The organism is Citrobacter gillenii, assembly GCF_013337685.1.
GTDB lineage: Bacteria > Pseudomonadota > Gammaproteobacteria > Enterobacterales > Enterobacteriaceae > Citrobacter > Citrobacter gillenii.
In genome coordinates this window covers 1-115,343 of record NZ_SUQN01000009.1, presented here as the reverse complement: position 1 = coordinate 115,343, position 115,343 = coordinate 1, and the positions used below count along the sequence as shown (strand labels likewise).

At 54.3% G+C, this 115,343-nt stretch carries 102 protein-coding genes and 2 pseudogenes (1 of these 104 running past the window's edge); 47 read left to right on the top strand and 57 right to left on the bottom strand.

What is annotated here, in order from left to right:
* Both FCH32_RS20705 and crfC read right to left on the bottom strand, forming a co-directional pair.
* Positions 1–181: the beginning of a diguanylate cyclase regulator RdcB family protein gene (locus FCH32_RS20705; RefSeq protein WP_135912708.1), read on the bottom strand. Its footprint begins 713 nt before the window's first position; only the first 181 of its 894 coding nucleotides appear in the window; it begins with the start codon at positions 179–181; its stop codon lies beyond the left edge, outside the window.
* Positions 178–2,532 (bottom strand): clamp-binding protein CrfC, encoded by a 2,355-nt coding sequence (gene crfC / locus FCH32_RS20700; protein WP_174361447.1) that lies wholly within the window; start codon positions 2,530–2,532, stop codon positions 178–180. Before crfC ends, FCH32_RS20705 begins: the two co-directional genes overlap by 4 nt.
* 551 nt (positions 2,533–3,083) lie before the next feature.
* On the opposite strand from crfC, the gene FCH32_RS20695 reads away from it, so the two are divergent.
* From FCH32_RS20695 to FCH32_RS20615, 17 genes are all read left to right on the top strand, one after another.
* Positions 3,084–3,419 carry a zinc ribbon domain-containing protein YjdM gene (locus tag FCH32_RS20695; protein WP_117343575.1) on the top strand — a complete coding sequence of 112 codons (336 nt, stop codon included), beginning with the start codon at positions 3,084–3,086 and terminating at the stop codon, positions 3,417–3,419.
* Between the two features lie 117 nt (positions 3,420–3,536).
* Entirely contained in the window at positions 3,537–3,986 is a 450-nt protein-coding gene (gene yjdN / locus FCH32_RS20690; protein ID WP_096758652.1) for a VOC family metalloprotein YjdN, read from the top strand.
* A 132-nt stretch (positions 3,987–4,118) separates the two neighbouring features.
* Positions 4,119–4,907 (top strand): phosphonate ABC transporter ATP-binding protein, encoded by a 789-nt coding sequence (gene phnC, locus FCH32_RS20685; protein ID WP_115259667.1) that lies wholly within the window; start codon positions 4,119–4,121, stop codon positions 4,905–4,907.
* A 23-nt stretch (positions 4,908–4,930) separates the two neighbouring features.
* Positions 4,931–5,947 (top strand): phosphonate ABC transporter substrate-binding protein, encoded by a 1,017-nt coding sequence (phnD, locus tag FCH32_RS20680; RefSeq protein ID WP_096758654.1) that lies wholly within the window; start codon positions 4,931–4,933, stop codon positions 5,945–5,947.
* 111 nt (positions 5,948–6,058) lie between these two features.
* Positions 6,059–6,838, top strand: coding sequence for a phosphonate ABC transporter, permease protein PhnE (gene phnE / locus FCH32_RS20675; protein WP_096758655.1), 780 nt, complete (start codon positions 6,059–6,061; stop codon positions 6,836–6,838).
* A 20-nt stretch (positions 6,839–6,858) separates the two neighbouring features.
* Entirely contained in the window at positions 6,859–7,584 is a 726-nt protein-coding gene (gene phnF / locus FCH32_RS20670) for a phosphonate metabolism transcriptional regulator PhnF (protein WP_115259669.1), read from the top strand.
* Positions 7,585–8,037, top strand: a complete 453-nt coding sequence (gene phnG, locus FCH32_RS20665; RefSeq protein ID WP_117343577.1) for a phosphonate C-P lyase system protein PhnG — start codon at positions 7,585–7,587, stop codon at positions 8,035–8,037.
* Positions 8,034–8,630, top strand: coding sequence for a phosphonate C-P lyase system protein PhnH (gene phnH / locus FCH32_RS20660; protein WP_096758658.1), 597 nt, complete (start codon positions 8,034–8,036; stop codon positions 8,628–8,630). The genes phnG and phnH overlap by 4 nt, the downstream gene beginning before the upstream one ends.
* Positions 8,630–9,697: a carbon-phosphorus lyase complex subunit gene (locus tag FCH32_RS20655; protein ID WP_096758659.1), complete on the top strand. Its 1,068-nt coding sequence runs from the start codon at positions 8,630–8,632 to the stop codon at positions 9,695–9,697. The genes phnH and FCH32_RS20655 overlap by 1 nt, the downstream gene beginning before the upstream one ends.
* A gap of 46 nt (positions 9,698–9,743) precedes the next feature.
* Positions 9,744–10,535: an alpha-D-ribose 1-methylphosphonate 5-phosphate C-P-lyase PhnJ gene (gene phnJ, locus FCH32_RS20650; protein WP_137399228.1), complete on the top strand. Its 792-nt coding sequence runs from the start codon at positions 9,744–9,746 to the stop codon at positions 10,533–10,535.
* Entirely contained in the window at positions 10,532–11,290 is a 759-nt protein-coding gene (gene phnK, locus FCH32_RS20645; RefSeq protein WP_135912712.1) for a phosphonate C-P lyase system protein PhnK, read from the top strand. The genes phnJ and phnK overlap by 4 nt, the downstream gene beginning before the upstream one ends.
* Before the next feature lie 92 nt (positions 11,291–11,382).
* The gene (phnL, locus tag FCH32_RS20640; RefSeq protein WP_174361446.1) at positions 11,383–12,063 is read left to right on the top strand and encodes a phosphonate C-P lyase system protein PhnL; all 681 of its coding nucleotides are present in this window, start codon (positions 11,383–11,385) and stop codon (positions 12,061–12,063) included.
* Positions 12,060–13,196 (top strand): alpha-D-ribose 1-methylphosphonate 5-triphosphate diphosphatase, encoded by a 1,137-nt coding sequence (phnM, locus tag FCH32_RS20635; RefSeq protein ID WP_174361445.1) that lies wholly within the window; start codon positions 12,060–12,062, stop codon positions 13,194–13,196. Before phnL ends, phnM begins: the two co-directional genes overlap by 4 nt.
* A gap of 2 nt (positions 13,197–13,198) precedes the next feature.
* Positions 13,199–13,744 carry a ribose 1,5-bisphosphokinase gene (gene phnN / locus FCH32_RS20630; RefSeq protein ID WP_096758664.1) on the top strand — a complete coding sequence of 182 codons (546 nt, stop codon included), beginning with the start codon at positions 13,199–13,201 and terminating at the stop codon, positions 13,742–13,744.
* Between the two features lie 72 nt (positions 13,745–13,816).
* Entirely contained in the window at positions 13,817–14,575 is a 759-nt protein-coding gene (gene phnP / locus FCH32_RS20625) for a phosphonate metabolism protein PhnP (protein ID WP_174361444.1), read from the top strand.
* A gap of 83 nt (positions 14,576–14,658) precedes the next feature.
* On the top strand, positions 14,659–14,910 hold the full coding sequence (locus FCH32_RS20620; RefSeq protein WP_174361443.1) for a type II toxin-antitoxin system Phd/YefM family antitoxin: 252 nt from the start codon (positions 14,659–14,661) through the stop codon (positions 14,908–14,910).
* Entirely contained in the window at positions 14,907–15,194 is a 288-nt protein-coding gene (locus FCH32_RS20615; RefSeq protein WP_137362310.1) for a type II toxin-antitoxin system RelE family toxin, read from the top strand. Before FCH32_RS20620 ends, FCH32_RS20615 begins: the two co-directional genes overlap by 4 nt.
* Here the strand turns inward: FCH32_RS20615 and yjdP are convergent.
* A complete protein-coding gene (yjdP, locus tag FCH32_RS20610; protein WP_096758667.1) occupies positions 15,191–15,520 on the bottom strand; it encodes a DDRRRQL repeat protein YjdP in 330 nt (109 codons plus the stop codon). The genes FCH32_RS20615 and yjdP overlap by 4 nt on opposite strands.
* Positions 15,521–15,588: 68 nt before the next feature.
* The gene (locus FCH32_RS20605; RefSeq protein ID WP_137362309.1) at positions 15,589–17,853 is read right to left on the bottom strand and encodes a hybrid sensor histidine kinase/response regulator; all 2,265 of its coding nucleotides are present in this window, start codon (positions 17,851–17,853) and stop codon (positions 15,589–15,591) included.
* Positions 17,854–17,967: 114 nt separating this feature from the next.
* Between FCH32_RS20605 and FCH32_RS20600 the strand changes: the two genes are divergently transcribed.
* The 6 genes from FCH32_RS20600 to FCH32_RS20575 all read left to right on the top strand — a co-directional run bounded on the left by FCH32_RS20600 (position 17,968) and on the right by FCH32_RS20575 (position 24,189).
* Positions 17,968–19,491: a sugar ABC transporter ATP-binding protein gene (locus FCH32_RS20600; protein WP_137399201.1), complete on the top strand. Its 1,524-nt coding sequence runs from the start codon at positions 17,968–17,970 to the stop codon at positions 19,489–19,491.
* Complete coding sequence (locus tag FCH32_RS20595) at positions 19,484–20,479, top strand: ABC transporter permease subunit (protein WP_174361442.1); 996 nt, start codon at positions 19,484–19,486, stop codon at positions 20,477–20,479. Before FCH32_RS20600 ends, FCH32_RS20595 begins: the two co-directional genes overlap by 8 nt.
* A gap of 88 nt (positions 20,480–20,567) precedes the next feature.
* Complete coding sequence (locus FCH32_RS20590; RefSeq protein ID WP_096758671.1) at positions 20,568–21,509, top strand: ABC transporter substrate-binding protein; 942 nt, start codon at positions 20,568–20,570, stop codon at positions 21,507–21,509.
* A gap of 120 nt (positions 21,510–21,629) precedes the next feature.
* Complete coding sequence (locus tag FCH32_RS20585; RefSeq protein WP_115259680.1) at positions 21,630–22,313, top strand: D-lyxose/D-mannose isomerase; 684 nt, start codon at positions 21,630–21,632, stop codon at positions 22,311–22,313.
* Positions 22,314–22,327: 14 nt separating this feature from the next.
* Positions 22,328–23,188: a ketose 1,6-bisphosphate aldolase gene (locus FCH32_RS20580; RefSeq protein WP_117343589.1), complete on the top strand. Its 861-nt coding sequence runs from the start codon at positions 22,328–22,330 to the stop codon at positions 23,186–23,188.
* A complete protein-coding gene (locus FCH32_RS20575) occupies positions 23,185–24,189 on the top strand; it encodes a carbohydrate kinase family protein (protein WP_135912718.1) in 1,005 nt (334 codons plus the stop codon). The genes FCH32_RS20580 and FCH32_RS20575 overlap by 4 nt, the downstream gene beginning before the upstream one ends.
* A gap of 87 nt (positions 24,190–24,276) precedes the next feature.
* Here FCH32_RS20575 and FCH32_RS20570 read toward each other — a convergent pair whose 3' ends face one another.
* Positions 24,277–25,008 (bottom strand): response regulator, encoded by a 732-nt coding sequence (locus FCH32_RS20570; RefSeq protein WP_174361441.1) that lies wholly within the window; start codon positions 25,006–25,008, stop codon positions 24,277–24,279.
* 288 nt (positions 25,009–25,296) lie between these two features.
* Between FCH32_RS20570 and fdhF the strand changes: the two genes are divergently transcribed.
* Both fdhF and yjcO read left to right on the top strand, forming a co-directional pair.
* On the top strand, positions 25,297–27,444 hold the full coding sequence (gene fdhF, locus FCH32_RS20565) for a formate dehydrogenase subunit alpha (RefSeq protein ID WP_115259684.1): 2,148 nt from the start codon (positions 25,297–25,299) through the stop codon (positions 27,442–27,444).
* Positions 27,445–27,626: 182 nt separating this feature from the next.
* Entirely contained in the window at positions 27,627–28,310 is a 684-nt protein-coding gene (gene yjcO / locus FCH32_RS20560) for a Sel1 family TPR-like repeat protein YjcO (RefSeq protein ID WP_174361440.1), read from the top strand.
* 81 nt (positions 28,311–28,391) lie between these two features.
* Here the strand turns inward: yjcO and gltP are convergent, their stop codons facing one another.
* The 7 genes and pseudogenes from gltP to nrfA all read right to left on the bottom strand — a co-directional run bounded on the left by gltP (position 28,392) and on the right by nrfA (position 36,572).
* A complete protein-coding gene (gene gltP, locus FCH32_RS20555) occupies positions 28,392–29,702 on the bottom strand; it encodes a glutamate/aspartate:proton symporter GltP (RefSeq protein WP_096758683.1) in 1,311 nt (436 codons plus the stop codon).
* A gap of 344 nt (positions 29,703–30,046) precedes the next feature.
* On the bottom strand, positions 30,047–30,664 hold the full coding sequence (gene nrfG, locus FCH32_RS20550) for a heme lyase NrfEFG subunit NrfG (protein ID WP_096758684.1): 618 nt from the start codon (positions 30,662–30,664) through the stop codon (positions 30,047–30,049).
* Positions 30,661–32,890: pseudogene (gene nrfF, locus FCH32_RS20540) on the bottom strand (heme lyase NrfEFG subunit NrfF). The gene nrfG and the pseudogene nrfF overlap by 4 nt, the downstream one beginning before the upstream one ends.
* Positions 32,891–32,903: 13 nt before the next feature.
* Positions 32,904–33,860, bottom strand: a complete 957-nt coding sequence (gene nrfD, locus FCH32_RS20535) for a cytochrome c nitrite reductase subunit NrfD (protein ID WP_174361439.1) — start codon at positions 33,858–33,860, stop codon at positions 32,904–32,906.
* Positions 33,857–34,528, bottom strand: a complete 672-nt coding sequence (nrfC, locus tag FCH32_RS20530; protein ID WP_115259688.1) for a cytochrome c nitrite reductase Fe-S protein — start codon at positions 34,526–34,528, stop codon at positions 33,857–33,859. Before nrfC ends, nrfD begins: the two co-directional genes overlap by 4 nt.
* The gene (gene nrfB / locus FCH32_RS20525; protein ID WP_096758689.1) at positions 34,525–35,091 is read right to left on the bottom strand and encodes a cytochrome c nitrite reductase pentaheme subunit; all 567 of its coding nucleotides are present in this window, start codon (positions 35,089–35,091) and stop codon (positions 34,525–34,527) included. Before nrfB ends, nrfC begins: the two co-directional genes overlap by 4 nt.
* 44 nt (positions 35,092–35,135) lie before the next feature.
* Entirely contained in the window at positions 35,136–36,572 is a 1,437-nt protein-coding gene (gene nrfA / locus FCH32_RS20520) for an ammonia-forming nitrite reductase cytochrome c552 subunit (RefSeq protein WP_096758690.1), read from the bottom strand.
* A gap of 437 nt (positions 36,573–37,009) precedes the next feature.
* Here nrfA and acs point away from each other — a divergent pair, with 437 nt between their 5' ends.
* From acs to actP, 3 genes are all read left to right on the top strand, one after another.
* Entirely contained in the window at positions 37,010–38,968 is a 1,959-nt protein-coding gene (gene acs / locus FCH32_RS20515; RefSeq protein ID WP_174361438.1) for an acetate--CoA ligase, read from the top strand.
* Positions 38,969–39,206: 238 nt separating this feature from the next.
* Positions 39,207–39,521, top strand: coding sequence for a DUF485 domain-containing protein (locus FCH32_RS20510; RefSeq protein ID WP_096758693.1), 315 nt, complete (start codon positions 39,207–39,209; stop codon positions 39,519–39,521).
* The gene (gene actP / locus FCH32_RS20505; protein WP_146718041.1) at positions 39,518–41,167 is read left to right on the top strand and encodes a cation/acetate symporter ActP; all 1,650 of its coding nucleotides are present in this window, start codon (positions 39,518–39,520) and stop codon (positions 41,165–41,167) included. The genes FCH32_RS20510 and actP overlap by 4 nt, the downstream gene beginning before the upstream one ends.
* A gap of 47 nt (positions 41,168–41,214) precedes the next feature.
* On the opposite strand, the gene FCH32_RS20500 is transcribed toward actP, so the two are convergent.
* The gene (locus FCH32_RS20500; RefSeq protein ID WP_146718040.1) at positions 41,215–42,168 is read right to left on the bottom strand and encodes a DUF4431 domain-containing protein; all 954 of its coding nucleotides are present in this window, start codon (positions 42,166–42,168) and stop codon (positions 41,215–41,217) included.
* A 242-nt stretch (positions 42,169–42,410) separates the two neighbouring features.
* Between FCH32_RS20500 and FCH32_RS20495 the strand changes: the two genes are divergently transcribed.
* On the top strand, positions 42,411–43,700 hold the full coding sequence (locus tag FCH32_RS20495) for a Gfo/Idh/MocA family protein (protein ID WP_115259692.1): 1,290 nt from the start codon (positions 42,411–42,413) through the stop codon (positions 43,698–43,700).
* A 15-nt stretch (positions 43,701–43,715) separates the two neighbouring features.
* Here the strand turns inward: FCH32_RS20495 and FCH32_RS20490 are convergent, their stop codons facing one another.
* Together FCH32_RS20490 and FCH32_RS20485 are read right to left on the bottom strand one after the other, a co-directional pair.
* On the bottom strand, positions 43,716–44,405 hold the full coding sequence (locus tag FCH32_RS20490) for an LrgB family protein (RefSeq protein WP_115259693.1): 690 nt from the start codon (positions 44,403–44,405) through the stop codon (positions 43,716–43,718).
* Entirely contained in the window at positions 44,398–44,808 is a 411-nt protein-coding gene (locus FCH32_RS20485; protein WP_174361437.1) for a CidA/LrgA family protein, read from the bottom strand. The genes FCH32_RS20490 and FCH32_RS20485 overlap by 8 nt, the downstream gene beginning before the upstream one ends.
* Positions 44,809–44,909: 101 nt before the next feature.
* Between FCH32_RS20485 and FCH32_RS20480 the strand changes: the two genes are divergently transcribed.
* The gene (locus FCH32_RS20480; protein ID WP_096758697.1) at positions 44,910–45,800 is read left to right on the top strand and encodes a LysR family transcriptional regulator; all 891 of its coding nucleotides are present in this window, start codon (positions 44,910–44,912) and stop codon (positions 45,798–45,800) included.
* 73 nt (positions 45,801–45,873) lie between these two features.
* Here the strand turns inward: FCH32_RS20480 and FCH32_RS20475 are convergent, their stop codons facing one another.
* The 5 genes and pseudogenes from FCH32_RS20475 to soxR form a co-directional block, all read right to left on the bottom strand.
* Complete coding sequence (locus tag FCH32_RS20475; RefSeq protein WP_146718038.1) at positions 45,874–46,365, bottom strand: REP-associated tyrosine transposase; 492 nt, start codon at positions 46,363–46,365, stop codon at positions 45,874–45,876.
* A 56-nt stretch (positions 46,366–46,421) separates the two neighbouring features.
* A pseudogene (locus FCH32_RS23510) lies at positions 46,422–46,555 on the bottom strand (hypothetical protein); the annotation flags it as partial.
* A gap of 84 nt (positions 46,556–46,639) precedes the next feature.
* A complete protein-coding gene (locus FCH32_RS20470; protein ID WP_096758699.1) occupies positions 46,640–48,286 on the bottom strand; it encodes a Na+/H+ antiporter in 1,647 nt (548 codons plus the stop codon).
* Between the two features lie 158 nt (positions 48,287–48,444).
* Complete coding sequence (gene ghxP, locus FCH32_RS20465) at positions 48,445–49,794, bottom strand: guanine/hypoxanthine transporter GhxP (RefSeq protein ID WP_096758700.1); 1,350 nt, start codon at positions 49,792–49,794, stop codon at positions 48,445–48,447.
* Between the two features lie 599 nt (positions 49,795–50,393).
* A complete protein-coding gene (gene soxR / locus FCH32_RS20460; RefSeq protein ID WP_096758701.1) occupies positions 50,394–50,852 on the bottom strand; it encodes a redox-sensitive transcriptional activator SoxR in 459 nt (152 codons plus the stop codon).
* An 86-nt stretch (positions 50,853–50,938) separates the two neighbouring features.
* Between soxR and soxS the strand changes: the two genes are divergently transcribed.
* Entirely contained in the window at positions 50,939–51,262 is a 324-nt protein-coding gene (gene soxS / locus FCH32_RS20455) for a superoxide response transcriptional regulator SoxS (RefSeq protein WP_096758702.1), read from the top strand.
* A gap of 2 nt (positions 51,263–51,264) precedes the next feature.
* Here soxS and FCH32_RS20450 read toward each other — a convergent pair whose 3' ends face one another.
* Entirely contained in the window at positions 51,265–52,851 is a 1,587-nt protein-coding gene (locus FCH32_RS20450) for an EAL domain-containing protein (RefSeq protein ID WP_115259698.1), read from the bottom strand.
* Between the two features lie 548 nt (positions 52,852–53,399).
* On the opposite strand from FCH32_RS20450, the gene FCH32_RS20445 reads away from it, so the two are divergent.
* Positions 53,400–53,681, top strand: a complete 282-nt coding sequence (locus FCH32_RS20445; protein ID WP_096758704.1) for a YjcB family protein — start codon at positions 53,400–53,402, stop codon at positions 53,679–53,681.
* A gap of 81 nt (positions 53,682–53,762) precedes the next feature.
* Here the strand turns inward: FCH32_RS20445 and FCH32_RS20440 are convergent, their stop codons facing one another.
* A complete protein-coding gene (locus tag FCH32_RS20440; RefSeq protein ID WP_174361436.1) occupies positions 53,763–56,072 on the bottom strand; it encodes an autotransporter outer membrane beta-barrel domain-containing protein in 2,310 nt (769 codons plus the stop codon).
* Between the two features lie 378 nt (positions 56,073–56,450).
* The gene (ssb1, locus tag FCH32_RS20435) at positions 56,451–56,984 is read right to left on the bottom strand and encodes a single-stranded DNA-binding protein SSB1 (protein ID WP_096758705.1); all 534 of its coding nucleotides are present in this window, start codon (positions 56,982–56,984) and stop codon (positions 56,451–56,453) included.
* 251 nt (positions 56,985–57,235) lie between these two features.
* Here ssb1 and uvrA point away from each other — a divergent pair, with 251 nt between their 5' ends.
* Positions 57,236–60,058: an excinuclease ABC subunit UvrA gene (gene uvrA, locus FCH32_RS20430; RefSeq protein ID WP_096758707.1), complete on the top strand. Its 2,823-nt coding sequence runs from the start codon at positions 57,236–57,238 to the stop codon at positions 60,056–60,058.
* Positions 60,059–60,155: 97 nt separating this feature from the next.
* On the opposite strand, the gene FCH32_RS20425 is transcribed toward uvrA, so the two are convergent.
* The 5 genes from FCH32_RS20425 to dnaB all read right to left on the bottom strand — a co-directional run bounded on the left by FCH32_RS20425 (position 60,156) and on the right by dnaB (position 65,466).
* Positions 60,156–60,512 (bottom strand): MmcQ/YjbR family DNA-binding protein, encoded by a 357-nt coding sequence (locus FCH32_RS20425; RefSeq protein ID WP_096758708.1) that lies wholly within the window; start codon positions 60,510–60,512, stop codon positions 60,156–60,158.
* 127 nt (positions 60,513–60,639) lie between these two features.
* Complete coding sequence (gene aphA, locus FCH32_RS20420; RefSeq protein WP_117343604.1) at positions 60,640–61,353, bottom strand: acid phosphatase AphA; 714 nt, start codon at positions 61,351–61,353, stop codon at positions 60,640–60,642.
* Between the two features lie 261 nt (positions 61,354–61,614).
* Positions 61,615–62,808, bottom strand: a complete 1,194-nt coding sequence (gene tyrB / locus FCH32_RS20415) for an aromatic amino acid transaminase (protein WP_117343605.1) — start codon at positions 62,806–62,808, stop codon at positions 61,615–61,617.
* Between the two features lie 131 nt (positions 62,809–62,939).
* The gene (alr, locus tag FCH32_RS20410; RefSeq protein WP_117343606.1) at positions 62,940–64,019 is read right to left on the bottom strand and encodes an alanine racemase; all 1,080 of its coding nucleotides are present in this window, start codon (positions 64,017–64,019) and stop codon (positions 62,940–62,942) included.
* A gap of 31 nt (positions 64,020–64,050) precedes the next feature.
* Entirely contained in the window at positions 64,051–65,466 is a 1,416-nt protein-coding gene (gene dnaB, locus FCH32_RS20405; RefSeq protein WP_096758712.1) for a replicative DNA helicase, read from the bottom strand.
* Between the two features lie 61 nt (positions 65,467–65,527).
* On the opposite strand from dnaB, the gene FCH32_RS20400 reads away from it, so the two are divergent.
* Positions 65,528–66,511: a quinone oxidoreductase gene (locus tag FCH32_RS20400; protein ID WP_174361435.1), complete on the top strand. Its 984-nt coding sequence runs from the start codon at positions 65,528–65,530 to the stop codon at positions 66,509–66,511.
* Positions 66,512–66,739: 228 nt separating this feature from the next.
* On the opposite strand, the gene pspG is transcribed toward FCH32_RS20400, so the two are convergent.
* The 3 genes from pspG to FCH32_RS20385 all read right to left on the bottom strand — a co-directional run bounded on the left by pspG (position 66,740) and on the right by FCH32_RS20385 (position 68,694).
* Positions 66,740–66,982 carry an envelope stress response protein PspG gene (pspG, locus tag FCH32_RS20395; RefSeq protein WP_174361434.1) on the bottom strand — a complete coding sequence of 81 codons (243 nt, stop codon included), beginning with the start codon at positions 66,980–66,982 and terminating at the stop codon, positions 66,740–66,742.
* 133 nt (positions 66,983–67,115) lie between these two features.
* Positions 67,116–68,114 (bottom strand): tRNA dihydrouridine(20/20a) synthase DusA, encoded by a 999-nt coding sequence (gene dusA, locus FCH32_RS20390; protein ID WP_096758715.1) that lies wholly within the window; start codon positions 68,112–68,114, stop codon positions 67,116–67,118.
* 91 nt (positions 68,115–68,205) lie between these two features.
* Complete coding sequence (locus tag FCH32_RS20385; RefSeq protein ID WP_115259704.1) at positions 68,206–68,694, bottom strand: cupin domain-containing protein; 489 nt, start codon at positions 68,692–68,694, stop codon at positions 68,206–68,208.
* A gap of 117 nt (positions 68,695–68,811) precedes the next feature.
* On the opposite strand from FCH32_RS20385, the gene zur reads away from it, so the two are divergent.
* Positions 68,812–69,330, top strand: coding sequence for a zinc uptake transcriptional repressor Zur (zur, locus tag FCH32_RS20380; protein WP_096758717.1), 519 nt, complete (start codon positions 68,812–68,814; stop codon positions 69,328–69,330).
* 44 nt (positions 69,331–69,374) lie between these two features.
* Here zur and FCH32_RS20375 read toward each other — a convergent pair whose 3' ends face one another.
* From FCH32_RS20375 to FCH32_RS20360, 4 genes are all read right to left on the bottom strand, one after another.
* Positions 69,375–69,584, bottom strand: coding sequence for a CsbD family protein (locus tag FCH32_RS20375; protein WP_096758718.1), 210 nt, complete (start codon positions 69,582–69,584; stop codon positions 69,375–69,377).
* 136 nt (positions 69,585–69,720) lie between these two features.
* Positions 69,721–71,040 carry an MATE family efflux transporter DinF gene (gene dinF / locus FCH32_RS20370; RefSeq protein WP_146718034.1) on the bottom strand — a complete coding sequence of 440 codons (1,320 nt, stop codon included), beginning with the start codon at positions 71,038–71,040 and terminating at the stop codon, positions 69,721–69,723.
* A 131-nt stretch (positions 71,041–71,171) separates the two neighbouring features.
* Positions 71,172–71,780 (bottom strand): transcriptional repressor LexA, encoded by a 609-nt coding sequence (gene lexA / locus FCH32_RS20365; protein ID WP_096758720.1) that lies wholly within the window; start codon positions 71,778–71,780, stop codon positions 71,172–71,174.
* Positions 71,781–71,889: 109 nt separating this feature from the next.
* Positions 71,890–72,258, bottom strand: a complete 369-nt coding sequence (locus FCH32_RS20360; RefSeq protein WP_045438520.1) for a diacylglycerol kinase — start codon at positions 72,256–72,258, stop codon at positions 71,890–71,892.
* Between the two features lie 170 nt (positions 72,259–72,428).
* Between FCH32_RS20360 and plsB the strand changes: the two genes are divergently transcribed.
* Positions 72,429–74,849 carry a glycerol-3-phosphate 1-O-acyltransferase PlsB gene (gene plsB / locus FCH32_RS20355; RefSeq protein ID WP_115259706.1) on the top strand — a complete coding sequence of 807 codons (2,421 nt, stop codon included), beginning with the start codon at positions 72,429–72,431 and terminating at the stop codon, positions 74,847–74,849.
* Positions 74,850–74,900: 51 nt separating this feature from the next.
* On the opposite strand, the gene ubiA is transcribed toward plsB, so the two are convergent.
* The 5 genes from ubiA to malK all read right to left on the bottom strand — a co-directional run bounded on the left by ubiA (position 74,901) and on the right by malK (position 80,072).
* The gene (ubiA, locus tag FCH32_RS20350) at positions 74,901–75,773 is read right to left on the bottom strand and encodes a 4-hydroxybenzoate octaprenyltransferase (RefSeq protein WP_096758722.1); all 873 of its coding nucleotides are present in this window, start codon (positions 75,771–75,773) and stop codon (positions 74,901–74,903) included.
* A 13-nt stretch (positions 75,774–75,786) separates the two neighbouring features.
* Positions 75,787–76,284, bottom strand: a complete 498-nt coding sequence (ubiC, locus tag FCH32_RS20345; RefSeq protein WP_096758723.1) for a chorismate lyase — start codon at positions 76,282–76,284, stop codon at positions 75,787–75,789.
* A gap of 180 nt (positions 76,285–76,464) precedes the next feature.
* A complete protein-coding gene (gene malM / locus FCH32_RS20340; RefSeq protein WP_115259707.1) occupies positions 76,465–77,415 on the bottom strand; it encodes a maltose operon protein MalM in 951 nt (316 codons plus the stop codon).
* A 113-nt stretch (positions 77,416–77,528) separates the two neighbouring features.
* Positions 77,529–78,887 carry a maltoporin gene (locus tag FCH32_RS20335; RefSeq protein ID WP_137399214.1) on the bottom strand — a complete coding sequence of 453 codons (1,359 nt, stop codon included), beginning with the start codon at positions 78,885–78,887 and terminating at the stop codon, positions 77,529–77,531.
* A 75-nt stretch (positions 78,888–78,962) separates the two neighbouring features.
* The gene (malK, locus tag FCH32_RS20330; RefSeq protein WP_096758726.1) at positions 78,963–80,072 is read right to left on the bottom strand and encodes a maltose/maltodextrin ABC transporter ATP-binding protein MalK; all 1,110 of its coding nucleotides are present in this window, start codon (positions 80,070–80,072) and stop codon (positions 78,963–78,965) included.
* A 371-nt stretch (positions 80,073–80,443) separates the two neighbouring features.
* Here malK and malE point away from each other — a divergent pair, with 371 nt between their 5' ends.
* The 4 genes from malE (at position 80,444) to xylE (ending at position 86,069) form a co-directional block, all read left to right on the top strand.
* Positions 80,444–81,634, top strand: coding sequence for a maltose/maltodextrin ABC transporter substrate-binding protein MalE (gene malE / locus FCH32_RS20325; RefSeq protein WP_096758727.1), 1,191 nt, complete (start codon positions 80,444–80,446; stop codon positions 81,632–81,634).
* 186 nt (positions 81,635–81,820) lie between these two features.
* Positions 81,821–83,365 carry a maltose ABC transporter permease MalF gene (gene malF, locus FCH32_RS20320; RefSeq protein WP_174361433.1) on the top strand — a complete coding sequence of 515 codons (1,545 nt, stop codon included), beginning with the start codon at positions 81,821–81,823 and terminating at the stop codon, positions 83,363–83,365.
* Between the two features lie 14 nt (positions 83,366–83,379).
* A complete protein-coding gene (gene malG, locus FCH32_RS20315; protein WP_043018069.1) occupies positions 83,380–84,270 on the top strand; it encodes a maltose ABC transporter permease MalG in 891 nt (296 codons plus the stop codon).
* Between the two features lie 323 nt (positions 84,271–84,593).
* Entirely contained in the window at positions 84,594–86,069 is a 1,476-nt protein-coding gene (gene xylE / locus FCH32_RS20310; protein WP_137362222.1) for a D-xylose transporter XylE, read from the top strand.
* Positions 86,070–86,113: 44 nt separating this feature from the next.
* On the opposite strand, the gene psiE is transcribed toward xylE, so the two are convergent.
* The 6 genes from psiE to pgi form a co-directional block, all read right to left on the bottom strand.
* Positions 86,114–86,524 carry a phosphate-starvation-inducible protein PsiE gene (gene psiE, locus FCH32_RS20305; protein WP_096758732.1) on the bottom strand — a complete coding sequence of 137 codons (411 nt, stop codon included), beginning with the start codon at positions 86,522–86,524 and terminating at the stop codon, positions 86,114–86,116.
* A 174-nt stretch (positions 86,525–86,698) separates the two neighbouring features.
* Positions 86,699–88,795 carry a YjbH domain-containing protein gene (locus tag FCH32_RS20300; RefSeq protein ID WP_174361432.1) on the bottom strand — a complete coding sequence of 699 codons (2,097 nt, stop codon included), beginning with the start codon at positions 88,793–88,795 and terminating at the stop codon, positions 86,699–86,701.
* A complete protein-coding gene (locus tag FCH32_RS20295; protein ID WP_174361431.1) occupies positions 88,795–89,532 on the bottom strand; it encodes a capsule biosynthesis GfcC family protein in 738 nt (245 codons plus the stop codon). The genes FCH32_RS20300 and FCH32_RS20295 overlap by 1 nt, the downstream gene beginning before the upstream one ends.
* A complete protein-coding gene (locus FCH32_RS20290; RefSeq protein WP_174361430.1) occupies positions 89,529–90,167 on the bottom strand; it encodes a YjbF family lipoprotein in 639 nt (212 codons plus the stop codon). The genes FCH32_RS20295 and FCH32_RS20290 overlap by 4 nt, the downstream gene beginning before the upstream one ends.
* Positions 90,168–90,307: 140 nt before the next feature.
* The gene (yjbE, locus tag FCH32_RS20285; protein WP_096758736.1) at positions 90,308–90,550 is read right to left on the bottom strand and encodes an exopolysaccharide production protein YjbE; all 243 of its coding nucleotides are present in this window, start codon (positions 90,548–90,550) and stop codon (positions 90,308–90,310) included.
* A gap of 470 nt (positions 90,551–91,020) precedes the next feature.
* Positions 91,021–92,667: a glucose-6-phosphate isomerase gene (pgi, locus tag FCH32_RS20280; protein WP_096758737.1), complete on the bottom strand. Its 1,647-nt coding sequence runs from the start codon at positions 92,665–92,667 to the stop codon at positions 91,021–91,023.
* 404 nt (positions 92,668–93,071) lie between these two features.
* On the opposite strand from pgi, the gene lysC reads away from it, so the two are divergent.
* Positions 93,072–94,421, top strand: coding sequence for a lysine-sensitive aspartokinase 3 (lysC, locus tag FCH32_RS20275; protein ID WP_174361429.1), 1,350 nt, complete (start codon positions 93,072–93,074; stop codon positions 94,419–94,421).
* Between the two features lie 92 nt (positions 94,422–94,513).
* Here the strand turns inward: lysC and FCH32_RS20270 are convergent, their stop codons facing one another.
* Both FCH32_RS20270 and FCH32_RS20265 read right to left on the bottom strand, forming a co-directional pair.
* Positions 94,514–95,299 (bottom strand): nucleotidyltransferase domain-containing protein, encoded by a 786-nt coding sequence (locus tag FCH32_RS20270; protein WP_174361428.1) that lies wholly within the window; start codon positions 95,297–95,299, stop codon positions 94,514–94,516.
* Between the two features lie 5 nt (positions 95,300–95,304).
* Positions 95,305–96,432: a slipin family protein gene (locus FCH32_RS20265; RefSeq protein ID WP_174361427.1), complete on the bottom strand. Its 1,128-nt coding sequence runs from the start codon at positions 96,430–96,432 to the stop codon at positions 95,305–95,307.
* A gap of 451 nt (positions 96,433–96,883) precedes the next feature.
* Here FCH32_RS20265 and rtcR point away from each other — a divergent pair, with 451 nt between their 5' ends.
* Both rtcR and FCH32_RS20255 read left to right on the top strand, forming a co-directional pair.
* Positions 96,884–98,470: an RNA repair transcriptional activator RtcR gene (gene rtcR, locus FCH32_RS20260; RefSeq protein ID WP_174361426.1), complete on the top strand. Its 1,587-nt coding sequence runs from the start codon at positions 96,884–96,886 to the stop codon at positions 98,468–98,470.
* A gap of 99 nt (positions 98,471–98,569) precedes the next feature.
* Positions 98,570–98,842, top strand: coding sequence for a YjbD family protein (locus FCH32_RS20255; protein WP_096758747.1), 273 nt, complete (start codon positions 98,570–98,572; stop codon positions 98,840–98,842).
* Here the strand turns inward: FCH32_RS20255 and rluF are convergent.
* From rluF to FCH32_RS20240, 3 genes are all read right to left on the bottom strand, one after another.
* A complete protein-coding gene (gene rluF / locus FCH32_RS20250) occupies positions 98,839–99,714 on the bottom strand; it encodes a 23S rRNA pseudouridine(2604) synthase RluF (RefSeq protein ID WP_096758748.1) in 876 nt (291 codons plus the stop codon). The two genes, FCH32_RS20255 and rluF, sit on opposite strands and share 4 nt — an antisense overlap.
* Before the next feature lie 250 nt (positions 99,715–99,964).
* Positions 99,965–100,282, bottom strand: coding sequence for a CcdB family protein (locus tag FCH32_RS20245; RefSeq protein ID WP_174361425.1), 318 nt, complete (start codon positions 100,280–100,282; stop codon positions 99,965–99,967).
* Complete coding sequence (locus FCH32_RS20240; protein WP_174361424.1) at positions 100,282–100,575, bottom strand: type II toxin-antitoxin system CcdA family antitoxin; 294 nt, start codon at positions 100,573–100,575, stop codon at positions 100,282–100,284. Before FCH32_RS20240 ends, FCH32_RS20245 begins: the two co-directional genes overlap by 1 nt.
* A gap of 195 nt (positions 100,576–100,770) precedes the next feature.
* Here FCH32_RS20240 and FCH32_RS20235 point away from each other — a divergent pair, with 195 nt between their 5' ends.
* From FCH32_RS20235 to pepE, 3 genes are all read left to right on the top strand, one after another.
* Entirely contained in the window at positions 100,771–101,085 is a 315-nt protein-coding gene (locus tag FCH32_RS20235) for a type II toxin-antitoxin system RelE/ParE family toxin (RefSeq protein WP_135912739.1), read from the top strand.
* A complete protein-coding gene (locus tag FCH32_RS20230) occupies positions 101,078–101,356 on the top strand; it encodes an addiction module antidote protein (protein ID WP_115259723.1) in 279 nt (92 codons plus the stop codon). Before FCH32_RS20235 ends, FCH32_RS20230 begins: the two co-directional genes overlap by 8 nt.
* 111 nt (positions 101,357–101,467) lie before the next feature.
* Positions 101,468–102,157: a dipeptidase PepE gene (gene pepE / locus FCH32_RS20225; protein ID WP_115259724.1), complete on the top strand. Its 690-nt coding sequence runs from the start codon at positions 101,468–101,470 to the stop codon at positions 102,155–102,157.
* Between the two features lie 128 nt (positions 102,158–102,285).
* Here the strand turns inward: pepE and FCH32_RS20220 are convergent, their stop codons facing one another.
* Both FCH32_RS20220 and metH read right to left on the bottom strand, forming a co-directional pair.
* Positions 102,286–103,917, bottom strand: a complete 1,632-nt coding sequence (locus FCH32_RS20220; protein WP_174361423.1) for a sodium-dependent inorganic phosphate transporter — start codon at positions 103,915–103,917, stop codon at positions 102,286–102,288.
* Between the two features lie 152 nt (positions 103,918–104,069).
* Positions 104,070–107,753, bottom strand: coding sequence for a methionine synthase (gene metH, locus FCH32_RS20215; RefSeq protein ID WP_096758757.1), 3,684 nt, complete (start codon positions 107,751–107,753; stop codon positions 104,070–104,072).
* A 195-nt stretch (positions 107,754–107,948) separates the two neighbouring features.
* Between metH and iclR the strand changes: the two genes are divergently transcribed.
* A complete protein-coding gene (iclR, locus tag FCH32_RS20210; RefSeq protein WP_096758758.1) occupies positions 107,949–108,773 on the top strand; it encodes a glyoxylate bypass operon transcriptional repressor IclR in 825 nt (274 codons plus the stop codon).
* 86 nt (positions 108,774–108,859) lie between these two features.
* Here iclR and aceK read toward each other — a convergent pair whose 3' ends face one another.
* From aceK to metA, 4 genes are all read right to left on the bottom strand, one after another.
* A complete protein-coding gene (aceK, locus tag FCH32_RS20205; protein WP_117343625.1) occupies positions 108,860–110,641 on the bottom strand; it encodes a bifunctional isocitrate dehydrogenase kinase/phosphatase in 1,782 nt (593 codons plus the stop codon).
* A 107-nt stretch (positions 110,642–110,748) separates the two neighbouring features.
* On the bottom strand, positions 110,749–112,053 hold the full coding sequence (aceA, locus tag FCH32_RS20200; RefSeq protein WP_096759483.1) for an isocitrate lyase: 1,305 nt from the start codon (positions 112,051–112,053) through the stop codon (positions 110,749–110,751).
* Between the two features lie 156 nt (positions 112,054–112,209).
* On the bottom strand, positions 112,210–113,811 hold the full coding sequence (gene aceB / locus FCH32_RS20195; protein ID WP_174361422.1) for a malate synthase A: 1,602 nt from the start codon (positions 113,809–113,811) through the stop codon (positions 112,210–112,212).
* A 268-nt stretch (positions 113,812–114,079) separates the two neighbouring features.
* On the bottom strand, positions 114,080–115,009 hold the full coding sequence (gene metA, locus FCH32_RS20190; protein WP_096758761.1) for a homoserine O-acetyltransferase MetA: 930 nt from the start codon (positions 115,007–115,009) through the stop codon (positions 114,080–114,082).
* Positions 115,010–115,343 lie beyond the last annotated feature (334 nt).

Below are 115,343 nucleotides of genomic sequence, written 5' to 3'. Positions count from 1 at the left end.
CCCACGCCCGCAGCTGTGTCTGGGATAACACTTCCTGCGTCAGGCGCGCGCGCAGACGCTGCTGCTGTTGCAGAAAACCGCCGGAACGTTTGGTTTCATCTCCCTGAACCAGATCGACCATAAACTTTGGGTAGACGCACTCCAGCGCCCGCCCGGGGCCTTCCAGTAACACGTTAGTCATGTATGCTCAGCTGCAAAAAGGGTATGGATATCATCACGTAGCAAGCGGGAGTCTTCATAAATCCATGACGCAATCGTAATACGGTGCTGCAGTTGTTCACTCAATGCGCTCACAGCAGATTCATTTTGCTGACGCAGGATCAGACTCTCACGCAGGCTCGCCTGCAATTGCGTCAGACACAGCGAAAAATCGGCAAAAAACGTCGCCATACCTGCCGTAACAGAAATATCGACCTGCGCCACTAAAGCTTTACGAATTTGTTGGCAAAACAGCGTAACGTACTGCCCAAGGCTGTTGTGCAGTGCGTTGATATCAATCAGGTACCGCGTTTTTGCGGCGACATCATCATTCCATCCCCAGTTAGGCTGATTCAGCCAACGTGAGAACGTATCCCGCACTCCGCCCGCAGAGGATGTGCCTTCATCCAACGGCGTATCCTGCTCAATCGCTTCGTTAAACAACTGGCGGGTATTGAAGTTAAACATCGCCGAATGAAACGCCGGAAAGCGGATCCGGGCACGGAATCCGGCATGGCTTAACTCCTCTTTCACCCGCTGCTCAATGGGTCGTATGGCGTCATTTAACGCCCGCGACAACGTCGACTCAAGTTGCTCAAAGCGCAGGGCTAAATCGCGGCTGATGCTCTCCTGTGCCGCCAGCAGGACGACTTCACAGGCGGAACGAATTTTATCTAACACAATTTTCGCTTGCCCTTCATCATGCAGCACCAGCATTTCTCCGGCCATTTCCGCCGCCGCAGCGCCCGACCCCATACCGTGTCGTGACATCCTCAGCACGCTTTCTTTTTCAAACAGCCTATCGATACTGCCCAGGATCTCAGCCTGCTGCTGATTGAGAAACGCGGTGGTCGCCTCCAGTGCCAAATCAACTTCGTGTTTAACCTCATCGCTGACCTGCTCCTGACCCACCTGGATCTGCTGCATATCCTCTTCAATATGGTCGATGTTCAGCTGCAGCTTGTCACACGCGACCGTTAATCCGTGATAGCGAAACTCAAGGTATTCGTGTGCGCTTTGCGCATAGTTCAACAGCTTATGGGACGCGGAGCGGAGCGCATAGAGCGAGGCATTCGCGTAGGCGGCATAAATAACATTCTGAATCGGCTGCTCAAACAGCGAGTCTTGCCACAGTAAATCGGCAGCATGCCGAATATGCTCGGTATCATCCAGATCGGCGGTACGCCAACGCCGACCCAGCGCCGCTTCGGCAAAATCCTGTACCCAACGTTGTTGCTGGTGATCCGGCAGCCGCCCGTGAGTCATCAGTTCATGACGTGCGCGGTTCGCCAGATACCCCCACATGGAAGACACCGGATAAATACGCTCAGGCGTAATACCGCCCTTCATCAACGTGCCAGAAATCAGCGCCCGCACCTGCTCTTCATCATCGCTATTACGGTCTTTTTGATCGAATTTATTGACCAGGGCATACAGCGGTACCGATTTACCCACCGCGGTGATCGCCTGGCGAACTTCCTCATCCGAAATCGACTTCAGTTGGGTATAGTCCATCACCGCCAGTACCGCAGACGCCCGCGCCAGCTGTTCCTTCAGCATCTTTTGTAAGTGCGGCTGTCCGGCTTCATTCGGCCCCGGCGTATCCAGCAGGGTTAACTGCCCCGGATAATTTGCCTGCCCGGCCAAATGCACAAACTCAACCTCAATCACCGGAATATACTCAATGGCGGCGTACGCAGAAAAAGGAAAATCAACCTCCAGCGCTTTTGACAGACGCACCAGATCGTTCAGGCTCTTGAGGCACTGGAAAATAGGTTCGGCACCTAAATAGGTGCGCTCGAACGCCACACCGTTTTCAATACGCAGCAGCAGCGTATTCATATCTTTATCAATTTCCAGCTCATGGCTAAGAGACTGGCGATCGCACTCGCGCACACGCTGCTGCAAGGTTTTCATTAAGGCATCAATCGGCGCGACATGAGAAAAATACAACACCGGATCTTTCTGGCCTGGCGTATGGCGGATCAGCGTCGGCAGGGCCGTCATCGGACGATTACGATTGGGTAACACTTCCGTCCCCACAATCGCATTAATCGTCGTCGACTTTCCCGCTTTCATCGTGCCGACAATGGCCAGTACCATTTCCAGACGCGTGACCTTCCGTAGCTCATTATTGAGCGTTGCTTGCTGGACATCCATGCCACGCGCAGTGAAATGCAGGGGCTGTACGTGCCCGCTATGCTCACCTTTTTTCAACGCGACATCATCCAACGACGTCGTCGGCAATTTTTTCAACTGCCTGAGATGGTCAAGAGAGAGCATCAGCAAGCGTTCAGCTTCCTGACTTAATTCATATATTGTCTGTGTGTACATGGAAAATTTTTCCTTAACGCAAATAATCTTACTTTTATTCAGCCAAATCTTTTTATTTATGAATTTTCGGCTTTTATCATTACGTGTGGAAATAATTAAAATCAAAATAACTAATTGATATTATTAAATTAAATTTGTTTTATAACCGCTGGCCCGATGCCTCTCCCTTACTGTAATAAGTAAGAAAGATAAACAGAGTAGTTCAGTTTTGAAAAATGCCAGTTTAATTCCCCTACCTAAATTAAGGGGGATGCGATATCCACTTACAATAACTAAGCCATTCTGAGAGCCATGTTATCAATGAATATCAGGTGGTTCGCCTCACCTTAACTTAAATAACAAAGCGGAGCAATTTCCCTTAAAAAATATTCCGCCAAACGTGCAAGTAGTGGAAAGTACAGGTATTGAGACCTTTATCTGCGCCGTGCCTCAGCGCTTAATCAGACAGTAGTCCCGACAACCGCAGGGATTTTATGTATAATTGCGGCCTTTTTCGGCAATCTGCCATTTTTTGGGCGCTTTTGCCCCTGCTGACTTTTGAGGAAATCCACATGTCATTACCACACTGCCCACAATGCAACTCCGAATACACCTACGAAGATAACGGCATGTTCATCTGCCCGGAATGCGCTCACGAATGGAACGATGCTGAACCTGCGCATGACGGCGACGAACTGATCGTGAAAGACGCTAACGGTAATCTGCTGGCCGACGGCGACAGCGTAACCGTCGTGAAAGATCTGAAGGTCAAAGGTAGCTCTTCCATGCTGAAGATCGGTACCAAAGTGAAAAACATCCGCCTGGTGGAAGGCGACCACAACATCGATTGCAAGATTGATGGATTCGGACCGATGAAACTGAAATCCGAGTTTGTGAAAAAGAACTAATTTTGTTGGCCGGATAAGGCGTTAGTCGCCATCCGGCTTTTATTGCCCGGTGGCGCTTCGCTTACCAGGCCTACGCTAACTACACTTAACGGGCTTCTTTTACCTGAGGTAAAGATCATGTCGTTAAGTCCCTACATCTCTTTTGCAGGCAACTGCGCTGACGCCATTGCGTACTACCAACAGACGCTGGGCGCAGAACTGCTCTACAAAATCAACTTCGGTGAAATGCCCCAGTCGGCGCAGGACAGTGAAGAGGGTTGCCCTTCTGGAATGAAATTCCCTGATACCGCCATAGCCCACGCCAACCTGCGCGTTGCGGGCAGCGACATCATGATGAGCGACGGCGTCGCGACGGGAAAAGCCCATTACTCCGGCTTCACGCTGGTCCTCGACACGCAGGATGTCAACGAAGGGAAGCGCTGGTTTGACAACCTGGCAGCAACAGGTCAAATCGAAATGGACTGGCAGGAAACATTCTGGGCGCACGGTTTCGGTAAAGTCACCGACCAGTACGGTGTGCCGTGGATGATCAACGTCGTCAAACAGCAGCAGCCCCCCACGGAGTAATCCTACGGGAGGCTTGTCCTCCCGTACTGTCATCAAATATCGCTCAACTCTTCATCTTCGAGTAACCATCCCTTAACGAAAATGTCACATTAATCCGCCACGATGGGGCCACTTTTTTAGGGAGGCCGCATCATGCAAACGGTTATTCGCGTCGAGAAACTCTCCAAATCATTCAATCATCATCAGGCGCTGAATGCGGTTGATCTGACTATCCATTCCGGTGAGATGGTGGCTCTGCTTGGGCCATCAGGTTCCGGCAAATCCACCCTTTTACGTCATTTAAGCGGGTTGATTACCGGTGATAAATCGCCAGGTAGCCACGTCGAGCTATTAGGCCGCACGGTACAACGTGAAGGCCGACTGGCGCGTGACATCCGCAAAAGCCGTGCCCATACGGGCTATATCTTCCAACAGTTCAATCTGGTGAACCGTCTCACCGTGCTGGAGAACGTGCTGATTGGCGCCCTCGGCAGCACGCCGTTCTGGCGCACCTGTTTTAGCTGGTTTACGCCACAGCAGAAGCAACGGGCGTTACAGGCGCTGACCCGCGTTGGCATGGCCCACTTTGCCTACCAGCGCGTTTCTACGCTCTCCGGCGGACAGCAGCAGCGCGTCGCCATCGCCCGCGCCCTGATGCAACAGGCAAAAGTGATCCTCGCCGATGAGCCGATTGCCTCGCTGGACCCGGAATCTGCACGCATCGTGATGGACACCCTGCGCGACATTAACCAGACCGACGGCATCACCGTCGTGGTCACGCTGCATCAGGTGGATTACGCCCTGCGCTACTGCGAACGCATTGTTGCGCTGCGCCAGGGACACGTCTTCTACGACGGCAGCAGCCAGCAGTTTGATAACGAACGTTTTGACCATCTCTACCGCAGCATGAACCGCGTCGACCAGAACGCACAGGCTGCCTGACATCCCCACAATGAGGAATGGAAATGAGTTATAAGACAGTTGCCGCGCTGGCCTTCACCAGCATGTTTAGTCTCAGCACCTTCTTAAGCCCGGCATATGCCGAAGAACAGGAAAAAGCGCTGAACTTTGGCATTATTTCGACCGAATCACAGCAAAACCTGAAGCCACAGTGGGAACCGTTCCTGAAGGACATGGAAAAATCGCTGGGCGTAAAAGTGAATGCCTTCTTCGCCCCGGACTACGCCGGGATCATCCAGGGCATGCGCTTTAACAAAGTCGATATCGCCTGGTACGGCAACCTCTCGGCGATGGAAGCGGTGGATCGCGCCAATGGACAGGTCTTCGCCCAGACCGTCGCAGCAGACGGATCGCCGGGTTACTGGAGCGTATTGATCGTCAATAAAGACAGTCCGATCAACAACCTGAACGATCTGATCGCCAAACGTAAGGATCTAACCTTCGGTAACGGCGATCCAAACTCCACCTCGGGCTACCTCGTCCCCGGTTACTACGTCTTCGCGAAAAACAACATTGCTGCCAGCGACTTCAAGCGCACCGTTAACGCCGGGCATGAAACTAACGCCCTGGCCGTCGCCAACAAGCAGGTGGATGTTGCCACCAACAACACCGAAAACCTCGACAAGTTAAAAACCTCTGCACCAGAAAAATTGAAAGCGCTGAAGGTGATCTGGAAATCGCCGCTGATCCCAGGCGATCCGATCGTCTGGCGCAAAAACCTCTCCGAAACCACCAAGGACAAGGTGTACGACTTCTTCATGAGCTATGGCAAAACGCCGGAAGAGAAAGCCACGTTGGAACGCCTGGGCTGGGCGCCGTTCCGTGCCTCCAGCGATCTGCAACTGGTACCGATTCGCCAGCTGGCGCTGTTTAAAGAGATGCAGGGCGTGAAGGACAACAAGGGCCTGAACGCGGAAGAGAAAACCAGCAAAACCTCGGTGATTAAAGCACAACTGGATGATCTCGACCGCCTGACCGCCGCGCTGGGTGCCATGACCAGCGTAAATAAAGCGGTGCAGTGATTTGTAGGCCTGATAAGTGCAGCGCCATCAGGCAAGCGCGTAAATGCCGGATGGCGGTGCAAACACCTTATCCGGCCTACAACGCAAACACCTGTTCCAACGGAGCCAAATATGCAAACCATCACCGTCGCCCCGCCCAAGCGTAGCTGGTTCTCGCTGCTGAGCTGGGCCATTCTTCTCGCCGTGCTGGTCGTATCGTGGAAAGGGGCCGAAATGGCTCCACTCACGCTGATCGAGGATTCCGGCAATATGGCGACCTTCGCCGCTGACTTCTTCCCGCCGGACTTCAGCCAGTGGCAGGACTATCTCAGCGAAATGGCCATCACCCTGCAAATCGCCGTCTGGGGGACCGCCCTCGCCGTGGTGCTGTCGATTCCTTTCGGCCTGATGTGCGCCGACAACCTGGTGCCGTGGTGGATTTACCAGCCGATGCGTCGCCTGATGGACGCCTGCCGCGCCATCAACGAAATGGTCTTCGCCATGCTGTTTGTGGTTGCGGTCGGTCTCGGGCCGTTCGCCGGGGTGATGGCGCTGTTTATCCACACCACCGGGGTGCTCTCCAAACTGCTTTCCGAGGCGGTAGAAGCCATTGAGCCGGGTCCGGTCGAAGGCATTCGCGCCACGGGTGCTAACAAAATTGAAGAGATCCTCTACGGCGTTCTACCGCAGGTCATGCCGCTGCTCATCTCCTACTCGCTGTACCGCTTTGAGTCCAACGTCCGCTCCGCCACGGTGGTCGGCATGGTTGGCGCAGGCGGCATCGGCGTGACGTTATGGGAGGCGATTCGCGGCTTTCAGTTCCAGCAAACCTGCGCCCTGATGGTGTTAATCATCGTCACCGTCAGCCTGCTGGATTTCCTCTCTCAGCGTTTGCGTAAGCACTTCATCTAATCAGCGAGGCATTGATTGCTATGCACTTGTCTACACATCCGACCAGTTATCCGACGCGTTATCAGGAAATTGCCGCCAGACTTGAGCAGGAGCTTCGTCAACATTATCGCTGCGGTGACTACCTTCCGGCCGAGCATCAGCTTGCCGCCCGCTACGCGGTCAACCGCCACACGTTGCGCCGCGCCATTGACCAGTTGGTCGAACGCGGCTGGGTGCAGCGTCGTCAGGGCGTCGGCGTGCTGGTGCTGATGCGCCCGTTCGATTACCCACTGAATGCCCAGGCGCGCTTCAGTCAGAACCTGCTGGACCAGGGCAGCCATCCCACCAGCGAGAAGTTGCTGGCGGTGCTGCGCCCGGCCTCGAGCCATATTGCCGACGCGCTCAGCGTCACCGAGGGCGACAACGTCATCCATTTGCGCACCCTGCGCCGGGTGAACGGCATCGCGCTCTGTCTTATCGACCACTATTTTTCCGACCTCACCCTCTGGCCGCTGTTGCAGGGCTTTAACCACGGCTCGCTGCACGACTACCTGCGCGAGCAGTTGGGTCTGATGTTACTGCGCACGCAAACACGCATCAGCGCCCGCCGCGCGCAGGCCAAAGAGAGCAAGGTACTGGAAATCCCCAACATGGCGCCGCTGCTGTGCGTGCGCACCCTGAACCACCGTGAAGGCGAAGAACACGCGACGGAATACTCCGTCAGCCTGACCCGCGCCGACATGATCGAATTCACCATGGAGCACTGAATGCACCTTGATACCGCCACCCGCCAGCGCTGGATGCGCGCGCTGGCTTACAGCAACGCTGAAGACCTGAATGCGCGCGTCAACGCGCTGAAACTGACACCAGAATATGAACTTATCCGCGCACCGGAAAGCGGGCTGATGCAGATCCAGGCCCGCATGGGCGGCACCGGCAACCGTTTTTTTGCCGGTGATACCACGATAACGCGCGCCGTCGTACGCCTGAAGAGCGGCACGCTGGGTTATAGCTACCTGCTGGGACGCAACAAACCCCACGCCGAGCAGTGCGCCGTGATCGACGCACTGCTGCAGGAACAGACGTATTTCCAGAGCGTAATGGAAACCTTAATTACCCCGCTGGAAGCGGAACGCGATGCGCTAATTAACGCTCGCCGTGCCGAAGTCAACGCCAGCCGGGTCGACTTCTTCACACTGGTACGCGGAGATAACGCATGACACGATCTACGGCACTACAGAGCGCCTTTAATTTACCCGTCCAGGATGCGCAGCAGTGCTTTCGTCGCCTGCTGAAAGCCATGAGCGAACCGGGGGTGATTGTCGCCCTGCATCAGCTGAAACACGGCTGGCAGCCGCTGGGTCTGGCGACCACCAGCGTGCTGCTGACCCTGGTCGACGGTGACACCCCGGTGTGGCTGGCTCCAGCCATGGATAACGACATTGCCCGACAGAACCTGCGTTTTCACACCAATGCCCCACTGGTAGAACAACCGCAGCAGGCGGCCTTTGCCATCGCCGACAATCGCATTAGCAGCGAACAGCTCAACGCCCTCTCTTCCGGTTCCGCCGTAGCACCAGAGACCAGCGCGACCCTGATTGTGCAGATCGCGGGCTTAAGCGGTGGACGCATGCTGCGCCTGACCGGGGCCGGTATCGCCGAAGAACGGATGATCGCCCCGCAGTTACCGGAATGCCTGATTCATGAACTGACCGAGCGCCCGCATCCGTTCCCGCTGGGGATTGATCTGATCCTCACCTGCGGCGAACGGCTGCTGGCTATTCCGCGAACCACCCACGTGGAGGTGTGCTGATGTACGTTGCCGTCAAAGGGGGCGAGAAGGCAATAGCCAACGCCCACGCGCTGCAGGAGAACCGACGCCGGGGCGATGCGCACATTGCCGAACTGAGCGTGGCGCAAATCGAACAGCAGATGAACCTCGCCGTTGACCGGGTCATGACTGAAGGCGGTATCGCCGACCGTGAACTGGCGGCACTGGCGCTCAAGCAGGCCAGCGGCGACAACATTGAAGCCATCTTTTTGCTACGCGCTTACCGCACGACGCTGGCAAAACTGGCGGTGAGCGAGCCGGTCAACAGCGCAGAGATGCGCCTGGAACGGCGTATTTCCGCCGTCTACAAGGATATTCCCGGCGGGCAGTTGCTGGGTTCAACTTACGACTATACCCACCGCCTGCTTGATTTCACTCTGCTGGCCAACGGCGAGACGCCGCCGCTGCGCGCCGCGGAGAGTGAACAGGATGCCGCCCCGCATGTCTTCTCCCTGCTGGCAAATCAGGGGCTGGCGAAGCACGAAGAGGACGACGGCGCTCAGCCCGATGACATCACCCGCACGCCGCCGGTGTACCCCTGCTCGCGCGCCTCGCGCCTGCAACAGCTAATGCGCGGCGACGAAGGGTATCTGCTGGCGCTGGCTTACTCCACCCAGCGCGGCTACGGGCGCAATCACCCGTTTGCCGCCGAGATCCGCAGCGGCTATGTGGCGCTGGAAATAGTAGCGGAAGAGCTGGGATTTGCGGTAAACGTCGGCGAACTGCTGATGACCGAATGCGAAATGGTGAACGGCTTTGTCGCGCCAGAAAATGACTCTCCCCATTTTACCCGCGGCTACGGGCTGGTGTTCGGCATGAGCGAACGCAAAGCGATGGCAATGGCGCTGGTAGACCGCGCCCTACAGGCACCCGACTACGATGAAACGGTCACGGGACCGGCGCAGGACGAAGAGTTCGTGCTGGCACATGCGGATAACGTCGAGGCGGCGGGTTTTGTTTCCCACCTCAAACTCCCCCACTACGTCGATTTCCAGGCCGAGCTGGAACTGCTCAAACGCCTGCAACAGGAGGCCGTCCGTGACCGCTAATCTTTCCGGCTACAATTTTGCTTATCTCGATGAACAAACGAAACGCATGATCCGCCGGGCACTGCTGAAAGCGGTCGCCATTCCGGGGTATCAGGTACCGTTCGGCGGGCGTGAAATGCCCATGCCCTACGGCTGGGGCACCGGCGGTATTCAGCTTACCGCCAGCGTGATAGGTGAAGCTGACGTGCTGAAGGTCATCGACCAGGGCGCGGATGACACCACCAACGCGGTGTCCATTCGCAACTTCTTCAGGCACGTAACCGGGGTAAACACCACCGACGCGACCTGCGACGCGACGCTTATTCAGACCCGTCACCGCATCCCGGAAACGCCGCTCACGGAAGATCAGATTATTATTTTCCAGGTGCCGATCCCCGAACCGCTGCGCTTTATCGAGCCACGCGAGACGGAAACCCGCACCATGCACGCGCTGGAAGAGTACGGCGTGATGCAGGTGAAGCTGTATGAGGATATCGCCCGCTTCGGCCATATCGCCACCACCTACGCCTATCCGGTCAAGGTCAACGGGCGCTACGTGATGGATCCGTCACCCATCCCAAAATTCGACAACCCGAAAATGGACAGGATGCCCGCGCTGCAGCTGTTCGGGGCCGGGCGTGAAAAACGCATCTACGCCGTACCGCCGTATACCCGAGTCGAGAGCCTCGATTTCGACGATCACCCGTTTACCGTGCAGAGCTGGGATGAACCCTGCGCCATCTGCGGTTCCACCCACAGCTATCTCGACGAAGTGGTGCTCGACGACAGCGGCAAACGGATGTTTGTCTGCTCCGACACCGACTACTGCCGCCAACAGAGCGAGGCCCTTAGCCAATGACGCAACCGCTGCTTTCCGTCAATAACCTGACCCATCTCTACGCGCCGGGCAAAGGCTTCAGCGATGTCTCTTTTGACCTGTGGCCTGGCGAAGTGCTGGGCATTGTGGGCGAGTCCGGTTCCGGCAAAACAACCCTGCTGAAGTCGATTTCCTCGCGCCTGACGCCGCAGTCTGGCGAAATTGTGTATCAGAACCGTTCGCTGTACGCCATGAGCGAAGCCGACCGTCGCCGCCTGCTGCGCACCGAATGGGGCGTGGTACATCAGCACCCGATGGACGGCCTGCGCCGTCAGGTTTCGGCGGGCGGTAATATCGGCGAACGCCTGATGGCCACCGGCGCACGCCACTATGGCGACATCCGCGCTACCGCGCAGCGCTGGCTGACCGACGTCGAAATTCCCGCCTCGCGCATCGACGATCTGCCCACCACCTTCTCCGGCGGCATGCAGCAACGTTTACAGATTGCCCGCAACCTCGTCACCCATCCCAGGCTGGTATTTATGGATGAACCCACCGGTGGGCTGGACGTCTCGGTACAGGCCAAACTGCTGGACCTGCTGCGCGGCCTGGTGGTGGAACTGGATCTGGCCGTGGTGATTGTCACCCATGATTTGGGCGTGGCGCGCCTGCTGGCAGACCGTTTACTGGTGATGAAACAGGGTCAGGTAGTGGAAAGTGGATTAACCGACCGCGTGCTCGACGATCCGCATCATCCGTACACCCAACTGCTGGTGTCGTCGGTGTTGCAGAACTGATTTTTTGTTGTGCCGGATGGCGGCTTACAGGTGCGTTTTTTGTAGGCCGGATAAGCGCAGCGCCATCCGGCAATAAGAACCATGAGGCTCAAATGATCCGCGTAGAAAATGTCAGTAAAACCTTTGTACTGCACCAGCAAAACGGCGTACGCCTGCCGGTGTTGCACAACGCCACTCTGGACGTAAAAAGCGGTGAGTGCGTGGTGCTGCACGGTCACTCGGGCAGTGGGAAATCAACGCTGCTGCGTTCGCTGTACGCCAACTATCTGCCGGACACCGGCCATATTCATATTCAGCACGGCGACGAGTGGGTGGATCTGGTGCAGGCTCCGGCGCGGAAAGTGCTGGAAGTGCGCCGTTCCACCATCGGCTGGGTCAGCCAGTTCCTGCGCGTGATCCCCAGGGTCTCGGCGCTGGACGTGGTGATGCAACCGCTGCTGGATCTGGGCGTCTCCCGCGACGTGTGTGCGGCCAAAGCGGCGCGCCTGCTGGAACGTCTGAACGTCCCGGAAACGCTGTGGCATCTCGCCCCATCGACCTTTTCCGGCGGTGAGCAGCAGCGCGTCAACATTGCGCGCGGGTTTATCGTCGATTACCCAATTTTACTGCTCGATGAGCCCACCGCGTCGCTGGATGCCAAAAACAGCGCCGCCGTAGTGGCACTGATAGAAGAAACCAAAGCGCGCGGCGCGGCAATTGTCGGTATTTTTCACGATCAAACCGTTCGCGACCACGTAGCGGACCGTTTGCACCTGATGGGAACCACAGCATGATTATCAATAACGTAAAGCTGGTGCTGGAAGACGAAGTGGTACAGGGATCGCTGGAAATGGAGGGCGGCGTGATTCGCGCCTTTACCGAAAGCCAGAGCCGTCTACCCGAGGCGCTGGACGGTGAAGGTGGCTGGCTGCTGCCGGGGCTTATCGAACTGCACACCGATAATCTCGACAAATTCTTCACCCCGCGCCCGAAGGTGGATTGGCCCGCGCATTCGGCGATGAGCAGCCATGACGCGCTGATGGTCGCCAGCGGCATCACCACCGTGCTGGATGCAGTGGCGATTGGCGATGTTCGCGACGGCGGCGATCGCCTGGAAAATCTGGAAAAGATGATCAATGCGGTGGAAGAAACGCAGAAGCGCGGGGTCAACCGCGCCGAGCATCGTCTGCATCTGCGTTGCGAACTGCCGCACCACACCACCCTACCGCTGTTTGAAAAACTGGTCGGGCGCGAACCGGTGACGCTGGTTTCACTGATGGATCACTCGCCGGGCCAGCGCCAGTTCGCCAACCGCGAAAAATACCGGGAATATTATCAGGGCAAGTATTCACTTACCGATGAGCAGATGGCCCGCTATGAAGAGGAGCAGTTAGCCCTCGCGGCGCGCTGGTCGCAGCCCAACCGGACCACCATCGCGCAGATTTGTCGCGAACGCCATATTGCGCTGGCAAGCCACGACGACGCTACCCATGGCCATGTTCTCGAATCACATCAACTTGGCAGCGTGATCGCCGAGTTTCCCACCACCTTTGCAGCCGCAGAGGCTTCACGCCAGCACGGCATGAATGTGCTGATGGGCGCACCCAATATCGTGCGCGGCGGCTCGCACTCCGGCAACGTCGCGGCGCATAAGCTGGCTGAACTGGGGCTGTTGGATATTCTCTCCTCTGATTACTACCCCGCCAGCCTGCTCGACGCAGCGTTTCGTGTAGCGGACGACGATGCCAACCGCTTCACGCTGGCGCAGGCGATTCATCTGGTGACCCGTAATCCGGCGCGGGCGCTGAATCTCGACGATCGCGGTGTTATCGCCGAAGGTAAACGCGCGGATCTGGTGCTGGCGCACCGCAAAGGCGATCACGTGCATATCGACCACGTCTGGCGGCAGGGAAAAAGGGTATTCTGACTATGGGAAAACTGATCTGGCTGATGGGGCCGTCCGGCTCCGGTAAGGACAGCCTGCTGGCCGAACTCCGCCAGCAGGAACAGGCGCAACTGCTGGTGGCGCATCGTTACATTACCCGGGCCGCCAACGCCGGGAATGAAAACCATATTGCGCTGAGCGAACAGGAGTTTTTTACCCGCGCCGGACAGAACCTGCTGGCGCTGAGCTGGCATGCCAACGGCTTGTACTACGGCGTCGGCGTGGAGATTGACCTCTGGCTACACGCCGGGTTTGATGTGGTGGTAAACGGCTCCCGCGCCCATCTGCCACAGGCAAAATCACGCTACGGCGCGGCGCTGCTGCCGGTCTGTTTGCAGGTATCACAAGACGTGTTGCGCCAGCGCTTACTGGCGCGCGGGCGAGAAAATGAAACGGAGATTGTCGCCCGTCTTGAACGTGCGGCCCGCTATGCGCCAGAGGACTGCCATACGCTAAACAATGACGGTAGTCTGCTACAGTCAGTGAATACATTGCTCACACTGATGGGACGTAAGCATTCTTATGCCTGAGAGCGCACGGACCCGTAGGCCGGATAAGACGCCTGCGTCGCCATCCGGCTATACATGACCAGGGGAGCAACAATGAGCTTAACGATCACTTTAAGCGGCACTGGCGGCGCGCAGCTGGTGCCGGTTTTTGGCTGCGACTGCCGCGCCTGCCAGCGGGCGCGTTTACAGTCGCAATATCGCCGCCGCCCCTGCAGCGGCGTGGTCAAATTCAACCATGCCGTGACGCTGCTCGACGCGGGGATCCCGCATCTGATGGACGACTGGCCCGCCGGCAGCTTCCGCCAGTTTCTGCTCACCCACTACCATATGGATCATGTGCAGGGACTGTTTCCGCTGCGCTGGGGCGTGGGGAAAACGATCCCGGTATATGGGCCGCCGGATGAACAGGGCTGCGACGATCTGTTTAAGCATCCCGGCATTCTCGACTTTAACCACACCGTCGAACCGTTTGTGGTGTTTAATTTGCAGGGGTTGCAGGTGACACCGCTGCCGCTCAACCACTCAAAGCTGACGTTTGGCTATCTGCTGGAAACCGCGTACAGCCGCGTGGCGTGGCTTTCTGATACCGCCGGGCTGCCCGACAAAACGCTGACGTTTCTGGGCAACAATCAGCCGCAGGCGATGATCATCGACTGTAGCCATGCCCCGCGCACGCAACCGCCGCGCAACCACTGCGATGTAAATACCGTGATTGCGCTCAATGACGTTATCCGCTGCCCACGGGTGATTCTGACCCACATCAGCCATCAGTTCGACGAGTGGCTAATGCATAATCCGCTACCGACAGGCATCGAAGCCGGGTATGACGGCATGGAGATTGTGCTGGATTAAGCGGAGACACTTCATAATAAGACTTGTTAACAGGTCTTTCCCATCCTATATTAAGACCAGTTAAATGGTCTTAAGGAGCGATAATGCCACATATCATTTTAAGCGACACCACCGCGAGCGTGAGTGAGCTAAAAAAGAACCCGATGGCGACTGTTAGCGCAGGGGATGGGTTTCCGGTCGCAATCCTGAACCGTAACCAGCCTGCCTTTTATTGTGTTCCCGCTGAGCTTTACGAAAAAATGCTTGATGCGCTGGACGATCAGCAACTGGTTAAATTAGTCCATGAACGGAGCCAACAGCCACTGGTGGATGTTGGTCTGGACAGCTATTTATGAGTTATACGGTAAAATTCAGGGAAGATGCGCTGAAAGAATGGCAAAAATTGGATAAAACCATTCAGCAGCAGTTTGCCAGAGAACTCAAGAAATGCGGTGAAAATCCGCATGTCCCCTCCGCGAAGCTCAGGGGAATAAAAGATTGCTATAAAATCCAACTACGCACTTCAAGGTTCCGTCTTGTTTATCAAGTTATTGACGACACCCTGGTCATCGCTGTCGTTGCTGTCGGTAAACGCGAGCGTAGTGAAGTTTATAATCTTGCCAGCGAAAGACTACGTTAACGATCGTAATCGTCTTCCATTCTACGTTCTTCATCTTCCAGCTGACGCCGTTCCTGATCGAGCCGACGCTGGCGGTCATCCAGCTGCCGACGGCGGTCTTCAAACTGGCGGCGACGATCGTCATATTGCCTGCGGCGATCGTCGCTTACCTGGCGTTGCCAGCTTTCGTCGCGCGAGTCATCGTAATCCCGATTATTATCAGGCTTATAGGCGTCGCTGACGGCGCGTTGAATATTGCCGATGGCGTCATCAATAATATCCGCCTGCGCCGACACGGTGGTCAGCATCAGCAAACTGAAAAAAAAGATCGTCGGGGAGCGTGTCATAAACCAGCCTCAAAAAGAAACTCGCCCCACGGTAATCAAAGCGCTTGCTCACGAGTAGCGGAGGAATCTCAATTGCGCGGATGACGCAGCGCCTGCGCCAGCTCCCCGCGGGTAAACGGTTTTCGCAGTAGCGCCACCTCCGGCAGGGCCGGGTTGTGTGCCGGACGCAAATCCTGACCGCTGATCAGAAGGATACTCAACTGCGGGTAATGCTTTAGCGCATGGTTAACCACATCCACGCCGCTTAATCCACCGGGCAGCATGAGGTCGCTGATCAGAATGTCGATCTCTGAAGATGCGGCAAGCAAGTGCATCGCCTGCTCGCCGTTGGCGGCCTCCAGCGTCAGATAACCCAGCAGGTGGAGCTGCTCACACAACGTCTGGCGCACATCGGCCTCATCTTCGAGCACCAACACCAGTTTCTCACCGCTGTTCGCCGCATGTTCCACCACAGGGATGTCCTGAGGCTGCACCGGCACAATGGCGCGCGGAAGCTGTAACCGGACCGTGGTCCCTTGCCCCGGCGCGCTCTCAATTTCCACCCGACCACCGGACTGACGCACAAAACCGTACACCATCGACAGGCCCAGCCCGCTGCCGCTGCCGGTCTGTTTGGTGGTGAAGAACGGTTCGAAGACCTGCGCTTTGATCTCCTGCGACATCCCACAGCCCTGATCGGCCACCTCCAGCATCACCATGTCCTGCTTGCGTCCGTCGCTGCGCGTGACCCGCTGATTCCAGCTGCGAATTTTAATCGTACCCGCCTGCCCGTCCATCGCATCACGGGCGTTCATCACCAGATTAATAATGGCGTTTTCCAGCTGGCTGACGTCGATCCACGCCGGCCAGGCGGGTGACTGCGCTTCAATCTCCAGCGTCAGCGTCGCCGGTAGCGAATGGCGCATCAGCTCCCCCAGGTTCTCCAGCAACGTTTTCAGCTCCACCGCATGTGGGTGCAGCGATTGCTTGCGCGAAAAAGCCAGCAGTCGCTGGGTCAGCAGCGCCCCGCGCTCGGCGGCTTTTAGCGCCCGGTTGATGCGCGGCGCATCGGGCGAGTCCGGACTGACCAAATCCAGACTGCCAATAATCACTGCCAGCAGGTTATTGAAATCATGCGCTAATCCACCCGTTAACTGCCCCACCGCCTTCAGCTTTTGGCTGTGCAGTAACGCTTCTTCCAGCCCCTGACGCTCGGTGCGGTCGATTTCCATCTGCGTTGTTTTTTCTTTCAGCAGCCGAGTGGTGTGTTCAAGCGACGCCGTATTGCGGGCAAACACGCTAAAGGCGCGCGCCAGCTCTCCCAGCTCATCGCGCCGCTGCAGGGCCGGCACGCTGACGTCCGATTCGCCATGCGCCAGCCGGGTCATCGCCCGCGAGATAGCCGTCAGGTTCGAGCCTAAGTTGCGGTAGATATACCAGCCGGCAAAGCCGGTGATCACCACCGCCAACAGCGCAAAAATCATGATAAACAGCACGCCGGACTGCAGTTCCTGATGGCTTTGCGCCACCCGCTGCTCGGAGATACTCGCCACCTGCGAGACATACTGGTTGATATCGCTGTTGAGGATCGCCACCAGCGCTTTGATATGGAACATATACCAGCTGATCGCCAGGTCACTCTGCTCCAGCGCGGACGAAAGCGGCTCCAGCTTATGCAGTTCGAGGTTGAAGTCGCTAAGAATACGACTCACCAACTGGCTGGGGTTTTGCAGAACAAGCGCGGGCATCACGCCGCCCAACTGTTTAATTACCGAACGCGGCGTCGGCGTTTCAATGGCGGCAACGATCAGGCGGTCCATCTGCCTCAGCAGCGCGTCATCCTGCGCGCCGGTGAGTTTTTGCAGATGGCGTAAATAACTTTGATTCTGGTACAACGAACTGAGCAAAGCATTCCGTTCCAGATGCCGCAACTGCCCGCGCTGCAGCATGCCTTCCACACTGCTTTGCAGTTCGTTACTGCGCTGGATAATGCGCTCGACCAGCCCCGGTTCCTGCTGCGCCAGCGGGGCGCTGGCCAGCTGTTCCAGCGAATGCTTGAGCGCGCGCTGGGTCTCCTGTAGCCGTTCCGCTTCACCTTTGTATTCCAGCGCCCCCACGACCTGTGAGAGCCGCACCGCCGCCGTCGCGACGTTCGCCGTGTCGCGCGCCAGATTCATGCTGCCGGTCATGTCATCAACGGTTTGCTGTTGCACCTGTTCCTGGATCTGGCTGGCATGCTGAAAGCCCAGCACCGCCACCCCGCTGACCATCAGCGTGACCGCCACCACCAGCAGATTGAAGAACAGCAATCGCCCGCGCGCACTGGCGAAAAAGTGACGTCCGGGTTGCGGCATATCACGCTCCATGAAGAAAAATCGCAATATGACAAATATGAACGGCTTCTGACATTTTGCATTTACATTCCTGTGATGGACTGCTGATATCGGCCACCCCGCAGGAGATCCGTTATGAGCAAGACACCGGTTCTGGAGATGCGCAACATTGCCAAAGCATTCGGCAAATTTTACGCGCTGAAAGGGGTCGATTTAACGGTGTGGTCCGGCGAAATCCACGCCCTGATGGGTGAAAACGGCGCCGGGAAAAGCACCCTGATGAAGATCCTCGCCGGGGCCTATACCGCCACCAGCGGTGAGATCTTAATTGACGGTCAGCCCTTTCATATTCGCGGACCCAAGGATGCGCTGAGCGCTGGCATCACGCTGATTTATCAGGAGATGCAGCTCGCGCCAAATCTGACGGTAGCGGAAAATATCTTTCTTGGCAGCGAACTGTCGTGCGGTGGTTTGGTACAGCGCAAAGAGATGGTGATGCAGGCGCAAAAGGTCATCGACCGGCTCGGGGCACAATTTAAGGCCAGCGATCGGGTCATGACGCTGACCATCGCCGAGCAGCAGCAGGTCGAAATCGCCCGCGCCCTGCACCGTAACAGCCGCATCCTGGTCATGGATGAACCCACCGCCGCCCTCTCTTCACGTGAAACCCACCGCCTGTTTGAGCTGATCATGCGCCTGCGTGATGAGGGGATGGCGATTATCTACATCAGCCACCGCATGGCGGAAGTGTATGAACTTTCGGATCGCGTCAGCGTGTTGCGCGACGGGCAGTACGTCGGCAGCCTGACCCGCGACAAGCTTAACGCCTCTGAACTGGTGCGCATGATGGTCGGCCGCCCGTTAAGCGATCTGTTCAACAAAGAACGCGATATCCCTTTAGGCAAGGCGCGCCTGAACGTGCATCACCTGACCGATGGCAACAAAGTCCAGCCGTGCAGTTTACTGGTGCGTTCCGGGGAGATTGTCGGCCTGGCCGGGCTGGTCGGCGCCGGTCGCTCCGAGTTGGCACAGCTGATTTTTGGCGTGCGCAAAGCCATCAGCGGCATGATTGAAGTCGACGGCGAGCCGGTGGTGATCCACTCCCCGCGTGAGGCCATCGATCACGGTATCGGCTTTCTGACCGAGAACCGCAAAGAACAGGGGCTGTTTTTAGAGCTGGCGGCGGCTGAAAACATCACCATGGCCACGCTGGAGCGTGACGCCAACTGGGGCATGCTGAACCGCAAAAAAGCGCAGACCATCTCCGATGACGCCATTCAGTTGCTCAACATCCGCGTACCCCACGCGCAGGTCCGCGCGGGCGGACTGTCCGGCGGCAATCAGCAAAAATTACTTATCTCTCGCTGGGTCGCGATTGGCCCACGCATTTTGATCCTCGACGAACCCACGCGCGGCGTGGACGTCGGCGCCAAAAGCGAGATATACCGGATCATGAACGAAATGGCGCGCAAAGGTGTGGCTATCTTAATGATCTCCAGCGAACTGCCGGAAGTGGTCGGCATGAGTGACCGGGTGTACGTGATGCGCGAAGGCAGTATTGCCGGTGAGCTGAACGGACAAAGCATTACTCAGGAAAATATTATGACGCTGGCAACCGGCGTGAACGACTCCCATCATCAGGCGGTGTCCCATGAATAATCCAACCCCTTCCCAGCCGGCGGCCAAATCCGCTTCCGCGAAAAAAATGTTGATGGGCGATCTGATGCAAACGGTCGGTATCTTGCCCATTTTAATCCTGATTGTGGCGGTATTTGGCTTTATCGCACCCAACTTTTTTACCGAAAGTAACCTGCTCAACATCACCCGTCAGGCGTCGATCAACATCGTGCTGGCAGCGGGGATGACCTTCATCATTCTCACCGGTGGGATCGACCTTTCCGTCGGTTCCATTCTTGGCACCACTGCGGTGGCGGCGATGGTCGTGTCGCTGATCCCGGAGCTGGCACTGTTGTCGATTCCGGCGGCATTGATGCTTGGCCTGGCACTGGGGCTGTTTAACGGCGCACTGGTCGCCTTTGCCGGACTGCCACCGTTTATCGTCACCCTTGGCACCTATACCGCGCTGCGCGGCGCGGCTTACCTGCTGGCGGACGGCACCACGGTTATCAACTCCAATATCAGCTTCGAGTGGATCGGTAACAACTACCTCGGGCCGATCCCGTGGCTGGTGGTGATTGCGTTGGCGGTCATTGCGGTGTGCTGGTTCATTCTGCGTCGCACCACGTTGGGCGTTCATATTTACGCGGTGGGCGGCAACATGCAGGCCGCACGGTTAACCGGTATCAAAGTGTGGCTGGTGCTGCTGTTCGTCTACGGCATGAGCGGGCTGCTTTCCGGCCTCGGCGGGGTGATGAGCGCCTCGCGACTGTACAGCGCCAACGGCAACTTGGGCATGGGCTATGAGCTGGACGCCATCGCCGCGGTGATCCTCGGCGGCACCAGTTTTGTCGGCGGGATCGGCACCATCACCGGCACGCTGGTAGGGGCGTTGATTATCGCTACGCTCAATAACGGCATGACGCTAATGGGCGTGTCTTATTTCTGGCAACTGGTGATCAAAGGGGCGGTGATCATCATAGCGGTGCTCATCGACAAATACCGTACCCGACACCATCAAAGTGCATAGACAAGCTTACTGGCCTACATATTCGTAGGCCTGATAAGCGCAGCGCCATCAGGCGTATAACAACAATACCCTACGTGAGGAAACGAGTATGCGTTTGAAGCCATTAGTTACCGCGCTCTGTGCTGGCGCACTGCTTGCCGCGACGCCGTATGTGCAGGCAAAAGAACTGAAATCCATCGGCGTAACGGTCGGCGATCTTGCCAACCCGTTCTTCGTGCAGATAACCAAAGGTGCAGAACTGGAAGCGCGCAAGCTGGCGGGGGATAACGTCAAAGTGACGCTGGTGTCCAGCGGCTACGATCTCGGTCAACAGGTGTCGCAGATAGACAACTTTATTGCCGCTAAAGTCGACATGATCATTCTTAACGCGGCAGATTCCAAAGGCATCGGCCCGGCGGTAAAACGGGCGAAAGACGCGGGGATTGTGGTCGTCGCCGTTGACGTGGCAGCGGAAGGCGCTGACGCCACCATCACCTCCGACAACACCCAGGCCGGCGAAATGGCCTGTAAATACATCACCGACCGCCTGAAAGGGAAAGGCAACGTCGTTATCATCAACGGGCCGCCGGTTTCCGCCGTGCAGAACCGCGTAGAAGGCTGCCAGACCGAGTTCAAACGCCACCCGGACATCAAGGTGCTGTCGCATAATCAGAACGCGAAGGGCAGCCGTGAAGGCGGGCTGGAGATCATGACCGCTCTGCTGGCGGCCAATCCGAAGATCGACGGCGTGTTCGCCATTAACGATCCGACAGCGATCGGGGCCGATCTGGCTGCAAAACAGGCGCAGCGTAGTGAATTCTTTATTGTCGGCGTCGACGGATCGCCGGACGGCGAAGAGGCGCTGAAGCGGGAAAACTCATTATTTGTGGCGACCCCGGCACAAGATCCGCAGGTGATGGCAGCCAAAGCGGTCGAAATCGGCTATGACATATTGCAGGGTAAACCCGCGCCGAAAGAGCCCGTGCTGATCCCGGTGACGATGATCGATAAGAACAACGTCGGCAGCTATAAGGGTTGGACGGTGAAATAAGTCGCCACAACAACGCCGGATGGCGGCAAAAATGCCTTATCCGGCCTACAAGATCGCTATGAATTTGTAGGCCGGATAAGCGCAGCGCCATCCGGCATTATATTAAGGAGAATTCTGTCCATGAAACGCTCCGCAATAAATGAGATTCTGGGTCACACGCGCCAGTTTTTTTCCTTGCACGACGTGCATCTCCCACCCTTCGCCAGCTTCCCACCCACCCAATGGCGCAAACTCGACGCCGGAGCCTGGAGTGAAGTCTTTGACCTCAAACTCGGCTGGGACGTCACCGCATTCGGCGGTGATAACTTTGCCGCCCTGGGCTTAACGCTGTTTACCCTGCGTAATGGTTCACCAAAAGGCATGCCCTATGAGAAATGCTACGCCGAAAAAATCATGCACGTCCGCGATGGCCAGGTGACGCCCATGCATTTTCACTGGCGCAAACGCGAAGACATTATCAATCGCGGCGGCGGTAATTTGATTGTGGAACTGTGGAACGCCGGAGTCAGAGAACAAACGGAAGACAGCGACGTCAGCGTAGTGATTGACGGCTGCCGGCAAACGCACGCAGCGGGCAGCCAGCTGCGCCTGACGCCAGGGGAAAGCATCTGCCTGACGCCCGGTCTGTATCATAGCTTCTGGGCCGAAGAAGGGTTTGGCGACGTGCTGGTTGGCGAAGTTTCTTCGGTTAACGACGACGATCACGATAACCATTTCCTGCAACCCATCGCCCGCTATAACGACATTGAAGAAGACGAACCGGCGCTGCTGGTGTTGTGTAACGAATATCGCCTGTTCCGCTAACCAAGGAGCGCATTATGCCGTTGATTTCCCTCGCCGATGGCCTCGCCCATGCTCGCGAGCACCGCTATGCCTTAGGCGCGTTTAACGTTCTGGATTCGCACTTCCTGCGTGCGCTGTTTGCCGCCGCGAAGCAGGAACGATCGCCATTTATTATCAACATTGCCGAAGTGCATTTTAAATATATCTCGCTGGATTCTCTGGTCGAAGCGGTAAAGTTCGAAGCCGCACGCCATGACATTCCGGTGGTGCTTAACCTCGATCACGGCCTGCATTTTGAGTCGGTGGTGCGGGCGCTGCGCTTAGGCTTCAGCTCGGTGATGTTCGATGGTTCTACGCTGGAGTACGAGGAGAATATTCGCCAGACCCGCGAGGTGGTGAAGATGTGCCACGCCGTCGGCGTGTCGGTGGAAGCAGAGCTGGGGGCCGTCGGCGGCGATGAAGGCGGAGCGCTGTACGGCCATGCCGACGAGTCGCTGTTTACCGACCCGATGCTGGCACGGGATTTCGTCGACAGAACCGGCATTGATGCCTTAGCCGTCGCCATTGGCAATGCCCACGGCAAGTACAAAGGCGACCCCAAACTCGACTTCCCGCGACTGGACGCCATTCGACAGCAGGCGGCAATCCCGCTGGTACTGCACGGCGGCTCCGGCATTAGCGACGACGATTTCCGTCGCGCCATCGAGCTTGGCATCCACAAAATCAACTTCTATACCGGTATGTCACAGGCGGCGCTGGCGGCGGTGGAGTCGCGGATGAACAACCGCCAGCCGCTGTACGACGAATTTGCTGAGCTGCTGTTGGGTATCGAAGAGGCCATTACCGATACCGTCTCCGAACAGATGCGCATCTTTGGCAGCGCGGGGCAGGCCTGATGGAACGCAGAGGCATTATCGCCGCAGGCAACATGCTGGTCGATCATGTGCATCAAATTGTGCAGTGGCCGGAATGCGGTTGGCTGGCGGAGATCACCCACAGCGAACGCGCTACCGGCGGTGCGCCCCTGAACGTGCTGCTGACGCTGGCGAAAATGCACACCGGGCTACCGCTGCAGGCGGTGGGATTGATCGGTCAGGACAGCGATGGTGACTACATTATGGCGATGCTCGAGCAGTATCACGTGAATCGCCAGCACGTGCAGCGCACCACGTCCGCCCCCACCTCGATGTCGCAGGTGATGACCGACCCGAGCGGCCAGCGCACTTTTTTTCATTCTCCCGGCGCAAACCGGCTGCTGGACCTGCCCGCCTTTGAGCAGCTTGATAGCACGATGAAAATTTTCCATCTCGGCTATCTGCTGCTGCTCGACAGCCTGGACAAGCCGGATGATACCTTTGGCACGCGCAGCGCTCGGCTACTGGCGCAAATGCGCGATAACGGGTTTGAAACATCGCTGGACCTGGTGTCGCGCAAGGGCGATCCGCGCTATCAGCCGCTGGTAATGCCAGCGCTCCGTCATCTCGATTATCTGGTGATTAACGAGCTGGAGGCCGGGGAATTCAGCGGGCTGGCGATCCGCCAGCCTAACGGTGAGCTGCATATCCCGCACATCGCCAGCGCTGCACGTGAGCTGCTGGACGCGGGCGTGCGCCAGCGGGTGGTGATCCACTGCCCGGAAGGCGCCTGGGGCGAAACGCCGGATCGAGACGGCACATGGATCCCTTCGCAGTATCTGGCGCAGGAGGAGATCGTCGGCAGCGTCGGTGCGGGGGATGCATTTTGCGCCGGATTTTTGTACGGCTGCCATGAGCACTGGTCGCTGGAAGAGAGTATCCGGCTGGCGCACGCCTGCGCGCGGGCCAGTTTGCTGTGCGCCAATGCCATCGACGGCGCGAAAACGCTGGCAGAGTTAAAAGCTGGGATGGCTGATGCCTGATGCGCTGCGCTTATCAGGCCTACGTAGCCATTATCGCTTTTGTAGGCTGGATAAGGCGTTTACGCCGCATCCGGCAACTGCACACGATCACGCCGCTTTTTCGTGATGCTGGACGTCAGCGGCAAACACGTATCCCAACCCGCGCAGGGTTTTAATCAGCATAGGCTGATGCGGGTTGGCTTCTATTTTGCGCCGCAGTCGCATGATTAACACGTCGATGGTGCGATCAAACACCTCGACGCTGTCGCTGCGCGTCAGTTCCAGCAGCTGCTCGCGGCTCAGCACCCGCCGGGCATTTTGTGCCAACGCCAGCAGCAGGCTGTATTCGCCCTGCGTCAGGTCGACTTTCAACTGCTGGGGATTACGCAACTGGCAGCCCGCGGTATCCAGATGCCAGCCATTAAAGGAAAGCCCGGTAGTTTGCGCACCCGAGCCTTCAGGCGTGAGCACGCCTACGCGTCTGAGCACCGCCTTCACCCGCGCCACCAGCACCCGCGCATTGAACGGTTTACCGATGTAATCATCAGCGCCCATTTCCAGCCCGACCACCACATCCGACTCACTGCCCATTCCTGTGAGCATCACTACCGGCAGGCCAGGCCTCATCTTTTGCACCTGTTGCAGCACCATCAGGCCGTTGGTGTCGGGCAGCACCATATCCAGTAAAACCAGCGCAATATCCGGCTGAGTCTCAATGCAGCGCAACGCCGCCTGTCCGGTATGACAGGCCGTCACGGCAAAGACGTGTTCGCTCAACACATCCTCCAGGAGTGCGCAGATTGTTACGTCATCATCCACAACCAGTATCGCCGGCTTCATTGTTTTTCCCCATCTCGCGCCAACTCAAATGAGTGTGAATGATTCTGCACAGAGTGACAGCGATAAGGCACAAGGACGTGCGGGAAACATAGCCCCGGTCACACTGCCGGGCCGTCACACTTGTAGGATTCGTCACGTCAAATATGACGACAGCCTGTTTTTCGTCAGGGTTTTGCACAAATGATGCCCGTATTATCGGCCAATGCCCCTGCTAAAAACATGGCATAAAAGATGCATAACAAAAACGACAAGCGCGTATGCGCGATTTGATTAACTGGAGCGAGACCGATGAAAAAAGTCGTCACGGTTTGCCCATATTGCGCATCAGGTTGCAAAATCAACCTGGTGGTCGATAACGGCAAAATCGTCCGGGCTGAGGCGGCGCAGGGGAAAACCAACCAGGGTACCCTGTGTCTGAAGGGCTATTATGGCTGGGATTTTATCAACGATACCCAGATCCTAACCCCTCGCCTGAAAACCCCAATGATCCGTCGCCAACGTGGCGGCAAACTGGAATCTGTTTCCTGGGATGAAGCGCTGGATTACGTGGCAACTCGCCTGAGCGCCATCAAAGCGAAGTATGGCCCGGATGCTATTCAGACGACCGGTTCATCTCGCGGAACGGGTAATGAAACCAACTATGTAATGCAAAAATTCGCACGCGCCGTTATTGGTACCAATAACGTTGACTGCTGCGCTCGCGTCTGACACGGCCCTTCGGTTGCAGGTCTGCACCAATCGGTCGGTAACGGCGCAATGAGTAATGCGATTAACGAAATTGATAACACCGATTTAGTGTTTATTTTCGGGTACAACCCGGCGGATTCCCACCCTATCGTGGCGAATCACGTGATTAACGCTAAACGTAACGGGGCGAAAATTATCGTCTGCGATCCGCGCAAAATTGAAACCGCGCGCATTGCCGACATGCACATCGCGTTAAGAAACGGCTCGAATATCGCGCTGCTCAACGCTATGGGTCATGTCATCATCGAAGAAAAACTGTACGACCAGGCGTTCGTGGCCTCACGTACGGAAGGCTTCGAAGAGTACAGCAAGATCGTCGAAGGCTATACGCCGGAGTCCGTCGAAGACATTACTGGCGTGAGCGCACAGGAAATTCGTCAGGCTGCACGTATGTATGCATCGGCAAAAAGCGCGGCTATCCTGTGGGGCATGGGCGTGACCCAGTTCTATCAGGGCGTGGAAACCGTGCGTTCACTGACCAGCCTCGCCATGCTGACCGGCAACCTCGGTAAGCCAAGCGTGGGCGTTAACCCGGTTCGTGGCCAGAACAACGTTCAGGGCGCGTGCGACATGGGTGCGCTGCCGGATACCTATCCGGGCTATCAGTACGTTAAATTCCCAGAAAACCGCGAGAAATTTGCTAAAGCCTGGGGCGTAGAAAGCCTGCCTGCCCATACCGGCTATCGCATCAGCGAGCTGCCGCACCGTGCGGCGCATGGCGAAGTGCGCGCGGCGTACATTATGGGTGAAGATCCATTACAGACCGATGCTGAACTGTCCGCAGTGCGCAAAGGTTTTGCGGATCTGGAACTGGTCATCGTGCAGGATATCTTCATGACCAAAACCGCCGCTGCCGCAGACGTTATTTTACCGTCTACGTCATGGGGTGAGCATGAAGGCGTCTACTCTGCGGCTGACCGTGGCTTCCAGCGCTTCTTTAAAGCAGTTGAGCCGAAGTGGGATCTGAAAACGGACTGGCAGATTATCAGTGAAATTGCTACCCGTATGGGCTACCCGATGCACTACAACAACACCCAGGAAATCTGGGATGAGTTGCGCGGCCTGTGCCCGGATTTCTACGGCGCCACCTACGAGAAGATGGGCGAACTGGGCTATATCCAGTGGCCTTGTCGCGACACCTCGGATGCCGATCAGGGCACGTCTTACCTCTTCAAAGAGAAGTTTGACACCCCGAACGGTCTGGCACAGTTCTTTACCTGCGACTGGGTTGCGCCAATCGACAAGCTGACCGACGAGTACCCGATGGTCCTGTCGACGGTGCGCGAAGTCGGCCACTACTCTTGCCGTTCAATGACCGGCAACTGTGCGGCACTGGCGGCATTAGCGGATGAACCGGGCTACGCCCAGATCAACACCGCCGATGCTGAACGTCTGGGCATTCAGGATGAAGAGCTGGTGTGGGTTAACTCGCGTAAAGGTCGTGTCATCACGCGTGCGGCAGTCAGCGATCGCCCGAACAAAGGCGCGATTTACATGACCTACCAGTGGTGGATTGGGGCCTGTAATGAACTGGTCACCGAGAACCTGAGTCCGATTACCAAAACGCCAGAGTACAAGTACTGTGCCGTCAACGTTGAGCGCATTGCCGATCAGCGTGCTGCCGAGCAGTATGTGATTGATGAGTACACCAAGCTGAAAGCCAGTCTGCGCGAAAGCGCGATGGGCTGATCTGCCGGATGGCGGCATGAATGCCTTATCCGGCCTACGACCTGTTTCCACTGTAGGCCTGATAAGATGCGTTGGCATCGCCATCAGGCATTTTCCTTACAACGGTCTCCATTCGGAGGCCGTTTTTTTATGCAAATAATCTCTCTATACTGTTCGTTCCCTACTCTAAATCTAAAAATAAGATGAAACGACTTTTCGCCTTGATGGTGTTATTGACATGTTTTGCCCATGCCGAAGAACCAGGTAGCCAGTTCCTGAAGGCCGCAGAGGCTGGAGACCGACGCGCACAATACTTTCTCGCCGATACCTGGTTTAGTTCAGGCAATTTGAGTAAAGCCGAATACTGGGCGCAAAAGGCTGCCGACAATGGCGATTCGGACGCCTGGGCTCTGTTGGCACAAATTAAAATTACCAATCCAGTCAGTCTGGATTATCCGCAAGCCAAAACGCTGGCTGAAAAAGCGGCCCAGGCGGGCAGTAAGAGCGGCGAAATTACACTGGCACGTATCCTGGTCAATACCCAGGCGGGGCGTACCGATTACCCCAAAGCCATTACGCTGTTACAAAACGCCTCGGAGAATCTGGAGAGCGACTCAGCCGTTGATGCGCAGATGCTGCTCGGCCTGATTTACGCCAACGGCGTAGGCATTCCCGCAGACGATGACAAAGCCACCTGGTATTTCAAACGCAGCTCGGCCATTTCGCGTACCGGGTATTCCGAGTACTGGGCCGGGATGATGTTCTTAAACGGTGAGCAGGGTTTTATTGAAAAGAATAAACAGAAGGCGCTGCACTGGTTGAATCTGAGCTGTACGGAAGGGTTTGATACCGGCTGCGAAGAGTTTGATAAGTTAACGAACGGGTAGTGAAGGTGGATTGCCTGATAAGCATAGCGCCATCCGGCAATCCAGAGCGGGTTGCCGGATGGCGGCGTTGCCTTATCCGGCCTACACGGCGGTCTTATCAAATTTGCCCAATACTTCGCGCTCATAGGCCAGCGCTTTTTTACGGTCAAATTTGTGTTCCCACTTGGCGATAACCAGTACCGCCAACGCGTTACCCACCACGTTCAGCGCAGTACGCGCCATGTCGAGGATACGGTCAACACCGGCGATAAATGCCAGACCTTCCAGCGGAATACCCACGCTACCCAGCGTAGCCAACAGCACCACAAACGACACACCCGGCACACCCGCGATCCCTTTCGAGGTCACCATCAGCGTCAGCACCAGTACGATTTCCTGCCACAACGACAGGTCAATGCCGTACAGCTGGGCGATAAAAATCGCGGCGATACTCTGGTACAGCGTCGAACCGTCAAGGTTGAACGAATACCCGGTCGGCACCACAAAACTGGTGATGGAGGCCGGTGCGCCATAGGCTTCCATCTTCTCAATAATACGCGGTAGCACGCTCTCAGAGCTGGCGGTAGAGTAGGCCAGAATCAGTTCGTCTTTCAGGATACGAATCAGGATCCAGATGCTCAAACCGCACACGCGCGCCACGATACCGAGCACCACCAGCGCGAAGAACAGGATGGCGAAATGCACCAGCAGCACCAGCTTCGCCAGCGGCCACAGGGAGGCAAAACCGAAGTTCGCCACGGTGACGGCGATCAGCGCAAAGACACCGACCGGCGCATAACGCATCACCATGTGCGTCACTTTAAACATCGTTTCAGAGATGGAACGGAACACGGTCACCAGCGGTTCGCGGTGAGTGGCCGGCAGTGAAGACAGGCCCAGACCAAACAGCACCGAGAAGAAGATAATCGGCAGCATGTCGCCTTTCGCCATCGACGCAACGATGTTGGTCGGCACCAGTGACAAAATCGTACCCATCAGGCCATGCGCGTGGCTCTGCACTTCTGCGGTTGTACTTTGATATTTCGAAATATCCACGGTCGCCAGCTGCGACATATCGACACCGGTACCAGGCTGGAACACATTCGCCAGCGTGATGCCGAGGATAATTGCCACGGTGGTGATCACTTCGAAATAGATAATGGTTTTGGCGCCAATACGACCCAGCTGTTTGGCATCACCGACCCCGGCAATACCGACGATCAACGTGGAGATAACTATCGGCACAACAATCATTTTGATCAGGTGGATAAAGATATCCCCTGCCGGAGACAGCAGGTTAACTACCAGCCATTCGCGGCTGTCACTGTGATAATGCAGGTAACTCCCCAGCAAAATGCCCAGCACCATGGCGATCAAAATCTGCCAGGCCAGGCTGACTTTCAAATTTTTCATAACAACGGACTTCCTCGATGGAGCGCTATTTCACATATAACCTATGGGAATAGTACATACTGAAAGGGTATGAATTGTGTTGCGTTCGTTTATGGAATTTTTTAACGCTTATTATCATTATCATTTGCATGGCATTCAGCGCAACCCTTTAAGAACAGGGCCTTTAGCTGATTTTATGCATAAAAACGCGAGTTTATGCGGGTCATCATGAATAACTTTTTGTTATAAAAGAATATTCATTTGATAAAAAATGAAGAATTATGACTGTGCGTTTTTTTCGCTAATTTGTTCAACTGCTGTTTTTTTGCACAGCAAAAACGACGCAAATCACAAAAAAACAAAAATTATTTTTGTCGATTCTGCAGCAATTTCGCCATATTGATTGAGTCAATCAACTGAGCACGATCCACCCTCGGCGAGTTTAAATCGAGAACTTTTTGCCACTGCAAAATAGCCTGTGCATAGTCGGCCTGCATAAACGCATCAGCAGCCAGCAGCATCAGCGCGGTAACTTCTGTCGGGTCCAGCGCCAGCGATTTCTCAATCATCTCACGGGTTTGCGGCGTCATATGCTGCCCGGACTGATAGTACAGCACCGTCGCCAGTGCCGAATAGATCTCGGCGTTTTCACCGCGCAAACGCAGCGCCTGCTCATAGGCCAGTAGCGCATTATGATACGCGTTTTGCCAAAGATAATACTCACCCAGTTGCGCCCATTGCGTGCTGTCTTGCGGGTTGGCACGTATTTTTGACTGCAGCGAAAGCAGCTGTTTTTCCTGCATATTTTCATCAGAAAACGCATGTAACGGGTCAGCCAGTCGCGCCTGCTCCTGCTGGACCGCCTGCCATTTAGGCGACAACAAATACCCTCCCGTGCAGGCAATCACCATCAGCACAGCTATAGCGGCCAGGCGTTTTACCGGCATCGGACGCAACGGTGCACAACATTCAGGCTGACTCATCGTTCATCCTCTTCTACGCGCTGATGCGTTCTCACCCGCCAGATAATCACGCCCACCAGCAGCAATAACAGGCACGGCAGTGCCCACAACAACAGCGTCTGCTTATTGAGCGGCGGGTTATAGCGGACGAAATCACCGTAACGATCGGTCATCCACGTGGTGATCTCATGTTCACTTTTGCCCTCTGCCACCATGCTATACACCTGATGACGCATACTGACCGCCACCGGCGCATTGGATTCCAGTAAGTTTTGATTCTGGCACTGTGGGCAGCGCAACTGGCTGGCAATAGACAGCGCTTTTTCCTGCTGTTGCGGGTTGTCAAAACGCCAGGTGTCGACAACCTGGGCATGCGTAGCGAAAGTGATGAAAAACAAGACGATCGTTAAGAGTAAAAACTTTCTGCCGGATGGCGCTGCGCTTATCCGGCCTACGGTTTGCGTACCCTGTAGGCCGGATAAGGCGTTTACGCCGCCATCCGGCAACGCTGTGATTAATTTACGCATCGCGCTTTCTCCCCCGCCAGCCGCTGAGCAGCGCGCCGAATACCATCAGCAGCCCTCCGCCCCAAACCCAACGCACACCACTTTGCACGTACAAGCGCATGGCATAGCGCTCCGGTCCGGTTTTTTCGCCGATCACCGCGTACCAGTCGTGCAGCAGGTTCCAACGGATACCCGGCTCCATCATTTGCTGGCGACGCGCGGAATAGAAGCGTCTTTCGGGCTGCAGGCTGCCGATGCGTTTCTCATCCTGCCAGAGCGTAATCAGCGCCTTTTCACTGGTGTAGTTTCCTTTTGCTTCCAGAGAGAGGTGCTCAAAGCGGAAAACATAGCCTGCCAGTTCAACCTGCTGCCCAGGACTCAGATTCAGGCTCACTTCCTGGCGGCTCCCGCTGGAGAACACGATCCCTGCAGCAAAAACCAGCACGCCAGCATGCGCCAGCAGCGCCGGAAGCTGGCTTCGCAGCGGCACCTTCCGGCTTCTGATCGTCGCTATCACGATGACCACCAGCATCAGCAGGCCAAACGGCAGCGTTGCACGGTTGAAGTAAGGCGCGCCAACGGAGAGTCGTCCCCAACCAAACAGGCCGTAAATCATCGGATACAGCGTGCCAATCAACACGATAAGCAGCACCGCGCAAAACAGCAGCAGCGCGACCAGAATCATCATCTCACGCGACCAGCCGCCAAAACGTACCGTGTGACCGACGTCCCGCGCCCGCCAGGCATACAGACCGAGCGATGCCAGGCTTAACACGGTAAACAGCGCAAACAGCGGCGCAGCGCGGACGTTGTCCAGCGCAAAGGCATGAACAGAAACCAGTATGCCGGAACGCACAATCAGCGTGCCCAACAGCGATAAAATCAGCGTGACAATCGCCAGCAGCAGCGACCAGTGCGGGAAACCTCCACGCTGCCGTGAGACATACAGGCTATGCAGTAACGCACTGGCGGAAAGCCAGGGTAATAAGGAAGCGTTTTCTACCGGGTCCCAGAACCACCAGCCGCCCCAGCCCAGTTCACAATAAGCCCACCAGGAACCAAGGATGATCCCAAGCGTCAGGGCGCACCAGCCGGGCAGCGCCCAGCGCCAGCACACCCAGGCAGTCCGCGCGTTAAAGCCGCCGCGCAGCAGCGAAGCCAGCGCCACGCCGGCCGCCACCATCAGCCCACCGTAGCCCAGATACAGCAGCGGTGGATGCAGAATCAGCCCCAGGTGTTGCAGCATCGGGTTCAGGTCGCGCCCTTCAATTGCCGGCGGGAAGATGCGTACGAACGGATCGGACCACACCACCACGAACAGCAGCAATGACGCGGTCATCATTGACAAGACACAGAGGGTTAACGGAAATAGCGCGTCCGGCTCACGCCTGGAGCGCCAGGCGAACAGTGCGCTCCAGGCAGAAAGAAACAGCACCCACAGTAGCAGCGATCCTTCATGACCACCCCACACCGCCGCCAGCTTTAATCCCCACGGCAGCAGGCTATAGCTGTGCTGAGCTACGTAAACAACGGAGAAATCACTGGTCAGGAAACAGAACACCAGAATGGCAAAGGCCAGCAACAGCAGCGCAAACTGCGTCCACACGCCCACGCAGGCCAGACGCATAACGCCCTGCCAGCGCTGACGTACGCCCGTCAGCACGGCAAGCGGGGTCAACACGTTGACCCCGAGACTTAACAACAATGCCAGAAAACCGGCTTCAGGAAGGAGTACGTCCAGAAATCACCTTGCCCTACGCAACCGTCAGTTGCCCTGCATACAGAATGAAAAAGCGCAGCAGCAGCACGCCGGTCAGGCTGGCACCACACACTGCCAGCACACCGTGAAACGTCGGGCTGCGATTCGCCCACGGTTTCAGCAGCATCGGCAGGATCAGCCCCAACCCGGCCACGCCCAGCCAGAACCACCAGGTCCAGAAACCACCGCCCAACGCCGCAACCAGCGCGCGCATTTTGCCGTCATCGCCCAGCGCCAGCCCGATAAAGAACGCCGCCAGCAGGAAGATTTCCAGCCACACTACCGGGGTTTCCATGCGGTGTACAAAATGCGCCTCGGTGGTGTGCGGGTTACCGCGATGGCGCAATGCCATGGCGATCAGCGCCACCGCCGCACCGGACGAGATCCCGGAAAACAGGAACAGCACTGGCAAGATCGGGTTATTCAGGAACGGATAGGATTTCAGCGCCGACAGCAGGAACCCTGTGTAGGCCCCGAGCAGCACCGCCAGCACCAGCATCACTGTTTCCAGCAGACGATGGAACGGCGCGATCAGCGCCAGCAGTTTTGGCACGATCGTCAGACGAGGCACGAAGCGCTGTTGCAGGGCAATAACCTCTTTATCAAAGATTTTTGCCAGCCACAGCACCAGCACCACCATATACAACTGGAATAGCATGACCCCCATCGACATCACCGAGGTGAAGCTGTAGTGGAACATCAGTTTCCAGAAGGTCCATGGACGCGTCAGGTGCAAGACCAGGATCAGCAGGCCGAGAATAATCGCTCCCGGCCCGAGTACCAGCGTGGTACGCAGTAACGTACTGTCTGAACCGCCCGCTTCCGGATGCTGCCGTCGAAGCAATACCGACAGCGTCACCAGTCCGGCGGAAATACCGATCAGGAACAGATAGATGGCGATGGGCCAGTCCCACACCAGTGATTCAAAATGGAATGCAGAAGCGGGTGTCATTGACTCACCTCCCCGTATTTAAAGGGAACGCGGTAGACCTTCGGTTTGGTGCCTAACGCCAGCTTGTAACGGTAGGTATTTTTCTGGTGTAACAGACGAGAGACCTCGCTGTTGGGATCGTCCAGATTACCAAACGTCAGCGCTTTCGTCGGACATGACTCAACGCAAGCAGGCTGCTTGCCCGCTTTCAGGTTGGTTTTACGGCAGAAGTCGCACTTATCTGCCGTTTTGTTGACCGGATGAATAAAGCGCACACGATACGGGCAGGCGGCGATGCAATACTGGCAACCGACGCACAGATCCGGGTTCACATCCACAATGCCGGTGGCAGCATCGCGATACGATGCCCCCGTCGGGCAGACGTCAACACAGGGGGCGTGATCGCAGTGCTGGCACGAATGGCGGAAGAAGCGGTACTTCACATCAGGAAACGTCCCCAGCGGCTCGCTGCGAATAATCGTCAGACGCGATACGCCTTCCGGCACGCTGTTCACTTCCCGACAGGCATCCATGCAGGCGGTACAGCCGATGCATAATGATTCATCATGTATCATGCCGTAACGCACGCCGTTAATGTTTAACGTCTTCGCCACGACGCGTCCCGCCGTCCCGCTAACAGCCACCAGCGCGCCGACGCCGGTGATAAACTGGCGACGAGAGCAACTCATGGATGCTCCTTAAGCAAGGGAATCGACGCCGGATTAAAGTTTGGATTGTTACGCTGATCGCTGTGGCAATCGACGCAAATCTTGATCCGTCCTTTATCGCTTAGCGTCTGCATCGTGTCTTGCTTCGGATGCAGTGAGTGACAGCTGGCACACGCTACTTTCGTCACGTGGACATCGTGCGGCCAGAACGCTTTTTGCAACTGCTCAGGCAGGTGACAGGACATACAGACGCTGTTCTGCTGCTCCACGTTGTACATCGGCTCATTAAAGCGCATCACATCCTTCACCCCTTCGCGGTGATTGGGTGACGGCTGGCCGTGACAGTTGGTGCAGGTAACCGGCAGTTTATTATTTGGGTTGATGACTTCGGCATGTTTACCATGCATGCCTTCGGTGTCCGGCTTGTGACAATCCAGACAGGCGGCATCCGGATTACGCTGTTGGGTGACCGTAAAGCGTTGATCCGATTCCTGTGGCGTGGGGGTCGCGGCATTCCCGCACAGGCTCCAGAACAGGCCTGACGCCAGCACCCCAGCAGTTAATAACGAACGTAATACGCTCATATTCACTCCGTTGAGTTATCCGCCCCTTGCGAGGCGGAAAGGGGTTATTGGCTTAACAGACCGTTTTTACGCGCCTGGTCTTCCCACTGCGGAATCACCGTTTTGATGAAGTCCTGCTTCTCAGCATTGATTTGCTGCATGTTCAAACCGATCGCCTTCTGGGCTTTCTCTTTCGTCGAGATATCCGGCAGCGGAATTTCATGGGTGATGCCTTTGGTCGCCAGCAGACGGACCAGTTTGGTACGGGCATCGGCCGCTTTATCCATCGCGCTACCCAACATACGCAGACCTTCTTCCGGCGCGTGCATGTGAATCCCGTGCGAGGCGATAGACAGATCCCAGCGCCATTGCGCATGGCGAATATCTTCCAGAATCGGCTTCATTTCAGCTTCCGTTGCGCCCGCATCCCATGCAGCTTTCGCTTCGAAGTGGGCATGTACCAGCTGATCTTCAACCTTGATTTTCAGGTCATGAATCGCTTGTTTACGCTCGGCAACCACTTTTTGCAGGGACGCTTTGTCCTGGGTGTGGCAGTTGGCGCAGGTCTGAGGGAAGTTATCGAACGGGTTACCAATTTTATGGTCGGTGTAGATCTTGCCTTCAGCGTTTTGCACTTTCGGCATATGACAGTCGATGCAGGTCACATTGTTCTTGCCGTGAATGCCCGCAGTCCAGGTTTCATATTCCGGGTGCTGCGCTTTCAGCATCGGCGTTTTAGACAGGGAGTTGGTCCAGTCGGAGAACGCAATGGCGTCGTAGTATTTCTCCATGTTCTCAACTTTCATCCCCTCGTCCCACGGGAACTTAACGGCTTTGTTTTTACCGTCGAAGTAGTACTCCACGTGACACTGGCCGCAGACCATGGACTGCTGGTCAAAACGACCGGCTTTATCAAACGGTTTACCGATGCTTTCCATCGCGCGTTCTGCATAAGGACGGGACAACGTCAGCTCAGGCTTCCCTTTGGCGAAATCTGCCGAGGCGGTGTTATGGCAATCCGCACAGCCTAAATTGTTAACAATTTCCGGGCCGCCGCGCGCCCATTTACCGTGGAAATAACCGTCTTCGCCGTCTTTCTGGATCAGGCGCGCCACGTCAGGGCTTTTACAGCTCCAGCAGGCCATCGGCAGCGGACCATCTTCTGCAGTTTTTGGCGCGCCGGTACGTAATGTTTCACGGACATCGGTCACCGCGTAGGCATGCCCACGCGGTTTGTTGTAATCACGCGAGAAAGGATATCCCGCCCACAGAATCACCAGTCGTGGATCCTCTGCCAGCGCATCTTCACGTGCGGACTGCTCCGACGTGGCTTTCCATGAGAGGTATTGATCGGGATGCTGAGGGGCGAAGGTTTCATTCTTCGCTTCAACGGTGACGGTTTTTGCGGGTACTGGGGTTTGTTCAGCGTGAACGGCAGAGATAAATAAAAACGGTAATATCAGGCTGAAGAAACGGAGTACGGGTGATTTTGTCCTTGCCATAGGGGGGGTCTCATCCAGATGACGCCATTGTCTGCAATGGCGATTCTTTTATTGTTTTCCATAACAGCAACCACACGTATACTGTCATGACATTGCTCCACCCTCTTTTTAACAAAAAACCACACTTAGAATGTTGTTTTTAATCAATTGTAAGTGCATGTAAAATACCACTTTAGAGTTAGTAAACCCCTCCAACCTCTCACTCTTTGGTCTATTCCCGACACCGATCACCTTTTTCAAACTTCTTCATATAACTGCATGTTATCGCGAGATTTAATCAATTTTTGCTAGTTCTCTTCAAAAATCAGTTTGCCGCTAATTTGCACAATTCGCTTATTGCGTGATCTGCCGCTCAAATCCCAAACAAAACTCCAAATGCCCCTACATTTAACGTTTATGAGACATATTATTAACATCCTACAAGGAGAACAAAAGCCATGAGCCAAATACATAAACACGCTATTCCCGCAAATATTGCGGATCGTTGCCTGATAAACCCGGAGCAGTACGACGCGAAATACCAACAATCTATTACCGACCCCGACACATTTTGGGGCGAGCAGGGAAAAATTCTCGATTGGATGCAACCTTATAGCCTGGTAAAGAACACCTCTTTTGCGCCCGGCAATGTGTCCATTAAATGGTACGAAGACGGCACGCTGAATCTGGCAGCGAACTGCCTTGACCGTCATCTACAGGAAAACGGCGATCGCACCGCCATCATCTGGGAAGGCGATGACGCAACTCAAAGTAAACATATTACCTATCGCGAACTGCATCGCGACGTTTGCCGTTTTGCCAATACATTGCTGGATTTAGGCATTAAAAAAGGCGATGTGGTGGCGATCTATATGCCAATGGTCCCGGAAGCTGCGGTGGCGATGCTGGCCTGCGCCCGTATTGGTGCGGTGCATTCGGTGATCTTTGGCGGGTTCTCGCCGGAAGCCGTTGCCGGACGTATCATCGACTCAAACTCGCGCCTGGTGATCACCGCCGATGAAGGTGTGCGTGCTGGACGCGGCATCCCGCTGAAAAAGAACGTGGATGATGCGCTGAAAAACCCGAACGTGAAGACCGTTGAGCACGTGGTGGTCCTCAAACATACCGGCGGAAAAACAGACTGGCAGGAAGGCCGCGACCTGTGGTGGTCCGACCTTATTGAGAAAGCGAGTCCTGAGCATCAACCGGAAGAGATGAACGCGGAAGATCCGCTGTTTATTCTGTATACCTCCGGTTCAACCGGTAAGCCAAAAGGCGTGCTGCACACCACCGGCGGGTATCTGGTTTACGCGGCGACCACCTTCAAATACGTGTTTGATTATCATCAGGGCGATATCTACTGGTGTACCGCTGACGTCGGCTGGGTAACCGGGCACAGCTATTTGCTGTACGGCCCGCTGGCCTGCGGCGCTACCACGCTGATGTTCGAAGGCGTACCCAACTGGCCAACGCCTGCACGTATGTCGCAGGTCGTGGATAAGCATCAGGTCAATATTCTCTATACCGCACCCACCGCGATCCGCGCCCTGATGGCAGAAGGCGATAAAGCGATTGAAGGCACCGACCGTTCGTCACTGCGTATTCTGGGCTCTGTCGGCGAGCCGATTAACCCGGAAGCCTGGGAATGGTACTGGAAGAAGATTGGCAACGAAAAATGCCCGGTCGTCGATACCTGGTGGCAGACCGAAACCGGCGGTTTCATGATCACCCCACTGCCGGGCGCTACCGAACTGAAAGCCGGTTCGGCAACACGTCCGTTCTTCGGCGTGCAGCCGGCGATTGTCGATAACGAAGGCAACCCGCTGGAAGGCGCGACCGAAGGCAACCTGGTGATCACCGATTCCTGGCCGGGTCAGGCGAGAACCCTGTTTGGCGATCACGATCGTTTTGAGCAGACCTACTTCTCCACCTTCAAGAATATGTACTTCAGCGGCGACGGCGCGCGTCGTGACGAAGACGGCTACTACTGGATAACAGGACGCGTGGACGACGTGCTGAACGTTTCCGGCCACCGTCTGGGGACGGCTGAAATCGAGTCGGCGCTGGTGTCGCATCCGAAGATTGCCGAAGCCGCGGTAGTGGGTATTCCGCATAATATTAAAGGCCAGGCCATCTACGCCTACGTCACGCTGAACCACGGCGAAGAGCCAACACCTGAGCTGTACGCTGAAGTGCGCAACTGGGTGCGTAAAGAAATTGGCCCGCTGGCAACGCCAGACGTGCTGCACTGGACCGACTCACTGCCAAAAACCCGCTCCGGCAAAATTATGCGCCGTATTCTGCGCAAAATTGCGGCGGGCGATACCAGCAATCTGGGCGATACCTCGACCCTCGCCGATCCTGGCGTGGTAGAGAAACTGCTCGAAGAGAAGCAGGCTATCGCGATGCCATCATAACCCTAACCGTGAAATGCCCGATGGCGCGCTGCTTATCGGGCCTACAGGTTCAGCATCCCTTGTAGGCCGGATAAGGCGTTAGCTGCCATCCGGCAAAATAAAAAATCCCCCTACCCTCTCTTCATCGGGAGGGAAATTATAAAACCTCCCCCAAAGGATTTCGTGTTGCCGGACTGCGACAGCTAACAGGTCATGCCTGCAGTGTGAAAGACAAAGGGGACCTCTGGAGAGCTCTGCGATGAATGACAATATTTATCAGCGGATAGAAGACAGTGCGCGTTTCAGGGAGTTAGTTGAAAAAAGGCAACGGTTTGCCGCTGTACTATCCATCATCATGCTGGTGGTTTATATCAGCTTTATTTTACTGATTGCCTTTGCGCCTGGCTGGCTGGGGACGCCGCTACATGCGGGAACCAGCGTCACCCGGGGTATTCCAATTGGGGTGGGCGTGATCCTCATCTCCTTCCTCCTGACCGGAATCTATATCTGGCGGGCTAACGGTGAATTCGATCGTCTTAACAATGCGGTTCTGCACGAGGTTAAAGCATCATGAAGAGAGTCCTGACGGCGCTAGCCGCCACGCTGCCCTTCGCCGCAAATGCGGCGGATGCTATTAGCGGTGCAGTCCAACGCCAGCCAACCAACTGGCAGGCGATTGTTATGTTCCTGATTTTCGTCATCTTTACGCTCGGCATTACCTACTGGGCGTCTAAGCGCGTGCGTTCGCGTAACGACTATTACACCGCGGGCGGTAACATCACCGGTTTCCAGAATGGGCTGGCGATTGCGGGCGACTATATGTCGGCGGCGTCGTTCCTCGGGATTTCCGCGCTGGTCTTTACCTCTGGCTATGATGGGCTGATTTACTCACTCGGCTTCCTGGTCGGCTGGCCAATCATTCTGTTCCTGATTGCCGAACGTCTGCGTAACCTCGGTCGCTACACCTTTGCGGACGTCGCCTCTTACCGTCTGAAGCAGGGGCCTATCCGTATTCTGTCGGCCTGTGGTTCACTGGTGGTGGTCGCGCTGTACCTGATCGCCCAGATGGTGGGTGCCGGGAAGCTTATCCAACTGCTGTTCGGTCTGAACTATCACATTGCTGTGGTGCTGGTTGGCGTACTGATGATGATGTACGTGCTGTTCGGCGGCATGCTGGCCACTACGTGGGTGCAAATCATCAAAGCCGTGCTGCTGCTGTTCGGCGCCAGCTTTATGGCCTTCATGGTCATGAAGCACGTCGGCTTCAGCTTCAATAACCTGTTCACCGAAGCGATGGCGGTACACCCGAAAGGCTCGGCGATTATGAGCCCGGGCGGATTGGTGAAAGACCCAATATCGGCGCTATCGTTAGGCCTCGGACTGATGTTCGGAACCGCGGGTCTGCCGCACATTCTGATGCGTTTCTTCACGGTCAGCGATGCCCGCGAAGCGCGTAAGAGTGTGTTCTACGCCACCGGCTTTATGGGTTATTTCTACATCCTGACCTTTATCATCGGTTTTGGCGCAATCATGCTGGTCGGTGCAAACCCGGCATATAAAGACGCGGCTGGCGCACTGATTGGCGGCAATAACATGGCGGCGGTGCATCTGGCCAACGCGGTGGGCGGTAACCTGTTCCTCGGCTTTATCTCCGCAGTGGCCTTTGCCACCATTCTGGCCGTGGTTGCTGGTCTGACGCTGGCGGGTGCCTCGGCGGTCTCTCACGATCTGTACGCTAACGTGTTCCGTAAAGGTGCTACCGAGCGTGAAGAACTGCGCGTGTCGAAAATCACCGTACTGGTACTGGGCGTGATTGCCATCCTGCTCGGCGTGCTGTTTGAAAACCAGAACATCGCCTTTATGGTCGGTCTGGCGTTCGCTATCGCGGCAAGCTGCAACTTCCCAATCATCCTGCTTTCCATGTACTGGTCACGACTGACCACACGTGGTGCCATGCTGGGCGGCTGGTTAGGTCTGATAACGGCAGTGGTGCTGATGGTGCTTGGCCCAACGATTTGGGTGCAAATTCTCGGTCACGAAAAAGCCATTTTCCCGTATGAATACCCGGCGCTGTTCTCCATTAGCGTGGCGTTCCTCGGTATCTGGTTCTTCTCTGCCACCGATAATTCCGCAGAAGGTAATCGCGAGCGTGAGCAGTTCCGTGCTCAGTTCATCCGTTCCCAGACCGGGTATGGCGTAGAGCAAGGTCGCGCGCACTAATAGATCTCCTCCCCGGCTTCACCGGTCGGGGAGTGTTCGGCACAGATTCAACCTGCGGTAAAACTCGCCACCAGACGGAGTTTTCCATCAATTAGCTTAAACAAATATGACGAGGCTCCGTCACAAGACTCTGAGAGGCCAGGCCGTTGTTTATTCGCATCGGTACCCTGAGAAAGCCTTAAAACGCCCTCGTCAAATTCCCCCATAGCAACCGTGTCGCAGGTTCCGTCAACCACGTGACGCTGACCGTTTTCTTCATAATAAAACGTGCCGTCTTCATCACCCGGAAAGTATTTCCGTTTCTGCTCTTGTGCCGATAGCGCGTTTATCCGGTGTTCTTTGATTTCCAGAGTGTCAGGGTTAACATCAAGACTACTCAAGATGTGTAAACCCTTAATAATCTGCGACGCATTTTTATCAAACACCGCCTCGGTAAGCTGATCCGACTGAGATGATTGTGATTCATCGTAAGGAATAAAATCATCAAGGCTGCCCGGTAATGGGAATACAAAATAAGACTTTAATGCGGCAACGTTTTTCTCACTCAGCACCTGCTGGAACTGTTGAAACTGAATCAGCGCGCTTTTCTTTTGTTCGGGCGTGTTGAGAGGGGTAACATCTTTCACATCATCAAGGATGAGCAAGACAGAGGTAAAGTGGAGGCCAGTTTGGGCATACATCGTTTTCCCAGTCAGGATGACATCTTTTCCCAGAGAAGGAGCAAGATCGGCGTAACCAGGCTTACTTTTGCCCATCAACATAAGCTGTACTAGCGGTACACTTTCACTCTCACCGGTAATATCACACTCAAAAGGTTGATCCAACTTTAGATAATCATAAGTTACCGCTTCATCGCCGTCCTTGATGCTTTCGTAATTTGGCGGGCCGGGTAGCGTCTGTTGTATCAATGTTCCCTGAAGTACCACCTTTTGGTCCTCATCAGGACACCAGGCCATAACGACCTGGCTGAACAGGAGAGCAGATAACCACAAATATTTCACACTGAATATCCTTACACTGGCTAACGGAATTAATAACGATTGTAAAATATGAGCGTAAGGCTAAAAAGCGTTCATGGGAAAATCAGAATATCGACATCTTCTCCGGTCTTTTTCGCTGGGGATCACAGTTTTCTCTCTCCAACGTATCCATCACTGTTGATAGCGCTACAGTACCAAAATGAAATTGAAACACTGTTTTTATTACATAAACACGTTAATTCATTTTGAGAAAAGAGGATGCGATGAAGAAATATGCCCTGGTAGGAACCGGCGGGCGAGCGGGCCTGTATATCTCAGCGATTGGTGGGCAATGGAAGGAAAACGCCCGGCTGGTCGCCTTTTGCGACACCAACCAAACCCGTATGAACTACGCGAATCAGCTATTAAAAAATGAGGGGGCCGCTCCGGTATCCACCTGGAAAGCCGCACAGTTTGAAGACATGATCCGCGAAACCCGCCCCGATGTCATCATCGTGACCACTATGGACCGCACCCACGATGACTATATCGTGCGGGCGCTGCACGCGGGCTGTGATGTGATCACTGAAAAACCGATGACCATCGATGAGAAGCGCGCCCTGCGTATTCTCGACGCCATTGAAGAGACCGGACACGAGGTGCGCGTCGCCTTTAACTATCGCTATGCTCCGCATCACAGCAAGGTACGCGAGCTGCTGATGAACGGTGCCATTGGCGACGTCTTTTCGGTTCACTTTGAGTGGTTACTGAATACCGAACACGGCGCCGATTACTTCCGCCGCTGGCATCGGGAAAAGCGCAACAGCGGCGGCCTGCTGGTGCATAAATCAACCCATCATTTTGACCTGATGAACTTCTGGCTGGACAGCTATCCACAGCGTGTTTATGCCGAAGGCAGCCTGCGTTTCTACGGAAAAGAAAATGCCGAACGCCGCGGTGTGACGCAGTTTTATCCACGTGCTCATGGCTATGCGCAGGCCAAGGACGATCCGTTTGCACTGCAAATGGCGGAGAATCCGCAGCTTAAAGCGCTGTATCTGGATGCTGAACACGAAGACAACTATTTCCGAGATCAAAGCGTATTCAGCGATGGCATCACCATTGAAGACACGCTGTCGGTGCTGGTGAAGTATCAAAACCAGGTACAGCTCACCTACTCGTTGAACACTTATCTGCCGTGGGAAGGACTGAACGTGGTGTTTAACGGTAGCGAAGGTCGCCTGGAGATGAAGATCGTGGAGAAATCATACGTCAATGCAGGCGGGGCGAGGGAGAACGAAGGCAGCCTGGAAAGCTGTGATATTACCGTTTTCCCGATGTTCGCTGCGCCCTGGCAGGCCGACTTCACGCTGGGCGAAGGTGGCCACGGCGGCGGTGATAACGCGATGCTGGCCGATCTGTTTGGCGAGCCGCGACACGATCCGCTGCAGCGAGCCGCCGACCATCGCGCGGGCGCCATGTCAATTCTGACCGGCATCGCCGGGAATCGCTCCATGCAGCAGCAGCGCCCGGTAAATTTTAAAGAGTTTGAACTGATTTCACGGCTGAAATAGCGTACGGGCCGCTGGTCAGAACATCAGCCTCGCGACCAGCGGTGCCACCAGCACCATCACCACGCCGGAAAGCATCATTACCAGGCTGGCAATCACCCCTTCCTGTTGGCCAAGCTCATAGGAGCGCGCGGTGCCTGCGCCGTGCGACGCCGCACCAAACCCAGCCCCTTTCGCCATCCCTTCACGAATGGAAAGGCGCAAAAACAGCATGTCGCCCACCGCCATACCGAATACGCCGGTGATCACCACAAACAGCGCCACCAGATCAGGTTGCCCGCCCAGCGGCTCGGCCGCCGCCAGTGCAAATGGCGTGGTCACCGAGCGCACCGCCAGGCTGCGCTGGATTTCATCGGGTAACATAAACAGACGCGCCAGCCATACCGAACTGGTGACGGCCACCAGTGTTGCTGTCACCACGCCTGCCGTCAGCGACATCCAGTGACGCTTAATGACCGCGAGATTATCGTAAACCGGCACGGCAAATGCGATGGTCGCCGGGCCCAGAAGCCACATCAGCCAGTGCGATTCACCAATATAGTTTTGCCAGGAGATATGCCCGAACACCAGCATCAGCACCAACAGCGCGGGCGTGAGGACCAGCGGCATCAGCGGCAATGTCCGAAAACGACGATACAGGCGCTTGTTGGCAAAATAGATACCCAGCGTAATCACCAGACACAACACGCTTAACTGGAAATTACTCACGGTTTAACCTGCTCATTTCATAGCGATAAACTTTATCAACCACCCACGCAGTGGCACCGAGCACCATCAGCGTGCTGATGGCAATAACGGCAAAAATGCGCCAGCCATCCACCAGCAACAGGTGCGTATAGTTCACCACGGCAACAACCGCCGGGACAAAAAACAGCAGCATTTCAGCCAGCAGCCAACGGGCGCCTGCGCGTATCCAGCTAAGCGGGATCACCCTGCACACAATCAGCACCAGCATCAGTACTATCCCGACCAGGTTGGCGGGAAGCGGCAAATGTAGCCAGGAGACAAGATATTGAGCAAAAACAAATAAACCTGCGTACAACAGAACCTGAACGGGGACCTGGAGTCGATGAATAACCGCAGGCGTCACGCGGCTAATCGCCACAGCCATGAGGGAATGTCCGTAAAAAAGAGAGAGCGCCAGTATAGAGACCCTCCCCCAAGGACTGAAATGAATTAAACTCATTGCAGGCATAGTCTTAAGGAATAATCATGGATATCAGAACGCTGCGATATTTTGTTGAGGTGGTTCGCCAGCAGAGCTTTACCCGCGCGGCAGAGAAGCTGTTTGTCACCCAGCCGACCATCAGCAAAATGTTGAAGAACCTTGAAGACGAGCTGAACTGCACGCTGCTAATCCGCGACGGGCGGCGATTGTTGTTGACCGATACCGGACGTATCGTCTTTGAACGCGGCCTGGCAATCCTCGCCGAATTCCGCCAGCTTGAGGCAGAACTGAGCGATATTAACCATCTGAATAAGGGGATCCTGCGACTCGGTATCCCCCCGATGGTCGGCATGTTAATGGCCGGCCCCATCAGCCTGTTTCGCCAGCGTTATCCCGGCGTTGAGCTGAAAATATCAGAATTTGGTGGCTTAACCGTCCAGCAGGCAGTGATGAACGGCGATCTGGATGTGGCGATGACGGCGCTACCGGTCGAAGAAGAGAGCGGTCTGGCGACCTTGCCGCTTTTCAGCCATCCGCTTTGCGTGCTGGTGCCGCGCTCCGGCCAGTGGACAACCTGTGATTCTATTTCCCCCGAGGCGCTGGCCGAGCACCCGCTGCTAATCTACAACGAAGATTTCGCCCTAAGCCGTCAGTTGCTGGAGTTGTTTAGCCAGCACCACGTCAAGCCACGCATTGCGGTACGCAGCGGACAGTGGGATTTCCTCGCTGCGATGGTACAAGCCGGAGTTGGGATCGCCATTTTACCAGAACCCATTTGCCAAAAACTGGATAAGCAGACGCTACGCTGGATCCCGCTGGAAAGCCATTTACGCTGGCAGTTGGGCATGATCTGGCGCGAAGGCGTGTATCTGTCGCACAGCGCACAGGCGTGGCTAAAATGCTGCGAAGGGTTTTGGTTAACGCAGGAGACGTAAGTTGCCGGATGGCGGCGTAATCGCCTTATCCGGCCTACAATTGCGTTCCGTAGGCCTGATAAGCGTAGCGCTATCAGGCACGTTCACCAGCACGGAGGTCCGTTATCTCACCTGCCCAGTTCTCCGGATACAACCCCAATTTAACATCACGATGAAACGTTGAAAAAGGCCATGACTTCACCTGCTGCGCCCAACCATGTTTCACAGGATTAATATAAATGTAATCCACATGCTGGCAATAATCGCGCTCATCACGAATGGTATGTTCCCAAAAGCGAGGTTGCCAGATATGCCTGACGGATAACGATCGGGTGAAATGCTTTTTAATTTCCCGCCAGCGGGACGAAAAATCAGCGTCATTTTCAGGCAGCGTCCAGATGCAATGCATATGCTCAGGTAAGACGACCCACGCATTGATATGGAAAGGTTTAACCTTGTTTACCTCGGAAATAGCACTGCGAAGATGATAGATTTTTGATGTTAAAAGATGGCTTCTGCGGTCTTGTAGATTCACCGTAAAAAACCATGTCCCACCGTTGATGTAGTGACGCCGATAATCAGACATGTTTCCCCCTTTTCTTAACCGTATGGAGAAAAGAGGGAATCGACAAGACAAACAGATCAGTTCAGGAAAGCGGCTCGCAAATTCCGTAATGATAGATTTGCCGGATGCGGCGTAAACGCCTTATCCGGCCTACAGGCAATTATGCCCATTTCGTAGGCCTGATAAGCGCAGCACCATCAGGCACAACCTTTGCCGGATGCGGCGTGACCGCCTTATCCGGCCTACAATTGCGTTCCGTAGGCCTGATAAGCGTAGCGCCATCAGGCGCTACCGTTTATTGATTCTCTATCAGCAGTGCTTCCAGCAAATCCAGATCGTGCAGCAGTTTCTGCAGCGTTTCATTGCTGATTTCACGGGTGGCGCGCAGATGATACAGCTCTGCACGCTCCGAGCGCAGCGCCGCCAGACGGAAACGCCGTTCGAGGTTTTCTTCCTGCATCGAGCTTTCCACGTCGTTTCGCCCATCAGCACGACGGCGCAGGTTACCAATCACCCGCGAGCTCACCTCGGTCAGCAGCTGATTATCAATATTCTCTTCGCTATCCGCAGCCAGACGCTCTTCCATTTTCTGGATGGCTACAATCGCCACTTCCGCCGTCGCGGCACGGGCAATGCGGATCTCTTTTTGCTGCTGCGAGTGATCCGCCACTTCAAGATGCTGCAGCAGGATCGGCAGCATCACCACGCCAACAAACAGTGAAAACAGAATCACACCGGCTGCAAGGAAGATCAGCTCATAACGTGCAGGGAAGCCGCTGCCGTCAGGCAACAATAGCGGAATAGAAAGGACACCAGCCAGCGTGATAGCCCCACGCACACCCGCAAAGGATGCGATCAGGATTTCGCGCGTGGTCCACGAGCCAAACTCCATCGGCTTCTTCTTCAGAAAGCGCATGCTGAAGTTTTTCATGGTCCACAGCCAGCCAAAACGCACCAGCATCAGTGCCGCATAGATCAGCACGATATCGGTAAACAGCATCCACATTTCGACATTCGGATCGGCGTCTGCCGCCGCCAGCGAAGACTCCAGAATACCCGGTAACTGCAGCCCTAACAGCAGGAAGACCATGCCGTTAAACACGAACTCGAGCATGGCCCAGGTACTGTTTGCACGTAAGCGCATCGCCAGCGGAGCACGGCGCATGACACCTGAACGGGTAATCGTCATCCCGGCCGCCACCGCCGCGAGGATCCCGGAAACACCGATATGTTCCGCAATCAGATAAGAGGCAAACGGCAGCAGGAACAACAGGACGATTTGCGTGGCTGGCTCATCGCCACCCCAGCGGCTGAGAAAACGCAGGGAGCGACCGTACAGCCAGCTGACAACAAACCCAGCCAGGATACCGCCAATTGCCACCTTGAAGAATTCAACCGTCGCGCCGCCGACGGTAAACACCATCGTGCCCATCGCCACCGCGACAGCAAACTTGAGTGAAACCAGGCCGGAGGCGTCGTTCATTAACGCTTCGCCCTGCAGGATGCCCATGATTTTCTTCGGGATGCGGCCTTCACCGACAATGCCAGAAAGTGCCACGGCGTCAGTTGGCGACAGCACGGCGGCCAGCGCAAAAGCCGGGATCAGCGGAATGCCCGGCACCAGCCAGTAAATCATAAAGCCTATTCCGACCACCGTGACCAGCACGAGCGCCAGCGCAAGGCCGAAAATCTCTCGCCCATGCTCGAGAAACTCACGCGTTGGCGTCTTCCAGCCATCGGCAAACAGCAGCGGCGGGATAAACAGAACCAAAAACAGTTCAGGGTCGAACTCCACATGCAAACCAAACGTCGGCCACGCCAGCAAGGCGCCGATGGCGATCTGCATAAGGGGTAAAGGGAGTTGGAAGGGCAATACGCGAGTCACTACCCCCGACAGCGAGACCACAAGGGTCATGATGAGTATGGTAAAAAAGATTTCCATGCGTTCCCTGTTTGCGATGTTTCTTATGATATGCGACGAGAGGCGTCGTGCCTCAATTCTATCTTCCTCAGAGTAACGCAAAAGACAACGGGATGTGTTCCGAAAATAAAAACGGGCGGCAAAAGCCACCCGTTTTCAGGATCATCATGATGTGAGAATCAGATTGCCCAGCCGCCGGCATAGAAGGCCACCAGCGCGATAGAAATGACTACGGTACCGATGTTCAGTTTACGCCATTCACCGGAAACAATGCGTCCAATCACCAGCGTAGCAAAGCCGATCATAATGCCGGTAACGATGTTACAGGTCAGCACGATGAACACAGCAGTCACCAGACCCGCCATCGCATCCACAAAGTCTGCGAAGTCAATTTTCGCTACGTTGCTCAGCATCAGCAGGCCGACATACATCAGCGCCGGTGCGGTCGCGTAGGCAGGAACCAGATAAGAGAGCGGAGAGAGGAACAGGATCAACAGGAACAGCACGCCGACGGTGATCGCGGTCAGACCGGTTTTACCACCCGCCGCCGTACCCGCTGCGGACTCAATATACACTGCCGCAGGAGCCGCCCCCACCAGACCAGAGAACACGCTGCTCAGGGAGTCGGTGGTTAACGCTTTACCGCCATCAATAATCTGTCCGTCTTTATCCAGCAGATTCGCCTGCCCCGCCACGGCACGGATAGTCCCGGTCGCATCGAAGACGGCGGTCATCACCAGCGCCAATACGCTCGGCAGGACGATCGGGTTCAACGCCCCCATAATGTCCAGGCTGCCGATCAGGGAATTCCCTTCCGCATCGCTCAAAGAAGGCATGGCAAAAATACCGGAAAAATGCACGGTAGGGTCGAAAATCAGGCCAACAACAGAAATACCGATGATGGTCAGCAGGATGCCGCCCGGTACTTTCAGTTTTTCAAGGCCGATAATGACCGCCAGGCCAATCAGCGACATGATCACCGGGAAGGTATCGAAATCGCCCAGAGCAACCGGCAGGCCGTCCAGTGGGTTCTTAATCACCAGCCCAACGCCGTTTGCCGCAATCAGCAGCAGGAACAGGCCGATACCAATCCCCGTGCCGTGCGCAACGCCCTGCGGCAGGTTGCGCAGGATCCAGCTACGAATACCGGTCGCAGAAATAATGGTAAACAGGACGCCCATCAGGAACACCGCACCCAGCGCCACTGGCACGCTAATATGCTGCCCCAGCACCAGGCTAAATGCGGTAAACGCCGTCAGCGAGATAGCGCAACCAATCGCCAGCGGCAGGTTTGCCCACAGGCCCATTACAATAGAACCCACGCCTGCTACCAGGCAGGTCGCTACGAAAACTGCAGCCGGTGGGAACCCGGCTTTACCCAACATCCCCGGAACCACAATGACGGAGTAGACCATTGCCAGGAACGTCGTTAATCCGGCAACGACTTCCTGACGAACGGTACTGCCGCGGTGCGAAATTTTAAACCAGGCGTCGAGTGAGCCGCCGGTACGCGCTGAAGGCGTAGACATAGAAAACATCCCCTGAGAGTTTATTTTTCGTCAATATGCGTGATGGACAATCCACTGCCTGCTAAACGTTTTCTCCATGTGCCAGGTTTGCGCCAAAAGGGGTGTCGCAAAAAAGCAAACGTTTAGCTTCACGCATAAAAAACGGGTGGTAAAAAAAAGCAAACGATTATCCTGCGATCATACGGCGGTTTTCAACAGAACTTTGCCGCTTTTTATGCATTTCTTCTTATAGCGCACAAGAAATAGCCAACCGATGCGCAAACGTTATCGTTAATGCGCAATCTGGCAACAAATTTCGCTGGGTTATTGCAACATGCGCTACTATTTCAGGCGAAAAGTCGCACAGGAAAACAGGTGAAGATGCAGGAAAAATTTCGGCTAAAAAACCGCCAATTGACTGGCAATTGTCCTGGGGTGGCTTACAATTACTTTATCAACACAGACCGGAACCTCCACTACGTGCTCGACTGAGGGGTGTTGATGTCGGGGGAAACCCTCCCGTGAACCAGCGGGATAGAGTGAAAGACAAAGACCGGAACCAAACTAAAGCGCCCAGTTGTGGCGCTTTAGTTTTATACCCATCACCGGTTTCAAACTCATCAATCATCTTCCAGCAATCGCGCCCCAGTCCCCTGCTCACCAAGCTGATCGCCTGGGTTACGCAACGGACAATCACTGCGTGACAAACAGCCGCAGCCAATACAGCCGTCCAGCTCATCGCGTAGTGCCACCAGAGTATGAATGCGTCGGTCAAGCTCTTCGCGCCATTGTGAAGAAAGCTGCCTCCACTCCTTCGCACTGAGCGAGTGGCCTTCGGGTAATACACCCAACGCATCACCAATTGTTGCCAGCGGAATACCAATCCGTTGAGCAATCTTGATGATGGCCACATAACGCAGCACATCTCGTTTGTATCGACGCTGATTACCGCTATTGCGCATGCTGCTGATTAACCCTTTGCTTTCATAGAAATGCAGGGTCGATACTGCCACGCCGCTACGCTTTGCCACTTCACCAGGGGTGAGCAGCGCTTTAATCCGGGGTAATTTCTTTTCCATAAATCGCTTTACCTCAAGTTAACTTGAGGAATTATACTCGCCGACAGACAAAACGACGAATCGAATACTGAGAAAGAGGCTGCCATATGTCCCATCAGCAAATTATTCAGACACTTATTGAATGGATTGATGAACATATCGACCAACCGCTGAATATCGAAGCGGTCGCGAAAAAATCAGGTTATTCAAAGTGGTATTTACAGCGAATGTTCCGTACGGTGATGCGCCAGACGTTAGGCGACTATATTCGTCAGCGTCGACTGCTGCTGGCCGCCGTTGAGCTACGCAATACTGAGCGACCTATTTTTGATATTGCGATGGATCTCGGCTATGTATCGCAACAAACATTCTCACGTGTGTTCCGCCGCGAGTTTGATCGAACCCCCAGCGACTATCGCCATCGTTTGTAGAATTATTGCCCGCCCTGCGTCAGTATGGCGGGCGAGCGCTTAACCCAGTGCATGAACTCCTGCGGCGGCAATGCTTTCGCAAAGTACCATCCCTGACAAAACTGTACGCCGCGCTCCAGCAGCCAGCTGATTTGATCCGCTGTTTCGACCCCTTCTGCAATTGTCTTCAGGTGTAAACTTTGCGCCATTTCGATGATATGTTCGGCAATCATGTGGCTGGTACTGTTGGTGGTCAGCGTACTGATAAACGATTTATCGATCTTCAGAATATCCACATTCAACGAAGACAGATTGTGCAGATTGGAATACCCAGTCCCAAAATCATCAAACGCGACTTCATAACCCGCCTGACGAAATGCCTGAATAACCGGGGTCATCTTCTGCAAATCAATAAATCCGCGCTCGGTGACTTCAACCTTGATTTGCTGCGAACGTACAGAGTAGTCGCGTGATTTTTCAGCAATCAGCGCGATCAGCCGGGATGAATGAAAGTCGGAGGCAGAGAGATTTATTGAGATGTAAAGCTGAGGGTGTGCTGACAGAAAATAGCCCAAATCGTTGAACACTTCTTCGACCACATAATCCGTTATCTTCTCAATCATCCCTTCCTTTTCCGCCAGCGGAATGAATTCTGTCGGACTCATGACCTCACCTTTGCAACCGGGCCAGCGCAACAGCGCCTCGGCCCCAACGCATTGACCATTTTTGATATCAATGATCGGCTGGTAATGCAGGCAAAGCTGGCGTTTTTTGAGCGCGCGTTTTAACAGACGGCGAGGAGAATAGTATTGTTGGCGCGTACGCCACCACATCAGTAGGATCAGGATGCTACAGATCACGCCGAAAGGGAGCGTTAGTACAGCTTCATGATAGAAATTCTGATCAACGCGATCGTCCGTGGTCGACACAATAACCGCAATGGGCCGCTTTTCTGAATGCACGATGGTATAGAAACGATCGTCTTGCTGGAATGTCGGGGCATCGCCGCGTACCAGCGGCAGTAATTGCGCAACGTTTGACCCTTCACTGGCAGAGAAAAAGCTATCCGTTACCGTATCATAGACACCCCAGGCAAGGTCCGGATCATCAGACATGACCTCGCTGTAGGATAAAGGATTGATAACGACAACGTAGTTTCCTCTTTGCATATACGTCATTCTGTAGCCAGAAAAAAACGGCGTATCGCGATAGTAATAAATGGAGATGTCCGGCGTCCGCTTATAGTCAGCGGTGGGCATAATATATGAGGCTGGCGGCACCATCGACGTTGAGCACAAAAAATGATCGCCCTGCGCATAAATGAGATCGCTGATATATAAACGCCCACGAATAATATTCAGCATACTTTTTTGATGCGCCGGGGTACACATCTCCCCTTGATACAGTTGTGCCATATCACGCGCGAGATCGGCTTGCTGGATCACCAGCTCCGTTTTATTGAGGGCCAGCTGCGCAAAAGTGCGGAGTTGATTGCGGGTTTCGGACGTCGCCCTGACATGAGCAAACCATAACGCCAGTACCACGGGGAGCAATACCACCGTGAGTGTTCCAAGGAACCTCAGCGTCTTACGTCGCGCACTGTGAGTCATGTCAGCCCTATTTCCCTGTATCGTATATGCCAGTACCCATCAAGGCAGGATGCTATAAACGCCGGCTAGTTAAGTTGTATGAATCTATCAACATTCGCAACCGCCGTCTCTATGTAAAAGTCTGATAATAGCGGATGATGATATTCTTTTTCCGTAAGGCAAACTTAAAGTTAAGCTTATTTGAAAATAGCACACTGTAAAAGTCGTAATGTTTTATACGCGTTATACGGGCTTCGCATAAAAAATACATAAATTTTTTTAAAGATTAATTTAGGATAAAGATAACAAGCAGCGTAAATACACCTTCTATTACGAATGATGCATTCTCTCACCACATCCTATAACCACAATTTAATAAAGGCTATTAAACAATAAAAAGAGCGTCCCGCACTGGTGAACAAACGAACAGATGTGATATAGTTCACAAAAATCATGTAACAGAAACAGTGTTTCATTGATGTGCATGCCCGCCGATAGCCAGAGTGCCACACCTGTTGTGAACAACCCCGTGCTGTCCTGGGCATCAAGACTTTTTGAGGACGTTTTTCATGGCAACAATAACAACTGGCGTAGTTCTTCTGCGGTGGCAACTGCTGAGCGCAGTGCTGATGTTTTTAGCCAGCACGCTCAATATCCGTTTTCGTAAATCAGATTATATTGGCCTGGCCGTTATCAGCAGCGGTTTAGGGCTGGTTTTCGCTTGCTGGTTTGCAACCGGATTGCTCGGCATCACCCTGATGGACGTGTCCGCTATCTGGAATAACATCCAGTCTGTGATGGTAGAAGTGATGAGCCATACGCCGCCAGAGTGGCCGATGGTATTAAACTGATCAAAAGAAAGCGTCCGACTGAACTAAAATTTCAATCGGACGCTTATTTTTAGGTTAAGTGAACCCATTCAAAGCTATGAACTACCACTCCATACGGAAACCCGCGTTAACCTGCCAGTTCATATCAATGTCACCTCCCGCCGATCTTTCCAGATCAACATACAACCGGGAGTTATTGTTCTGAGTGAGATGGATATTGGTACCTATACCATAGTTGATCCAGGAGTCACTTCCCCCTTCGCTCACTTTCAGTGCGGCATCTTTACCCCAAACGGTGACATCACGATCGCCAGCAAACTCATGCAGCAAATCCAGCTTCACGTAAATATCGCTATCCGGGCGCGATTCAAACCGATAACCTCCGCGCAATCCGACACGGCCAATAACGCTGTCTATATCGTTTTGACGGACTTTCAACCCACTACTGGTGGTGTAACTGGCCTCATCCAGATAGGTATACACGAGCTGACCTTGCGGTTCGATAAACGTAGAGTTTCCTAAGCTAAACTCGCGACCGTATTCTGCGCTGGCACTGATTGACCATGTGCTGCTATCTGCAAAGCCAGAGTTGCCGTATGTGTTCCTGTAATTGAAGTCACTTTCATGGCGGCTATATTTCAACACCAGATCCAGGTAATCTTGTTTCTCTGGGCGATTCCATGCAGCATAAAGTGAACCACCGTAGTTCTTGTTATCGCCAGTACCATAAGTGAAGTCGGCATTGCCTCTCATGTAATGCGCGGCAATCCCTCGCGTCCAGACAGACGATTCGCCTTCGTCTTTGTTGTCATAACCGAGTTGCCAGAAGCTATACAGGTTTTTGAAGTAGCTCCCAGTATCACTCTCTATTTCACCACCTTTATAGCGTATCCACAGACCATTTTGCTGCTGATCCTGGCGGAGTTCGCCTAAACGCTTATTCAGGCTGTCGATTTCAAGACGGGCGGTCGCCATTGCGTAGTTCAGCCCAGCATTGGCGATCACGGTGTTACTACCTGCGCTGGCTTTCGTCGAAACACCCGTGATATACCAGTTGGTACCGTACTGGCTTTGCGGATCGCCTTCACGGATATCAGAACGCAGCAGTGGTTTATAGTCATACACATACTCGTTCGTAATATCGACTTTATCGTACGCTTCGAATGTCACATTACTTGCCGCATCGGCAACCCAGATATCTTCCTTCAAATCAGTGAGCTTGTTGATATTCAACGCTTCAATCGCATGTGTACCGCCGGTACTACTTTTAACAACTTCAATGAAGTCGCTGCCGTTACGTCGCTGCTCATCCGTTTTATTGGTATTGACATCAATCAGGAAAATACCGTTGTTCCCTTTCAAATCATGAATTTTAACGGTTTCGTTGATACTCTGATTGGTGTGCAGGTTAAAACCATGCAGGTTTACCGTACCGCCGTCTTTCAGGGTGATGGCACTGATTTCCGCATCTTTACCATCGGGGATCCAGTGGGCGTTATTCGCCAGCGTAAGGTTGAGATCGCCGCTCCATTTCCCGGTTGTTGCATCAAAGAAGTTTGCTTCATGCCCATGCCAGTATGAATCTGCCCCATTAAGCGTAATATTCATCTGGCTTGTATTAGAATAAAGCTTATCACCGAAGTCGAGGTTACCTAATAGATTAACCTTGTTGCCTCCAGCCTGATTAATATTAACGACACCACCGTCTTTAGCACTGACCGCATCACTTTTTGATGAGCCTTCCGGGTAACCGCTATTGTTCTCCAGGAGTTCTTTAAAGTTACTGGCATAGGTATTAATGTAAACATCGCCACCGTTTGCCGTAATGGTTGAACCCGCGCCCCGCGCATAAATTCCGTTATTGGCCAGCGTTGCATCTTCGCCCTGTTTGGTGTGCTCAACTTCAGAACGAATGTACACATTGCCGTTCACAGACACATCCGCACCACCGCCTACATATAATGCAGTATTGTTGTGTGTATACTTATTGCCAATTAGGAAATTATTTTTAAGACTAAAATTGTCGACAGTCACTTTGGTGTCACTGCCTTCTGCAGACAACCCAAAGAAGGCTAACCCGGCACGATGCTCCTGCTCCGTGGTCCCGCTAATATTGACGTTGTAATTACCAATATGATACTCACCGCCCTGATCACTCGTGATGTTGCCAATCTTGACCTCAAGACCGTTACCTTCGCCTCGCACAGGATTATCAATTTTAACCGTAAAATCGTAGTTGTTGTCGCCGGCAATCGTATCTTTGATGCTGATACCAGGGAGCTCGGGGTCCTTACCGATATAGTTCAGTGTATAATCTTTAGCGAATGCTGCCCCAGAATATAGCGCATTACTAATGCTCACCGACAAGGCTAAAGGCAATATTACCTTAGCGTTATTCTTCCATTGATACATATATAGACTCCGAAGTACAAAAGAATATAGAAATATCAAGACGACTATCAAATCCTCATTAATAAAAAGAGATCGGAGAGCAATACACTTGTATCAATGATGAATTGACAATCTCAGAGCATTATTTAATGCGGTACATCACGCTGTCAATATTTTTTGAATCATGAAACAAATAACTTCGCAATAGTTTATTTAAATTTGATTACTATCAATGTTATTAATTGCATATATTAAAATAGTAATTATAAACAATGATTATATTTCGTTTTTTCCTTGCAAAATATTCGAATATTATATGTGAGAAGATCGTCAAATACAAAAAAGCCCCATTTTAAATGGGGCTTTTCATTCATTACGGTAATAATCGTTAAATCACGATCAGAACGGAATGTCGTCGTCAAAGTCGATTGGCGGTTCGTTAGACGGCGCTGCCGGAGCGGACTGCTGCGGACGAGACTGTGCACCGCCGCTGAACTGGTTGCCACCCTGCGGCTGCTGAGGCTGACCCCAACCACCCTGTTGACCGCCACCTGCATTACCGCCCGCCGGTGCACCGCCGCCCTGACGACCACCCAGCATTTGCATGGTGCCGCCGACGTTCACAACAACTTCAGTCGTGTACTTCTCGACACCTGACTGATCGGTCCATTTGCGGGTACGCAGCTGACCTTCAATGTAGACCTGAGAACCTTTGCGCAGATATTCGCTGGCGACTTCCGCCAGTTTGCCAAACAGCACAACACGGTGCCATTCAGTCTGCTCTTTCATCTCGCCGGTCGCTTTATCACGCCAGGATTCGGAAGTAGCCAGCGTAATGTTGGCAACTGCACCACCATTCGGCATATAGCGTACTTCCGGGTCCTGGCCCAGATTACCGACGAGAATCACCTTGTTTACGCCTCTGCTGGCCATGATCGTGTCTCCTGAAAAACGTTTCTTAATAAGTGTAAGCGCGGGATTGTAGCATTTCCAATAGCGCTTTTACTACGTTGAGAGGTGGATTCCAGTAAACAACCTCAGCCAGACATTGTTACACAGACACCTGCGTTTTGCATTCCAATACTGTATATCCATTCAGGTCAGGTTGTGTCATAATTAACCGTTTGTGATCGCCGGTAGCACCATGCAGCCAGGCAAAAAAGCGTTTAATCCGGGAAAGATGAATGGATAAGATCGAAGTTCGGGGCGCCCGCACCCATAATCTCAAAAACATCAACCTCGTCATCCCGCGCGACAAGCTGATTGTCGTCACCGGGCTTTCGGGCTCAGGCAAATCCTCGCTGGCTTTCGACACCTTGTATGCCGAAGGGCAGCGTCGTTACGTTGAATCGCTTTCCGCGTATGCGCGTCAGTTCCTGTCGCTGATGGAAAAACCGGATGTCGACCACATTGAGGGGCTGTCGCCAGCCATCTCAATTGAACAAAAATCGACATCCCATAACCCGCGATCCACGGTAGGTACCATTACCGAAATTCACGACTACCTGCGCCTGCTGTTTGCCCGCGTCGGTGAGCCGCGCTGTCCGGATCACGACGTACCGCTGGCAGCGCAGACCGTTAGCCAGATGGTGGACAACGTGCTGTCACAACCGGAAGGCAAGCGCCTGATGCTGCTGGCACCGATCATCAAAGAGCGCAAAGGCGAACACACGAAAACGCTGGAGAATCTGGCAAGCCAGGGTTATATCCGCGCCCGTATTGACGGTGAAGTGTGTGACCTGTCCGATCCACCAAAGCTGGAGCTGCAAAAGAAACATACCATTGAAGTGGTCATCGACCGCTTTAAAGTCCGTGACGACCTGTCACAGCGTCTGGCGGAGTCTTTTGAAACCGCGCTGGATCTCTCCGGTGGCACGGCGGTGGTTGCCGATATGGACAACCCGAAAGCGGAGGAGCTGCTCTTCTCCGCCAACTTTGCCTGCCCGATTTGCGGCTACAGCATGCGCGAGCTGGAACCCCGCTTGTTCTCGTTCAATAACCCGGCGGGCGCATGTCCTACCTGCGACGGTCTCGGCGTGCAGCAGTATTTCGACCCTGACCGCGTGATCCAAAACCCAGAGCTGTCGCTGGCTGGCGGCGCGATCCGTGGCTGGGATCGCCGTAACTTCTATTACTTCCAGATGCTTAAGTCACTGGCAGAGCATTATAAGTTCGACATAGAAGCCCCATGGGCCAGCCTGAACCCAACGGTTCACAAAGTGGTGCTGTACGGTTCCGGCAAAGAGAATATCGAATTCAAATATATGAACGACCGCGGTGATACTTCCGTACGTCGTCACCCGTTTGAAGGTGTGCTGCACAATATGGAGCGCCGTTATAAAGAGACGGAATCCAGCGCGGTACGCGAAGAATTATCTAAGTTCATCAGCAACCGACCGTGCGCCAGCTGTGAAGGCACGCGCCTGCGTCGTGAAGCGCGCCACGTGTTTGTTGAGAACACACCGCTGCCTACTATTTCTGACATGAGCATCGGTCATGCGATGGATTTCTTCAACAATCTCAAACTTGCCGGTCAACGGGCGAAGATTGCGGAGAAAATCCTTAAAGAGATTGGCGACCGCCTCAAGTTCCTGGTTAACGTCGGTCTGAACTACCTGACGCTGTCGCGTTCGGCCGAAACGCTCTCCGGCGGCGAAGCCCAGCGTATCCGTCTGGCAAGCCAGATCGGTGCGGGCTTGGTCGGCGTAATGTACGTGCTGGATGAACCGTCCATCGGTCTACACCAGCGCGATAACGAACGCCTGCTGGGTACGCTTATCCATCTGCGCAATCTGGGTAATACCGTGATTGTGGTTGAGCACGATGAAGATGCGATTCGCGCCGCTGACCATGTGATCGATATCGGTCCAGGCGCGGGCGTCCACGGTGGACAGGTGGTGGCGGAGGGTACGCTCAATGACATTATGGCAGTGCCTGAGTCACTGACCGGCCAGTATATGAGCGGCAAGCGCAAGATTGAAGTGCCGAAACAACGCGTGCCCGCTAACCCGGAAAAAGTGCTGAAGCTCACCGGTGCGCGCGGCAACAACCTGAAAGATGTCACCCTGACGCTGCCGGTTGGCCTGTTTACCTGTATTACCGGCGTATCCGGTTCCGGTAAATCAACGCTGATAAACGACACGCTGTTCCCGATTGCTCAGACCCAGCTCAACGGCGCTACGCTGGCTGAACCTGCACCTTATCGCGACATTCAGGGGCTGGAGCATTTCGATAAAGTTATCGACATCGACCAGAGCCCCATTGGTCGTACGCCACGTTCCAACCCGGCAACCTATACCGGCGTATTTACACCCGTCCGCGAACTGTTTGCTGGCGTGCCGGAATCACGCGCGCGCGGCTACACGCCAGGGCGCTTCAGCTTTAACGTGCGCGGTGGACGTTGTGAAGCCTGTCAGGGCGACGGCGTAATCAAAGTTGAGATGCACTTCCTGCCGGATATCTACGTGCCGTGTGACCAGTGCAAAGGCAAGCGCTATAACCGCGAAACGTTGGAGATCAAGTACAAGGGCAAGACTATCCACGAAGTGCTGGATATGACCATTGAAGAGGCACGTGAGTTCTTTGATGCCGTCCCGGCGCTGGCGCGTAAACTGCAAACGCTGATGGACGTTGGCTTGACTTATATTCGCCTTGGGCAGTCCGCAACAACCCTTTCTGGCGGCGAGGCCCAGCGCGTGAAGCTGGCGCGTGAGTTATCAAAACGCGGTACAGGACAAACGCTGTACATCCTCGATGAGCCGACTACCGGTCTGCACTTTGCGGATATTCAGCAGTTGCTGGACGTGCTGCACCAGCTCAGGGATCAGGGCAACACCATCGTGGTCATTGAGCATAATCTGGACGTGATTAAAACGGCCGACTGGATTGTCGATCTCGGTCCGGAAGGGGGTAGCGGCGGCGGAGAAATCCTGGTTGCCGGTACGCCGGAAACGGTCGCAGAGTGTGAAGCCTCACACACCGCCCGCTTCCTCAAACCACTGCTGTAGTTACTCATGCCCGATGGCGCAAGCTATCGGGCCTACAGGATAGACGTATTGGGTTGTAGGCCAGATAAGGCGCTTACGCCGCATCCGGCAAAAAGGCTCAGAACTGCGCCAACATCCTGCGTTTATCTTCCGGCAGCGTCTTGATAGCCTGTTGATAAGAGGCGTCCACCAAATAGTAAATTTGTGAATCTGGCAGCGAACCATCCAGGTACACCGTGCTCCAGTGCGCCTTATTAAGATGCCGGCTTGGCCGGACATCGCTATGCTGCTGGCGCAATAACTCGGCCAGTTCAGGGCTGGTTTTCAGCGACACAGCAGGGCGTTCTTCCACCTCTTTTACCATCGCAAAAAGCACATCTTCGACTTTAATTTGCGTGGCTTTCCAGTCGCTGTGCACGCTCTGTTCGGCACCTGTTTTCGCCATGCAGTATTGCAGCAACTCCGAGTTCGTCATCTTTATTCCCCTTACCAGCAGCTCGCCTAATGAGAACATCTTTTACTCAGTGTGCAGCAACTCTGCCAAAGGTAAAAGCCAGCAACGCAAATTTGTTTAAAAAATCACCAATAAAGAACCTGTACCCTCAGTATTCTGAGTTTACAATCACCTCTTCGCCATATGCCCCGGCCTGCGGCAGTGGTTTATAGGTGGAGTTGGAGGCGCGCAAAATGCGAATACCGCGAATACCTACGTCGCGCGCGGCGGTGATGTCATTGTCGGAATCGCCGTAGAACATGCGGATGTTTTTATCCTGTAACCACTGCGTTTTGGTGTTCTGCCCGGCTTTATCACCGGCAAAGATAACCGGATTCATATTAGCGGATGGAATGTGGAAGTTATCGGACAGTGTTTTAGACACGGTTTCGGTTTTTGTCGGGCTACGTCCCGTGACAAAGAAGATGCTGTCACCGCGACGAACATGCATATCAATCAACTGACGCGCGACTTCTTTTGGAATACTAAATTCATCCCAGCCATTGTTCATTTTTTCCCAGAACGCCGGATTCTTCAGGTAATCCTCACTCTCCGGGGACCAGGTTTTTTTGCCACGCCAGAAACCCGGGCTGGAAAAAAGAACGGTATCATCAATATCGAATCCGACGGCCATTGGCGGGCGTCCGGTCAGGCTGTTTTCAATCTGAGCAACAGAGACCCAGTGAACCGGAGACTGCTCAGCGAGTTTTGCAACGTTGGTGCCTGGATTAAGCTGCGAGGGGGAAGAAACTAAAGCCTGGGCGGAATGGTTTAACGTGAACAATAAGCAAACGGCACTAAGTGCCAACGTAATCTTGCGCATATTTTTCCCTAAGTAGTCAGCTAGTTATCATTTTTTTATTAACAACTGGTCAAAAAACTATCTGACCTTACCCCCTGGGGAAGGTGAAAGGAAGGGGTTTCTCTCGTTTTGTTACAGAAAAAGAGGATGATCACACAGAAAAAGCGTGCCTGATGGCGCGACGCTTATCAGGCCTACAAACGAAAAATCCAATACTTTGTAGGCCGGATAAGGCGTTTACGCCGCCATCCGGCAACACTGTGCGAGAAATGACAAATCCGGTTACATGACAGCAGCAAACGCTTTTGCCACACGCTGGACGTTACCGTGATTCAACCCGGCGACGCACATGCGGCCGCTGGCGATCAGGTAAACCCCGAATTCATCACGCAGGCGATCGACCTGGGCGGCGCTCAACCCGGTATAGCTGAACATACCGCGCTGTTGCAGAAGGTAGTCAAAGTTACGGCCCGGTATCTCGGCATGGAGAACATTGACCAATTCCTGACGCATCGCCAGGATGCGGGTACGCATCGCTTCTACTTCCGCCAGCCAGTTGGCTTTAAGCGCGTCATCGCCCAGCACGGCGGCAACCACCTGCGCACCAAAGTTAGGTGGGCTGGAGTAGTTACGACGCACCGTGGCTTTTAACTGCCCCAACACGCGACCCGCAGTCTCAGCGTCTTCGCACACCACGGAAAGGCCGCCGACACGCTCACCGTATAAAGAGAAAATTTTAGAGAACGAGTTGCTGACCAGGGCAGGCAATCCAGCGCTGGCAATGGCGCGGATCGCATAGGCGTCGTCTTCCATTCCCGCGCCAAATCCCTGATAGGCAATATCAAGGAAAGGGATTAGATCGCGCGCTTGCAGAATCTCGATAACCGCATCCCACTGCGCGGGCGTCAAGTCCGCACCGGTCGGGTTATGGCAGCACGGATGCAACAGTACAATGCTGCGAGCCGGTAAGGTGTTCAAGGTTGCCAGCAGGTCGTTGACGCGCACGCCGTTAGTCGTGTTGTCATACCAGGGGTAAGTACTTACTTCGAATCCAGCCCCTTCAAAAATCGCGATGTGGTTTTCCCATGTCGGATCGCTGACCCAGACGCCAGAATCAGGGAAGTAACGCTTCAGAAAATCCGCACCTACTTTTAGCGCACCAGATCCTCCCAGCGTCTGAATCGTCGCCACGCGCTGCTGCTGAAGAACCGGGTGTTCTGCACCAAACAGTAGTGGCGCAATGGTGTGGCGATAGCTGTTCAGGCCTTCCATCGGTAAATACAGCGACGCACCCTGCGGCTGAGCATTGAGCCGGGCTTCCGCTTCGCTTACGGCGTTAAGCTGAGGGATTATCCCGTCTTCGTTGTAATACAGACCGATGCTGAGATTCACTTTGTCACGACGTGAATCTTCCTTGAAGCGCTCCATGAGCGATAAAATCGGGTCGCCGGCGTAGGCGTCAACTTTTTGAAACACGTGGTGGTTCTCCAGGTTTACAGACAGGGGGTAAGAACACAATAAACCGGAAGCGGGAGAAGATCGAGAGGATGTTGAGAGGATTATTGCCGGATGGCGGCAGAACCGCTTTATCCGGCAGACAGCCAGATTCAGTCCACGTACTTCATCGCTACCCTTGATGTCAGGCGCGTGATAAGTTCGTAAGCACTTACTTTCGTTATTTCGGCAATACGTTCAACGGGCAGACCATCGCCCCACAGAATCACCGGATCGCCGGCTTTTTCCTGCGCTTCTGGCCCCAAATCAACGCAGATCATGTCCATTGCCACACGACCAACAATCGGCACTTCCCGACCATTGACCAGTACCGGCGTGCCGGACGGCGCTGCACGCGGATACCCGTCGCCATAGCCCATCGCCACCACGCCCAGGCGCGTGTCACGCGCGCTTTCCCACGTTCCACCATAGCCAACAGGTTCGCCCGCTTTGTGCTCGCGCACGGCGATCAGGCTGGAGGTGAGCGACATCACCGGCTGGCAGCCAAAATCAGTCCCGGCGGAATGATTCTCCAGCGGCGATACGCCATACAGAATTAGCCCCGGACGCGCCCAGTCGAAATGGGACTGCGGCCACAGCAGGATACCGCCAGATGCGGCAATAGAACGCTGTCCCGGCTTGCCTTCACAAAAACGATTGAAGATTTCGAGCTGCTTTTCCGTCGCGCCACATTCGGGTTCGTCTGCACGGGCAAAGTGGCTGACGATGTTGACCGGCTGACGCACGTTTTTACAGTGGGTCAAGCGTTGATAAAACGCCTCAGCCTGCTCAGGACGTACGCCCAGACGGTGCATCCCGGTGTCGAGCTTCATCCAGACGGTGACGGGTTCCGCCAGTTCAGCCGCTTCCAGCGCCGCAAGCTGCTCCTCATTGTGCACGGCAGTATGCAGCCGCTGTGCGGAGATGGTCGGCAGATCGGAGGCATCGAAAAAACCCTCCAATAGCAGGATGGGTTGCGTGATCCCACCCGCGCGCAGTCGCAGAGCTTCTTCAAGACGAGCGACACCAAAAGCGTCCGCATCAGGGAGCGTTCGCGCGGTCTCTAACAGACCATGGCCGTAAGCGTTCGCTTTCACCACCGCAACCAGTTTACTGGCAGGTGCCAGTTCACGCAGACGTTGCAGGTTGTGTCGCAGAGCGCGGCGGTTAATGACAACAGTTGCCGCTTGCATTTGTGTTCCTTAATAAATGGACGACGGAGCGTTACTCATCGTCATACTGTGGTCCGGCATAATTATCGAAGCGTGACCACTGGCCGTTAAACGTCAGGCGCACCGTACCGATTGGGCCGTTACGTTGCTTACCAATAATAATTTCCGCGATGCCTTTTAAGTCGCTGTTTTCGTGATAAACCTCGTCACGATAAATAAACATGATTAAGTCGGCATCCTGCTCGATAGACCCCGATTCACGGAGGTCCGAGTTGACCGGACGCTTGTCGGCGCGTTGTTCCAGAGAGCGGTTAAGCTGCGACAGCGCCACCACCGGCACATGCAGTTCTTTTGCTAATGATTTCAGCGAGCGCGAAATTTCAGCAATTTCCAGCGTACGGTTGTCGGAGAGCGACGGCACCCGCATCAGCTGCAGGTAGTCGATCATAATCAGTCCGATACCGCCGTGTTCACGGGCGATACGGCGTGCGCGCGAACGCACTTCCGTGGGCGTCAGGCCGGAGGAGTCATCAATGTAGATGTTTCGTTTCTCCAGTAAGATCCCCATGGTGCCGGAAATTCGCGCCCAGTCTTCGTCATCCAACTGACCGGTACGGATTTTAGTCTGGTCTACGCGCGACAGCGATGCCAGACAACGCATCATGATCTGTTCGGAGGGCATTTCAAGACTGAAGATAAGTACCGGCTTATCCTGCAACATCGCCGCATTTTCGACGAGGTTCATTGCAAACGTCGTTTTACCCATCGACGGACGCGCGGCGACGATAATCAGGTCCGACGGCTGTAGACCGGCAGTCTTTTTGTTGAGGTCGTCGTAGCCGGTATTCACCCCGGTGACACCGTCATGCGGCTGCTGGAACAGCTGTTCGATGCGCGCGACGGTGGCGTCGAGCACCTCGGTAATATTTTTCGGGCCTTCGTCTTTATTGGCGCGGCTTTCGGCAATTTTAAAAACGCGGGATTCCGCGAGATCCAGCAAATCTTCACTGGAACGCCCTTGCGGATCAAATCCGGCCTCCGCGATTTCATGAGCTACCGAAATCATGTCGCGCACGACGGCGCGTTCGCGGACGATATCCGCATAGGCGCTTATGTTCGCCGCACTTGGCGTATTTTTAGATAACTCAGCCAGATAGGCGAAACCGCCGACGCTGTCGAGTTGCCCCTGCACTTCCAGCGACTCGGCCAGGGTTATCAGATCGATGGGTTTGCCCATCTCCTGCAAACGATGCATTTCGGTGAAGATATGCCGGTGCGGTCGGGTGTAAAAATCCTCCGCGACGACACGCTCGGCAACATCGTCCCAGCGTTCGTTATCCAGCATTAAACCGCCCAACACCGACTGTTCCGCTTCAATCGAGTGCGGCGGTACTTTCAGCCCGGCGACCTGCAGATCGCGGTCACGAGCATCAGTCTGTTGTTTGTTGAAGGGTTTATTTCCTGCCATAGTGAATGGAGTTACCGAGATAATGATTGGGTCGAAAGATTACCACATTTCTGGAGGAAGCATGGCAACACGTATTGAATTTCACAAGCACGGCGGCCCTGACGTACTGAAGGCTGTGGACTTTACGCCCGTTGATCCGACCGAGCATGAAATCCAGGTCGAAAACAAAGCGATTGGCATCAATTATATCGATACCTACATCCGCAGCGGACTGTATCCGCCCCCTTCTCTGCCCAGCGGACTCGGCACCGAAGCGGCCGGAGTGGTCAGCAAAGTCGGTAGCAAAGTAACCCACATCAGCGTTGGCGATCGCGTGGTCTACGCCCAGTCAATGCTCGGCGCCTACAGTTCCGTACATAATGTCCCCGCCGATAAAGCCGCCATTTTACCGGATGCCATCTCGTTTGAGCAGGCTGCCGCGTCCTACCTGAAAGGGTTAACCGTTTTCTATCTGTTGCGTAAAACCTATGAAATCCAGCCTGACGAGCCGTTTCTGTTCCATGCCGCCGCAGGCGGCGTTGGTCTGATTGCCTGCCAGTGGGCAAAAGCATTGGGGGCGAAGCTAATTGGTACCGTCGGCACTGCGCAAAAGGCGCAAATTGCATTACAGGCCGGCGCATGGCAGGTGATTAACTATCGCGAAGAGAGCATTGTCGAGCGGGTTAAAGAAATTACGGGCGGTAAAAAAGTCCGGGTAGTTTATGACTCGGTGGGTAAAGACACCTGGGAAGCCTCGCTGGACTGCCTGCAACGCCGGGGATTGATGGTGAGTTTTGGTAATTCTTCCGGGCCGGTGACCGGCGTTAACTTAGGTATTCTGAACCAGAAAGGCTCGCTGTACGCTACACGCCCTTCTCTGCAAGGTTACATCACCAACCGAAATGAATTGACCGAAGCCAGTAATGAGCTATTTTCACTGATTGCCAGCGGCGTGATTAAAGTCGATATCGCGCAAGGTCAGACGTTTGCGTTAAAAGATGCCCAGCGGGCGCATGAAGTACTCGAAAGCCGGGCCACGCAGGGGTCGAGTTTGCTGATCCCGTGAAACTTCTCCATTAAATAATTCAAGCAGCCAACACGCCTGCGGTTTGAATTATAACGGGGAAGAAAAGAATTAGGGCTTCCCGTAGGAAGCCCTTTCTTTTTTTAGTTCGGCTGTATGTAGGGTACAGCTCGATGAATTCGTTAACCGCGCAATAGTGACAGATTTAATAATCAATTCCTATTTGGTTCTAAAGGCAATGTTGCAGGTTGTGATGTACCGCTCAATACCTTAGTAAAACCGACGGTTATTGCGCTGATAGTGCGGGACTTTTGGCGCTTTTATGGCCTTGATAATCCACACCACGGCGACAGCCAATAACAGCCATGGCAGCAGTTTAATCATCAGCGCAAACATCCCGCCGAGGAACATCACGGCGGTCGCCACCATCAGCGCGGCCAGAATCCCCAGCAGCGACACGCCGGTGACCATCAGCATGACAAAAAAGCCAATAACAAAAAGTAGTTCCAGCATGATGCTCTCCCATAATGAATTTCTGCTTAAACCATTACAAAAATCATGCCAGAATTAATTGATTGATTTATAAAGAAAACGCCCCGCGTCAGTGCGCAGGGCGTGGTGAAATTGACTAACTTTTGGTGAACAATTAACGTTTGTCTGCTACCAGCTTCAACGCATGTTCCAGCACGTTGATATCCGCACCGGCTTTGTGCGCATTTTCGCTCAGGTAACGACGCCACTGACGCGCGCCCGGAATGCCCTGGAACAGCCCCAGCATATGGCGGGTAATATGTCCCAGATACGTTCCCTGGCTCAGTTCCCGTTCAATATACGGGTACATGGCGCGCACCACGGCAACAGGGTCCACGTCAGCACCCGTTGAACCGAAAATTTCGCGATCCACGGATGCCAGAATACCGGGGTTCTGATAGGCTTCACGTCCCACCATCACGCCATCCATATGTTCAAGGTGCGCTTTCGCTTCTTCCAGCGATTTAATGCCGCCGTTGATCGACATGGTCAACTGCGGGAAATCACGCTTCAGCTGGTACACGCGGGCGTAATCCAGCGGTGGGATTTCACGGTTTTCTTTCGGGCTCAGCCCGGACAACCAGGCCTTGCGCGCATGAATGATAAACATCTCACATTCTCCTTTGCCGGAGACCGTGTTGATGAAATCACACAGAAATTCGTAGCTGTCCTGGTCATCAATGCCAATACGGGTTTTGACCGTCACCGGAATTGACACCACATCGCGCATCGCCTTGATGCAGTCGGCAACCAGCTGCGCATTGCCCATCAGGCAGGCACCAAACATCCCGTTTTGTACGCGATCAGAAGGACAGCCCACGTTGAGGTTTATCTCGTCATAGCCCCGCGCTTCCGCCAGCTTCGCACACTGAGCCAACGCGGCCGGGTCGCTACCACCAAGCTGTAAGGCTATCGGATGCTCTTCGTCGCTATACGCCAGATAGTCGCCTTTACCATGAATGATTGCCCCGGTGGTTACCATCTCCGTATAGAGCAGCGTCTGGCTGGACAGTAAGCGCAAAAAGTAGCGGCAGTGTCTGTCCGTCCAGTCGAGCATCGGCGCGATAGAAAAACGATGTGCAGGGAAAGCGGTGGACTGAGATTCAGGCAGCATGGCGAATAATTAAGCATCCGGTTAAAAAAGGGGCGCCACTATAGCATAGACCGCGACGATAGTGAGCCACATCGTCACGGCCCCCCTCATGCTATTTCGATCCGGGTTTACCGTCGTGGGAACCAAAAAACTGTGGTGGATGGTCAACCCAGCGATCCTCGCGCGTGGCCGCATACACCGGATTCAGTGGGTAATAGATACGGTTGAATTTTTTATTTGCCTCGCCGACGACCAGCAGTCGCACCTCTTCACTGGTGTTATTGATAAAGGTGTGACACACGCCGGTTCCCGCTGGAAATCCGACGCTATCCCCCGGTTCCAGCTTCCATAAATAGCCGTTAATCCAAGCCTCCGGATACCCTTCCAGCACGTAGATAAACTCTTCTTCGTCGCTTTCGGCGTGAGGGTACGAGGTGCGACGGCCCGGAGGCAGGCGTTCATGGTGAATGCCGAGGCGACCCAAGCCCAGTTTACGAGCAAGCGGTGCGCCGATAGAAAACAGCTCATCGCTTCCGGGATAGGTAGCGTCATCAGCCCCCTCCACCTCACGCCAGTGGCGAATACAATCCGGTCTTTTCATTTTATATTTTCCAGTATTGCGATGCGTCAGGTATAGCACACCACGGCTGATCTCGGCGTTTTATGCAGAACATGATAAAGTAAGGGATTAACCTTCCACGCAAATCGAGGCGCAAAAATGGAAAGAACCCCTACGCAGGAGTTGCTGGCTCACGCTGAAAAACTCTGTGCGCAACGTAACGTGCGACTCACGCCGCAACGCCTCGAAGTGCTGCGCCTGATGAGCCTCCAGGAAGGGGCAATCAGCGCATATGACCTGCTAGATTTATTACGGGAAACTGAACCACAGGCTAAACCGCCTACCGTCTATCGTGCGCTCGATTTTCTGCTCGAACAAGGTTTTGTCCACAAGGTAGAATCCACCAACAGCTACGTGCTTTGCCATTTGTTCGATCAGCCCACCCACAGCTCCGCGATGTTCATTTGTGACCGCTGCGGCGTGGTGAAAGAAGAGTGTGCGGAGGGCGTGGAAGACATCATGCATACGCTGGCGGCCAAGATGGGCTTTGCCCTACGTCATAACGTAATTGAAGCGCATGGCCTGTGTCAGGTCTGTGTGGAAGTTGAAGCCTGCCGTCATCCTGGCGACTGCCAGCATGATCACACGATTCAGGTAAAAAAGAAGGTCGGGCGTTAAGCGAGAGAACGTACATCCTTGTACATTCAGGCGGGAGGGGATAATTACCAACGGTAGTCGTTGCGGGTTTCCCAATCCTTCACTTCTTTCTCCGCCTGATCTTTCGCATAACCGTAACGTTCCTGGACTTTACCCACCAGCTGGTCACGCTTACCTTCAATGACCGTCATATCATCATCGGTCAGTTTGCCCCATTGCTCTTTCACTTTACCTTTCAACTGCTTCCAGTTACCACCGACTTCGTCTTTATTCATCATCAAATCCTCATCGTTAGGTTGTGAATAGCGAGAGTGCTGCGTCCAGACACGCTATGTTTTTGCTGGACGTGAGAATAAGTGTAGTCAGTGATTCTGAGTTCTATTTATTATTCGGAATTTTTAACCATACGAGTCAGGAAAACCAGGTGCCATTTCGCCAGTGACGCCGCCAGATAAAAGCCAGCGAGAGTCCGCGCAGCGTCAGAAAAACGGCGAGTGCCAGCCACAAACCGTGGTTGCCTAACAGCGGTAACGTGAATAAGGTTAAGCCGAATCCTGCAGCGGCAACGGCCATACTGTTACGCATTTCCGCAGCACGCGTTGCGCCAATAAACATGCCGTCCAACAGGTAACACCAGACGCCCACCAGTGGTAACACCACCTGCCAGATAAGGTAACGATCGGCCAGTTGCTGAATCTGCGGTAGTGAGGTCAACGACGCAATAATGTGCTCGCCAAACAGGGCATAGACCAGTGAAAAAAGGATCGCCACAATGCCCGACTGTCGACACGCCGCGCGCCAGACATCCAACAGTTGGCTGCCATCCCGGGCACCATAAGCCTGACCAGAGTGCGCTTCCACGGCATAGGCAAATCCGTCCAGCGCATAGGCGGTGAAGGTCAACAGGGTCATCAGAACGGCGTTGACCGCAATAATATCGCCCCCGAGACGCGCCCCGAGTACCGTAATCGCACCAAAACACAGCTGCAGCAACAGCGAACGCAGCATGATGTCGCGGTTAAGCGCCATCAGACGGCGGAAGTTTCCGCGCCATGCCTGTTTCAGCATCATGAGCGAAACACCGCGCAGGTGGAGAACCTTGCGCACCATCAGCAGGCCAATCAGCAACGTGGCATATTCGGCAATCACCGTCGCCAGCGCGGCGCCCTGCACGTTCATATGCAGCCCCATCACCAGCCATATATCGAGCACAATGTTGAGGATATTGCCGACAATCAACAGGATCACCGGTGCTCGCGCGTACTGAACGCCCAGCAGCCAGCCGAGCAGTACCAGGTTCGCCAGCGAGGCAGGCGCGCTGAGCCAACGGATTTCAAGGAAGCGCCGGGCCTGTTCCAGTACCGCTTCGCTCCCCCCCACGATGTGTAACGCCAGATCGATAATCGGCGTACGAAATAGCGCAATTGCCGCCCCCGCCCCCAAAGCCAGAATCAGCGGCTGCACCAGCGCACGGGCCAGCGCCTGCGGATTTTTTGCGCCAAATGCCTGAGCCGTCAGCCCGGTGGTACTCATGCGTAGAAAGAGCAGCAGCATAAAGAGAAAACTGGTTGCCGTCGCCCCCACGGCGACACCACCCAAATAGACCGGGCTATCCAGATGACCAATCACAGCTGTGTCCACCAGTCCCAGCAGGGGAACGGTGATATTGGAGAAAATCATTGGCAGGGCAAGATGCCAGAGCGCTTTATCAGAGGAGGTAAAGAAAGGCATACAGGAGAGCCTGAGAAGAAGTTAAACGTACTGGACAAAGTTGTGTAGACCCGGTAAACGCAGTGCCACCGGGCACGTTGCCGGATGACGACGTAAACGTCTTATCCGGCCTACAGGAAATCAACAGACCGTTACAGCCATTCACCGTTACGGATAACGCCGACGGCCAGTCCTTCAATGGTGAAGTTCTGCTCACGCAGGTCGACAACGATCGGTTTGAACTCGCTGTTTTCTGGCAGAAGCTCGACCTTATTGCCCTGTTTTTTCAGGCGTTTAACCGTCACTTCATCATCAATGCGGGCAACAACCACCTGGCCGTTACGCACGTCCTGTGTCTTATGCACTGCCAGCAGATCGCCATCCATAATACCAATGTCTTTCATTGACATACCGCTGACGCGCAGCAGGAAATCAGCATTAGGTTTGAACAGGGATGGATCAACCTGATAGTGGCCTTCGATGTGCTGTTGCGCCAGCAGCGGCTCACCTGCAGCAACGCGGCCTACAAGCGGTAATCCTACCTCTTCTTCATGCAACAGACGAATACCACGCGATGCACCAGAGACGATTTCGAGCACCCCTTTACGCGCCAGCGCTTTAAGGTGTTCTTCAGCCGCGTTTGGGGAACGGAATCCCAAACGCTGCGCGATCTCCGCACGCGTCGGTGGCATACCTGTCTGGCTGATGTGATCCCGAATGAGATCAAACACCTCTTGCTGCCTGGCCGTTAACGCTTTCATTCCGCCCCCTGGGTGTATATACAGTTATGCTGTGAGTATATACAGCTAAAGGCGATTTTGGAACCGCAAACTGCACAAAAAACAGGAGATTTATGAAGTTGTGGAATCCTTATCGAAAATGGGACCACAACAGGATGCCCCAGGTGATCAGGGCGACAAAAATAGACAGCAGAACAGCCGCCGACCCCATATCTTTCGCTCGACCGGAAAGTTCGTGATACTCCGATCCAATACGGTCGACCACTGCTTCAATAGCGCTGTTTAAGATTTCAACGATCATCACCAGCATTACTGAACCAATCAACAACACACGGGTAATGGCGTCGACGTCCAGCCAGCAGGCGATGGCGACGCCCAGCAGTACGGCAACGCTTTCCTGACGAAATGCCGCTTCATTTATCCATGCGGCGCGAAAACCTTTCCACGAGTAGCCAGCAGCTTTGATAATTCGGGTAAATCCAGTGGTATTATTGGCCATCAAAAGAACCTTTTTACATTATTAGCGTCAATGTCATTGTAACGTTACCCCGTTTGTTTCAGGGTGTGGCAAAGCAGCGCGAAGTATGACGGGATACACCAGAAATTCACTAAACTTTCTGATATCCTTGCAGCGCATTTGCATTATTAACCAGAGGCTTTACATCGTTTATGTCCGGCTGGCCACGAATTTACTACAAATTACTGAATTTACCATTAAGCGTCCTGGTAAAAAGCAAGTCTATTCCGGCAGAACCTGCCCCGGAGTTGGGACTCGATACGTCTCGTCCCATTATGTACGTCCTACCGTACAACTCAAAAGCAGACTTGCTGACGCTACGTGCCCAATGTTTGGCGCACGATCTTCCCGATCCCCTGGAACCGCTGGAGATAGACGGGACTTTACTGCCGCGCTACGTGTTTATTCACGGCGGTCCGCGTGTGTTCACCTATTACACGCCAAAAGAAGAGTCCATCAAGCTGTTCCATAACTATCTCGATCTGCATCGCAGCAATCCTGACCTTGATGTGCAGATGGTGCCGGTTTCGGTGATGTTTGGCCGCGCGCCTGGCCGCGAAAAAGGTGAAGTCAACCCGCCGCTGCGCATGCTGAACGGCGTACAGAAATTCTTCGCCGTTTCCTGGCTCGGTCGCGACAGTTTTGTCCGTTTCTCGCCGTCGGTCTCTCTGCGCCGCATGGCAGACGAACACGGTACGGATAAAATCATCGCCCAGAAACTGGCGCGCGTGGCGCGTATGCACTTTGCCCGTCAGCGTTTGGCCGCTGTTGGCCCGCGCCTCCCTGCCCGTCAGGATCTGTTTAATAAGCTGCTGGCCTCAAAAGCAATCGCCCGTGCGGTAGAAGATGAAGCCCGCAGTAAAAAGATCTCCCACGAAAAAGCGCAGCAAAATGCCATTGCGCTGATGGAAGAGATCGCCGCCAACTTCTCCTACGAGATGATCCGCCTGACTGACCGTATTCTGGGATTCACCTGGAACCGACTGTATCAGGGTATTAACGTTCACAATGCAGAACGCGTTCGCCAACTGGCGCACGACGGGCATGAAATTGTCTATGTCCCCTGCCACCGCAGCCATATGGATTACATGCTGCTGTCGTACGTTCTGTATCACCAGGGGCTGGTTCCTCCGCACATTGCGGCCGGGATCAACCTGAACTTCTGGCCGGCTGGCCCGATTTTCCGCCGCCTGGGTGCGTTCTTTATTCGTCGTACCTTCAAGGGCAATAAGCTCTATTCCACCGTCTTCCGCGAATACCTCGGCGAGTTGTTCAGCCGCGGTTATTCGGTTGAGTACTTTGTCGAAGGTGGGCGCTCACGTACCGGTCGTTTGCTGGATCCGAAAACCGGCACGCTGTCGATGACCATCCAGGCAATGCTGCGCGGCGGTACGCGTCCTATCACCCTGGTGCCGATTTACATTGGCTACGAGCACGTGATGGAAGTCGGCACCTACGCGAAAGAACTGCGTGGCGCGACAAAAGAGAAAGAGAGCCTGCCGCAGATGCTGCGTGGCTTAAGCAAGCTGCGTAATCTGGGTCAGGGCTACGTCAACTTTGGCGAACCGATGCCATTGATGACCTACCTCAATCAGCACGTGCCGGAGTGGCGTGAGTCTATCGATCCTATCGAGTCGATTCGCCCTGCCTGGCTGACGCCGACGGTCAATAACATTGCCGCCGATCTGATGGTGCGCATTAACAACGCCGGTGCGGCCAACGCCATGAACCTGTGCTGTACCGCGCTACTGGCATCCCGCCAGCGTTCCCTGACCCGCGAGCAGTTAACTGAGCAGCTTGATTGCTACCTCAGCCTGCTGCGTAACGTACCGTATGCATCAGATGCAACGGTTCCGACGCAGAGTGCCAGTGAGCTTATCGATCACGCCCTGCAGATGAACAAGTTTGAGGTCGAGAAAGATACCATCGGTGACATCATCATTCTGCCGCGCGAGCAGGCGGTATTGATGACTTACTACCGCAACAACATTGCGCATATGCTGGTGCTGCCGTCACTGATGGCGGCGATTGTGACTCAGCATCGCCGGATTTCACGCGTCGCATTGCAGCAACATATTGATGCACTGTATCCGATGCTGAAAGCCGAGCTGTTCCTGCGCTGGGAGCGCGATGAGCTTACAGGGGTGATCGACGAACTGGCTGGAGAAATGCAGCGTCAGGGTCTGATTACGTTGCAAAACGATGAGCTGCAAATCAACCCGGCACGCTCCCGCACGCTACAGCTGCTGGCCGCAGGTGCGCGTGAGACTCTGCAGCGCTACGCCATCACCTTCTGGCTGTTGAGCGCGAATCCGTCTATCAACCGCGGTACGCTGGAGAAAGAGAGCCGCACCGTCGCTCAACGTCTTTCCGTACTGCACGGTATCAACGCACCGGAATTCTTCGATAAAGCGGTGTTCAGCTCCCTGGTGCTGACCCTGCGTGACGAAGGCTACATCAGCGACACCGGAGATGCCGAGCCGGAAGAGACGATGAAGATTTACCAGATGCTGGCCGAACTGGTGACGTCGGATGTCCGTCTGACCATCGAGAGCGCCACTCAGGGTGAGTAAGCATAAAAAAACCGGTCGAAATGACCGGTTTTTTTTATCGCAGACTAAAACTCAAAGATGCCAGTAACTCATCGCAAGGCCTAAGAACAACACCAGGCCCACGTAGTTGTTATTCATAAACGCTTTAAAGCAGGCATCCCGCTCGCGGTTAACGATCAGCTTCTGCTGATACACAAACAGCGCCCCTGCCACCAGCAAAGACCAGTAATAGCCCAGCGCCAGTCCGTTCAGCCAGCCCACCAGCGCCATCAGCACCAGTACGCCCACTTGCAGAAGACCAATAATCAGTTTGTCGTTTTGGCCGAACAGGATAGCGGTCGATTTAATGCCAATCTTCAGGTCATCATCGCGGTCGACCATCGCATATTGGGTGTCATAAGCCACTGCCCAGAGAATATTGGCCAGAAACATCAACCAGCAGCTGAGCGGCACCGACTCGCTCACGGCGGCAAACGCCATCGGGATAGACCAGCCAAACGCTGCACCCAGCACCACCTGCGGCAGGTGCGTATAGCGCTTCATGAAGGGATAAACCCACGCCAGCGCCAACGCGGCAATCGACAACAAAATGGTCATCGTGTTGAGCGTCAGGACCAGCAGGAAGGCGAGCAACACCAGCACAACAAACAACGTGCGGGCTTCTTTCTCCGTCACGGCACCGCTTGGCAGAGGTCGGTTCGCGGTGCGTTTCACATGACCGTCAAATTTGCGGTCAGCATAATCATTCACCACGCATCCGGCGGCGCGCATTAACCAGACGCCAGCCACAAACACCGCCAGGATCCACAATTGCGGAACCCCAGGGGTCGCCACCCACAACGCCCACAGCGTTGGCCAGAGCAGCAGTAAGGCGCCGATTGGCTTATCCGTACGCATCAAGCGGTGAAACGCCAGCAGCTTATTCTGCGTCAGACTCCACTCCATCTTTATCTTCCTCTCAGTACAACGGCGATGCAGGTAAAAAAAGCTCGGTAAGCATCAGTGGCTTACCGCTCAGCCGCAGGCGGGAACGACGCCCCCACAGCTCTGCATCGCGGCCAATCTCAATAAAATCTCGGGTCAATGTCGATGACGTAAACAGGTAGCGCCCGAGCGGGGTTTTCCCCAGATTTTGCAAGGCCAGTTCAGGGCCACACAATGTCGATTCCGGCACCACGGTGCGCCCGGCAAGCCAGGGTTCACCATCCGCGCAGAGCAGGATTTCACGTAACCAATAGCGGGATTCTGTCGGCAGCAGCGTCAGTTCTTCGGCCACCTCATTTTGCCCAACAAATCCTTCTCGTATCAACGTTACGCTGACCTGCTTTCCCTGCTGCTCAAAACGTTGGGTCATGGAGTCTTCCAGTAACAACCAGTCAAGCAGTTGGGGGTCCAGCGTCGGGATCGCATCAAAATAACGCAGCGCACGCAGTTGCGTTAACGCAGGGTGTGGCATGCCTTACTCTCCGATTTATCACGTTCAGGCATTGTATCGCAGAAAAGGCATTACGGGGTGAGCAAACATGATTAAGTGATCGGCGGAGCAACACAAGCATAACAAGTAGCATGGAAGGATAAAAAAAGGTGCGCCAGGAGACGCACCAGTTGTTGCAAAATCAGCAATGTGGGGAGACGGTTACCCCTTGCCTTTTACACTGCTGATAAAGGTGGAACGGGCAGATTTGGATCCCAGACGTTCAGCTTCATCAAGCAGCTTCAGCGCTTTATCGACATCGCCTTTCGCCACAGCATCCTTAATCGCCTGGTTAAAATAGCTTTCCGTGTCGTTCAGCATCGGCTCGCTTTTCTGCGGGGCTGGTGCGGCGACCGGGGCAGCTGCCACCGCAGCCGGAGCCGCATAGGCCGCTGCTGGTGCGGCAGTGTTGCCCACCGTCACCGGTCCCGGACCGGATGAGCCAAACAGCGGCCCGACCAGCACGCTGGAGGAGGAGCTGGTTTTGACTTTTAGTTTCAGCAAGCCATCTGTGGTATGACGGGCGATCGGATCCGGGATATCCGGCACGGCGTTACCCACGCCCTTGGCATAGGCTTTTGCCGGGTCAAGCAGAGTCGTGGTCTGCTGGAGATCTTTCTCGGTGGTGAAGACCAGAACATAGAGCTTCTGCTGGCCCAGCGCTGGCGTCAGGCGCATGACCCCTTCCAGGCGATCCGCGCTCATCACGCCGGGCTCCTGATAGGTGAAATAGCTGCTGGGGAAGAAAGCAGATGGCGTCATGTTCTGATCAAGAATCAGGACGTTTGGCGCAAATACGCTGGTTTGTTTGTTCACTTCACTGGAGAGCGTCAGGGTCAGCTCACCAATATTGGCCGGTACGCTATAGGCGGCAACCGGACCGCTAATTCCCGCTACGTCCAGACGCTGACCGGCGGTCGCAAGCTGTGTGGACTGAACCTTAGATTGATCAACAGGCGTCCAGGCTAATTGTTGCAGTGCGGCAGTGGGAATCGCGGGTGCGCCGGTGGTGTTCTGTGGCACAAAATTCACATCGGCCAGGCTGATGCCGGGCGCACTGGCAAATAACCCTGCAGATAAACAAAGGGCAACGAGACTTTTCTTCATTTTCATTGTTATCACCTCAGATAGCATGGGTTCAGCGGTGGCCAGGCAATAGCGCGCTAAACCTTAAGTAAGAGGGGCTTACGCCCCTCTTTCGGTCTTTACGTCAGGTTAATGCTGGATTACCACCAGATTTCCATCTGGGCACCGAAGGACCACTCGTCGCTGTCGCCACGGCTGGTGGTGCTGATACCGGAGTTAGTTGCTGCTGCGAATTTGGTAACGTCGTTACCATTTTTCACGTAGCCCCACTCTTCATCCCATTTGGCATAGGTTGCGAAGACGCGGATTGCCGGACGAGACCAGATGCTGTCGCCCGCCTGCCATTGTTGCGCCAGGGTGACTTTGTACTGGCTGTTGCGATCGCTGGTCTGCTGCGATTTCACGTTGTCATAGCCCACTTCCAGCAGGGTGCTCATGATCGGCGTCCATTTGTACATCGGACGGATACCCACGGTGTACCATTCGGTACCCAGGTCGTTATCCATGTCGAGGTTCTGGTACATACCGACGTACATCAGGTCCCATTTGTCGCCCAGCGAGATAGCACCGTGGTCCAGCACGCGGAACAGGCTACCGTTGTTATTCACCACGTTATTGGCGAAGTTAGTCTTAGTACCATCTGGATTGGTAATGGTTGTCGTAGAAGAACCGTAAGAGCCCTGGTTCAGGCCTTTACCCTGCGTGGTCATGGAGTCTGTCGCATACTGAACAACAAACTTGTTATAGCCTTTCAGCATGCTCTGGGTATGTTCAGCGGTGAACATCCAGCCATCTTTTGATGCGCCGTCTGCCAGGTGGTAGTCATCGGTGGTGTTAGCACGACCGTAGTCCACACCCAGTTCCAACATACCGTCCGGGTTAATCGCCATTTGCGCTAAACGCACGTCGAACACGTCGTTGGCGGTGTCTTTGGTACGATCATAAATATTCTGGCTGCTGAACGCGTAAGAGCCGCCCGCTTCCTGAGAACGGGTCGCTGCCAGCGCCAGTTTACCGAAGCCCAGATCGATGTTTTCAATACCGGCACCAGGACCTGAAATATCCCAGTAGTAGAAGTCGATCATGTGCACATCATGACGCTGGTAGAAGCGCTTACCGGCCCAAATGGTGGAACCTGGCAGCCATTCAATCAGGTTTTTACCCTGCACGTTTGCTTCACGGAATGCCGGGTCAGTTCCTTCCCAGTCATTCTGCTGTGCGACGGAGTAGGCGACGTTGGTGTCGAAGTAGAAGCTCTTATCGCCCTCTTTCCACACTTCCTGACCCAGTTTAATTTCCGCATAGGTTTCACATTCGTTACCGAGACGGTATTTACTTTGTGCACCGGTTGCCTGGAAACACTGTTGTTCGCCGCCACTACCCGTCCAGCCGATACCGGAACGAGCATAACCATGGAAATCCACGGCCATTGCCTGAACAGACATAATGCCTGCTGCTACAGCAACCGCCAGAGGGAGTTTGCGCAGAGTAATCATCATTCTATCTCCTGAGATCATTGCTTTTCTTTGAACGCTTCACCTTGACGGATTTGCGCTTTTTTTTAATGGGACACCTTAAACGCCCGGCTCTTGATGCAACCGACGACATGCAGTGCCATCTTCACGGAACAGATGGCAACGCTCTGGCGGCAGGCCGATAGCGAATGTGGCACCCTCTTCTACCAACACCACGTCATTCTGGCGGTACACCAGGTTTTGACGGATGGCGGGGATCTGGATATGTATTTGCGTTTCGTGGCCCAACTGCTCGACCACCTGAACTTCACCTTCGAGGGTGACGTCAGCGATATCGCTGGGCAGCAGATGTTCCGGGCGAATACCTAAGGACATGTTGGCGCCAACCTGCACGGCACGGCTTTCTACCGGTAGCCAGATTTGCTGGCGGTTAGGTAATTCAACCTGCACCTGATCGATTGCGGTTGCGGTGACTTTCACCGGCAGGAAGTTCATCTTCGGTGAACCAATAAAGCCCGCCACAAAGCGGTCGGCTGGGTAGTGATACAGCTCCAGCGGCTTGCCGACCTGCGCGACGCGGCCCGCATCCAGCACCACGATTTTGTCAGCCAGCGTCATCGCTTCGACCTGATCGTGGGTGACGTAAATCATCGTGCGGCCCAGACGTTTATGCAGGCGGGAGATTTCAATACGCATCTGCACACGCAGTGCCGCATCCAGGTTAGAAAGCGGTTCATCGAGCAGGAACACGCGCGGTTCAGCCACCAGCGTACGGCCAATCGCCACGCGTTGACGCTGACCGCCAGAGAGTGCTTTTGGCTTACGCTCAAGCAGGTGCGCCAGCTGCAGGACTTCAGCGACCTGATTCACACGCTGGTTCATGACGTCTTTTTTGGCACCGGCCAGTTTGAGACCGAAAGACATGTTCTCGGCGACGGATAAATGGGGATACAGCGCGTAGGACTGGAAGACCATACCCACACCGCGTTCGGCGGGCGGGATGTCGTTCATTCGGGTGTCCCCGATAAACAGGTCGCCGCTGGTGATGGTTTCCAGCCCGGCGATCATACGCAGCAAGGTCGACTTACCGCAGCCTGACGGTCCGACAAATACCACGAACTCTCCTTCGTGAATGTCGAGATTGATATCCTTCGATACCACCACGTCACCCCAGGCTTTCGTTACATTTCGCAGCTGTACGCTCGCCATGCCCTTCTCCCTTCGTTACAACCTGTCATCGACAGCAACATTCATCATGGGCTGACTATGCGTTATCCATTAGGAGCGTGAATCCTCCACCCCCCAGCTTTTTTATGGGGGAGGAGGCGGGAGGATGAGAGAGTCGCGTCTGAGACCCGGGCCGTACGCCGCCAAGGAATTTCGTGATGTTGCCCGCAAAAATCAGTGGGTTTTTATGTGCGCCAGCACGCATTACTCACATTTCTGTAACACAGATCACATAAAGAATGGGTGGGGCGTAGGGGTAAGGAGGATGGAAAGAGGTTGCCGTATAAAGAAACTAGACACCGTTAAGCCACCTCTGTGTATCCAAGCGCACATCACCAAAAAGGATGGGGAATATGAAAATCAAAACCGGCGCACGCATCCTCGCATTGTCTGCATTGACGACGATGATGTTTTCCGCCTCGGCTCTCGCCAAGATTGAAGAGGGCAAACTGGTTATCTGGATCAACGGCGACAAAGGCTATAACGGCCTCGCTGAAGTGGGTAAAAAATTCGAGAAAGACACCGGCATCAAAGTCACCATTGAACATCCGGATAAGCTGGAAGAAAAATTCCCGCAGGTTGCCGCGACCGGTGACGGCCCGGACATCATCTTCTGGGCACATGACCGTTTTGGCGGCTACGCGCAATCGGGTCTGTTGGCTGAAGTTACGCCAGACAAAGCGTTCCAGGACAAACTGTTCCCGTTCACCTGGGATGCCGTACGTTACAACGGTAAGCTGATCGCCTACCCGATCGCCGTTGAAGCACTGTCGCTGATTTACAACAAAGACCTCGTGCCAAACCCACCGAAAACCTGGGAAGAAATTCCTGCGCTGGATAAAGAGCTGAAGGCGAAAGGCAAATCTGCCCTGATGTTCAACCTGCAAGAACCGTACTTCACCTGGCCGCTGATTGCTGCCGACGGCGGATACGCGTTCAAGTTTGAAAACGGCAAATACGACGTCAAAGACGTGGGCGTGGATAACGCTGGCGCGAAAGCGGGTCTGACCTTCCTGGTTGACCTGATTAAGAACAAACACATGAACGCGGATACCGACTACTCCATCGCTGAAGCGGCCTTTAACAAAGGCGATACCGCGATGACCATCAACGGTCCGTGGGCCTGGTCGAACATCGATAAGAGCAAGGTGAACTACGGCGTAACGCTGCTGCCAACCTTCAAAGGCAAAGCGTCTAAACCTTTTGTCGGCGTACTGAGCGCCGGTATTAACGCCGCCAGCCCGAACAAAGAACTGGCGAAAGAGTTCCTCGAAAACTACCTGCTGACCGATCAGGGTCTGGATGAAGTGAACAAGGACAAACCGCTGGGTGCCGTCGCGCTGAAATCCTTCCAGGAAGAGTTAGCGAAAGATCCACGTATCGCGGCCACCATGGGTAACGCCGAGAAAGGAGAAATCATGCCGAACATCCCGCAGATGTCTGCATTCTGGTATGCCGTTCGTACCGCAGTGATCAACGCCGCCAGCGGTCGTCAAACCGTTGATGCTGCGCTGAAAGATGCACAAGGTCGTATCACCAAGTAATACGGTTTCCCTTATTTCTTAGGGAATCAGGTTTATTGAATACGTTGTTACACGAAATCATTCGCGCTACATCGAGGCGGCAAGGATGCAAATCCCCAGGAGCTGACAAAAGTCAGTGACTGGGGTGCGCATTCGCAGCCAACAAAGAGGTAGCGTGAAGGATAAAGTGTAAAGAGGAAGATCCCCATGGATGTCATTAAAAAGAAATACTGGTGGCAAAGCGACACGCTGAAATGGTCAGTGATGGGTCTGCTGGGTCTGCTGGTGGGCTACCTTGTTGTTTTGATGTACGCTCAGGGGGAGTACCTGTTTGCCATCATGACGCTTATTTTAAGCTCTGCTGGCCTGTATATTTTCGCCAACCGTAAAGCCTATGCCTGGCGCTATGTCTATCCTGGCGTGGCTGGTATGGGGTTATTTGTTCTGTTCCCACTCATTTGCACCATTGCAATTGCCTTTACCAACTACAGCAGTACCAACCAACTGACCTTTGAGCGCGCCCAGGAAGTCCTGATGGACCGTTCTTATCAGGCGGGTAAAACTTACAACTTTGGTCTGTATCCGGCGGGTACGGAGTGGCAACTGGCCCTCACCGACGGTGAAACAGGTAAAAATTATGTCTCCGACGCCTTTAAATTTGATGGCGAGCAGAAACTACAACTGAAAGAAGCCGAAGCGCTGCCAGCAGGTGAACGTGCCACGCTGCGTATCATCACGCAAAACCGCCAGGCGCTGACCCAACTGACCGCCGTGCTGCCGGATGACAGCAAGGTGATTATGAGCTCGCTGCGCCAGTTCTCCGGTACGCAGCCGCTGTATACGCTTGCTGATGACGGCACGCTCACCAACAATCAGAGCGGCGTAAAATACCGTGCCAATAACGATATTGGTTACTACCAGTCACTCGCGCTAGACGGTAGCTGGGGTACAGAGAAACTCAGCCCAGGCTATACCGTCGCCATCGGCTGGGATAACTTCACCCGCGTCTTTACCGATGAAGGCATTCAGAAACCGTTCTTCGCGATCTTTATCTGGACCGTCGTCTTCTCGGTGCTCACCGTCATCCTGACCGTTGCCGTCGGTATGATTCTGGCCTGTCTGGTGCAATGGGAATCGCTGAAAGGCAAAGCGATTTATCGCGTGCTGCTGATTCTGCCTTACGCCGTGCCGTCGTTTATCTCGATACTGATTTTCAAGGGGTTATTTAACCAGAGCTTCGGTGAAATCAACATGATGTTGAGCGCGCTGTTCGGCATCAAGCCGGCCTGGTTCAGCGACCCAACCACCGCGCGTTCGATGATTATCATCGTCAACACCTGGCTGGGCTATCCGTACATGATGATCCTGTGCATGGGGCTGCTGAAGGCGATTCCCGACGATCTGTATGAAGCCTCGGCAATGGATGGCGCTGGCCCATTCCAGAACTTCTTTAAGATTACGCTGCCGTTGCTGATCAAGCCGCTGACGCCGCTGATGATCGCCAGCTTTGCCTTTAACTTTAACAACTTCGTGCTGATTCAGCTGTTGACCAACGGTGGCCCGGACCGACTCGGTACCACCACGCCAGCCGGTTATACCGACCTGCTTGTCAGTTACACCTACCGTATCGCCTTTGAAGGCGGCGGCGGTCAGGACTTCGGTCTGGCGGCGGCGATAGCCACCCTGATCTTCCTGCTGGTTGGCGCGCTGGCGATTGTGAACCTGAAAGCCACACGTATGAAGTTTGATTAAGGGAGATAACGACAATGGCTATGGTCCAACCGAAATCACAAAAGTTACGTTTATTCGCAACGCACTTAGGTCTGCTGATTTTTATCGCGGCAATTATGTTCCCGCTGCTGATGGTCATTGCCATCTCGCTGCGCGAAGGTAACTTCGCCACCGGCAGTCTGATCCCGGAAAATATCTCCTGGGAACACTGGAAACTGGCGCTGGGCTTTAGCGTGGAACACGCGGATGGCCGCGTGACGCCGCCTCCGTTCCCGGTGCTGCTGTGGCTGTGGAACTCGGTGAAAGTGGCCACCATTACCGCGATCGGTATCGTGACCCTCTCCACCACCTGTGCTTACGCCTTCGCCCGCATGCGCTTCCCAGGTAAAGCCACGTTGCTGAAAGGCATGCTGATTTTCCAGATGTTCCCGGCGGTACTGTCGCTGGTGGCGTTATATGCCTTGTTTGACCGTCTGGGCCAGTACATTCCGTTTATCGGTCTGAACACCCACGGTGGCGTGATCTTCGCCTACCTTGGCGGCATTGCGCTGCACGTCTGGACAATCAAGGGGTATTTCGAAACCATCGACGGTTCACTGGAAGAAGCGGCCGCGCTGGATGGCGCAACGCCGTGGCAGGCATTCCGCCTGGTGCTGTTGCCGTTGTCGGTGCCGATTCTGGCGGTGGTGTTCATTCTGTCGTTCATCGCCGCAATTACCGAAGTCCCGGTCGCCTCACTGTTGTTGCGTGATGTGAACAGCTATACCCTGGCAGTCGGTATGCAGCAGTATCTCAATCCACAGAACTATTTGTGGGGCGACTTTGCCGCTGCAGCCGTGCTTTCTGCTATTCCGATCACCCTGGTGTTCCTGCTGGCCCAGCGCTGGCTGGTTAACGGCCTGACGGCAGGCGGTGTGAAAGGCTAAGTTTCATCGATGTACCCGCCCGGCAACGGGCATGCCACTGCAACCCTCAACTTATGTTATCCCAACCTGTGACTGTTTTTCGGCGCTCTACGGAGCGCCCTTTTTTTATGTAATTTTGCATTGCGGTTACGATTATTTTCTTTCGTGCTCGCCATCACTGCAATTTTATTTCTCGCCTGAGCGGACATTAATTAAACAGAGTGAAGATCACAGAAAAGACAAAACGTAATTGCAATGTAAAAAATGATAATTGTCATACCTGCCTGTTAAATCCACCATCACAACACTGATAAAAAGAGCTGTATCTTCTAAGGCAGGTCTGAATGAATACCCAATATAATTCCAGTTATATTTTTTCGATTACATTAGTTGCCACATTAGGAGGACTGTTATTCGGCTACGACACCGCCGTCATCTCCGGTACCGTCGAGTCCTTAAATACGGTTTTTGTCGCCCCACAACATCTGAGCGAATCCGCCGCAAACTCACTGTTAGGCTTCTGCGTCGCCAGCGCGCTGATTGGCTGTATCATCGGTGGTGCGCTGGGTGGCTATTGCAGTAACCGCTTTGGTCGTCGCGATTCACTCAAAATCGCCGCGATCCTGTTCTTTATTTCCGGCATCGGTTCCGCATGGCCGGAATTAGGGTTTACCGCCATTAATCCCGATAATGCTGTTCCTGTTTATTTAGCCGGATACGTCCCCGAATTTGTTATTTATCGCATTATTGGTGGTATCGGTGTCGGTTTAGCCTCCATGCTCTCACCGATGTATATCGCAGAACTGGCCCCGGCACATATTCGTGGAAAACTGGTTTCCTTTAACCAGTTCGCGATTATTTTCGGGCAACTGATGGTCTACTGCGTAAACTATTTTATTGCCCGTTCCGGCGACGCCAGCTGGCTAAATACCGATGGCTGGCGTTATATGTTTGCCTCTGAAAGCATTCCCGCCCTGCTGTTTTTAATACTGTTGTATACCGTACCGGAAAGCCCACGCTGGCTGATGGCGCGCGGCAGACACGAGCAGGCGGAAGGTATTCTGCGCAAAATTATGGGCAGCAATCTTGCTACCAAGGCGATGCAGGAGATCAATCAGTCACTGGAGCACGGTCGCAAAACAGGCGGGCGTCTGCTGATGTTTGGCACTGCGGTCATCGTCATCGGCGTCATGCTGTCCATCTTCCAGCAGTTCGTCGGCATCAACGTTGTGCTCTACTACGCGCCGGAAGTTTTTAAAACCCTGGGCGCCAGCACCGACGTCGCGCTGTTGCAGACCATCATCGTGGGCGTAATCAACCTGAGCTTCACCGTGCTGGCGATCATGACGGTCGATAAATTTGGCCGTAAACCGCTGCAAATTATTGGCGCACTGGGTATGGCCATCGGCATGTTCAGCCTCGGTACTGCGTTTTATACCCAAGCTTCTGGTCTGGTGGCGCTGCTGTCGATGCTGTTTTATGTTGCGGCATTCGCCATGTCCTGGGGCCCGGTGTGCTGGGTACTGCTGGCTGAGATTTTCCCCAACGCGATCCGTGGCAAAGCGCTCGCCATTGCGGTGGCCGCCCAGTGGTTGGCGAACTACTTTGTCTCCTGGACCTTCCCGATGATGGACAAAAATTCGTGGCTAGTTGCCCATTTCCACAACGGTTTCTCCTACTGGATTTACGGTTGCATGGGCATTCTGGCGGCACTGTTTATGTGGAAGTTCGTACCGGAAACCAAAGGCAAAACGCTGGAAGAACTCGAAGAGCTGTGGGAACCCGCAGCAGAGAAAACGCAGCCCGCGTCTGCGCAGTAATCAACGTAAACAACACGCCGCAGCCCAATGCGGCGTGTTATTTTTTACTCACGCTTCAACCGTTTGGAATTACACAGCCACAGCGTGATCACCAGCAGCAGGATCGCCGCGGAATAGATCAGTACGTCCATGGGAGCTTTATGATCGACGATGATCAACCGCACAATCGCCGTGATCCCGATATAAACAAAGTAGCGCAGCGGAAAGTGAAAACCTGACTGAAAGTACTTCACAATCAGCGCGATAAATTCAAAGTAGAGGAAGTAAACCACCAGCCCTTCCACCAGCTCATATTTGCTGGTTTGTTCCGGCGCGAACAGCACATCCGCCAGATGCAGCGTCTCTTTGCCGAGGAATACCACCAGAATCAGCCCCAGACTCAGTAGCCCAAGATTCAACACAGTCTGTAACATCGTGGAGATAAACTCCACGCGCGGACGAGATATCGGCGTCATAGCAGCCCCTTTTGCTCAATGGCGAAGTTCCTGTATAACGCAAAAATGTGACGGAGATCTACATTTTTTGTTTATGTTTTGTTCACACAACGGTTCTTCCGGATGGCGGCTTTGCCTTATCCGGCCTACCGTAGGCCCGGTAAGCGTGGCGTCACCGGGCGATCAACATTCACATCAACGGAAGTTCTCACTCCTGTCACTGGTCATATCGTACAATCCAAACTTACGCCCAAGCTGCTGACCACCGTCGCGCGTCAACGGCGTCCAGCCAATTGCCGCACGGCTGCGGGTTGGTCCCGAAGAGAAGAGATCCAGCGGCACGGAGACATACACGCCTTTGGTGAAATCACCTTCCCCATACTCATCCGGTGATGCATCGGTGAGGGTTGCATAACCGCCGACCACCACGCCGCTGTCGAAGCGTTTGGCGATTTCAAGGGTCCCGCCTTTATCGCCCGCCAGGTACTGCCCCACGCTGGCTTTTACCAGTACATCCTGGGCAAACGACGGGTTCCAGTACGCCGTCAGATGTCCGGTCTTCACGCTGTAGTCGGTGAATTTCATCATGTCCTGCGCACTGCGCCAGTCACGCTGCTTCACATAGTTGGCGTCAACGCCAAACGCCCAATTGCTGTCCAGTGGACGGTACAGCACTTCAGCCCCTGCGCCGCCAAACATGGTTTCCAGATAGCCACCGTACACTTGTCCGTAAAACCCGTTGCCGAGTGACTGGAAGTAGTTGGCCTGCAGGTTATTCACATACACATCGTTCTGCACGTAGTCACGGACGTGAGTACGGACCCGCGGCAAATGTGAATCACTGGGCGGATTGGTATAGTTAAACTTGTCGTAGTTATTGGCCAGGTTAGCAAACAGACTGCCGGTCGTGAGCAGATGGTCTGTCACCCACAGATCTGCCGTTCCCATGACACCCAGCTGATACATATAGAAGTTTTCCGGGCCGCCCACGGACTGGTTGAGTACCGGATCAATGTGAAAATCAAAGCGTGATTTATCGATATACCAGCCCTGCTCGGTGGTCTGCGGCACCACGGGCTCCACGCGCTTTTGCACCAGCGGTGTTTCATGGCCCAGCGGCTCGCCTTGCAGATGATCCTGCAAACTCGCAACATCTGTTTCGGTGGTGACCTGCGGTAAATTCAGGCGATTTTCCGTAATACGGATCGTACGGATCCCCTCAGGGAGATCGTTCATTACGATCCGATTTGCCCGTTCGATCCCTTCCCGCGAGTCACGGTATTTCACCTGTTCGCCGGTCACGTACAGCGTATCGCCCTGCACCTGGAGTTTCGGATCCGCCAGCCCGGCGTTGTATTTCAGTAGCGTGAGCTGATTCGCCACCACCGAATGTTGCAGGATGGCATCCTGCGGCTGGGGCTGATATTGCGGTCGCGCGTTGTCGTTATACGTTGGTCGCAGATCGTTGAAGTTCGTGCGTAGCGTGACGCCGAACATAAAGGTATTACCGCGCTCGTAGCTGAGGTTAACGTCGGCCCAATCGGTGACGCGGTAAATGGCGCCGACGTTAAACTTGCTCTTCTGATCCAGCTTGCCGGCAAAATCCTGCTGGTAGTTGTTACCCTCATATTCCAGCTTCAGGCGCAGCGGCTGCCAGGGCGTCTGGTATTCCACGCCGCCAAACAGTGACGCAGGGCCGTGGAACATCTGGCTACCGTCGATGGAGCCCGCCTGTTTATAGCTGTTATCGCGATAACAGAATTTATCGCTGTACGAGCACAGCGGATTACTCACATTGCCGCTGGTACCAAGATATCCCCAGCCAAGACCAAGCGAGAAATCAAACGGCCCCCAGGCTTTGTTGGCCACGATGTATTCCGCATCAAACAGACCGGTTCCGCCGATATCCCGTGCGCCAACCGCGACCTGCGGCATCCAGTAGCTCTCTTCCCACAATCGCAATTTGAGATCGAACGCTTTGTCTTTATACGTCTGATCGCCTGAAAATGACTCCACGCTGCTGTATTTTTTGGTGCGCACATCGGTATAGCGTAGGGTCGTTTCCAGCCACGGGAACAACTGCACCGACGCGGAGTAGTAGCGGTACTGATCGTTATCGCGGTAGTTGAGGCTCATTTCCCCTTCACGCGCCATCCGCGCGGTTGGCGTTTGCAGCAGCCCCACGCCGCCAAAGTCAGACTGGGAAGGCCCAATCGGCGCAGGGTACGTTTCACCGTGGCAGGCCGTGCTGATACCCAGCGCCAGCAGGCTGAGCAGATAAGTTTTTCTCATTATTCAGGTATCCGCTGGGTCAGAGTGCGAAGAATGTCGGCATTGATTTGATCAGGGGCGCGGCTCCAGACAGAGTCAGACAGCCCAACAAAAATGATGCTGCCGGGCATCGGCTCAACGTGACGTTTATTCCAGTAAGCGACCGGTACTTTTTGCGTGCGTCCATCGGGATAGACCACCCACGCATAGCTGCGATCTGCACCGCTCAGCAGGCTTTGTCCGGCGAGATAGCTGGCGATATTACGCCCTGGCATAAACGGCTGTTTACCCGGATGATTGATCGCGCCAAACAGGGTGATTTCCGTTGGCTGAGGCCCAACCCACAGCGTGTAGTTGCCCTGCAACGGCGGATTCCCCCGTTCACTCACCCGCACCGCGTCCGGGTCGAGATTCACCCGCTGTCTGCCGGTTACCTTCAGGGTCTGAATTTGCTGGCGTAGCGTGTTGATAGCGGCTGCATCGTCGCCGCCTTCTTCTGCACTCAGCGCCGCCAGCCGTCCCAACAGCGCCTGTTGCTGGCGCTGCGCGGTAACCGTCGCCAGCTCTTCCCCGATCACCGCCGCGGGCCACCAGCTATTCGCCAGCGTGGGTTGACCCACCAGATCGATAAGATGTTCCGCGCCGGTCAGCGTTTTCGGTTCTGCACTGCCTGAGGTGATCACTTTTACCGTTCCTGCGGCAAAAACAGATGCCGCACAAAGGCTAAAAGTCAGCGCGGTAATCATTCGTTTCATCATGATTTTGCCGCCTTGATCAGAGTGGTCTTCACCGGGAAATAATTCGCACCCAGATACTGCTCTGACTGGCGAATCATTCCGTCACTGTCGATCCAGTAACGGTTATGCCAGCGAGTCCGATCGGTGGTGACTTCTTCGTCCAGCACGCGTACCGGGGTATCTTCGCTGGCAACCCGAATGCTGTCAGTGCCGTCCCATCTGAAGGCCGAACGGGCGGTGGCGTAGCGCACCTGCTTATGCTCGGTCCAGCCCATCGTGCGGGTCCAGGTGACGCCATCAACAATCTGGTTTGGTTTGATAAGCGGGTCCGCCGCCAGATTATTCACCGCGATCAGGTTGTCTCCACCCAGCAGCGTTTTCACCAGACGCCCGTGTTGCGTTACGAGCATGGCCTGGTCCTGGGTGACCCATTTCTGCTGCCCGTTTTCAGCGAAAGCGAGCACCACAAACAGCTGCGGACCGCCGTTAAGCTGCATGTACTGGCTGGCGTAAGGCATGTTGTGGATATCATCATCCGTCATCTGAACGCCAGGAGTACCCAACACGCTTTGCCACAGCGAATGACCCAGCCCTTCGGTGGTAGCTGAACACGCCTGTAATAACAGACAAACCAATATGAGCGCTGGTCGCATCACGACGTTTCTCCGCATTATTGCCGGGTGGCGCGACGCTTACCCGGCCTACAAATCCCACAGGCTTTTGGAAATTCAAAATAACCACACCGAAGTGTGGTTATGGTTAATCCCCTTCATACTTCAGGGGCTACGTACCGGAATTACTGGGTACTGGTGGTCGTGGTGGTGGTGGTTCCGGTATTCGAACCATCGCCACCGCCGGTTGCCGCCAGGGCGACCCCCACCGCGGAGCTTACGGTGCTCACGCTGGTTGCGGAGGAACTTCCTGCCGAAACCGACGCGGCTGCCGACCCTGCCGCCTCCCCCACCTGAACGGGGGCAGCATAGACAGAGGTCGTCGCAAGCGCAGATATAGCCAACAGGCCATACAGTACTTTTTTCATCACAATATCCCTTCATTGTATGAATGGAGATTTACCCAAAAGAATTTCGGGCGAGATCGAGTATACACAACCGAAAGTGTGTAAATTACGCCGCGCAGGAATTTAGGATAATTAGAAAAAAGTGGGAGCTAACATTATTAAAAAATACATAAATCAATATAAATCAATCACATGAAATAAATACATAAATAATGCAATATCCGTAAAATCTGAAAATCATTGTGTTAAATCTAACGTGGTATAATTATTTTAGGATTAAACTCAATTAAATCCCATGTAATGCGGAAGACAAGATAAATTATCTTATAAAAAAAGCCGATAATAATATCGGCTTTTTTTATAAGTAATCAGTAAATTCATTCGAATTGCAGCAAGGCGGCAAGCCCGTTAATCCCCGGGAGCATAGATTACTATGTGACCGGGGTTAACGAACGCAGCCAACACCGCTGCGGTTCGAAGGAAGAAGCTGATTAACGCCAGGACTTATAACGGTTAATCAAACCGTTAGTCGAGCAATCATGACTGTTGATCTCTTGATCATCGTTCAACTCAGGCAGAATGCGGTTCGCCAGCTGTTTGCCCAGCTCTACGCCCCACTGGTCGAAGGTGAAGATGTTCAGGATAACGCCCTGAGTAAAGATTTTATGCTCATACAGCGCAATCAACGCACCCAGGCTGTACGGAGTGATTTCGCGCAGCAGGATAGAGTTCGTAGGACGGTTGCCTTCGAATACTTTGAACGGCACAACGTGGTCCAGCGTCGCCGGATCTTTACCCTGGTCGCGGTATTCTTGTTCAACCACTTCACGAGACTTGCCAAACGCCAGCGCTTCGGTCTGGGCGAAGAAGTTAGACAGCAGCTTCGGATGGTGGTCAGACAGCGGGTTATGCGTGATAGCCGGAGCGATGAAATCGCACGGCACCATTTTGGTCCCCTGGTGGATCAGCTGATAGAACGCATGCTGACCGTTGGTCCCCGGCTCACCCCAGATGATTGGGCCAGTCTGGTAATCCACCGCATTGCCGTTACGGTCAACGTATTTACCGTTGGATTCCATGTTGCCCTGCTGGAAGTAGGCCGCAAAGCGGTGCATATACTGGTCGTACGGCAGAATGGCTTCGGTTTCGGCACCATAGAAGTTGTTGTACCAGATACCGATCAGCGCCAGCAGTACCGGCAGGTTTTTCTCCGCTGGGGTAGTGGAGAAATGTTTATCCATGGCGTGCGCGCCGGACAGCAGTTCAACGAAGTTGTCGTAGCCCACGGACAGGATGATCGACAGACCAATCGCTGACCACAGGGAATAACGACCGCCAACCCAGTCCCAGAACTCGAACATGTTGGCCGTATCGATACCGAACTCACCGACTGCTTTCGCATTGGTGGACAGCGCCGCGAAGTGTTTTGCCACGTGTTTTTCATCACCGGCGGTCGCCAGGAACCAGTCGCGCGCGCTATGGGCGTTGGTCATGGTTTCCTGGGTGGTGAAGGTTTTAGAGGCGACCAGGAACAGCGTGGTTTCCGGGTTCACTTTCTTCAGTACTTCGGCGATGTGCGTACCATCGACGTTAGACACAAAGTGCATATTCAGGTGATTTTTGTACGGACGCAGCGCTTCGGTCACCATGAACGGACCGAGGTCGGAGCCACCGATACCGATGTTCACCACATCCGTAATCGCTTTGCCGGTGTAGCCTTTCCAGCTGCCGGAGATAATCGCTTCAGAGAAGGATTTCATCTTCTCCAGCACCGCATTCACTTCCGGCATCACATCTTTGCCGTCCACGATGATCGGGGTATTGCTACGGTTGCGCAGCGCCACATGCAGCACTGCACGATCTTCCGTACGGTTGATCTTCTCACCGGAGAACATGGACTTGATAGCACCGCTCAGGTCGGTCTCTTTTGCCAGATCCTGCAGTTTCGCCAGCGTTTCTTCGGTGATGCGGTTTTTGGAAAAATCCACCAGCATCAAATCGTCAAACGTTGCGGAAAACTTGGCGAAACGATCGCTATCTTTCGCGAACAAGTCCGCGATCGTAACGTCTTTCATCTCTTCAAAGTGTTTTTGTAGTGCCTGCCAGGCTGAGGTCTGCGTTGGATTGATGTTTTTCATTAGCAATACTCTTCTGATTTTGAGAATTGTGACTGAGATCGATTGTAACGCCAGTCACAGAAAAGTGTGATTGTTTTAGTGCCGTTGTCCTGGCGTCCATCAAACAGGGGTAATTATAAGCTCGGTTACTCAGGGCTACAGCAGCATGAAAAATCCGCATAATCCCAGCATTGACAGTACAGGCCATGCCTTTTATTTATATACATAAAGTCATTCGATATGCGTCAAGGCGGCAAACCTGCTCGCCACAGGAGCTTACTGAAGTAAGTGACTGTGGTGAGCAGGTGCAGCCAACGAAGAGGCAGATTGAAGGACGAAATGTAATACGGTATTTGCGCCTGCACCGGTTTCCGTTCTGCCCTTGTGCCATGGTCGCTCTATTCATTCCCTGACACGAGGTAGTTATGACTGATGTAGTTGTCTCCAAGTTTGGCGGTACCAGCGTCGCGGATTTCGACGCCATGAACCGCAGCGCTGATGTGGTGCTTTCCGATGCTAACGTCCGTTTAGTGGTGCTTTCCGCTTCAGCGGGTATTACTAACCTGTTGGTCGCTTTGGCTGAAGGACTGGAGGCAACTGAACGCTTCGAGAAACTCGACGCTATTCGTCAGATCCAGTTCGATATTCTGGAGCGTTTGCGTTATCCAAACGTGATACGCGAAGAGATCGAACGTCTGCTGGAAAATATCACCACGCTGGCGGAAGCGGCTTCGCTGGCGACCTCAACCGCGCTGACTGACGAACTGGTCAGCCACGGTGAACTGATGTCCACCCTGCTGTTTGTCGAAATCCTGCGCGAGCGTAACGTTCAGGCGCAGTGGTTTGACGTGCGTAAAGTGATGCGTACCAACGATCGTTTTGGTCGCGCAGAACCGGATGTCGTGGCGCTGGCTGAACTGGCCACGTTGCAGCTGGCACCGCGCCTTGAAGAAGGTCTGGTGATCACCCAGGGCTTTATCGGCAGCGAAAGCAAAGGCCGCACTACCACACTGGGGCGCGGCGGCAGCGACTATACCGCCGCCTTGCTGGCAGAAGCCCTGCACGCCGCACGCGTCGATATCTGGACCGATGTACCGGGCATTTACACGACCGACCCGCGCGTGGTGCCAGCCGCAAAACGCATTGATGAAATTGCCTTTGAAGAGGCCGCAGAACTGGCGACCTTCGGCGCAAAAGTCCTGCACCCGGCAACGCTGCTCCCTGCCGTGCGTAGCGATATTCCGGTGTTTGTCGGCTCCAGCAAAGACCCCAAAGCGGGTGGCACGCTGGTGTGTAATAAAACCGAGAATCCACCGCTATTTCGTGCCCTGGCGCTGCGTCGCAAGCAAACGCTGCTGACGCTGCATAGCCTGAATATGCTGCATTCTCGCGGGTTTTTAGCGGAAGTGTTCGGCATCCTGGCGCGCCACAATATCTCGGTGGATTTGATAACAACCTCAGAAGTCAGCGTCGCACTGACGCTGGATACCACCGGTTCAACGTCCACCGGCGATACACTGCTCACGCAATCCCTGCTGATGGAGCTGTCCGCGCTGTGCCGGGTCGAGGTAGAAGAAGGTCTGGCATTGGTCGCCCTGATCGGGAACGACCTGTCTAAAGCCTGCGGCGTGGGAAAAGAGGTGTTCGGCGTGCTGGAACCGTTCAACATCCGCATGATTTGCTACGGCGCATCCAGCCATAATCTGTGCTTCCTGGTGCCGGGCAGCGAAGCCGAGCAGGTCGTACAGAAACTGCATCATAATTTGTTTGAGTAATACCAGCCGGATGGCGGATGCGGCGAAACGCCTTATCGGGCCTACGGTGAATTCGTAGGCCCGATAAGCGGCAATACCATCGGGCAACACAGTCATGACATCACTGTCTCATATAACAGTCGGTCCAGTTCCCTGACATCGCCTTCCCGGCTATCCGGTAACACCGGTGGCGTTTCGCCTCGCGCCAGCTCCTCGCGGATAAACGCATGCAGCAGTGGGCGACGCAGTCCATATTCCGCTTCCCCTGCCCGCTGTTTGCGCTCCAGCAGGTCATCTATCTCCTGACGCAGCGGCGCATCCAGCTCGCTCCCCACCAGCAGTTCGGCAAAGCGCATAGGTGGCACGCCTTTTCCCGCTTCGACCCAACGCACGGCCAGCAACGGACGCAGCACGTAGAAGTATTTTTTTAGTCGCACTTCATTGCCTTGCAGATAGCCACGGAAGTTTTTTCGCGCCATCGAATAATAGTGCCAGCGGGCACGCACAGGCGAAAACCATTTTGGCACCAGCGCTTTCAACGCAGACACCGTCGCGTCATCCTGCTGATAAACCACCGGCGAATCCAGCCACTCGATAAGCGTCGGGTTAGCCCCTTTCAGCAGACCCAGCGCTTTTCGCCACTCCCAGCCACACACGTCCAGTTCATCGTCTATGGGCAGTTCAATAACATCACGCGGCGCTTCCACCCGCAGATACCATTCTGGCGGATGAACGTATAGAAATCGCACGTCGTAATCACTGTCCGGGGAAGCGAATCCCCAGCCACGGCTGCCGGATTCACAGGCGTATAGCACCTTCACGCCATAGCGCTGTTCCACCTTTTTTAGCTGGCGCACTACCCGTTCACGCATCGCGGCGTTCACTCCGTTATTGCTCATTTTACTTATCCTTTTATATTCACCAGACCGTGAAGAACCTGGTCCAGACCGCCAAATACCGAGATTTTATCGATACGCTCCGCCACTCTCTCGAGGGTTTCCAGCTCTTTTAAACGCAGCGCCACCGGGTTGTTTTCCATCACTTTCGCTGTGTTCAACAACGAGCGCGTGGCGGCCGTTTCTTCACGTCGACGAATGACGTTGGCCTGCGCCGATTTTTCGGCCTCCACCAGCTGCGACAGGATGGTTTTCATATCGCCGGGCAGCACGATATCCTTCACGCCCAGCGAAGCGACCTCAATGCCAAACGGCGTCATGCGGTTTTTCACCTGCGTGCTTACCACGTCGTCAATCACCTGCTTATCTTCCAGCAGTTCGTCCAGCGTTCGGGTACCAACCGCCTCGCGCAGCGCAAACTGCAGCTCACGGTACAAGTGTTCCAGAGGTTTTGTCAGTTGGCCAAACGCCTGTAACACACCGCTGTAGCGCCAGTTCGCCGCCAGATTCAGACGCAGGTTAACCTTATCTTTGGTCAGAATCTCCTGCCCGCCGACCTCCAGTACCTGCAAGCGGGTATCAACGACTTCCGCTTCCACCAGATGATTCACCTTCCAGTACGCACTCAGCCCCGGCGGCAACAGCGCCTGCGTCTCACCATCAATTTTCAGCACACCGACGTGCCAGGCCGGAACCTGCACCGTTAAGATCGCGTCACGACCTTTTACTGCACAGCTACGGCGTGGCTGTAACACGGCATTCATCACGTCCGTTGGGACCTGAACCTGACGCGTATCCATGCGTACCAACGTTAACGCCTCCTCGGCTCGCCAGTACAGACGACGGGTTGAAGGCGGTAAAATTTCCTGCAAGACGCCGTTCACATACAGCGCACCGGCTTCGGTATCGGTTAAATCTGCCGCCACACAGTACTGTTCCACCCACGCAGGCTGGAAGCGACGCAGGTACTCCGCCAACGCCTCAGGAACATCACTGCCATCGGCATTTACCACCAGAACATCCGGTGTGTTAAACCACGGCAAACGGTGTTCACCTGCATTCAGCACCTTGTAGTAGTCACCCTGGCGGGATAACAGACCAAGCTGGCCTTTACGAATAGTGATTTTCTTCATCATTTTTTATTCCTTATTGTGAGTCAGGCGCGGGTGCAGGGGCGAAGCGGCAGGGGAATTCCCTTTTGCCTGTCGCACGGCGTCATTACCGGCAGCCTGTTTTGGGCGGTGCTGACTGCGCACGAACCCGTTTTATTTCTATGATTAACAACCAGTTTTCATTTGGAGGATGAAATTGGGAATCGAACCCACTTGGTGGTCATCGGCTGACGGAACACCCCGGGAAAACAGCCTGTGCCGTTCCTGACGTGCCGGCGGGGTTTAACCCCCTGCGTTTTCAGCGTTGTTGACGTATCAGGTATTGCCAGAAGCGTGCCAGAAAGAAAAATCATCAAATTTATTTTTTATTGCTTTGATTAATATAGTTTTTATTTTTAACACTCAGATTAATGATTGCCGTTGCGCAGAGATTTTTTTATCTTCCAATATCGATATTTATCTTTATGGATAAAGCATGAAAAAGCGGCGGGTGGTGATTGGCGTTCTGGGCACGGTGCTGGATAAGCGCGGTAAACGGGCGAATCGGTTTAAGAAATGGCGCCCTACGGTTGGACTGTGCCAGCAGGCTGATTTCCCCATCGACAGACTGGAACTGCTCCACCAGCCGCGCGACGAAAGCATGGCACAGCGGCTGATTGAAGATGTCGCCCTGCTCTCTCCTCATACCGAGGTGCGCCCGCATGCGGTGACCATTAACGACCCGTGGGATTTTGAGGAGGTTTACGCCGCGTTCCTCGACTTCGCCACCCACTACACATTTGATACTGAAAACGAAGAGTATCTGGTGCATATCACCACCGGCACACACGTGGCGCAGATTTGTTGGTTCCTGCTGACGGAGGCGCGCTATCTGCCGGCCAGCCTTTTGCAATCCAGCCCGGCACCGCGAGGTTCATCTGATGAGGTCGTCGCCGCAGGCGTCTGCTCGGTTATCGATCTCGATTTAAGCCGCTATACCACGCTAACCAGCCGCTTTCAGCGTGAGCAGCAGCAATCGGTCTCCTTCCTGAAAGCCGGTATTGAGACCCGTAATGCCACGTTTAATACGCTCATCGACCGTATTGAGCGCGTGGCGCTGCGCTCGACCGATCCGATTCTACTGACAGGTCCCACCGGTGCGGGGAAATCGTTCCTCGCCAAACGGATTTTTCAGCTACGCCAGTCACGCCATCTGGTGGCCGGTAAACTGGTAGCGGTTAACTGCGCCACCCTGCGCGGTGACAACGCAATGTCGACATTATTCGGACACGTCAAAGGCGCGTTTACCGGCGCACTTACGCCACGCACAGGTCTGTTGCGCGAGGCTGACGGTGGGGTGTTATTTCTCGATGAGATTGCCGAACTGGGGCTGGACGAGCAGGCTATGCTGCTGAAAGCGATTGAAGAAAAAACCTTTTTTCCGTTTGGTGGCGACAAAGAGGTGCACAGCGATTTCCAGTTGATTGCCGGGACGCATCGCGATATGCAGCAGTGGGTGGCAAAAGGTCGTTTTCGCGAAGATCTCTACGCGCGCATCAATATGTGGCGCTTTGCCCTGCCCGGTCTGGCGCAGCGGCGGGAAGATATCGCACCCAACGTGGAGTATGAGCTCCAGCGCTTTTCCAGCCTCAAACAGGCGCAGACTCGCTTTGATAAAGAAGCGCGCGAGCGCTATCTGGCTTTCGCCTGTTCACCAAAGGCGCTATGGCGCGGCAACTTTCGCGAGCTGAGTTCATCCGTTGCACGCATGGCGACGCTGGCCGAACAGGGGCGCATCACGCTCGCGCTGGTCGAAGAGGAGATCGCGTTATTGCAGGAAAGCTGGCAGCTCACCGATTCACAGCCGGAATTCGATCTGGACATTGACCTGTTTGATAAGCGTCAGTTAGAAACGGTGATCGACGTCTGCCGACGCAGCGCATCGTTGTCTGAAGCGGGCCGCGAGCTGTTTGCCGTTTCCAGACTGAAGAAAGCCAATCCTAACGACGCCGACCGCCTGCGCAAATATCTGGCCCGTTTTGGGCTGAGCTGGGAAAACGTCCGTAGCCAATCATTAAATTAAAAAAAAGTACCGGGTGACGCATGCTTACCCGGTCTGGATGCTATCAGCCAGCCCAGGATTACCGTACACTGGGTTAATCGGCAAACTGAGGGCAACCGTATGGCACTCCCCCGCATTACCCAAAAAGAGATGACCGAGCGCGAACAGCGCGAACTGAAAACGCTGCTCGACCGCGCGCGTATTGCACACGGTCGACTGCTAACCAACGCGGAAACCAACAGCATTAAGAAAGAGTACATCGATAAGCTGATGCTACAGCGCGAAGCTGAGGCTAAAAAAGCCCGCCAGTTGAAGAAAAAGCAGGCTTATAAACCGGATGCGGAATCCTCGTTTTCCTGGTCAGCGAATACGCCAACGCGCGGCAGACGTTAACGCCCTTTCTTCTTACGCCCCGGCTGAACAAAACGTTTACCGTTGGATGCCGGGCGCGCTTTCTCTTTCTCAGCAGCTTTTTCGATTTTCACCACCGGGCGCTTAATGCCTGCAGTTTTTGGCTTCGCTTTCGGCTTCGGTTTCGCTTCCGAGGAAGAGTTTTCAATCAGCTTGAACAGATCGATCAGCTCATCATCGGTCAGGTCACGCCATTCACCCAGCGGCAAACCAGACAAGCCGATGTTCATGATCCGCGTACGTTCAAGTTTTACCACTTCATAGCCAAAGTGTTCGCACATCCGACGGATCTGACGGTTCAGGCCCTGCACCAGGGTGATACGGAAGACAAACGGAGCCTCTTTCCTGACCTTACATTTCTTGGTGACGGTACCGAGAATGGGGACGCCCGCCCCCATGCCACGAATAAAGTCATCGGTTACGGGTTTATCGACCGTCACCAGATACTCTTTCTCATGATCGTTACCGGCACGCAGGATTTTATTCACCAGGTCGCCGTGGTTAGTGAGAAAGATCAGCCCTTGGGAATCTTTGTCCAGACGACCAATCGGGAACACGCGCTTACTGTGGTTAACAAAATCAACGATGTTATCGCGCTCACCATCTTCAGTGGTGCTGACAATACCGACCGGTTTGTTCAGCGCGATAAAAACCAGATCTTCCGCTTCACGCGGCTCAATCAACCGACCGTTCACTTTCACGACGTCGCCAGGCATCACCTGATCGCCAATGGTGGCGCGTTTGCCATTCAGGAAGACATTCCCTTGTTCGATAAAGCGATCCGCTTCGCGACGCGAGCAGATTCCGCTTTCACTGATGTATTTGTTTAATCGGATGGATGAGTCGGGCAGCATAATTTCTCCTGTATACACTTCATCCTTCAAGCTGTTTCTGCGTTGGCTGCTCTCACTCCCCCAGGTCACATAGCAATCTATGCTCCCAGGGATTCGCTCCCTTGCCGCCTTGATACAGCTTGAATGATCTTGTGTATTAAAAGCGAAATATACCCTACCTTGCGGGGGATAAAAATAATCGTGAACGCCAGTCCCGACACTATTTGCGATCTGTCACGCCTTTCAACATAATCAGCCCCGTCATGGCGCTCTAATAACCGTTAAGCAGGAAATCAATTGCATCTCGAAGTTCAGCCCTGTTTGCGGTCAGGTCTCCCACACAGTTACCCATATTTTTCAAAGGGATGCCTGTCATCATGTGCGTCATCACCACATAGGCTTGCCCACCAATACTAACAACAGGACAAATTTTAGCTGGAGGTACTTCGTCAGGGAACTGACTGAGCGCTATAACGGGTGCAACCAGTACATGCCGCAAAACAGCGGCCACCGGATGCTGTAAGCTAATTAAAAACGGATAAACACCTTTTCCACTTCCAGTGTTCTCATAAGCGCAATACTGCTCCATCAGAATGTCCTTTGAAAATCACTGAACGAACCGTTTTCTTCCACCCATTGATTTAATACTTCTATCGATTTTTTATTATCCCGCAACCATTCTTCGCGTCTGTTCTCACGAAATTTTTCGATTAGGGCTTCGGTTAAAACAGCTGACAGATTGATTTTAAGCTTACGTGCCTCTTCCAGTATCTCTGGAGCCAGAGAGACATTAACTGATTTTTTTACCTTAGATACAGTGCGCATGATAACCCCTATAGTAATGCGCATGACATACCTAAGGTTAGCGTAATAAGCGAGCATTATCTATTCCCCGACCAGCAAATCATCATGTCACAGTAGGGTGGTTGCACAGACCTGTCACGCCCCGAAGAAAAAGTCTGCGAGGCGCTTTCCTGTTTCCTCCAACCCAGGTATGCCCGCATCACAAACTTACTTAATATCCACTCTCAACTTGTCAATTCAGAATGTAGTTTATAAAATACATGGAACGTACTCATGGAAATTCTTCAGACAATGGTTTTCCAGCGTTGGGAGCAAAACCTACGGGACAGGAGAGCTAAAACGCTCATTGCTACACGCCTTTTTCGTTTGGCTAATGGTTTAGCTGGTGATGTCAAACCTGTTGGAGAAGGCATCAGCGAAATGCGCATTTCCTACGGTCCTGGTTACAGGATTTACTTTAAACAGCAAGGCTGCCACATCATCATTTTGTTATGTGGGGGCGATAAAAGCTCACAAGCCAACGATATCACTATGGCAAAAATGCTCGCCCGTTCACTGGATTATCAAGAGATCCGCCACCATGAATAAACTTACTCGGTACGATCCCGCAACTGCGCTGGTTGATGATGAAGAAATTGCCGTATTTATGGCGGATGCCCTCGAAACAGGCGATGCAGCGTACATTGCAAAAGCCCTGGGCGTGGTGGCTCGCGCTAAGGGAATGGCGAACATCGCGGCAGAAACGGGATTATCCCGCGAACAACTTTATCGCTCTTTTAGTGAGAAAGGTAACCCAACGCTGAAAACTACGCTTGCAGTGATGAAGGCGCTCGGTATTGAATTGACACTTAAAAAATAGCCCCTGCTTCTATCTCCCCCCTTCCAACATCGTGAGCCATATCAGTGAGGCGTTATACTGACGGTGGTAACATGACCGCGGTTTGTAATTTTTTGATTACATGGAGAAATGATGGAACTGCTTTTATTGAGTAACTCGACGCTGCCGGGCAAAGCCTGGATGGAACACGCGCTACCGCTGATTGCTGAGCAACTGAACGGTCGCCGTACTGCGGTGTTTATCCCGTTTGCTGGCGTGACGCAAACCTGGGATGAGTACACGGCGAAAACGGCCGCCGTCTTTGCTCCCATGGGCGTCGACGTCACGGGTATTCATACCGTTGCCGATCCGGTGGCGGCAATTGAAAATGCAGACGTGGTGATTGTCGGTGGTGGTAACACCTTCCAGTTGCTGAAAGAGAGTCGCGAACGCGGGCTGCTGGCGCCGATTGTTGACGTGGTCAAACGCGGCGCGCTGTACATTGGCTGGAGTGCAGGTTCCAACCTCGCCTGCCCAACCATCCGTACCACTAACGACATGCCGATTGTCGATCCAAAAGGCTTTGATGCCCTGGGCCTGTTCCCACTGCAGATTAACCCGCACTTCACCAACGCGTTGCCGGAAGGCCACAAAGGCGAAACGCGTGAACAGCGTATTCGCGAGCTGCTGGTGGTTGCGCCAGAGCTGACGGTAATTGGTCTGCCAGAAGGCAACTGGATCAAGGTGAGCGATGGTCAGGCGGTTCTTGGCGGTCCGAACACCACATATATCTTTAAAGCGGGTGAAGACGCGGTTGCCGTTGAAGCAGGCCACTGCTTTTAGTGGATTTGTTGTCTGATGCCGGATGGCGGCTGCGCCTTATCCGGCCTACAAGATTGACGACAAAATTGACGGTTATCCGTAGGCCCGGTAAGCGTAAGCGCCACCGGGCAACATTTCACCTGTCCCCGTTAGTAATCATCCCGTTCGTCGTCTTCGTCCGGTTGCTCCAGCACGCTGTAGGCAACGGAGCAAAATAACGAGTTCAGACGCTGCATGTCGCCTAACAGCGCGAGGTGCAGGGAACTGGTTTCGATGCTCTGCACGTTTTGCTGATGCAGGCGATCGACGTGTGCGTGCGAATAACGACGGTTAAGAATACGAAAACGGTGTTTGCTGCGACGCAGTCGACGGGCGCTGGTCACGTCACCAGAGAAGAACACTGACATCGCCAGCTTCAGGTTGTTGAGCAGCTGATCGTAGAGCGCATCCAGCTCTTTCAGACCTTCCAGAGAAAAGGCCCGGCGCGCGACCAGCGACTTATCGGCAATCTCGCTCCCCATGCGTTCGACGATATCGGAAGCCTGCTCCAGGTTGAGCGACATCTCGATAATCTCCGCCCAGCGCTTTGACTCCTCTTCCGCCAGCTCATCTTTTGGCATCCGCGCCAGGTAAAGTTTGATCGCGGTGTACAGCACGTTGATATCGTCGGCCATCCTGCGCAGCTCTTTTTCCTCGCGCGGCTCACCGTGCATCACCCGCTTCAGCCCTTCCATCATCTGCTCCATGGCGTCACCAATACGCAGGGCTTCGCGAGCCGCATTCGCCAGTGCGAGCGTAGGGGTATCGAGTGCGCTGACGTCCAGATGCTTGGGCTTCAGATGGCCGTCCAATTCCGGCTCATCGCGGATAATACGTTTGCAAAAGCGCGCCATCGGCTCGGCGAACGGCACCATCGCCACGCAGCGCACCAGGTTGTAGAAGACGTGGAAGTAGATAACCAGTTCGGATTTTGGCAGCGGCAGTTCATCCATCAGATTCGCCAGCGGATGCACAAACGGCAGAATAATCAGGCTGCCCACCAGCTTAAACAACAGGCTGCCGAGCGCCACGCGGCGGGCGGCAGCGTTGGCGGCACTGTTATTGAGCATCGCCAGCAGGCCGGAGCCGAGGTTCGCACCAATCACTAGACACAGCGCTACCGGGAACGAAATAATACCCGCGGCTGTCAGCGTTGCCGTCAGCAGGACCGCCGCCAGGCTGGAGTAACTGATAATCGCGAACATGGCGCCAATCAGCGCATCGAGCATGATATCGCCGGTAAGCGAGGCAAAAATGACCTGCACCCCGTTGGCCTGAGTGATCGGCGTGACCGCCTGCACAATCAGCTCCAGCGCCAGTAAAATGAGCCCCAGCCCGATGCCTACGCGCCCCAGTTGCCCAACGCGGGACTGCTTACGTCCGAGGAAGAAAACAACGCCAATGAAAATCAGCAGCGGCGACAGCCACGAGAGGTCAAAGGTCAGGATACGCGCCATCAGCGCGGTCCCGACGTCAGCACCAAGCACAATAACCAGCGCAGGCGTCAGCGCCACCAGATCCTGGGCGACAAACGACGTCACCAGCATGGTGGTGGCGTTACTGCTTTGCACCAGAGCAGTAACGCCAATGCCCGCGCAAAAGGCGAGCGGCTTCTTTTCAACGCTACGGCTGAGCACGGTACGCAGGCGTGCGCCAAAGACGCGCATCACGCCGGTACGCACGATATGGGTACCCCAAACCAGCATCGCCACGGCAGAAAGCAGGTGTAACAGAGTTAGCACGGAATCAGGTTCTCCTTATCGTTATATGCTCCTGAGGCTCATGACACCAACGCGCACAAGTTCCCTTCAGTATAAGGGTTTAAACGTAATAAAGAGACAGGGCACTCATTGAGCGCCCTGTTTGTTGTAAAGAAAGATAACAGTTTTGTGAATCAGTCGGCGTCGTAGCCTAAGTTAGGCGCTAACCAGCGCTCAACTTCTGCCACGCTCATGCCTTTACGGAAGGCATAATCTTCAACCTGATCGCGTTGAATTTGTGCGACGGCGTAGTACTTGCTGTCAGGATGACTGAAGTACCAACCGGAAACCGATGCACCAGGCCACATGGCAAAAGATTCAGTGAGTTTCATACCGGTGTGCGTTTCTACATCCAGCAGTTCCCAGATGGTCGCCTTCTCGGTGTGCTCAGGGCACGCCGGATAGCCCGGAGCCGGACGAATACCTTGATAGTTCTCGCGGATCAGTTCGTCATTGCTGAGGTTCTCGTTCGCCGCATATCCCCAGTAAACTTTACGCACCCGTTCATGCAGATATTCAGCGAAGGCTTCCGCCAGACGATCGGCAATCGCTTTCACCATGATTTTATTGTAATCATCATGCTGTGCGTCGAACGCGTCAGCCAGCGTGTCTTCTTCCAGGCCGCCGGTGACGGCGAAAGCGCCAATGTAATCCGCTTTGCCGGAGGTTTTCGGTGCCACAAAGTCAGACAGGCAGTAGTTAGCAAAACCAACCTTCTCCGTCTGCTGACGCAGATGGTGGCTGACGGTCAGGACGTGCGTCCGCGTTTCATCCCGGTAGATCTCAATGTCATCACCTACGCGGTTAGCCGGGAACAGGCCAACGACACCACGCGGGTTCAGGGTTTTCTCGGCGCTCAATTTATCCAACATGTCGTTGGCATCTTTGAACAGGCGTTTAGCCTCTTCACCCACCACCTCATCTTCCAGAATGCGCGGATATTTCCCGGCCAGTGACCAGGTCATAAAGAACGGTGTCCAGTCGATGTAGTTGCGCAGCGTTTCAATGCTGGCTTCAACTTCCTGCACGCCCAGGCGGTGCGCCACCGGCGGGGTATAGTTTTCCCAGTCGAAGGCCAGGTCGTTATCACGCGCGGCCTCCAGCGTCACCGGCGGGGTACGCGGTTTTTTACGCGCATGTTGAATACGCACAGTTTCGTACTCTTTACGCGTGCGGGCGACAAAATCATCGTGCTGGGTATCAGATAACAACGCAGCCACCACGCCGACGGTGCGCGAGGCGTTCTGCACATAGACCGTCGGGCCGCTGTAGTTCTGCTCGATTTTCACCGCCGTGTGCGCTTTTGAGGTGGTCGCGCCGCCAATCAGCAGCGGAATAGTAAAGCCCTGGCGCTCCATCTCTTTCGCCACGTTAACCATTTCGTCCAGCGACGGGGTGATCAGCCCGGAAAGACCAATCAGGTCAGCATTCACTTCGCGTGCGGTGCGCAGGATTTTCTCTGCCGGCACCATCACGCCAAGATCGATAATTTCGTAGTTGTTACACTGCAGCACCACACCAACGATGTTTTTACCGATGTCGTGCACGTCGCCCTTGACGGTGGCGATCACCATCTTGCCGTTGCTGGAGCCTTTCTCTTTGCTGGCTTCAATGTACGGTTCAAGGTAGGCCACCGCCTGCTTCATCACGCGAGCAGACTTCACCACCTGCGGCAGGAACATTTTACCGTCGCTGAACAGGTCACCAACCACGTTCATGCCGTCCATCAGCGGCCCTTCGATAACCTCAATCGGGCGCGCAGCCTGCTGACGGGCTTCTTCGGTATCCTGCTCGATAAACTCGGTAATGCCTTTCACCAGCGAGTATTCCAGGCGTTTTTTCACGTCCCAGCTGCGCCATTCTGCCAGTTGCGTATTGGCCGTTTCATCAGTTTTGCTGCCGCGATATTTCTCTGCCAGCTCCAGCAGGCGTTCGGTACCGTCATCGCGGCGGTTGAGGATCACGTCTTCAACCGCATCGCGCAGTTCAGCAGGCAGATCGTCATAAATCGCCAGCTGACCAGCGTTCACAATGCCCATGTCCATGCCATTGCGAATGGCGTAGTACAGGAACACTGCGTGGATCGCTTCACGCACCGGGTCATTGCCACGGAACGAGAACGACACGTTGGAGACACCACCGGAGATTAGCGCATGCGGTAGTTCGCGTTTGATGTCTTCACAGGCACCGATAAAGTCCTGCGCGTAGTTGTTGTGCTCTTCGATGCCGGTCGCGACGGCAAAGATGTTCGGGTCAAAGATAATGTCTTCCGGCGGGAAGCCCACTTCTTCGGTGAGAATTTTGTACGCCCGGCGGCAAATCTCAATTTTACGCGCGCGGGTGTCGGCCTGGCCCTGTTCATCAAAGGCCATTACCACCACGGCAGCACCGTAGCGACGGACCAGTTTGGCATGGTGGATAAACGGCTCAACGCCCTCTTTCATCGAGATGGAGTTAACGATGCCCTTACCCTGAATGCACTTCAGCCCTTTTTCAATGACGTCCCATTTCGAGGAGTCGATCATGATCGGTACGCGAGCAATATCCGGTTCACCGGCGATCAGGTTGAGGAAACGCACCATCGCCGCCTCGGCGTCAAGCATCCCCTCATCCATGTTGATATCGATAATCTGCGCGCCGCTTTCCACCTGTTGGCGGGCAACATCCAGCGCTTCGCTGTATTTTTCTTCTTTAATCAGTCGCTTAAATTTGGCAGAGCCGGTGACGTTAGTACGTTCACCGACGTTAACAAACAGGCTGTCATCACCAATGTTCAGCGGCTCAAGGCCTGAAAGACGGCAGGCAACCGGCAGTTCCGGCAGTTGACGCGGCGGTAAACCTTCAACCGCACGGCTCATGGCGGCAATATGTTCCGGCGTGGTGCCGCAGCAGCCGCCGACGATGTTCAGGAAACCCGCTTCAGCCCATTCGCGGATTTGCTTCGCCATGGTGTCAGCGTCGAGATCGTATTCGCCGAAGGCATTTGGCAAACCGGCGTTCGGGTGCGCGGTGACATAGCAGTCGGCAATCCGCGACAGTTCCTGTACGTACTGGCGCAGCTCGTCCGGGCCTAACGCACAGTTGAGGCCGAAGGTCAGCGCGTCAGCATGGCGCAGTGCGTTATAGAAGGCTTCGGTGGTCTGCCCGGAGAGCGTACGCCCGGAAGCGTCGGTGATGGTGCCGGAGATCATAATCGGCAGCTCAACGCCCAGGGCTTCAAATTCGGTTTTTACCGCAAAAATAGCGGCTTTGGCATTAAGCGTGTCAAAAACGGTTTCGATCAGGATCAGGTCGCTACCGCCTTCCACCAGCGCTTTAGTGGATTCACGATACGCGGCCACCAGCTGATCAAAAGTAATATTGCGGTAGGCGGGATCGTTGACGTCCGGTGAGATAGACGCGGTGCGGTTAGTCGGACCGAGAACACCCGCGACATAGCGCGGTTTATCCGGCGTACGCGCTGTCCATTCGTCGGCGCAGGCGCGCGCCAGTTTTGCCGCGGTGAAGTTGATTTCCGCCGACAGGGATTCCATCTGGTAATCCGCCATGGCGATAGTCGTCGAGTTGAAGGTGTTGGTTTCAATGATATCCGCGCCCGCTTCAAAGTAGGCATGATGAATCGCGGTGATAACCTCCGGCTTGCTCAGCACCAACAGGTCGTTGTTGCCTTTCAGATCGCTCGGCCAGTCGGCAAAGCGTTGGCCGCGGAAATCGTCTTCACTCAAACGATAACCCTGGATCATGGTGCCCATACCGCCGTCCAGCACCAGAATACGTTCTTTTAACTGCTGACGTAATTGTTCAACTTTGCTGCTCACACTCACTCCCGACAACGCTCAACCAGACCGAAAAAAGGCCAACAAAGCATACTGGCATAAACCAGTGAGGTGGAAAAGCAAACAACGACCAACATGAGACATGTTCAGCTTCACTCATCCGATCAGTACAGGAACTCTTGCATTATAATTGAATAAAACGAAAATGATTTCCACGATACAGAAAAGGAGTCTGCCATGGTTGCCACTGTCCCCGCGAAACGCGGTAGAAAACCCGCCGCCACAACTACGCCTGCAACCGGGCAGGTTCAGTCTTTGACCCGAGGTCTGAAGCTGCTGGAATGGATTGCGGAATCTAACGGCAGCGTAGCGCTGACCGAGCTGGCGCAGCAGGCCGGTCTGCCCAATTCCACCACGCACCGTTTATTGACCACCATGCAGCAGCAGGGTTTTGTGCGTCAGGTGGGTGACTTAGGACACTGGGCCGTGGGCGCCCATGCGTTTATCGTCGGCAGTAGCTTCCTGCAAAGCCGCAACCTGCTGGCGATCGTCCACCCGATACTGCGCAAGCTGATGGAAGATTCCGGTGAAACAGTGAACCTGGCGGTGTTGGATCACAGCGACCATCAGGCGATTATCATTGATCAGGTACAGTGCACACAGCTGATGAGAATGTCTGCCCCTATCGGTGGCAAACTGCCGATGCACGCCTCTGGCGCGGGGAAAGCGTTCCTGGCGCAACTCAGCGAAGAACAAGTTACCAGCCTGCTGCACCGCAAAGGCCTGCACGCGTATACCCACGCCACGCTTGTCTCGCCGGTGCATCTGAAAGAAGATCTCGCCCAGACCCGTAAGCGCGGTTATTCGTTTGATGATGAAGAACATGCGCTGGGCCTGCGCTGTGTGGCGTCATGCATTTACGACGAACATCGCGAACCGTTCGCCGCCATTTCGATCTCCGGCCCGATCTCCCGCATTACCGACGACCGCGTCACCGAGTTCGGTGCGATGGCAATCAAAGCGGCCAAAGAGGTCACACTGGCATACGGTGGGATTCGGTAAGATGGGACTGCCGGGTGGCAGCTACGCCTGGCCCGGCCTGCTATCCAAGGTTGGGATGATTTGTAGGTCTGATAAGCGCAGCGCCATCAGGCACGGCGCACATTGCCGGATGGTGGCGCAAAGGCCTTATCCGGCCTACGGTCGGTTTCATAACGCACGCTAAACCGCTGGCGGCGCCGATAGGCGTAAACGTCTTCCACGTGCCCTTCACGGATCCGCGTTTGCAGACCTCGCCAGTAGTCGGCGCAGAACAAATCGGCATGCATCTCTTCAAATAACGGTCCAATACGCGGATCGGCGCACAGCCAGTGACGAAATTCTTCCGGAAATACATCTCCCGGCGAGACGCTGTACCACGGTTCGCTGGCCAGCTCATCCTCCGGGTAACGCGCGGGCGGGATATGGCGGAAATTCACCTCTGTCATGTAGCAAATTTCATCATAGTCGTAGAACACCACCCGCCCGTGTCGGGTCACGCCGAAGTTTTTAAACAGCATGTCACCCGGGAAAATATTGGCGGCAGCCAGTTGGCGAATAGCGTTACCATATTCTTCTATCGCATCCCGCAGCTGCTGGCCTTCGACCTGCTCCAGCCAGATATTTAGCGGCACCATCCGCCGTTCGATATACAGATGACGAATCACGACCTGTTCGCCGAGATCGGTCATTTTTTCGGGTACTTCCTGCTGCAACAACGCCATCAGCGCCGGGGAAATTTGTCGTTTATCCAGCACAAAATTTTCGAATTCCTGGGTATCGGCCATGCGTCCAACGCGATCGTGCTCTTTGACCAGTTGGTAACAGGCGCGGACGTGGGCCGCAGACATCTCTTTTTGCGGCGCAAATTTGTCTTTAATAATTTTGAAGACCCGATCGAATCCAGGCAGAGTAAACACCAGCATCACCATGCCGCGTATTCCCGGCGCTTCGATAAACTGTTCATCGCAGTCGGCCAGATACAGCAGATATTCACGGTAGCTTTCGGTTTTCGCATGCTTCTGACAGCCAATCGCCATATACAGCTCGGCGGTAGTTTTACCGGGCAGGATCTCACGCAGCCACTCGACCAGTGCCGCAGGCAACGGCGCGTAGACCATAAAGTAAGAGCGGGCAAAACCAAACACAATGCTGGCTTCCGCCGTAGTCGTCAGACAAGTGTCGACAAACAATTCGCCTTCGTCAGTGCGGTGAATAGGCAGTAAAAACGGCAGCGTGACCTCTGGTGTGATCAGTTTTCCCACCAGCCAGGCGGCCTTATTGCGATAAAACAATTCGTTCGCCACCTGCAAATGGCAGCGCGCCAGCACCGCTTCACCAACAATTTCCGTCAGGTGCTCGATGATGTAGCGAATATCACGCTGTTTATTCTGCCATGGCAGACGAAGGGGGAGATCGCTGAGCACGCGCGTGAGCAGCCCTTCCCAGCCTGAATCAGGGAAAAAGTCTTTCGCCAGCGGGCGCGGGATAGTACGAAATCGACGTTCTGACTGAGAGCTGAAAATAAACAACCGCTCGGGCGTCAGCGAGCGGTGATCAAATAACCGGCAGTACACGGAGTTAAAAAAGCTCTCGGCAATCTCAAAGCGCGGATAGTCCGGCAGCAACTGGGTGTAATGCTCTTTTACACGCAGTAAAAATGCCGCATCGGTACTTTTGCCGTCGGTAATGCAGCGCAACTGTTCCACTACCAGACCAACGTGATGATCGTAGAGATGGATACGGCTTTTCATCGCCTGCTGCACAGCATGCCAGTCAGCGTGTTCAAAACGCTGCTGCGCGCCGGACGTCACTTCCAGAAACCGGCCATACTGCGCATCAAAACCTTGCAGGATGGTTTGGGCAATCAGCAATTCCAGGCCACGCGACATCTTTTGCCCTCATTCAGAATCGAATAATGCCGGATGGCGCATTCGCGTATCCGGCCTACACAGAACTGTAGGCCCGGTAAGCATTACGCCACCGGGCATCAGGTCGATCAGAACTGTGATTCTTCAGTAGACCCGGTCAGCGCAGTAACGGATGACGCGCCCCCCTGAATGATGGTCGTCACTTTGTCGAAATAACCGGTACCCACTTCCTGCTGGTGGGATACGAAGGTGTAGCCATCTTTCGCCGCCGCAAATTCTGGCTGCTGAACTTTCTCAACGTAGTGGCGCATACCTTCGCCCTGTGCATAGGAACGCGCGAGGTCAAACATGTTGAACCACATACTGTGGATACCCGCCAGGGTAATGAACTGATATTTATAACCCATATCGGACAGCTGTTGCTGGAAGCTGGCAATGGTTTTGTCATCCAGGTTCTTCTGCCAGTTAAACGACGGCGAACAGTTGTAGGCCAGCAGTTTGCCCGGATATTTAGCATGGATAGCATCGGCAAAGCGGCGCGCCAGTTCGAGATCCGGTGTGGAGGTTTCGCACCACACCAGGTCAGCATACGGGGCGTAGGCCAGTCCGCGACTGATCGCCTGCTCAATACCCGCATGGGTACGGTAGAACCCTTCGCTGGTGCGCTCGCCGGTAATGAACTCGCTGTCGTAAGGGTCGCAGTCAGAGGTAATCAAATCCGCTGCGTCAGCATCGGTACGGGCAATAACCAGCGTCGGGACGCCCATCACGTCTGCCGCCAGACGGGCCGCCACCAGTTTCTGGATAGCTTCCTGAGTCGGTACCAGCACCTTGCCGCCCATGTGACCGCATTTTTTCACCGAGGCGAGCTGATCTTCGAAGTGAACCGCCGCTGCACCGGCTTCAATCATCGACTTCATCAATTCAAACGCGTTCAGGACACCGCCAAAACCGGCTTCGGCATCGGCAACGATCGGCAGGAAGTAATCCACATAGCGCGGATCGGTTGGCTCAATGCCGGTTGACCATTGGATCTGATCCGCCCGACGGAAGGTGTTGTTGATCCGATCCACCACGGCGGGCACAGAGTTAGCCGGGTATAGCGATTGATCCGGGTACATGCTGGAGGCCAGGTTGGCGTCTGCCGCCACCTGCCACCCGGAAAGGTAGACCGCTTCAATACCGGCTTTCGCCTGTTGCAGCGCCTGACCACCAGTCAGTGCACCGAGGCTGTTGATATAACCTTTCTTCGATCCGCCGTGCAGCAAACGCCACATTTTCGCTGCGCCAAGCTGCGCCAGCGTACATTCCGGGTTGACCGAGCCACGTAACTTCACCACTTCCTCCGCGCTGTACGGGCGGGTAATGCCTTCCCAGCGTGGTTGTGTCCATTCTTTCTGTAAGTCTTCGATTTGTTGGGTACGGGTTTTCATGTGCAGATGCTCCATATTATTCTCCTGGCTTCCCAGGCGTTATTGGTGAAGGCAGTTTGGTCACGGCCAGCGCGCAAAAACCGGAGCGTACTTATAGTACGTGAGGATTTTGAGCACTGCCCGGGGCTAAAATGGCGAACAAAATAGCCTGGGCTGTTAAGCCAGTAAGCGGTAGCCTGGCAAGGTAAGGAAGTCGATCAGTTCGTCAGAGGTGGTGATTTGCTCCATCAGGCGTGCGGCGTCATCAAAGCGCCCGCTGCTGTAGCGGTGTTCACCCAGCTCGTCCTGAATCACCCGCATTTCTTCGGCCAGCATCTGACGGAACAGCGGTTTGGTCACCGGCTTACCGTTGCTGAGGGTTTTCTGATGGTGGATCCACTGCCAGATGGAGGTACGGGAGATTTCGGCAGTTGCCGCATCTTCCATCAGGCCATAAATCGGTACGCAACCGTTGCCAGAGATCCACGCTTCGATGTACTGCACGGCAACGCGAATATTGGCGCGCATGCCTTCTTCAGTACGTTCCCCTTCGCACGGAGCCAGCAGTTGTTCTGCAGTAATCGGCGCATCCTCTTCTCGGGTGACAAACAGCTGATTTTTGTTGTTGCCCAGCACATCGTTGAAAATCGCCATTGCGGTATCTGCCAGTCCAGGGTGAGCAACCCAGGTCCCGTCATGACCGTTATTGGCTTCCAGCGCTTTATCCGCTTTAACTTTTGCCAGCACCTGATTGTTGCGCTCAGCGTCTTTGCTGGGGATAAACGCCGCCATACCGCCCATCGCAAAAGCACCGCGTTTATGACAGGTTTTAATCAGCAGACGCGAGTAGGCGCTGAGGAACGGCTTATCCATCGTTACCACCTGACGATCGGGCAGAACACGATCCGGGTGATTCTTGAGGGTTTTGATGTAGCTGAAAATGTAATCCCAACGACCGCAGTTGAGGCCGACAATATGGTCACGCAGCGCGTGCAGGATCTCATCCATCTGGAAAACGGCTGGCAGTGTTTCGATCAGCAACGTGGCTTTTATCGTGCCGCGTGGCAGATTAAATCTGTCTTCTGTATAACTGAAGACTTCACTCCACCAGGCCGCTTCTTGCCAGGCCTGCGTTTTCGGCAAATAGAAGTAAGGACCACTGCCTTTAGCCAGCAAGGCTTTGTAGTTGTGGAAGAAATAGAGGGCAAAGTCGAACAGACTGCCGGGAATCGCTTCCTCACGCCAGGTGACGTGTTTTTCCGGCAGATGCAAGCCACGTACGCGACAAACCAATAACGCCGGATCGGGCTTCAGCTGGTATATCTTGCCAGCTTCGTTGGTGTAACTGATGGTACCGTTCACCGCATCGCGCAGGTTGATTTGCCCGTCGATCACTTTACTCCACTCGGGAGCCAGTGAATCCTCAAAGTCAGCCATAAAGACTCTAACGTTGGCGTTGAGCGCGTTAATCACCATCTTGCGTTCAACGGGTCCGGTGATTTCCACGCGACGATCCTGTAAATCATCAGGAATACCGCGAATCTTCCAGTCACCTTCACGAATGGAAGCTGTTTCCGAAATAAAATCAGGCAACTTACCGTCATCAATATCCTGCTGCTGCTGAATACGCGCGGCGAGAAGTTTATTGCGTTTTGGCGTAAATCGAGTCACCAATTCGGTCAGGAATTCCACCGCCTCTGCGGTCAAAATCTGCTGTTCCTGCTCGCCATGCGGCCTGGTAAAAACCAGCTCATCGGTTGTTGTTGCCTGTTGATTCATTGCGTAGTTCCTCGTCATTGATCCAAACACATCCCCAATGCGAACGAAGGATCGTTGTGCGGTTTTCGTTCAGCACAACTAAGACTACCCATTTAAATTTCAAAATCAAAAACAATTTCCATTTTTAATTTAATTATCAATTAACTTATTGATAACAATCATAATAAAAATTAATCACACCGTGAGGTGCGTTTCGGAAATAAAAAAAGCACCCGAAGGTGCCTGATTCAACATGCTGAAACGCTTAAGAATCGTTTGCTACAGAAGATTAATCCAGCGTTGGATTCATGTGGCGCAGATCGTATGGCGTGATCTGGTAGACGTAATAGTTGAGCCAGTTAATAAACAGCAAATTGCCATGGCTACGCCAGCTTGCCCGAGGTTTGTTTTGTGGGTCATCTTGCGGGAAATAGTTGTACGGAACGTCCGGGGTCAACCCCGCTTCGGCGTCACGAAAATATTCACCGGCCAGCGTATCGGCGTCATATTCCGGATGACCCGTCACGAACGCAATACGTTTATCTTTACTGGCAAACAGGTAGGCATCGCCCTCTTCCGTCTCGGCAAAAATCTCAAGATCGGTGTAATCCCTGATCAACGCAGCAGGGAAATCAGCATAGCGTGAGTGCGGTGCAAGGAAGGCATCATCAAAACCACGTGTCAGCAGGGCATGGGGATGAAGGATGTGGTGTTCGTATACACCTGAAAGCTTGTCGTTGCGGGTTTGCTTGGGGATGCCATAAAGGATATTCAGTGCGGCCTGCACCGCCCAACAGACAAACAATGTTGATGTGACGTGGTCTTTCGCCCACTCCAGTACCTGTTTGATCTGCGGCCAGTAGGCCACATCGTTAAACTCAACCAGGCCTAACGGTGCCCCGGTGACGATCAGTCCATCAAAGTTCTGATCGCAAATATCCTCGAAATTACAGTAAAAGTTATTCAGATGCTCCGTCGGCGTATTGCGCGACTCGCGGGCATCAATGCGTAATAGCTGAACGTCTACCTGCAGCGGTGAGTTCGACAATAACCGGAGAAACTGGTTTTCCGTTTCGATCTTCTTCGGCATCAGGTTGAGGATAAGCACCTTCAGAGGACGAATTTCCTGACCGGATGCGCGGGATGTCGTCATGACAAAGACGTTTTCCTCACGCAAGAAATTGACGGCGGGTAGCTCGTCCAGCACGCGAATTGGCATAACCTGATAACCTCACAACATACGTTTAAACGTTTAGACATCCAGATAGCTGACAATAACCAGGAATCGTGTGAATGTCGAGCCTGCATGCTCAAGGTGAGAAAGTTTCACGACTCACTCGCTGTAGAATAGTGCAGTAAGAGTCAAAAGGAGAATGCTTAGTCGTTCACGGGCAGGATAAAGGACATTTTACGCGGACAGAAGAGAGGCTTTCGCTGGACAGATAAAGCGCTGACGCGGCTATCCACCCGCTTTCACATACAACAGACGCAAAAAAGCCCATCCGTCAGGATGGGCTTCTTCACTTGTTTGATGCCTGGCAGTTTATGGCGGC

Bases quoted from the DNA above. Each gene is read 5' to 3' on its own strand.
- crfC (WP_174361447.1), bottom strand. From the start codon at position 2,532: ATGTACACACAGACAATATATGAATTAAGTCAGGAAGCTGAACGCTTG.
- FCH32_RS20695 (WP_117343575.1), top strand. From the start codon at position 3,084: ATGTCATTACCACACTGCCCACAATGCAACTCCGAATACACCTACGAA.
- yjdN (WP_096758652.1), top strand. From the start codon at position 3,537: ATGTCGTTAAGTCCCTACATCTCTTTTGCAGGCAACTGCGCTGACGCC.
- phnC (WP_115259667.1), top strand. From the start codon at position 4,119: ATGCAAACGGTTATTCGCGTCGAGAAACTCTCCAAATCATTCAATCAT.
- phnD (WP_096758654.1), top strand. From the start codon at position 4,931: ATGAGTTATAAGACAGTTGCCGCGCTGGCCTTCACCAGCATGTTTAGT.
- phnE (WP_096758655.1), top strand. From the start codon at position 6,059: ATGCAAACCATCACCGTCGCCCCGCCCAAGCGTAGCTGGTTCTCGCTG.
- phnF (WP_115259669.1), top strand. From the start codon at position 6,859: ATGCACTTGTCTACACATCCGACCAGTTATCCGACGCGTTATCAGGAA.
- phnG (WP_117343577.1), top strand. From the start codon at position 7,585: ATGCACCTTGATACCGCCACCCGCCAGCGCTGGATGCGCGCGCTGGCT.
- phnH (WP_096758658.1), top strand. From the start codon at position 8,034: ATGACACGATCTACGGCACTACAGAGCGCCTTTAATTTACCCGTCCAG.
- FCH32_RS20655 (WP_096758659.1), top strand. From the start codon at position 8,630: ATGTACGTTGCCGTCAAAGGGGGCGAGAAGGCAATAGCCAACGCCCAC.
- phnJ (WP_137399228.1), top strand. From the start codon at position 9,744: ATGATCCGCCGGGCACTGCTGAAAGCGGTCGCCATTCCGGGGTATCAG.
- phnK (WP_135912712.1), top strand. From the start codon at position 10,532: ATGACGCAACCGCTGCTTTCCGTCAATAACCTGACCCATCTCTACGCG.
- phnL (WP_174361446.1), top strand. From the start codon at position 11,383: ATGATCCGCGTAGAAAATGTCAGTAAAACCTTTGTACTGCACCAGCAA.
- phnM (WP_174361445.1), top strand. From the start codon at position 12,060: ATGATTATCAATAACGTAAAGCTGGTGCTGGAAGACGAAGTGGTACAG.
- phnN (WP_096758664.1), top strand. From the start codon at position 13,199: ATGGGAAAACTGATCTGGCTGATGGGGCCGTCCGGCTCCGGTAAGGAC.
- phnP (WP_174361444.1), top strand. From the start codon at position 13,817: ATGAGCTTAACGATCACTTTAAGCGGCACTGGCGGCGCGCAGCTGGTG.
- FCH32_RS20620 (WP_174361443.1), top strand. From the start codon at position 14,659: ATGCCACATATCATTTTAAGCGACACCACCGCGAGCGTGAGTGAGCTA.
- FCH32_RS20615 (WP_137362310.1), top strand. From the start codon at position 14,907: ATGAGTTATACGGTAAAATTCAGGGAAGATGCGCTGAAAGAATGGCAA.
- yjdP (WP_096758667.1), bottom strand. From the start codon at position 15,520: ATGACACGCTCCCCGACGATCTTTTTTTTCAGTTTGCTGATGCTGACC.
- FCH32_RS20605 (WP_137362309.1), bottom strand. From the start codon at position 17,853: ATGCCGCAACCCGGACGTCACTTTTTCGCCAGTGCGCGCGGGCGATTG.
- FCH32_RS20600 (WP_137399201.1), top strand. From the start codon at position 17,968: ATGAGCAAGACACCGGTTCTGGAGATGCGCAACATTGCCAAAGCATTC.
- FCH32_RS20595 (WP_174361442.1), top strand. From the start codon at position 19,484: ATGAATAATCCAACCCCTTCCCAGCCGGCGGCCAAATCCGCTTCCGCG.
- FCH32_RS20590 (WP_096758671.1), top strand. From the start codon at position 20,568: ATGCGTTTGAAGCCATTAGTTACCGCGCTCTGTGCTGGCGCACTGCTT.
- FCH32_RS20585 (WP_115259680.1), top strand. From the start codon at position 21,630: ATGAAACGCTCCGCAATAAATGAGATTCTGGGTCACACGCGCCAGTTT.
- FCH32_RS20580 (WP_117343589.1), top strand. From the start codon at position 22,328: ATGCCGTTGATTTCCCTCGCCGATGGCCTCGCCCATGCTCGCGAGCAC.
- FCH32_RS20570 (WP_174361441.1), bottom strand. From the start codon at position 25,008: ATGAAGCCGGCGATACTGGTTGTGGATGATGACGTAACAATCTGCGCA.
- yjcO (WP_174361440.1), top strand. From the start codon at position 27,627: ATGAAACGACTTTTCGCCTTGATGGTGTTATTGACATGTTTTGCCCAT.
- gltP (WP_096758683.1), bottom strand. From the start codon at position 29,702: ATGAAAAATTTGAAAGTCAGCCTGGCCTGGCAGATTTTGATCGCCATG.
- nrfG (WP_096758684.1), bottom strand. From the start codon at position 30,664: ATGAGTCAGCCTGAATGTTGTGCACCGTTGCGTCCGATGCCGGTAAAA.
- nrfD (WP_174361439.1), bottom strand. From the start codon at position 33,860: ATGACACCCGCTTCTGCATTCCATTTTGAATCACTGGTGTGGGACTGG.
- nrfC (WP_115259688.1), bottom strand. From the start codon at position 34,528: ATGAGTTGCTCTCGTCGCCAGTTTATCACCGGCGTCGGCGCGCTGGTG.
- nrfB (WP_096758689.1), bottom strand. From the start codon at position 35,091: ATGAGCGTATTACGTTCGTTATTAACTGCTGGGGTGCTGGCGTCAGGC.
- nrfA (WP_096758690.1), bottom strand. From the start codon at position 36,572: ATGGCAAGGACAAAATCACCCGTACTCCGTTTCTTCAGCCTGATATTA.
- acs (WP_174361438.1), top strand. From the start codon at position 37,010: ATGAGCCAAATACATAAACACGCTATTCCCGCAAATATTGCGGATCGT.
- FCH32_RS20510 (WP_096758693.1), top strand. From the start codon at position 39,207: ATGAATGACAATATTTATCAGCGGATAGAAGACAGTGCGCGTTTCAGG.
- actP (WP_146718041.1), top strand. From the start codon at position 39,518: ATGAAGAGAGTCCTGACGGCGCTAGCCGCCACGCTGCCCTTCGCCGCA.
- FCH32_RS20495 (WP_115259692.1), top strand. From the start codon at position 42,411: ATGAAGAAATATGCCCTGGTAGGAACCGGCGGGCGAGCGGGCCTGTAT.
- FCH32_RS20485 (WP_174361437.1), bottom strand. From the start codon at position 44,808: ATGGCTGTGGCGATTAGCCGCGTGACGCCTGCGGTTATTCATCGACTC.
- FCH32_RS20480 (WP_096758697.1), top strand. From the start codon at position 44,910: ATGGATATCAGAACGCTGCGATATTTTGTTGAGGTGGTTCGCCAGCAG.
- FCH32_RS20475 (WP_146718038.1), bottom strand. From the start codon at position 46,365: ATGTCTGATTATCGGCGTCACTACATCAACGGTGGGACATGGTTTTTT.
- FCH32_RS20470 (WP_096758699.1), bottom strand. From the start codon at position 48,286: ATGGAAATCTTTTTTACCATACTCATCATGACCCTTGTGGTCTCGCTG.
- ghxP (WP_096758700.1), bottom strand. From the start codon at position 49,794: ATGTCTACGCCTTCAGCGCGTACCGGCGGCTCACTCGACGCCTGGTTT.
- soxR (WP_096758701.1), bottom strand. From the start codon at position 50,852: ATGGAAAAGAAATTACCCCGGATTAAAGCGCTGCTCACCCCTGGTGAA.
- soxS (WP_096758702.1), top strand. From the start codon at position 50,939: ATGTCCCATCAGCAAATTATTCAGACACTTATTGAATGGATTGATGAA.
- FCH32_RS20450 (WP_115259698.1), bottom strand. From the start codon at position 52,851: ATGACTCACAGTGCGCGACGTAAGACGCTGAGGTTCCTTGGAACACTC.
- FCH32_RS20445 (WP_096758704.1), top strand. From the start codon at position 53,400: ATGGCAACAATAACAACTGGCGTAGTTCTTCTGCGGTGGCAACTGCTG.
- FCH32_RS20440 (WP_174361436.1), bottom strand. From the start codon at position 56,072: ATGTATCAATGGAAGAATAACGCTAAGGTAATATTGCCTTTAGCCTTG.
- ssb1 (WP_096758705.1), bottom strand. From the start codon at position 56,984: ATGGCCAGCAGAGGCGTAAACAAGGTGATTCTCGTCGGTAATCTGGGC.
- uvrA (WP_096758707.1), top strand. From the start codon at position 57,236: ATGGATAAGATCGAAGTTCGGGGCGCCCGCACCCATAATCTCAAAAAC.
- FCH32_RS20425 (WP_096758708.1), bottom strand. From the start codon at position 60,512: ATGACGAACTCGGAGTTGCTGCAATACTGCATGGCGAAAACAGGTGCC.
- aphA (WP_117343604.1), bottom strand. From the start codon at position 61,353: ATGCGCAAGATTACGTTGGCACTTAGTGCCGTTTGCTTATTGTTCACG.
- alr (WP_117343606.1), bottom strand. From the start codon at position 64,019: ATGCAAGCGGCAACTGTTGTCATTAACCGCCGCGCTCTGCGACACAAC.
- dnaB (WP_096758712.1), bottom strand. From the start codon at position 65,466: ATGGCAGGAAATAAACCCTTCAACAAACAACAGACTGATGCTCGTGAC.
- FCH32_RS20400 (WP_174361435.1), top strand. From the start codon at position 65,528: ATGGCAACACGTATTGAATTTCACAAGCACGGCGGCCCTGACGTACTG.
- pspG (WP_174361434.1), bottom strand. From the start codon at position 66,982: ATGCTGGAACTACTTTTTGTTATTGGCTTTTTTGTCATGCTGATGGTC.
- dusA (WP_096758715.1), bottom strand. From the start codon at position 68,114: ATGCTGCCTGAATCTCAGTCCACCGCTTTCCCTGCACATCGTTTTTCT.
- FCH32_RS20385 (WP_115259704.1), bottom strand. From the start codon at position 68,694: ATGAAAAGACCGGATTGTATTCGCCACTGGCGTGAGGTGGAGGGGGCT.
- zur (WP_096758717.1), top strand. From the start codon at position 68,812: ATGGAAAGAACCCCTACGCAGGAGTTGCTGGCTCACGCTGAAAAACTC.
- FCH32_RS20375 (WP_096758718.1), bottom strand. From the start codon at position 69,584: ATGAATAAAGACGAAGTCGGTGGTAACTGGAAGCAGTTGAAAGGTAAA.
- dinF (WP_146718034.1), bottom strand. From the start codon at position 71,040: ATGCCTTTCTTTACCTCCTCTGATAAAGCGCTCTGGCATCTTGCCCTG.
- lexA (WP_096758720.1), bottom strand. From the start codon at position 71,780: ATGAAAGCGTTAACGGCCAGGCAGCAAGAGGTGTTTGATCTCATTCGG.
- FCH32_RS20360 (WP_045438520.1), bottom strand. From the start codon at position 72,258: ATGGCCAATAATACCACTGGATTTACCCGAATTATCAAAGCTGCTGGC.
- plsB (WP_115259706.1), top strand. From the start codon at position 72,429: ATGTCCGGCTGGCCACGAATTTACTACAAATTACTGAATTTACCATTA.
- ubiA (WP_096758722.1), bottom strand. From the start codon at position 75,773: ATGGAGTGGAGTCTGACGCAGAATAAGCTGCTGGCGTTTCACCGCTTG.
- ubiC (WP_096758723.1), bottom strand. From the start codon at position 76,284: ATGCCACACCCTGCGTTAACGCAACTGCGTGCGCTGCGTTATTTTGAT.
- malM (WP_115259707.1), bottom strand. From the start codon at position 77,415: ATGAAAATGAAGAAAAGTCTCGTTGCCCTTTGTTTATCTGCAGGGTTA.
- FCH32_RS20335 (WP_137399214.1), bottom strand. From the start codon at position 78,887: ATGATGATTACTCTGCGCAAACTCCCTCTGGCGGTTGCTGTAGCAGCA.
- malK (WP_096758726.1), bottom strand. From the start codon at position 80,072: ATGGCGAGCGTACAGCTGCGAAATGTAACGAAAGCCTGGGGTGACGTG.
- malE (WP_096758727.1), top strand. From the start codon at position 80,444: ATGAAAATCAAAACCGGCGCACGCATCCTCGCATTGTCTGCATTGACG.
- malF (WP_174361433.1), top strand. From the start codon at position 81,821: ATGGATGTCATTAAAAAGAAATACTGGTGGCAAAGCGACACGCTGAAA.
- malG (WP_043018069.1), top strand. From the start codon at position 83,380: ATGGCTATGGTCCAACCGAAATCACAAAAGTTACGTTTATTCGCAACG.
- xylE (WP_137362222.1), top strand. From the start codon at position 84,594: ATGAATACCCAATATAATTCCAGTTATATTTTTTCGATTACATTAGTT.
- psiE (WP_096758732.1), bottom strand. From the start codon at position 86,524: ATGACGCCGATATCTCGTCCGCGCGTGGAGTTTATCTCCACGATGTTA.
- FCH32_RS20300 (WP_174361432.1), bottom strand. From the start codon at position 88,795: ATGAGAAAAACTTATCTGCTCAGCCTGCTGGCGCTGGGTATCAGCACG.
- FCH32_RS20295 (WP_174361431.1), bottom strand. From the start codon at position 89,532: ATGATGAAACGAATGATTACCGCGCTGACTTTTAGCCTTTGTGCGGCA.
- yjbE (WP_096758736.1), bottom strand. From the start codon at position 90,550: ATGAAAAAAGTACTGTATGGCCTGTTGGCTATATCTGCGCTTGCGACG.
- pgi (WP_096758737.1), bottom strand. From the start codon at position 92,667: ATGAAAAACATCAATCCAACGCAGACCTCAGCCTGGCAGGCACTACAA.
- lysC (WP_174361429.1), top strand. From the start codon at position 93,072: ATGACTGATGTAGTTGTCTCCAAGTTTGGCGGTACCAGCGTCGCGGAT.
- FCH32_RS20270 (WP_174361428.1), bottom strand. From the start codon at position 95,299: ATGAGCAATAACGGAGTGAACGCCGCGATGCGTGAACGGGTAGTGCGC.
- FCH32_RS20265 (WP_174361427.1), bottom strand. From the start codon at position 96,432: ATGATGAAGAAAATCACTATTCGTAAAGGCCAGCTTGGTCTGTTATCC.
- rtcR (WP_174361426.1), top strand. From the start codon at position 96,884: ATGAAAAAGCGGCGGGTGGTGATTGGCGTTCTGGGCACGGTGCTGGAT.
- FCH32_RS20255 (WP_096758747.1), top strand. From the start codon at position 98,570: ATGGCACTCCCCCGCATTACCCAAAAAGAGATGACCGAGCGCGAACAG.
- rluF (WP_096758748.1), bottom strand. From the start codon at position 99,714: ATGCTGCCCGACTCATCCATCCGATTAAACAAATACATCAGTGAAAGC.
- FCH32_RS20245 (WP_174361425.1), bottom strand. From the start codon at position 100,282: ATGGAGCAGTATTGCGCTTATGAGAACACTGGAAGTGGAAAAGGTGTT.
- FCH32_RS20240 (WP_174361424.1), bottom strand. From the start codon at position 100,575: ATGCTCGCTTATTACGCTAACCTTAGGTATGTCATGCGCATTACTATA.
- FCH32_RS20235 (WP_135912739.1), top strand. From the start codon at position 100,771: ATGGAAATTCTTCAGACAATGGTTTTCCAGCGTTGGGAGCAAAACCTA.
- FCH32_RS20230 (WP_115259723.1), top strand. From the start codon at position 101,078: ATGAATAAACTTACTCGGTACGATCCCGCAACTGCGCTGGTTGATGAT.
- pepE (WP_115259724.1), top strand. From the start codon at position 101,468: ATGGAACTGCTTTTATTGAGTAACTCGACGCTGCCGGGCAAAGCCTGG.
- iclR (WP_096758758.1), top strand. From the start codon at position 107,949: ATGGTTGCCACTGTCCCCGCGAAACGCGGTAGAAAACCCGCCGCCACA.
- aceK (WP_117343625.1), bottom strand. From the start codon at position 110,641: ATGTCGCGTGGCCTGGAATTGCTGATTGCCCAAACCATCCTGCAAGGT.
- aceA (WP_096759483.1), bottom strand. From the start codon at position 112,053: ATGAAAACCCGTACCCAACAAATCGAAGACTTACAGAAAGAATGGACA.
- aceB (WP_174361422.1), bottom strand. From the start codon at position 113,811: ATGAATCAACAGGCAACAACAACCGATGAGCTGGTTTTTACCAGGCCG.
- metA (WP_096758761.1), bottom strand. From the start codon at position 115,009: ATGCCAATTCGCGTGCTGGACGAGCTACCCGCCGTCAATTTCTTGCGT.